A 115,343-nucleotide genomic window follows, 5' to 3' on the forward strand; every position below is an offset into this window, starting at 1 on the left:
CCGTGATACGCGGAAACAGGCGGGAGCCGAAAGCCGCCGCCAGCGCGATATTTATTGTCATTATCGGATGCTCTGGCCCCAAACTTACCCCACCAGCAAGGCCGATGATTAAGGCGAGAAGCAGCCCGGGTAGCGCAGATGGCGAGACCGGCATACTGATTAACGGTTCGATGGCCGGATCGGGGCCAGCGTGTCCGGGACTGTAACGGATAATCAAACCCACCACGATCCCGGTTAGCGTGAGCATACCCACTATCCAGAACGGCGAATCATAAGCGATGCCGATGCTGGTGGGCAGTCGTTGCCAAAGAAATTGCTGAAAAACCGACGCGACTTTCATCGCAGCGATTAAAACCAGGCTTGACGCTACGCCAATAATCAGCGCGGGGAGCGACAGCAGCAGCATCGTTCGGGCACGCGGGTGGAACATAATCTCTTCCTTACACGGGGTCGTATACCTATTTTGCACAGCCTGCCCGACGGCATTGCTGCAATTGGTGCTGAAACAAGAAAGTAATTCTGTGATGAAGATCTATATTTATAGGCAGTCAGCCTGATGGCCGTTGTTGTTATGCCCCCATGAATTTACAGTGTGACAAAGACTTATTTTGACTTTAGCGGAGCAGTAGAAGAATGACAAAGTATGCTTTAGTAGGAGATGTAGGCGGCACGAATGCGCGTCTTGCCCTGTGTGATATCGCCAGTGGAGAAATCTCGCAGGCCAAAACGTATTCCGGCCTGGATTATCCCAGTCTTGAGGCCGTGGTGCGCGTTTATCTCGATGAGCATAGCGTCAGCGTGGAAGATGGTTGTATCGCCATAGCCTGCCCGATTACCGGTGACTGGGTAGCGATGACTAACCATACCTGGGCTTTTTCTATTGCGGAAATGAAAAAAAATCTCGGCTTTAGCCATCTGGAAATCATCAACGATTTCACCGCCGTGTCGATGGCGATCCCGATGCTGAAAAAAGAGCATTTAATTCAGTTCGGCGGCGGCGAACCGGTAGACGGCAAACCTATTGCGGTGTATGGCGCGGGAACCGGCTTGGGCGTGGCGCATCTGGTGCATGTGGATAAGCGTTGGATTAGCCTTCCGGGCGAAGGCGGGCATGTCGATTTTGCGCCTAATAGCGAAGAAGAAGCTATGATTCTGGAAATATTGCGCGCCGAAATTGGCCACGTTTCCGCCGAGCGCGTGCTGTCTGGCCCGGGGCTGGTGAATCTTTACCGGGCGATTGTTAAGTCCGACAACCGTCTGCCGGAAAATCTGCGCCCGAAAGATATTACCGAACGCGCCCTGGCGGATAGCTGTATCGATTGTCGCCGCGCGTTGTCGCTCTTTTGCGTCATCATGGGGCGATTTGGCGGCGATCTGGCGTTAACCATGGGGACATTTGGCGGCGTTTATATCGCTGGCGGTATTGTCCCGCGCTTCCTGGAATTTTTTAAAGCGTCCGGCTTCCGTGGTGGCTTTGAAGATAAAGGCCGCTTTAAAGATTATATACACGGTATTCCGGTCTATCTGATTGTCCATGATAACCCTGGCTTGTTAGGCTCCGGCGCGCATCTGCGCCAGACATTAGGTCATATTCTATAAGCCAGATGGTGGCATAAACGCCTTATCCGGCCTACAAAAGTGTGTCATCTGTAGGCCTGATAAGCGCAGCGTCATCAGGCAATTAAACATTCTCTTGTCAGTCTCAAACCGCGTGCCTCACGCGGTTTTTTTCATTGCCTTTCCTGTGCATGAATGCTTCAACTGTCTGAATTATTTCACTTTACTCTTGCTGAGCGAAAGGTCAAACACCAGCGCGTTGAGTCATCATGTCATGGCGGTTAGTCAGGCGAAAACAGGGATTTATTTTACTATACGTATCCGGTTCGCTGCCTTATTTACGGTTTCATCGCGGCATCTTGCTGGAAAGGATCCTCATTTTCGGGGAAATGTCCCTGAAAAATACCGCAATATGACATGATCGAATACCATTATCATTAGTAAGGATTTTGGTTAAAGAGGAAAAACCACAAAATCAAAAGGGGATTATTTGAGATAAGGTTTATTGACAGGAAATTATCGTCGGCTGCGCTACGTTACGTAAATTCAATGATATCAATTTGTTAATAATATGATTTGTTTGATGCTATAACTGACATGCTTAAAAGGTAAATTTTTACGCTTGTTCCTCTTTTTTCGTCGCTAAAAAATATTTTCATTAGCCTCTCGACAGGAAGAAAATTTTCAGGCTATTTTCTAAAGGAGCCACCATCGTGGCAGCGTCGCTCGGACGGTCCGGGCGCTAACGTTAATCTGAGGATATTATGGCTGACTTCCGCCCTGAACGTCGCTTTACGCGTATCGATCGCCTTCCGCCCTATGTTTTTAACATCACCGCTGAACTCAAAATGGCTGCGCGTCGGCGCGGTGAAGATATTATTGATTTCAGTATGGGTAATCCTGATGGCGCAACCCCTCCCCACATTGTCGAAAAACTTTGCACCGTCGCGCAGCGTCCGGATACGCACGGTTATTCCACGTCTCGCGGCATACCGCGTTTACGCCGCGCGATTTCTCACTGGTATCAGGAACGTTATGATGTCGATATCGATCCGGAAACCGAAGCGATTGTGACCATCGGTTCCAAAGAGGGACTGGCGCATTTAATGCTGGCGACGCTGGATCATGGCGATACGGTACTGGTGCCGAACCCCAGTTACCCGATTCATATCTATGGCGCCGTTATCGCCGGGGCGCAGGTGCGTTCGGTTCCATTGGTCGAGGGGGTGGATTTCTTCAACGAGCTGGAGCGCGCTATTCGCGAAAGTTATCCGAAACCGAAAATGATGATTTTGGGTTTTCCATCTAACCCTACGGCCCAGTGCGTCGAACTGGAATTTTTTGAAAAAGTGGTCGCTCTGGCTAAACGTTATGATGTGCTGGTGGTGCACGATCTGGCGTATGCCGATATCGTGTACGACGGCTGGAAAGCGCCATCCATTATGCAGGTGCCTGGCGCACGCGACGTGGCGGTCGAATTTTTCACGCTGTCGAAAAGCTATAATATGGCGGGCTGGCGTATTGGGTTTATGGTGGGTAATAAAACCCTGGTCAGCGCGCTGGCGCGCATTAAAAGTTATCACGATTATGGCACCTTTACCCCGCTTCAGGTGGCGGCTATCGCCGCTCTGGAAGGCGATCAGCAGTGCGTGCGCGATATCGCCGAGCAGTATAAACGTCGTCGCGATGTGCTGGTGAAGGGGCTGCATGAGGCGGGCTGGATGGTTGAAATGCCGAAAGCCTCAATGTACGTCTGGGCGAAAATCCCGGAGCAATATGCGGCGATGGGGTCGCTTGAGTTTGCCAAGAAGCTGCTGAATGAGGCGAAGGTTTGTGTTTCTCCAGGGATAGGCTTTGGTGATTATGGCGACACCCATGTACGCTTTGCATTAATAGAGAATCGCGACCGCATTCGCCAGGCCGTCAGAGGGATTAAAGCGATGTTCCGCGCCGATGGCGTGCTGCCGTCACATCCAAAACCCGTTGAGGCGAGCACGGAGTAGAAAAGCAAACAGGAGCCCCATGGCTCCTGTTTTTCTTTGCATTGTACTTTTAAATCATCAGGGCGAAAGTACCGGCCCAAACGATGACCATAAATGAAATGCCCATAAAGAAATATTTCACGTTTCATCTCTCCGCGTACCTGTCGTACGCCTAAATGAACTTACACTTACCTGATTATAGAGAGTTGATGCCGGACAATACGAAATTGAGAATTATTCGTGTTTTGACCGCCTGCATCACCTCAGAATTCTGCGCGTCATCGCTCCAGACGGCGCTAATGTACGCCTAAAAATGAGGTGAAACAAGAGGCATTTTCTTATTTACTTTTAGTAACTTACAAGTGTCGGGAATCGGCGACAGTTTAATTTCTGACAGTGATGAATCGCTATTGAGCGACGCCGCCGACACAGTAAAAAATCGCCTGTAAACAGGAGACTTATCGCTAAAAGCAGGAATGAGTAATTTACGATGTGAATATTATGGCAATGCGAAATGACAAAATAAAAGGCCTTGCGGCCTTTTTCAGATGTAGAGTGACGCTTCCCCCAGCGGGCGAGTCTTGAAACGGCGATGAATCCAGAGATATTGCTCCGGGGCGCGCATGATCTCTTTCTCAATAATTTTATTCATATAGGCAGCGGCTTGATTTTCATCTGCCGGGTAACCTTCCATTTCAGGGGTAATATACAGACGATAACCCGAGTTATCGGATTTCCTTACCATTGTAACGGTCAACATGGCGGCGCCAGACAGCCTGGACAGTACATAGGTGCCGTTGGTGGTGGCGACGTTTTCAACCGCGAAAAATGGCGCAAAGGAGCTGCCTTTAGGGCCGTAGTCCTGGTCGGGAGCAAACCAAACGGCTTCCCCTTTTTTTAGCGCGCCCACAATGCCGCGCAGATTGTTTCTGCCGATCATCGCTTTATTTGAGCGCATACGACCGCGCGTCTGCACCCACTCCATGAGCGGATTGTTATGCGGACGATAGGTCGCCATCATCGGCTGGCAGAGACCCATTACCCGGCCTCCCAATTCCAGCGACATAAAATGCACGCCAACGACCATTACGCCGCGATTTTGCGCCTGCGCACGGGTAAGGTTGTCCAGCCCGTCCACATCAAACCATTTGCGAACCCGGCTATCAGGCCAGAACCAGGCCATGCCCGTTTCAAGCAGCGCCATGCCAAGAGAGTGGAAATTCTCGGCGATCAGTTTTTCCCTTTCTTCCCGGGAGAGGGTCGGAAAACAGAGTTCAATATTTTTCTGAGCGATCGACTCACGTCGCTTCAGGAAGGGGCGCGCCAGCTTACCGGTGCGGGTGCCCAGAAAACGCAAAACCGGGTAGGGAAGCTGCACCAGTAACCAGAGGACGCCAACACCAAACCACGTCAACCAGTAGCGCGGGTGCAAAAACGCGCGTGAAAATTTGCTTTGAGGAAACATAAAATACCTTCTGTAGATACGAAAATAATGTATCGCAGAAGAGTCATTATCCGCAGCGGTACACTCTGAAATACGCATCATCCTTCAAGTTGCGTTCGCTTATCCGAAGCACTTACTTGAGTAAGCTCATCAGGGTAACTTGAATGATTTACGTATAGTTAGGCCATCATGTACGACAATGGTTCCCGTAAGGAGTGTAAAACTAAGTCAGTACTAAACCACGAGGGCATGAACGCCAGGCAGGCTAATGTACCACCAGTTATTTACTCGCGCCCAGAAATTCTTTATCAAGAAGCGTAAATATTTCTCCCGTAGCAAAAATAAGCTAATCATTATTTTTAATGCATTGTTTTTACAGTGATAATTTTATTTCAGACGAAGGTCATTGAAAAATGATTAAAAAAATAAAATGTGAGATAAATGTTATGGAAATGACGGGCTGATAAGGTTTATCTTAAAGGAGAAGTGAGAGGGACCGTAAGGCTATATGGAAGCCTTGCCATAGACAGGAGGTATTATAGATGATCTATTTATGGACATTTCTTGCAATAAGTATACTTGCCGTGAGTGGCTATATCGGTCAGGTGATGGGGGCTTTTTCTGCGGTTTCTTCTTTTACGGGAATGGTTATCCTTGCCGCGCTGATTTATTTACTCAATGTATGGCTGCAGGATGGCGATGACATCGTTAGCGGATTATTGCTTTTTCTCGCACCGGCATGTGGGTTAATTATTCGCTTTATGGTGGGATACGGTAAGCGTTAGTCAGTACATACCCTTCATACTTCAAGTTGCTGATGTGTTGGCTATGGATTACTCGGCCCATTCATGGGCCTCGCCCTGACGGGACGTCGCTCACCCCAGTCACATCGTTATCTATGCTCCCGGGGACTCACTCCCTTGCCGCTTTTAAGCAACTAGAATTATTTTTGGTATACACGATGTCAGCGAATAGATAGCGCCGACAATGTCGGCGCTTCTGTTCCCCGGGAAGGCTAATCGTTTATTGCGCGTCCGCAAGCTGCAGTGAGTCCTGATTATGTAACGCATTCTGGCGCTGGCGTTCCAGTTCCAGCGCGCCGCGATGGGAGAGGTAACAGAATAGAATGCAGCACCCGATGCCGCCCATCAGAAGATAAAATCCGCCGTACCAGCCCAGTTTATCCACCATGACGCCAAACAGGCTGGTGCCCAACGAGGCGCCGAAAATATAGCTCATGAACCCACGTAATCCGACGGCGGAACCTACGGCAAAGCTGGGGACTATCTCCATTGTCTGTACGGACGCGAGGAACTGTGGGACGTAAATCAGACAACCTACAATGGCGGCGAAAATCGTTACCATCAGCAAAGATTCACTTTTCCAGTATCCGATCAGACAGACAAAAATCAGCGCCATGCAAATCATGGCTAACGGCATTCTGCGGCCCTTAAACAGTTTATCTGACAGCCAGCCTGCCAGTAGCGTGGAGGGAATCGCCGCCCACTCGAAAAAGAGAAACGCGACGCTCATCTGTTCTTTTGAAAAGTGTTTTACTGTCAACAGATAGATAGGCAACCAGCTAATCATGCCAAACCGCACCATATAGACGAAGACATCGACCAGCGAAATATACCAGGCATTTTTATTGCGCAGCACATAAGTACAGAAGATTTGCCATGCGCTCATATTTTCCGGCGCTTTTGCCGTATTCTTCGTTTTCAGTATGACTTTTTCTTCCGGCATCATCTGTTCCAGGGAGGGAAGACCTTCTTCGCGCGGCGAACCTTTTCCCAAGACCAGAACAATTAAGGCAAAAATGACGGCGACGCAGGCCGGAACGATATAACTGGCGCTTTGCCAGTGTTCGCTGCCCAATATCGCAAAAGCCGCACCGACGATAGGCGCGACGATCCCGCCGCCAACGTTATGCGAGATATTCCAGAAGGCGCCTACGCGTCCGCGCTCCCGACGAGGGAACCAGTTTGCAATGGTAATAAACGAGGGGCCGACGCCCATGCCCTGAAAAAGGCCATTGAAGACCACCAGAGCGGCAAATATCCAGAATGCGCTACTGAATCCCAGCCCAACGTTAACAATCGCGCAGAGTACCAGACCGCACGCCATGAAGACTTTTGGGCTGGCTTTATCCGCCAGACTGCTCATTACGCCTTTACTGATTCCGTAAGCAATAAGCATACAGCTACTCAGCAGGCCGATTTGCGTAGCGCTGAGATCCAATTGCTCTTTTAAATAAGGCGTCGATAATGTGAAGTTGTTTCTGACTATATAGTAAGCGAGATATCCCAGAAATACGCTTAACAATGCCTGTATACGATATCGACCATACGTAGCCTGGACTTTTTCCGGTGGGACTTTATGCGCCGATTGCCCTGTTTTTAATATTGTTAACATGGAGTCACCTGTATTTTATAGTGAGATGAACATCAGGAGGTTTTGTCGGTAGAGTGAAAGGAGTGACAATAAAATTCAAGTCGAAGAAATGTGTCAAAATTGACTCAATTGGGTGAATTTAAAGGTTATTTTTGACCCATCCTGAAGGGTGTGGTGAAACTTTAATTATTGGCATGGCCGTTTTATCGTTAGCATGTGCGGATATTAACAAATTTGCTGCCAGTGATCTGATACGCTTTATTGATGTTTTCGGGCGACGGACCCGTTATTATTCAAATAACGTTGTTCTGGATGCCAACAGAAATAAAAGGGTAAGTTTTGTCTCAATATTTTCTTTATGTGATATCGATATTTATGAACGGGATCACAAATCGACTTTTCTCATGCTGTAGTCGTTTCGCCAGAGTGGGCGCTTTTACGCTATGGCTGGCGGCAATGTTCGGTTCTTGCCAGGCGTACAGCCGCGAGCTGGTGATGGCAACGACCTTTTCACCCAGCGCGACCGCCTGGATTATCCAGCGCTGGCAGACGGAGCCGGGTTCCGTCATGATTCGTACGCTCAACCGTACCAGCGGTTCTTTAGAGCAATTACTTGATACGGCGAATGCGGAAAATGTCGATCTGATCCTGACGTCATCCCCCATGCTGTTGCAACACCTTCAGGAGCACCAAAAGCTGGCGCTATTGGATAGCGCGCCTGCCGCCAGCCAGAAGCTGGTGCCGCGTTCTATCCGCTCAACTTCAGTGGCGGTAGCGGTATCCGGATTTGGGCTATTGATCAACCGTTCAGCGCTCGCTGCGCGCCATCTTCCGCCGCCTGCCGACTGGCAGGATATGGGCCTGCCCAGTTACCAGGGCGCTCTATTAATGAGCAGTCCGTCACGCTCAGACACGAATCATTTGATGGTGGAGTCGCTGTTGCAGCAAAAAGGCTGGACGGCAGGATGGGCAACGCTGCTGGCAATCTCGGGTAATCTGGTCACGATTTCCTCTCGCAGTTTCGGCGTAGCGGATAAAATTAAAAGCGGGCTTGGCGTTGCCGGGCCGGTCATTGATAACTATGCTAATTTGCTACTTAACGATCCTAATCTTGCTTTTACCTATTTCCCGTATTCTGCGGTGTCGCCCACTTACGTCGCGGTGTTAAAAAACAGCCGTCATGCAGACGAAGCGCGTGCTTTTATTCATTACTTATTAAGTCCGAAAGGGCAAAGGATACTGGCTGACGCGAATACCGGTAAGTATCCCGTCGCACCGCTTAGCGCCGATAATCCTCGCGCCGCGCAACAACAGCGTTTGATGGCCCAGCCGCCGTTGAACTATCGTCTGATCCTGAAGCGTCAGCAACTGGTACAACGCATGTTTGATACCGCGATCAGTTTTCGTCTCGCGCAGCTTAAAGATGCATGGCGAGCGTTGCACAGCGCAGAAACGCGGCTTAAACGCCCCTTACCTGAAATCAGAGCCTTATTGACCAGCGTCCCGGTGGATGCGGCAAGCAGTGAGGATGAAACCTGGCTGGCGCAGTTTGATAATAAAAGCTTTGCCGAACAAAAAATGATGGAGTGGCAGATCTGGTTTCTGAACAATCAGCGGCTGGCGATTCACAAACTGGAAGAGCTGAAATGAAGGGGAGATTATTGCAACGGCTTCGTCAGCTCAGTATCAGCAACAGTTTACGGGGCGCATTTTTAACGGGCGCATTACTGACGCTGATTGTCAGTATGGTCAGCCTTTATTCCTGGCATGAGCAAAGTTCGCAGGTTCGCTATTCGCTTGATGAATATTTTCCTCGCATCCACTCCGCTTTTTTAATTGAGGGGAACCTGAATCTGGCCGTGGATCAACTCAATGAATTTTTGCTGGCGCCGAACACGACGGTACGTTTGCAGTTACGTACGCAGATTATTCAGCATCTGGATAAGATTGAGCGTCTCAGTCAGGGGCTTCAGCTTGCTGAGCGCCGGCAACTGGCCGTCATTTTACAGGATAGCCGGACCTTGCTGGCGGAGCTGGACAACGCCCTCTACAACATGTTTTTGGTGCGGGAGAAAGTCAGTGAGCTTTCCGCTCGCATCGACTGGCTCCATGATGATTTCACCACGGAGCTAAATTCGCTGGTACAGGATTTTACCTGGCAGCAAGGGACGCTACTCGATCAAATTGAGGCGAATCAGGGCGATGCAGCACAGTATTTGCAACGTTCGCGCGAGGTGCAGAACGAGCAGCAGCAGGTATATACCCTGGCGCGAATTGAAAATCAGATTGTTGACGACCTGCGCGACAGATTGAATGAGCTCAAGTCCGGCAATAATGACGGGATGCTGGTGGAGACCCATATTCGTTATCTGGAAAACCTAAAAAAAACGGCGGATGAGAATATTCGTGCGCTGGATGACTGGCCCAGTACGATCACGCTGCGGCAAACCATCGACGAACTATTGGAAATCGGGATGGTAAAAAATAAGATGCCCGATACCATGCGCGATTATGTTGCGGCGCAAAAAGCCTTACTGGACGCCAGCCGCGCCAGAGAGGCTACGCTAGGGCGCTTTCGCACGCTGCTTGAGGCGCAGTTAGGTAGTAGTCACCAGCAAATGCAGACGTTCAATCAACGCCTGGAACAGATTGTTCGCGTTAGCGGCGGGCTTATTTTAGTGGCGACGCTCCTGGCGTTGCTGCTGGCCTGGGGACTCAACCACTATTTTATCCGTTCCCGGCTGGTAAAGCGTTTTACCGCGCTTAATCAGGCTGTGGTACAGATAGGGCTGGGGAGAACCGACTCGACTATCCCGGTTTACGGGCGCGATGAGCTAGGACGGATAGCCCGTTTGCTACGTCATACGCTGGGCCAGCTCAATATGCAACGCAGGCAGCTTGAACAAGAGGTCGCCGAGCGCAAAGAGATAGAAGCCGACCTGCGCGCCATGCAGGATGAGTTGATTCAGACGGCGAAACTGGCGGTAGTCGGCCAGACCATGACCACGCTGGCGCATGAAATTAACCAGCCGCTGAATGCGCTTTCAATGTATTTATTTACGGCGGGACGCGCGATTGAACAAGGTCAGAGCGGACAGGCGAGAAATACGCTCACCAAAGCGGAAGGGCTCATTAACCGGATTGACGCCATTATCCGTTCGCTGCGGCAGTTTACCCGTCGGGCGGAGCTGGAAACGCCATTGTATCCCGTTGATCTGCGCCAAACCTTTGTGGCGGCATGGGAGTTATTAGCCATGCGCCACCAATCCCGGCAGGGAGCGCTTTCACTGCCAACCGACACCGTATGGGTTAGCGGCGATGAAGTGCGTATTCAGCAGGTTCTGGTGAATGTGCTGGCGAATGCGCTTGACGCCTGTTCGCATGATGCGGTGATCGCGGTGACGTGGCAGACGCAGGGAGAGGCGCTGGAGGTTTATATTGCAGATAACGGCCCTGGCTGGCCTGTGGCGCTGTTGCCCTCTTTACTCAAGCCGTTTACCACCAGTAAAGCTGTCGGGTTGGGTATTGGGCTGTCGATTAGCGTGTCGCTGATGGCGCAAATGAAGGGCGACCTGCGTCTGGCGTCGACGCTGACGCGTAACGCTTGCGTGGTGCTGCAATTCTCGGTAACGGATGTCGATGATGTTGAATGATGAATGTTCTATTTTGCTGATTGATGATGACGTTGATGTACTTGACGCCTATACCCAAATGCTTGAGCAGGCAGGCTACCGCGTGCGTGGCTTTACCCATCCTTTCGAGGCCAAAGAGTGGGTAAAAGCGGATTGGGAGGGGATCGTTTTGAGCGATGTGTGTATGCCGGGGTGTTCCGGTATCGATCTGATGACGCTGTTTCATCAGGATGACGATCAACTGCCAATCTTATTGATTACCGGACATGGCGATGTACCGATGGCGGTTGATGCGGTGAAAAAGGGCGCCTGGGATTTTCTGCAAAAACCCGTCGATCCGGGCAAGCTGTTGATATTAATTGAAGACGCGCTACGCCAGCGCCGGTCGGTCATTGCACGGCGGCAATATTGCCAGCAGACGTTACAGGTTGAACTGATTGGGCGCAGCGAGTGGATGAATCAGTTTCGACAACGGTTACAACAACTGGCGGAAACGGACATTGCCGTATGGTTTTACGGTGAGCATGGCACTGGACGTATGACTGGCGCCCGTTATCTCCATCAACTGGGGCGTAACGCGAAAGGGCCGTTTGTACGCTATGAACTTACGCCGGAGAATGCCGGGCAGTTGGAGACATTCATCGACCAGGCGCAAGGAGGCACGCTGGTGTTGAGTCATCCCGAATATCTGACACGCGAACAGCAGCACCATCTGGCGCGTTTACAAAGCCTGGAGCATCGGCCTTTTCGTTTGGTGGGCGTTGGCAGCGCTTCGCTGGTGGAGCAGGCGGCAGCTAACCAGATTGCAGCCGAGCTTTACTACTGTTTCGCCATGACCCAAATCGCCTGCCAGTCTCTTTCTCAGCGACCGGATGATATCGAGCCGTTATTTCGCCATTATCTTCGAAAAGCCTGCCTGCGACTCAATCATCCAGTGCCGGAAATAGCGGGGGAATTACTGAAAGGAATAATGCGACGCGCCTGGCCAAGCAATGTGCGCGAACTGGCTAATGCGGCAGAACTTTTTGCTGTTGGCGTGCTGCCGCTGGCGGAAACGGTCAACCCGCAGTTGCTTCTTCAGGAGCCGAGCCCGCTTGACCGGCGCGTTGAAGAGTATGAGCGACAAATTATTACCGAAGCATTAAATATTCATCAGGGACGAATTAATGAAGTGGCGGAGTATCTGCAAATTCCCCGTAAAAAACTTTATCTGCGCATGAAAAAATATGGTCTAAGTAAAGAACATTATAAATTCTGATATTACAGTTACTTTCAATCTGGCTGACAACAACAGCAACGATGTCGTTAGCCAGATAACGTCACATCACCGTAATGGTAAATCATTCCATTATGATTATAGATTGCTTATTATTCACCTGAGCATCAAATTCTATTTCTTAACTTCAATATAAGGTAAAAATGCGTCAAGTTCTCTGGCGTAATAAATGTACTCTTGTCCGACGATTTGACAAGATGAAAACTTCATCACCTCTCCAGATTACATCTGAATATGAGGACAAGAGAAATGAAAAAACATGCTATTGCAGTAATGATGATCGCCATATTTTCTGAGTCGGTTTATGCGGAGTCTACCTTATTTATTCCGGACGTCTCTCCTGATAGCGTCACGACATCCCTTTCCGTGGGAGTGTTAAATGGTAAATCCAGGGAGCTGGTTTATGATACCGACACCGGGCGGAAGATTAGTCAACTGGACTGGAAAATAAAAAATGTCGCCACGTTGCAGGGGGATTTATCATGGGAACCCTATTCGTTCATGACGCTGGACGCCCGCGGCTGGACATCTTTGGCGTCGGGATCGGGTCATATGGTTGACCATGACTGGATGAGCAGTGAGCAGCCAGGCTGGACCGATCGTTCAATTCATCCGGACACCAGCGCCAACTATGCTAATGAATACGATTTGAATGTGAAAGGTTGGTTATTGCAGGGCGATAACTACAAGGCGGGCGTGACAGCGGGCTATCAGGAAACCCGTTTTAGCTGGACGGCAAGAGGCGGGTCTTATATTTATGATAATGGTCGGTATATTGGTAACTTTCCTCATGGCGTGCGCGGCATAGGTTATAGCCAGCGTTTCGAAATGCCCTATATCGGGCTGGCGGGTGATTATCGTATTAATGACTTTGAGTGTAATGTACTGTTTAAATACAGCGACTGGGTAAATGCGCATGATAATGACGAACACTACATGCGCAAACTTACCTTCCGTGAAAAAACGGAAAATTCACGATATTATGGCGCGTCTATTGACGCCGGATATTATATTACCAGTAATGCAAAAATCTTTGCTGAGTTTGCTTACAGTAAATATGAAGAAGGTAAGGGCGGTACGCAAATCATAGATAAAACCAGCGGTGATACGGCGTATTTTGGTGGCGATGCCGCAGGTATAGCTAATAATAACTATACGGTTACCGCGGGGTTGCAGTACCGCTTCTAGACCACATCAGCATGTCATCGGTCATAACCGGCCGATGACGACTTTTTGCTGAGCGTATGGCATGTCCGGTGATATTGCATAGGGGCAATAAAAGTAACATGAAAGGGGAACCGCTCGAAAGGTTATGCAGCAAGAAGAGAATGTCCTGGGTATCAATGGTGTCCCCTGCAGGAATCGAACCTGCAACTAGCCCTTAGGAGGGGCTCGTTATATCCATTTAACTAAGGGGACAACGCGGCGCCAGTATAGCGTTTTTTATTCGCCGGAGTAAGTGTAGCGCCGCCTGACTGGTTAAACCGTCGCCACTCAGCGCTGTTTTTCCGCTTTTTTCCGCTCCCGTTCCAGGCGCTCGCCGCGTAGCCTCGCTTCTTCCTTACGTTTATTGCTCATATCGTTGCGGATCTGCGCGTGGCTCATTAATGCGAAAATAAAAGTGCCGCCGCAGATATTTCCGGCAAGTGTGGGAAGGGCGAAGGGCCAGAGAAAGTCGCTCCAGGGCAGCGTGCCGTTGAAAACCAAATACAAAATTTCAACGGAACCGACGACAATATGGGTGGTATCGCCCAGCGCGATAAGCCAGGTCATCAAAATAATGACCACAATCTTTGCCCCGCCTGCAGCAGGAAACATCCATACCATTGTGGCGATGATCCAGCCAGAGATAATCGCGTTGGCAAACATCTCCGTTGGGCTATTTTTCATGACCTCCATACCAATTTTGACAAAGGCGTCGCGGGTCTCTTCATCAAATATAGGCATATATTCAAATGCCCACGCCGCAACCCCGGTGCCAATAAGGTTGCCCAATAAGACTACGCCCCATAAGCGCATCAGCAGGCCAACGTTACTCAGAGTGGGATTTTGCATTACCGGCAATACGGCAGTAACGGTATTTTCAGTAAATAATTGCTGGCGGGCCATGATGACAATGATAAAACCAAAGGTATAGCCGAGATTTTCCAGTAAAAAGCCGCCGGGAACGCCTTCAAGCTGCACGTGGAAAATTCCTTTCGCCAGGAGTGATGCCCCCATAGAAAGTCCTGCGGCAATGGCTGACCAGAGCAAAGCCATCGCATCGCGTTCCATCTCTTTTTCACCATCCTGGCGAATATGTTCATGAATCGCCATGGCGCGGGAAGGAAGACGATCTTCATCCACTTCAATCTCTTTACCGCTTTGTTTTTCTTCGCTTTCAACTTCCAGGTCACTGCTTTGCCGGTTAATTTTATCGTCGTTAAGGCTATCCATGATGATCTCTGCTGATTAACACATATTAATAAAGCGTAGCGGTTTTTCATTTACCCAGGCCGGGGCATTCTCCGAAAAAATAAAAATGATCACGCTCGTTTTTATCTGTTTCGTTAGAATAGGGCCGTCACGTTGTTGCGTTACCAGGCTATGCTCAGAGCAATGAGATCGCGCATATAGACATCGTTTGACGTGCTGTTAAAATCGCTCACACCTAAACAGGCGGATACGGTAGCGTTCCGTCATGGATGGCAATCAGCGATAGCCATAATTCACAGGGAGACATCTATGAAGCTTCGCCTGTCGGCGCTGGCGCTGGGAACCACACTGCTGGTCGGGTGTGCGAGTTCCGGTACAGAACAGCAGGGGCGTTCAGACCCATTTGAAGGGTTTAACCGCACCATGTACAACTTCAACTTTAATGTGCTGGACCCGTATGTTGTTCGGCCGGTCGCGGTCGCCTGGCGTGATTATGTTCCACAGCCTGCGCGTAACGGTTTAAGTAATTTCACCGGCAACCTCGAAGAACCGGCGATCATGGTGAACTATTTCCTGCAGGGCGATCCTTATCAGGGTATGGTGCATTTCACCCGTTTCTTCCTGAACACCTTATTAGGGATGGGCGGCTTTATTGACGTCGCGGGAATGGCGAATCCTAAGCTGCAGCGCGTTGAACCGCATCGCTTTGGCAGTACGCTGGGCCATTATGGCGTGGGGTATGGGCCTTATATGCAACTTCCGTTCTACGGCAGCTTCACGCTGCGTGAAGATGGCGGGGATATGGCGGATACCTTGTATCCGGTGCTCTCGTGGTTGACCTGGCCAATGTCCATAGGAAAATGGACTATCGAAGGGATAGAAACCCGCGCGCAGTTGCTGGACTCCGATGGTTTGCTGCGCCAGTCTTCCGATCCTTATATTATGGTGCGCGAGGCGTACTTCCAGCGTCATGACTTTATCGCCAATGGCGGAAAACTCAAGCCGCAGGAAAACCCGAACGCGCAGGCGATTCAGGACGAACTCAAAGAGATCGACTCGGAATAAACGGCAGTAAATAAAAAGGTGAGCGCAATGCTCACCTTTTTGATCCGTTTCAGAAAGAGATTAGAACGCGTAGTTAAAGTTAGTACCGAACAGCCAGGCTTTCCCTTCAGATTCAAACTGATAAGGGCCTTCATTAATTTTCACGCTCTGACCATGCATATAAGAGACGCCAACGTCGACAGACGCATCTTTGTTAAAGGCGTAAGTCGTACCGGCGCTCAGCCAGAAACGGTCCTGGTCCGGAATAGAGATAGAACGGTTTTGCGCTGGTACCGGGCTGTCATCGAAGGCGATACCGGTACGGAACGTCCAGTTGTCATCGTAGTAATAGGTGGTACCCAACGCAATGCGATAAGCGTCTTTAAAGCCTTCATGCTTCTCAAAGAGCGTATCGCCGGCGGTCGATTTTGCCTTCAATTCCTGGAACTGGCTCCAGCTGGTATAGGCCAGGCTATAGTGGATGGCCCACTGTGGCGCCACACGGTTATAACCGGACACTTCCCACATTTCCGGCAGATTCAGCGTCAGGTAGCCTGACTGCGTCGCGCCGCCGGTTGCCGTTGGGATAGGCAGGTTAAATCGGTTTATAGCGATGGGAAGATCGCTACTGTAGTTGCCTTTAAAGTCAATTTTGACTTCCGAGCGGTAGGTCAGCGCGTAGCGGTTATTTTTATCCAGTTCATAAAGGATACCGGCATTCCAGCCAAAGCCCCACTGATTACCGTTCAGGTGGGCAATCTTGGTGTCGCTGGGAATCTGACCCGCGACCGGCGCCAGCGCCGGATTCTGTGCCGCGACCAACTGACCTAAATCGCCCGCAAAACGTTCGATTTTTGCACGCGCGTATACCGCATCAAAGCCGAGGCCGAAGCTCCAGGCCTCATTTAAGCGATAAGCGCCGCTTAAATTCAGGTTCATGGTTTCAAGATCGGTCGTACCGCCAACCGAGCCGCCGGCGTATGTGTCGTTAAACTCTGTCGCCAGACCATAGTTAGAGGTAATAGAAGCCCCCCAGCCAAACTGGTCGTTAATCGGGGCGACAAAATGGACGTTCGGCACCCAGGCCGTCGGCGCGATGTTATCCGCATCTAACGTCCGACGAGATGGCGATGTCCCGCTAATATTAACATCAGGATCAATATAAACCGCGCCCGCTGAAAACGTCGGGCGGTCAAACATGGTAATTAACGCCGGGTTGCGGCTAACGTTACCCGCATCATCTGCGATTGCGCCTTCACCCGAATAGGCCCGGCCAAGGCCAGAGGAAGAAAATTCGTTTAACTGAAAGCCTGCAGACCAGGCCTGGGTGGAGATGATTGCCACTGCGACTGCGAGAGCAGACTTTGTAAACAGGGTTTTCTGGCTCATGACCATAACCTCATTGATTATTTTTATACAAACTATGTTACATGCTGTAACAGGAGCGCGAAGTGTAGGGTCTGCGGTACGACTTAGAAATCAGACCAGTGGCGAGAGTATAGGTCTGACCAGCTAGAATGTTGCAAGTATGTTTATAAGTTTTTTCAATTGTGATCTTAGAAACGAGATCTGGCTGGCAAAATCGGCGGGCTTAACGGTCACCCGATCGCGCGATTTTTGTTTTAGATCATTTTTAAGTGTGATTTCGGTCACTTAACGCGTTTCCCACCATTAACGACTGGAGAGGCGAATGCCGGGAGCGTAAAATATCCCCATCGTTTATCTGGCACCCTGGGTGCAAATACAGAGGAAATCTACAATGAGTAAATGCAGTGCTGATGAAACCCCGGTTTGCTGCTGTATGGATGTTGGAACCATCATGGACAACTCCGATTGCACCGCGTCATACAGCCGCGTATTCGCTACCCGCGCAGAGGCTGAAGGGACGCTGGCGGCGTTAACCGAAAAAGCGCGTAGCGTGGAGTCTGAGCCTTGCCAAATTACGCCAACCTTTACCGAGGAATCCGAAGGCGTTCGTCTGGATATTGATTTTGTTTTCGCCTGCGAAGCAGAAACGCTGATCTTCCAGCTCGGCCTGCGTTAATCCGTTCATTCACGACGCCTCCGTCATCATCTGGCGGAGGCGTTTTCTTTTTTTGTCGTTTCCCTTCACTGTGCCTTAGCTCCCACTTTCTTTTCTCTCTGCTTGGCTAAATGTAAAAAATTGGTTAAGACTGTGATCAGGTCAGACCACTAATTTATTTTTTTACAGGGGAGTACTATGCGTCAGGCTTTACCGTTGGTCACCCGTCAGGGCGATCGCATTGCTATTGTCAGTGGGTTACGAACCCCCTTCGCTCGTCAGGCCACTGCATTTCATGGTATTCCCGCTGTTGATCTCGGCAAGATGGTGGTAGGCGAGCTGCTGGCGCGCAGTGAAATTCCAGCCGATGCCATTGAGCAACTGGTTTTTGGTCAGGTAGTACAAATGCCGGAAGCCCCCAATATTGCGCGCGAAATTGTGCTGGGTACGGGAATGAATGTTCATACCGATGCCTATAGCGTAAGCCGCGCCTGCGCCACCAGTTTTCAGGCGGTAGCGAATGTGGCGGAAAGCCTGATGGCCGGCACGATACGCGCGGGTATCGCTGGCGGCGCAGATTCGTCGTCGGTACTGCCAATAGGCGTGAGTAAAGCCCTGGCGCGGGTACTGGTTGATGTCAATAAAGCCCGGACGACCCGCCAACGGCTGACGCTTTTTTCTCGTCTGCGCTTACGCGACCTGCTGCCCGTGCCTCCCGCCGTTGCTGAGTATTCCACCGGTCTGCGCATGGGCGATACCGCCGAACAGATGGCGAAAACGTATGGTATTACGCGTGAACAGCAGGACGCACTGGCGCATCGTTCACATCAGCGCGCCGCGCAGGCATGGGCGGAGGGTAAACTGGCGGAAGAAGTGATGACGACCTATGTGCCGCCGTATAAAAACCCCTTTGCAGAAGACAACAACATTCGCGGCGCCTCCACGCTGGCGGACTACGCTAAACTGCGTCCCGCTTTTGACCGAAAACATGGCTCCGTAACCGCCGCCAACAGTACACCGCTGACCGACGGCGCTGCCGCCGTTATTATGATGACCGAATCCCGCGCTAAAGAGCTGGGGCTGCGCCCGCTTGGTTATCTGCGCAGCTACGCCTTTACCGCTATTGATGTCTGGCAGGACATGCTATTGGGGCCGGCCTGGTCAACGCCGCTGGCGCTGGAGCGGGCCGGGTTGACGATGGCCGATCTGACGCTTTTTGACATGCATGAAGCGTTTGCCGCCCAGACTCTGGCGAACTTACAACTGCTGGGCAGCGAACGATTTGCCCGTGAGGTGCTTGGTCGTGCGCAGGCGACAGGGGAGGTGGATGACGCTAAATTCAACGTGCTCGGCGGCTCAATCGCCTACGGGCATCCTTTTGCCGCAACGGGCGCGCGGATGATAACCCAAACGTTGCATGAATTACGGCGTCGGGGCGGAGGTTTTGGCCTGGTCACGGCCTGCGCGGCTGGCGGTCTTGGCGCGGCGATGGTTCTGGAGGCGGAATAATGACTACCACATCAGCTTTTATGCTTAACGTGCGTCTGGATAATGTCGCGGTTGTCGCTATTGATGTCCCTGGAGAAAAGGTGAACACCCTGAAAGCGGAGTTTGCCGCGCAGGTACGCGCCATCCTGAAGCAGATCCGGGAAAATAAAGCGTTGCAGGGCATTGTTTTTATCTCAGCCAAAGCAGATAACTTTATTGCTGGCGCTGATATCAACATGATAGGTCACTGCCAAAACGCGCAGGAAGCGGAAACGCTGGCGCGTCAGGGGCAACAACTGATGGCGGAGATCCAGGCGTTGCCTGTTCCGGTTATCGCTGCCATTCATGGCGCCTGTCTGGGGGGCGGCCTTGAAATGGCGCTGGCCTGCCATCGGCGTATCTGTACCGACGACGTTAAAACCGTTCTCGGACTGCCGGAGGTACAGTTAGGGCTTTTACCGGGATCGGGCGGAACGCAGCGACTTCCACGGCTGGTGGGGGTCAGTACCGCGCTGGATATGATCCTGACAGGTAAACAGCTTCGCGCCAGACAGGCGCTTAAAGCCGGGCTGGTTGATGATGTGGTGCCGCAAACCATTTTACTGGAAGCGGCTGTCGAGCTGGCTAAAAAAGAACGTCTGGCGCAGCGGACATTACCGGTCCGGGAACGTATCCTGGCGGGGCCGTTGGGACGCGCGCTGTTATTTCGCCTGGTGCGTAAAAAGACGGCGCAAAAAACGCAGGGTAATTATCCGGCGACGGAGCGGATCATTGATGTGATTGAAACTGGACTGGCGCAGGGCAGCAGTAGCGGCTATGACGCGGAAGCGCGCGCTTTCGGCGAGCTGGCGATGACGCCGCAATCGCAGGCGCTGCGCGCTATTTTCTTTGCCAGTACCGAGGTGAAAAAAGATCCCGGTAGCGATGCGCCGCCCGGCCCGCTGAACAGCGTGGGCATCTTAGGCGGCGGGTTAATGGGCGGCGGTATCGCCTGGGTTACGGCCTGTAAAGGCGGCTTGCCAGTACGAATTAAGGATATAAATACTCAGGGGATCAATCATGCTCTGAAGTACAGCTGGGATCTGCTTGAAACAAAAGTACGCCGCCGCCATATCAAAGCCAGCGAACGCGATAAACAGTTGGCGTTGATATCAGGTTCGACCGATTACCGTGGTTTCAGTCATCGTGATCTGGTCATTGAAGCGGTGTTTGAAGATCTGCCGTTAAAACAACAGATGGTGGCGGAAGTGGAGCAAAATTGCGCTGCTCACACCATTTTTGCCTCCAATACTTCTTCCCTGCCGATTGGCGATATTGCGGCGAATGCGGCCAGACCGGAACAGGTGATTGGATTGCACTTTTTTAGCCCGGTCGAAAAAATGCCGCTGGTTGAGGTTATTCCTCATGCGTCTACTTCCGCGCAGACCATCGCCACGACCGTTAAGCTGGCGAAAAAACAGGGTAAAACCCCGATAGTCGTCAGTGATAAAGCCGGGTTTTATGTTAACCGAATTCTTGCGCCGTATATCAATGAGGCGATTCGGATGCTGACTGAAGGCGAACGCGTCGAACATATTGACGCCGCCCTGGTAAAATTTGGTTTTCCGGTGGGGCCAATCCAACTTTTGGATGAGGTAGGAATCGACACGGGCACTAAAATTATTCCTGTGCTTGAGGCGGCGTATGGAGAACGTTTTAGCGCGCCTGCAAATGTTGTCGCTTCAATTTTGAATGACGATCGCAAAGGTAGAAAAAATGGTCGCGGTTTCTATCTTTATGGCGAAAAAGGGCGTAAAAGCAAAAAACAGGTTGACCCTGCTATTTATAAGCTTATTGGCGTGCAAGGGCAGAGTCGATTGTCTGCGCAGCAGGTGGCAGAGCGCTGTGTCATGTTAATGCTTAACGAAGCGGCGCGCTGTTTCGACGAAAAAGTGATTCGCAGCGCGCGCGATGGCGATATCGGCGCCGTGTTTGGTATCGGTTTTCCGCCGTTTCTCGGTGGCCCGTTCCGCTATATGGATGCTCTCGGGCCGGGTGAAATGGTGGCGACATTACAGCGCCTGGCCGCACTTTACGGTCCTCGTTACGCGCCTTGTGAACAATTAGTGCGCATGGCGGAGCGCAGGGAGCATTTCTGGACGAATGGGGAAACTGACCAGGGAAATTGAGGTCAAAGAGAATATGAATCCGCACTGAATGCCTCCTTAGTGGCGAAATAATAATCAAGGATTGACTATACTTACGCCATTGAGGTAAAAAACAGCGTTTCATTCAGTGAATGGATAAGGCACAATGCCGGCCACCGCATTTTTGCCGCAGCCAATAGGGGCATGTGGTAAGCGTGTTGGTGAAACTGGTTAACAAAAGCGGTGCAATATGCAAGTTTTTATCATGCGTCACGGCGACGCAGCCCTCGATGCCGCCAGTGATTCGGTTCGTCCCTTGACCCCTTGTGGGTGTGACGAGTCTCGCCTGATGGCGAACTGGCTGAAAGGTCAAAAAGTGGATATCGAACGTGTTCTGGTGAGTCCGTTTCTTCGGGCCGAACAGACGTTAGATGTGGTCGGCGATTGTATGAATCTGCCGGCTCAGGTGGATGTCCTGCCGGAGCTAACGCCCTGTGGCGATGTCGGTCTGGTCAGCGCCTACCTCCAGGCGCTGGCCAATGAAGAGATCGGATCGGTGCTGGTGATTTCTCACTTACCTCTGGTCGGATACCTGGTATCTGAGCTTTGTCCGGGCGAAACGCCGCCGATGTTCACGACGTCCGCAATTGCCAACGTTACGCTTGATGAAAGCGGCAAGGGGACATTCAACTGGCAAATGAGTCCCTGCAATCTGAAAATGGCGAAAGCGATTTAATCTTTGCTGCCTGATGGCGCTTCGCTTATCAGGCCTACGACAGCGCTGGCTGTTCGTAGGCTGGATCAGGCGCTTGCGCCGCCATCCGGCAATTCCGCATCAGGGTAATTCGGGCGGTTGCCACTCTTCCACTTCAATCAACACCAGCAGCGCGGCGTCGCCGCCGTACTCTTTCGGCGCCTGATGAAAGGCCATCACATGCGGATGCTGCGCCAGCCATAACGGCGTTTGCTGTTTCAGAATATGTTTACCGTGTCCATGCATGACGCAGGCGCAAAAAATATGTTCCCGACGGCAGGCGGCAATCAGCGCCCCCAGTTCCTGCTTGGCCTGAAGCTGCGTTAAGCCGTGTAAATCCAGAAACAGTTCCGGCGAATAGTCGCCGCGGCGCATTTTTTTTAGCTCGAAATGGCTGACATCTTCACGGACATACTTTACCGGCCCTTCCGTATTGAGCAGCGGCTGGAACTCATCGGAAAAATAGTGGCTGGCGTCCGCCTGTTCCTGAATTAACCTTCGGGTAGGGACTTCCGTGATTTTCTTGCGCAGTGGCCGATGGACGATAGTATCCTGTTTAATCTTTCGGGTGCCGACCATCAGCTGACGGAACAGCGCCTGGTCCTCCTCGCTGAGCGATGTTTTCTTTTTCATTCGTGGGTCTCGTCTGATCTTTTGCCTTAGTTTACCCGACCCGGAGGATATCCGAACGGTCAAAACGGATTTTTCGTATTCTCCCGCCGCGTCAATGCTGATTTATCCCTGTCTTCGTGGCAAACTAGCCGCCGAATTTAATGCGAGCATGCCCTGGAGGAATACGTGGATAAAATTTTCGTCGATGAAGCAGTAAGTGAACTGCATACCATTCAGGACATGTTGCGCTGGGCGGTAAGCCGCTTTAGCGCGGCGAATATCTGGTATGGACACGGTACCGATAACCCGTGGGATGAAGCGGTACAACTGGTGTTGCCGTCTCTTTATCTGCCGCTGGATATTCCGGAAGATATGCGGACCGCGCGGCTGACGTCCAGCGAAAAACACCGCATTGTTGAGCGAGTGATTCGTCGCATTAACGAGCGTATCCCGGTCGCCTACCTGACCAATAAAGCCTGGTTCTGCGGCCACGAATTTTATGTCGATGAGCGCGTGCTGGTGCCGCGTTCGCCCATTGGCGAGCTGATTAATAACCACTTCGCCGGCCTTATTAGCCAACAGCCGAAATATATTCTGGATATGTGTACCGGCAGCGGCTGCATCGCCATCGCCTGTGCTTATGCTTTCCCGGACGTAGAGGTTGATGCGGTCGATATTTCGCCGGATGCGCTGGCTGTCGCCGAGCATAACATTGAAGAACACGGTCTTATCCATCACGTGACGCCAATCCGTTCCGATCTGTTCCGCGATCTGCCGAAAGTTCAGTACGATCTGATTGTCACTAACCCGCCTTATGTCGATGCGGAGGATATGTCCGATCTGCCGAACGAATATCGCCACGAACCTGAGCTGGGGCTGGCGTCCGGCACTGACGGCCTCAAATTGACCCGTCGTATCCTGGGAAATGCGCCGGATTATCTGTCCGATGACGGCGTTCTGATTTGTGAAGTCGGAAACAGCATGGTACATCTGATGGAGCAGTATCCGAATGTGCCGTTCACCTGGCTGGAGTTTGACAACGGCGGCGATGGCGTCTTTATGTTGACCAAAGCGCAGTTGCTCGCGGCCCGTGAACATTTCAACATTTATAAAGATTAAAACACGCAAACGACAACAACGATAACGGAGCCGTGATGGCAGGAAACACAATTGGACAACTCTTTCGCGTAACCACTTTCGGCGAATCACACGGGCTGGCGCTTGGGTGTATCGTCGATGGCGTGCCGCCCGGCATCCCGTTAACGGAGGCCGATCTGCAGCACGATCTCGACAGACGCCGCCCCGGCACCTCGCGCTATACTACCCAGCGCCGCGAACCGGATCAGGTAAAAATTCTCTCCGGCGTGTTTGATGGCGTGACGACCGGCACCAGCATTGGCCTGCTGATTGAAAACACCGATCAGCGCTCGCAGGACTACAGCGCGATTAAAGATGTTTTTCGTCCGGGACACGCGGATTACACCTATGAGCAGAAATACGGCCTGCGCGATTACCGTGGCGGTGGACGTTCTTCCGCGCGTGAAACCGCGATGCGCGTAGCGGCAGGGGCGATTGCCAAGAAATACCTGGCGGAAAAGTTCGGCATCGAAATCCGCGGCTGCCTGACCCAGATGGGCGACATTCCGCTGGAGATTAAAGACTGGCGTCAGGTTGAGCTTAATCCGTTCTTTTGCCCCGATGCGGACAAACTTGACGCGCTGGACGAACTGATGCGCGCGCTGAAAAAAGAGGGTGACTCCATCGGCGCGAAAGTGACGGTGATGGCGAGCGGCGTGCCGGCAGGGCTTGGCGAACCGGTATTTGACCGACTGGATGCGGACATCGCCCATGCGCTGATGAGCATCAATGCGGTGAAAGGCGTGGAGATCGGCGAAGGATTTAACGTGGTGGCGCTGCGCGGCAGCCAGAATCGCGATGAAATCACGGCGCAGGGTTTTCAGAGCAACCACGCTGGCGGCATCCTCGGTGGCATCAGTAGCGGGCAACACATTGTGGCGCATATGGCGCTGAAGCCTACCTCCAGCATTACCGTGCCGGGACGTACGATCAACCGGATGGGTGAAGAAGTCGAAATGATCACCAAAGGGCGCCACGATCCGTGTGTGGGGATTCGCGCAGTGCCGATCGCAGAAGCCATGCTGGCGATCGTGCTGATGGATCACCTGCTGCGCCATCGGGCACAGAATGCGGATGTAAAGACAGAGATTCCACGCTGGTAAGAAATGAAAAAAACCGCGATTGCGCTGCTGGCATGGTTTGTCAGTAGCGCCAGCCTGGCGGCGACGCCGTGGCAGAAAATAACCCATCCTGTCCCCGGCGCCGCCCAGTCTATCGGTAGCTTTGCCAACGGATGCATCATTGGCGCCGACACGTTGCCGGTACAGTCCGATAATTATCAGGTGATGCGCACCGATCAGCGCCGTTATTTCGGCCACCCGGATCTGGTCATGTTTATCCAGCGGTTGAGTCATCAGGCGCAGCAACGGGGGCTCGGAACCGTCCTGATAGGCGACATGGGGATGCCTGCCGGAGGCCGCTTTAATGGCGGACACGCCAGTCATCAGACCGGGCTTGATGTGGATATTTTCTTGCAGTTGCCGAAAACGCGCTGGAGCCAGGCGCAGCTATTGCGCCCGCAGGCGTTAGATCTGGTGTCCCGCGACGGTAAACATGTCGTGCCGTCGCGCTGGTCGTCGGATATCGCCAGTCTGATCAAACTGGCGGCACAAGACAATGACGTCACCCGTATTTTCGTCAATCCGGCTATTAAACAACAGCTTTGCCTCGATGCCGGAAGCGATCGTGACTGGCTACGTAAAGTACGCCCCTGGTTCCAGCATCGCGCGCATATGCACGTGCGTTTACGCTGCCCTGCCGACAGCCTGGAGTGCGAAGATCAACCTTTACCCCCGCCGGGCGATGGATGCGGCGCTGAACTGCAAAGCTGGTTCGAACCGCCAAAACCTGGCACCACAAAGCCTGAGAAGAAGACACCGCCGCCGTTGCCGCCTTCCTGCCAGGCGCTACTGGATGAGCATGTACTCTGATGGACAATTTTTATGATCTGTTTATGGTCTCCCCGCTGCTGCTGGTGGTGCTGTTTTTTGTCGCCGTACTGGCAGGATTTATCGATTCTATCGCCGGAGGCGGAGGGCTGCTCACTATCCCTGCTCTGATGGCCGCCGGGATGTCGCCGGCAAACGCGTTGGCGACCAATAAATTACAGGCGTGCGGCGGCTCCCTCTCGTCTTCGCTCTATTTTATTCGCCGTAAAGTGGTAAACCTGGCCGAGCAAAAGCTCAATATTCTGATGACGTTCATTGGCTCGATGAGCGGCGCGCTGCTGGTGCAGCACGTGCAGGCGGATATTTTGCGCCAGATCTTGCCCATCCTGGTGATTTTCATCGGCCTCTATTTTTTATTGATGCCGAAGCTGGGGGAGGAAGATCGCCAGCGCCGCCTGTATGGATTACCGTTCGCGCTGATAGCCGGGGGATGCGTCGGTTTTTACGACGGCTTTTTCGGGCCTGCCGCCGGGTCGTTTTACGCTCTGGCGTTTGTCACCTTATGTGGCTATAACCTGGCGAAATCCACGGCACATGCCAAAGTGCTTAACGCTACCTCCAACGTTGGCGGCCTGCTGTTATTTATCATCGGCGGCAAAGTGATCTGGGCGACGGGCTTCGTGATGCTGGTTGGTCAGTTTTTAGGGGCGCGAATGGGGTCGCGTCTGGTGTTGAGCAAAGGCCAAAAGCTTATCAGACCGATGATCGTTATTGTCTCGGCGGTGATGAGCGCCAGGTTACTTTATGATAGCCACGGACAGGAGATCCTCCACTGGTTGGGGATGAATTAATGAACAGTACGCACCATTACGAACAATTAATTGAGATTTTTAACGGCTGCTTTGCCGAAGAATTTAATACCCGTCTGATTAAAGGCGACGACGAACCGATCTATCTTCCTGCTGACGCGCAGGTACCGTACCACCGTATCGTCTTTGCGCATGGGTTTTACGCCAGCGCGCTGCATGAGATTTCTCACTGGTGTATCGCCGGTAAGGCGCGCCGCGAACTGGTCGACTTTGGTTACTGGTACTGCCCGGACGGACGCGACGCGCAGACCCAAAGTCAATTTGAAGACGTTGAGGTGAAGCCACAGGCTTTCGACTGGTTGTTTTGCGTGGCGGCGGGGTATCCCTTTAACGTCAGTTGCGACAATCTGGAAGGCGATATTGAACCGGATCGCGTGGCGTTTCAGCGCCGGGTTCATGCGCAGGTAATGGCGTATCTGGAGCAGGGCATTCCTGAACGTCCGGCCCGCTTCATCAAAGCGCTACAGAATTACTATCACACGCCCGAACTTAAGGCGGAACAGTTCCCGTGGCCGGAAGCGCTTAATTAAAGCCAGCGCCACGTTTACAATGAGGAAAGAAGATGATCGCGGAGTTTGAATCACGCATTCTGGCATTAATTGACGATATGGTAGAGCACGCCAGCGACGATGAGCTTTTTGCCAGTGGATACCTGCGTGGCCACCTGACGTTAGCCATTGCCGAGCTGGAGAGCGGTGATGACCACTCCGTTGAGGCGGTCTATGCCAACGTTAGCCAAAGTCTGGAAAAAGCGATCGGCGCCGGCGAACTGTCGCCGCGCGATCAGGCGTTAGTCAAAGCGATGTGGGACAATTTGTTCGACAAGGCAAAACAATAACGCCGTGGGCCGGAAGGCGACGCTTGCCGCCTTCCGTTATTGACCCATTACTTCACCGCTTTTCCCTTCAATAACTTTCTCACCCATAACCGATTCGGATTTAACGCCGCCAGCGTACTGGCATCCAGTGGAATCGGCTCGTTACTCATCTGCGCCGCCAGAATTTCTGCGCATAATGGCGCTGAGCACAAACCGCGCGATCCCAGCGCGCCGAGCATAAATAAACCCGGATACACAGGCGCAGGCGCCGCCGATGTTTTATTATCGGCTAAATCGGCGTAATGCGTCAGCGTGGCGTGGTAATCCGGGACATTGCCCACCATCGGCAGATGGTCGCGGGTGGCGCAACGCACGCCGCAACGGGCGCTGTTGCCGCTAACGTCAACCTCTGTGGCCCATTTCGCATCCGGAAAACAGTCAAGCAGACGCTGTCGGTTCTGACGCTGATCTTCTTCGCGCCAGACGGTGCTTTCGTCGCCCCGGTGATAGCTGGCGCCAATACAGTGCTGCTGATTATGCGGATTTTGCGGCGTCAGATAGCCGTCGTAGCATAACACCTGACGCAACGCCGAGAGAGCGGGGGTGGTGGGAATATGACTGACCTGCCCCCCGACGGCATACACCGGCAGCGGCCGGGTCTGATCAAAACGGTTAATCTGATGGCCGTTCGCCAGGACGACGGTCTCATGGCTGGCGGTTTCACCTGACATAAAGCGCAGTTGCCAGCGCGACTCCTGCGCAACGAGCGACGTGAGCGTATGGCGAAAGCGCGTTTGTAAACCCTGTTCGGTCGCCAGTGCGATGACTGCGCGAGTTAATTGTTCCGGGCATAGCCAGCCGCCTGCCGGATAGGTAATTCCTCCGCAGCGTGTCGTCACGCCAACCGCCTGTTCCGCCTCTTCGGCATTGAGCGCCGAGGCCAGTTCGGCGGGCAGCGCCAGGGACAGCATCTGGGCAATTTTCTGCTGGCTTTTCTCATCCCATCCGAGCTGTGTCACGCCGCACCAGTCATGATCAAAAGAGACGGGCAGGGCATCATACAGGCGACGGGCAAAGGTGAATGCGGTCGGGAAAAAGCGATTAATGGCGGCGTCATGTTTGCTAAGGAGTGGATAAAGCGCACCCTGTCGATTACCGGAGGCGCCCTGGGCGGGCTGGTCGTCCGCGCAATAGAGCGTCACCTGCCAGCCGCGACGCAGTAACGCCAGTGATAACAGCGCGCTGGCGATGCCGCCGCCAATGATCGCCGTTTCACGTTTTTCGCTTCCGCTGCGGTAAAACCAGGGCGCGGAAAGGGTCGGCATGAGGTGTTGTTCCATCACTCCGCAAAGCATCTCGCGTTTACGTCCGAAGCCTTTGCGTTTTTGCATGGTAAAACCGGCTTCCTGTAATCCCCGACGAACGAAGCCCGCCGAGGTAAACGTCGCCAGCGTTGCGCCGGGCCGCGCCAGCCGCGCCATCGCGTTAAACAGGTTTGGCGTCCACATATCCGGATTTTTCGCCGGGGCAAAACCGTCGAGGAACCAGGCGTCGACTGTTTGATTCAGCGTGGCGTCCAGTTGGTCGGTCAATTCATTAATATCGCCAAACCACAAATCCAGTGTCACCCGGCCCCGATCCAGCAATAGGCGGTGGCACCCCGGGAGCGGCAGCGGCCATTGCGCCTGCAGCTGCTCTGCCCAGGGCGCGAGCTCCGGCCAGTGTTGGTGCGCCAGCGCCAGATCGTCGCGCGTTAACGGGAATTTCTCAAAACTGATGAAATGTAACCTTTGCAGCGTCGCCTGTGGGTGCGCAGAACGAAAGCTGTCAAACGCCTGCCACAGCGTCAGGAAGTTGAGTCCGGTGCCAAAACCGCTTTCCGCGACTATAAATAATGGATGTGAATGTACGGGAAATCGCTCCGCAAGACGATTGCCGCCAAGAAAAACGTAGCGTGTCTCTTCGAGTCCATTGTCATTAGAAAAATAGACATCATCAAAATCTCGGGAAACAGGTGTACCCTCAGCGTTAAATTCGAGTGTGGCGGGTTGTATGGCGTATTGTTTCACGTAAGTTACTCGTCTGACGGGCGGTATCGCGATCTTAACGATGTGTGCCTGATGGCGCAAATTTCCGTACTAAATGGCTGATCGGACTTGTTCGGCGTACAAGTGTACGCTATTGTGCCAATCGAAACTTAAAAATAGTGCGAATTACAGAGGTATTGAATGAAACGTGCAGTGATTACTGGCCTGGGCATCGTTTCCAGCATCGGTAATAACCAGCAGGAAGTCCTGGCATCTCTGCGTGAAGGACGTTCAGGGATCACTTTCTCTCAGGAGCTGAAGGACGCCGGCATGCGTAGCCAGGTATGGGGCAACGTAAAACTGGATACCACTGGCCTCATTGACCGCAAAGTCGTGCGCTTTATGAGCGACGCCTCCATCTATGCTTATCTGTCTATGGAGCAGGCAGTGGCCGACGCCGGTCTGGCGCCGGAAGTCTATCAGAATAACCCGCGTGTCGGCCTGATTGCAGGTTCCGGCGGCGGCTCCCCGAAATTCCAGGTCTTTGGCGCAGACGCCATGCGTAGCCCGCGTGGTCTGAAAGCCGTGGGCCCGTATGTGGTGACGAAAGCAATGGCATCCGGCGTTTCCGCCTGCCTCGCTACGCCGTTTAAAATTTATGGCGTGAACTACTCCATTAGCTCCGCTTGCGCGACCTCCGCACACTGTATCGGCAATGCGGTTGAACAGATCCAACTGGGCAAACAGGACATCGTTTTTGCTGGCGGCGGCGAAGAGCTGTGCTGGGAAATGGCCTGTGAGTTCGATGCGATGGGCGCACTGTCCACCAAATATAACGATACGCCTGAAAAAGCGTCCCGTACCTATGATGCGCACCGTGATGGGTTTGTCATCGCAGGCGGTGGCGGTATGGTTGTTGTCGAAGAGCTGGAGCACGCTCTGGCGCGCGGCGCGCATATCTATGCGGAAATCGTCGGTTACGGCGCAACATCCGACGGCGCAGACATGGTTGCTCCGTCTGGTGAAGGCGCAGTACGTTGCATGCAGATGGCGATGCACGGCGTAGACACGCCGATCGACTACCTGAACTCTCACGGTACCTCTACTCCGGTAGGCGACGTGAAAGAACTGGGTGCAATCCGTGAAGTGTTTGGCGATAACAGCCCGGCAATTTCTGCAACCAAAGCGATGACCGGCCACTCGCTGGGTGCCGCAGGCGTGCAGGAAGCTATCTACTCTCTGCTGATGCTGGAGCACGGTTTTATCGCGCCGAGTATCAACATCGAAGAGCTGGATGAGCAGGCTGCGGGTCTGGACATCGTGACCGAAACGACCGAGCGTGAACTGACTACCGTAATGTCTAACAGCTTCGGTTTTGGCGGCACCAACGCCACGCTGGTGATGCGTAAGTTGTAAGCCTGACTATTACGTTGTAGTATCAACAATGAAATAGGTCGCTAATGCGACCTGTTTTTTCATTCAGGGAACAACAAATTATATGGATATTATATAAATGCCAACTAATACATTAGATAAAATTAGGCATAGTTTGAGTTGTGTGGCTGTTTTATTTGGTTTGTTCGGCATTTTTGTTTTTGCCTCATTTTCGCCTTCCTATGCCTGGCTTTATTTGGGAGGTCTGGCTGCGCCTTTTATATATAGTATTGTTTTTGTCTATGCGATTGCCGCCTGGAGTATTTATTCAAAGTATTACCCGTTTTTATCATTGGGTCGCTTATCATTCGTGGAGTGTTTTGTTCCGGCGCTGGCCCTGGTGTGCCTTACCGTTCTCTACAATGCTTTTAGTGGCCCGGAACCCTGGATGGCCGAGTTATCAAGGCAATTTTTTCTTCATAAATTTCTTAACACGCTGGCGATGTGCTTTCTGGCTCCTGTGGCGGAGGAAATTATATTCAGAGGGTTTTTATTAAACAGCAGTATCGGTTGGGGTCGGTACTCAAGAGCTTCCGGTATTATTATTACTTCACTCGCTTTTGCATTTATGCATACACAATATCTCTTTGCGGTGACTTTTGTTTATCTGTTTGTTTTTTCATCGATATTATGCGTTGTTCGAATGAGAAGCCGTGGGCTAATGATACCGATAACACTTCATATTTTAAATAATGCCTGGGTTGTTTTCGGCTTACTGTTTTCAGCGACGGAATAAGAGCCTGATGAAATAGGCGCTTTAACCTCTCCGGTACGAACAAGAGACCGATGGCGATTCCCTTTTTTAATGCTTCTTATATTCCGGCGCGACTTTTGCTGACCAGGCCTCAGCCTGGGTGATGGCGCCTGCGTCATAAATCGGCTGTTCATAACCCCTGTCAGCATCCCGAACGCGGTAAATTTTCCAGCGTCCCTCTTCCCAACGGGTATAAACTTCCAGGTGGATGGGCGTTGACTCTGTGCCCAACAGAACATCCACTTTTTCTCCGCCGAGGAAAGGGTGTGCCTTCCCAACCCGTAACTGTGGAATCCACTCTGGCGCATAGTCCTGCGCATACATAAAATAATCTGCCCCCACAATCTCCTGTTCATAAAGGGACTGTATTAGCGCCAGGCGAAGAATAACCTCTTTAGCAACGTAACGTTGCATTAAGGCGGTGGTGTCGTCAGGGGGATTCACATCGTTCGTGAACGTCGTCATCCATGAGGTATAGAACTGCTTCACGGCCTGCGTACTGTCGTGATGAGGCGCAGAGCAACTACAAAGCAACAGGATAAGCGCGACAAGGGAGAACGTTTTCATTAATTCTTCCTGTAGATGGTATATGAGGGCCTGGCTGCCCGGTAGCCCGGGCCGGCCCACATATCGCGTTGTTTAAAATCTGAATACCACTCTGTGCCATCGTATATCGCCATGTGACCGCTCGGGTTTCCGCCAGCGTAAGGTTGAATAATGATGACGTCACCCTCGCGCGGCATTTCATAGGTACCAATAGCGGTGAATCCGGCGCTTCTTAACATTGGGCCATAATCTTTCGCATGATACGTATGCCCCAGCGTGATACCGCCCGCCTGAATTGCCTTTCGGGTAAATTCCGCACACCGGCCTTGAGAATGAGAACCTGCATGCGTTTTGGCATAATTAACCGCCACTCTTTTATCCCAACTCATAATGATTCCTGTTAATAAAATACGTAATAGCAATGACGTAATGCTTTAACAGTATTTGATTCGGGAAGCATGACAGATAGTGCTATTACTATTTTCAATAGAATAAGTTTAAATATTTATTAATTGTTGAGATTGATAAGTTAGGGCTAATTTATTCAGCATTAACTATTATTCTGCGATATCGGCATCATTTTTTATTTGCATATCATCATAGCGCGACGGCCAGATTTCCTGCGGCGTGATGCCCAGCGCTTCCGCAATAATTCGTTCAGCTCTCGGCCAGGAACGGGTAAAGACATTGCGCAGTGAATCAGGTGATAAACCGGCCTGACGAGAAAGATCTCTGAGCGTAATACCTCTTTTTTCAAGTGCACTTTTAATATCTGCACGATGCCAGTCTTGGCTTTTTGGTTCCATTCTGTAATCCTAAGAAGATGTGTTATCGGCACCGATATTTTTAAGGTAAAAATTAGCGCGAGAAAAAGAAAGTTACTTTCTTTTTCACTCTGAGAATAGTGCCAGAAAGAAAGCAAAATTTCGCGAAAAAGAAGAAATATTTTTATTTCATCAGGGGAAAGGAAAGAAACCGATGGCAAAGGAATGGTTCACGGTTAAGGAATGTCTTGGCTTACCGGGGTTTCCGGGAAGCGAGCCTGCGGTTCGCGAACGTTTATATAAGTACAGTGAAGGGAAAGCGGGGGTCAGGCGTAAGCGTGTTAAATCAAAGGCCGAGGAGTTTCATATATCTGTTTTCCCTCTCTATGTTCATCGTTATCTGGACGACAGCGGAGAGGAACCGACGCCAGAACCCATTTCCTTACAGGAAGCGGAGCCTGAAGATATCTGGGAGATGATGTTCAGGTTACTGACGCCAGAACAGCGCAAGCAGGTGACCGGACGGTTTAAGGTGAGAGGGATGAAAGCGGTCTTTCCCTTTCTGTTTGATGACACGCCGCCACGTTGATACCCTGGCTGCAATTTCAAGGTTGACAAGTTTCGCGTCTCACAGGCAGACTTCACTTTCTACATTATCCTTCCGATAATGCGTAAGCGTTTAACGTTATCCAACGCACCTTAATCCTGACGTTCAGGTAGAGGGGGGCGTGGCCTTTCCCCGCCTTACTCTGCATTCTGGAGTAATGCATGACAGCAGTTAGCCAAAAAACAACGACCCCGTCTGCGAATTTTTCGCTGTTCCGCATCGCCTTTGCGGTTTTCCTGACCTATATGACGGTCGGGCTGCCGTTACCCGTCATCCCGCTTTTTGTCCATCACGAACTGGGCTATAGCAATACGATGGTTGGGATCGCCGTGGGCATTCAGTTTTTTGCGACGGTACTGACGCGCGGCTATGCCGGACGGCTGGCGGATCAATATGGCGCTAAACGATCGGCGTTACAGGGGATGTTTGCCTGCGGGCTGGCGGGCGCCGCCTGGCTCCTGGCCGCGCTGTTGCCGGTTTCCGCGCCGATAAAATTCGCGCTGCTTATTGTCGGGCGTTTGATCCTCGGATTTGGCGAAAGCCAGCTGCTGACCGGAACCCTGACCTGGGGACTGGGGCTGGTTGGCCCAACGCGTTCCGGTAAGGTGATGTCGTGGAACGGGATGGCGATTTACGGCGCGCTGGCGGCCGGTGCGCCGTTGGGCTTGCTGATCCATAGCCACTTTGGCTTCGCGGCGCTGGCGGGGACGACGATGGTTTTACCGCTGCTGGCCTGGGCATTCAACGGCACCGTGCGTAAAGTGCCTGCGTATACGGGGGAGCGACCTTCACTGTGGAGCGTGGTCGGGCTTATCTGGAAACCGGGCCTGGGCCTGGCATTGCAGGGCGTGGGCTTTGCCGTCATCGGTACGTTTATTTCACTTTATTTTGTCAGCAATGGCTGGACGATGGCGGGATTCACCCTGACCGCGTTTGGCGGTGCGTTTGTACTGATGCGCATATTGTTCGGTTGGATGCCGGACCGCTTTGGCGGCGTGAAGGTCGCCGTTGTCTCATTGCTGGTTGAGACGGCAGGGTTGCTGCTCTTGTGGCTGGCGCCGACGGCCTGGATAGCGCTGGTAGGCGCGGCGCTCACCGGGGCAGGGTGTTCACTGATTTTCCCGGCGCTGGGCGTGGAGGTTGTGAAACGCGTACCTGCACAGGTACGCGGTACGGCGCTCGGCGGCTACGCCGCGTTTCAGGATATCTCCTACGGCGTTACCGGCCCGCTGGCGGGCATGCTGGCCACGTCATACGGCTATCCTTCCGTATTCCTCGCGGGAGCGATCTCCGCTGTGGTTGGCATCCTGGTGACGATATTATCGTTCCGGCGTGGTTAAGAAACCAGCCAGAAAAGCGCCAGTACAATTATTAGCGCGATAAACAACAGGCCTGGCCGCGCAGACAGATTTTTCACGGTTTCAATCATCGGCGCAAACGGGCGGTAGATGGGTTGAATAGAGAGCGGTTCCAGCTCATCAGTCTCCCGCTCTACGCGACGCAGGAAAATATGGTTAAGTAAATCCTGCACCTGGGCGGTGGTCAGCACCGTTTGCGGCTGAATTTGATAGGTGTGTTGGGCATACTCTTTGATCGCTGTGAGTTCGTCCGGTTCCAGCGGTTGTTTTAACGCAGCTTGCAGCGTATGTAGCGTAGGCGCGTGTTGTAGTGACAGCGTCTGCCGCGCCTGTAGCCATGTTGCCAGATGGGTAAACTGTTTTGCCGGAATGAGCTCGCCGCTTTTCACGCCGGAGAGTTCCAGCATTGATTGCCAGATAAGTTTGTTTGACTCGCCGGTCGCGGCCGCCAGCTTCGTCACCAACTGATTCAACGTATTATGTTCAGCAGGCAATAATGGCCGATCCGTTGCCGGACGTTGCTGCGGCTGCGGAATGGAAAGCTGCCCCTGTTGCAGGAGCGTCAGCACGTTTTTGAGTTGATCGGGCGTAAGCTGGCTAAGCGCGGTTTGACCGTATTGCTGACGGATAAAATCGCTGACGGCCTGACGATTATTCCCGACGCCAAGCAGCTCTGTTAGCTGTGAAAGCACCTGACGATTGGCGTGATTTTGCTGCGCTACGCCCAGACGCTGGGTAAGATTCTGTTCAGCGGCGGGGAAGTGGCGCGACAGTAGCGGCGCGTCATTTTTTATCCCCAGATCGTGTTTCATTCCGGCCCATACTTCCGCGCTTTGCTGCTGGGTCAGTGAAATCAGGCGCGTGATCAGCCTTTCCAGTACCGTACGCTGTTGCATGGAAAGCGGCTGCTCGCTCGCAGCGGAAAGAGGATTACGCCCTTCGCCTGGAGGCTGTGCAGGGGCGCCGGAGATGGGATGCATAATTAATTATCCTTTAACCATAAATCTGAGCAATATATGCCTGGCGGCCAGATTATGGCACACTTGTCCGGTTAACTCTCGTTCTCAAACAGGTACGACAGTCGTGAAAATTCTCGTTGATGAAAATATGCCTTACGCCCACGAATTATTTAGCCGCCTGGGTGAGGTAAAGGCAGTGCCGGGTCGCCCGATCCCCGTTGAAGAATTGAACCATGCCGATGCGTTAATGGTGCGTTCGGTCACGAAAGTGAATGAATCGCTGCTGAGTGGCACGCCGATTAACTTCGTTGGTACTGCTACGGCAGGCACCGATCATGTGGATGAGGCATGGCTGAAGCAGGCGGGCATCGGTTTTTCAGCCGCGCCCGGCTGTAATGCTATCGCCGTGGTGGAGTATGTGTTTTCCGCGCTGTTGATGCTGGCCGAACGTGACGGCTTTTCGTTACGCGATCGCACTATAGGGATTGTCGGCGTGGGTAACGTCGGAAGCCGGCTACAGACCAGGCTTGAAGCGTTGGGTATCCGCACGTTGCTGTGCGATCCGCCACGCGCCGCACGCGGGGACGAGGGTGATTTTCGTACGCTGGATGAGCTGGTGCAGGAAGCGGATGTCCTGACTTTCCATACGCCGCTCTATAAAGACGGACCGTACAAAACGCTGCATCTGGCCGATGAGACGCTGATCCGTCGACTGAAACCCGGCGCCATTCTCATTAACGCCTGCCGCGGCCCGGTGGTGGATAACGCCGCATTGCTGGCGCGACTCAATGCCGGGCAGCCGCTGAGCGTGGTGCTTGATGTGTGGGAGGGCGAACCGGATCTTAACGTCGCGCTACTGGAAGCCGTGGATATCGGCACGTCGCATATTGCCGGCTATACGCTGGAAGGCAAAGCGCGCGGCACCACCCAGGTCTTTGAGGCGTATAGCGCGTTTATTGGCCGCGAGCAGCATGTCGCGCTGGAGACATTACTGCCTGCGCCTGAGTTTGGTCGTATTACGCTTCATGGCCCGCTGGATCAACCGACGCTGAAAAGACTGGCGCATTTGGTGTATGATGTGCGCCGCGATGATGCGCCGCTGCGTAAAGTCGCTGGAATTCCGGGTGAATTTGATAAATTGCGTAAAAATTATCTTGAGCGCCGTGAATGGTCGTCTTTATACGTGATGTGTGACGACGAAACGGCAGCCGCCTTGCTGTGTAAGCTAGGTTTTAACGCTGTTCATCACCCGGCACATTAATGTCTTCTTAATGCTCCCTGTCGAATAATGCGACAGGGACGCTTATGTATTTCTGGAGTAAATCACCATGTCTGAAGGCTGGAACATTGCCATTCTGGGCGCAACGGGCGCCGTAGGCGAAGCCCTGCTTGAAACACTGGCTGAACGCCAGTTCCCGGTCGGTGAAATTTATGCGTTGGCGCGTCATGAAAGCGCGGGCGAGCACCTCCGTTTTGGTGGCAAGTCGGTCATTGTCCAGGATGCGGCGGACTTTGACTGGACGCAGGCGCAGTTGGCGTTTTTCGTTGCCGGCGCAGAGGCATCGGCTGCCTGGATAGACGACGCGACCAATGCAGGTTGCCTGGTGATAGATTCCAGCGGTCTGTTCGCGCTGGAGCCTGATGTGCCGCTGGTCGTGCCGGAAGTTAACCCGTATGTACTGGCGGATTACCGTAACCGTAACGTGATTGCGGTCGCCGATAGTCTGACCAGTCAACTGCTGGCGGCGCTCAAGCCGTTAATCGATCAGGGGGGACTGTCGCGCATCGCCGTCATCAGTATGTTATCAGCGTCCGCACAGGGGAAAAAAGCGGTCGATGCGCTGGCCGGACAGAGTGCGAAGCTGCTTAACGGCATACCTATTGATGAAGATGATTTCTTTGGCCGCCAGTTGGCGTTCAATATGCTGCCGCTGCTGCCGGATCGGGAAGGCAGCGTGCGCCAGGAACGTCGTATCGTCGATGAAGTGCGTAAAATTTTGCAGGACGATGGCGTGATGATCTCCGCCAGTGTCGTGCAGTCGCCGGTGTTCTATGGCCATGCGCAGATGGTGAGCTTTGAAGCGCTCCGTCCGCTGGCGGCGGAAGAGGCGCGCGAGGCGTTTTCCCGCGGTGAAGATATCATACTGTCAGAAGAGACGGATTACCCGACGCAGGTGGGCGACGCTTCCGGCAATCCACAGCTTTCTATTGGCTGTGTGCATAATGATTACGGTATGCCGGAACAAATTCAGTTCTGGTCAGTGGCGGACAACGTGCGTTTCGGCGGCGCGCTGATGGCCGTTAAAATTGCGGAGAAGCTGGTGCAGGAGTATCTGTACTGATGTCCGGACAGCAATCATCGCCGGTCTATAAAATTGCGCTGGGTATTGAGTACGACGGCAGCAAGTATTATGGCTGGCAGCGTCAGAATGAAGTGCGCAGCGTGCAGGAAAAGCTGGAAAAAGCGCTCTCGCAGGTGGCAAATGAACCTATTAACGTGTTCTGCGCCGGGCGTACCGATGCCGGCGTTCACGGCACCGGGCAGGTTGTCCATTTCGAAACGACCGCATTGCGCAAAGATGCGGCATGGACGCTGGGGGTAAATGCGAATTTGCCTGGTGACATTGCCGTGCGCTGGGTGAAAACTGTACCGGATGATTTTCACGCGCGATTTAGCGCTACGGCTCGCCGTTATCGCTATATCATCTACAATCATCGACTGCGTCCTGCGGTGTTAGCAAAAGGCGTGACGCATTACTATGAGCCGCTGGATGCAGAGCGGATGCATCGCGCGGCGCAGTGTCTGCTTGGCGAAAATGATTTTACCTCGTTTCGCGCGGTGCAGTGCCAGTCGCGCACGCCGTGGCGTAATGTGATGCACATCAACGTTACCCGCCACGGCCCTTATGTGGTGGTCGATATCAAAGCGAATGCCTTTGTTCATCATATGGTCAGGAATATTGTCGGCAGCCTGCTGGAAGTAGGCGCTCACAACCAGCCGGAGAGCTGGATCGCAGAGCTGTTAGCGGCCAGGGACAGAACGCTGGCGGCGGCAACGGCGAAGGCGGAAGGGCTATATTTGGTTGCGGTGGATTACCCTGACCGGTTTGACCTTCCAAAACCGCCAATGGGCCCGCTATTTCTGGCGGACTAATCCGAATCGCACACCCGAAACGTGTCGGGTAGAAAGGCAAAGACAAATATGGACCTGATCTACTTTATTATTGATTTTATTCTGCACATCGATGTGCATCTGGCGGAGCTGGTCGCGGAGTACGGCGTCTGGGTGTACGCTATTTTGTTTTTGATTCTGTTTTGTGAAACCGGCCTGGTCGTCACGCCGTTCCTGCCGGGCGACTCGCTGCTGTTTGTCGCCGGGGCGCTGGCTTCGCTGGAAACCAACGATCTCAATGTGCATGTCATGGTGGCGTTAATGCTGATCGCCGCAATTGTCGGCGATGCGGTAAATTACACGATTGGTCGACTGTTCGGCGAAAAACTGTTCAGTAATCCGAATTCGAAAATTTTCCGCCGCAGTTATCTGGATAAAACCCACCAGTTTTATGAAAAACACGGCGGTAAAACTATCATTCTCGCTCGCTTCGTGCCGATCGTCAGAACCTTTGCGCCGTTTGTGGCAGGGATGGGGCACATGTCCTATCGGCATTTTGCCGCTTATAACGTCATCGGCGCGCTGCTGTGGGTGCTGCTCTTTACCTACGCCGGTTATTTCTTCGGTACGATACCGTTGATTCAGGATAACCTTAAGCTGCTGATTGTGGGGATTATCGTGGTTTCGATATTACCTGGCGTCATTGAGATTGTCCGGCATAAGCGCGCTGCGTCGCGTGCCGCAAAATAGAAAGTAACTCAGCGGTTCGACCACTTTTTTATCCAAAGTTTCGGGCTGTTATGTTTTAATGTGCAACATTCATGGTCTGTTGGGGGCAAAAATGGCATTATGCGCCCCTTATAATAAAGCTGACTAAGGTTCAGGCAGAAAGGTCACCAATGAGCTGGATTGAACGAATTAAAAGCAACATTACTCCCACCCGCAAGGCTAGCATTCCTGAAGGGGTGTGGACCAAGTGTGATAGCTGCGGTCAGGTTTTATACCGCGCTGAGCTGGAACGTAATCTTGAGGTCTGTCCTAAGTGTGACCATCATATGCGCATGTCGGCGCGCAATCGCCTGCATAGCCTGTTAGATGAAGGTTCCCTTGTGGAGTTGGGTAGCGAGCTGGAGCCGAAAGACGTGCTCAAGTTCCGCGACTCCAAAAAATATAAAGACAGACTGGCGTCCGCGCAGAAAGAAACCGGCGAGAAAGACGCGCTGGTGGTCATGAAAGGGACGCTTCACGGTATGCCGGTTGTCGCCGCTGCGTTTGAATTCGCGTTCATGGGCGGCTCAATGGGGTCTGTCGTTGGCGCACGCTTCGTTCGCGCCGTTGAACAGGCGCTGGAAGACAACTGTCCGTTAGTGTGTTTCTCTGCTTCCGGCGGCGCGCGTATGCAAGAAGCGTTGATGTCGCTGATGCAGATGGCGAAAACCTCTGCTGCGCTGGCGAAAATGCAGGAACGTGGTCTGCCCTACATTTCGGTATTGACCGATCCGACAATGGGCGGCGTTTCCGCCAGTTTTGCGATGCTGGGCGATCTCAACATCGCCGAGCCAAAAGCCCTGATTGGCTTCGCCGGCCCGCGTGTTATCGAACAAACCGTTCGTGAGAAGCTCCCGCCAGGATTCCAGCGCAGTGAGTTCCTGATCGAAAAAGGCGCTATTGATATGATCGTCCGCCGCCCGGAAATGCGCCTGAAGCTGGCGAGCATTCTGGCGAAGCTGATGAATCTGCCCGCGCCGAACCCGGACGCCCCGCGTGAAGGCGTGGTGGTGCCTCCGGCGCCGGATCAGGAGTCTGAGGCCTGATAACTGAAAAGGGCAGGGCCGCAGGCTCTGCCCTTTTGCTTTTCACCGTAAAGAAGCAGCGGAATCAATGAAAAACAAATCTATACCTCAAGCTGCGTCGCCCCTGGCCTCGTGGCTTTCTTATCTGGAAAACCTGCACAGCAAGAGTATCGATTTAGGCCTTGAGCGCGTAAGCCAGGTGGCAGCGCGTCTGGACATCCTCAAGCCTGCGCCGTTCGTTTTTACCGTTGCGGGAACCAACGGTAAAGGTACGACCTGTCGAACGCTGGAGTCGGTGTTAATCGCGGCGGGATACCGTGTGGGCGTCTATAGTTCGCCTCATCTGGTACGTTACACCGAGCGCGTGCGCGTGCAGGGGAAAGAATTAGCGGAATCCGCGCATACCGCGTCCTTTGCGGAAATAGAAACGGCGCGCGGCGATATTTCATTGACCTATTTTGAATATGGTACGTTGTCGGCATTGTGGCTGTTTAAACAGGCTAACCTTGACGTGGTGATTCTGGAGGTCGGGTTGGGCGGGCGCCTGGACGCCACGAACATTGTGGATGCCGATGTAGCAGTAATTACCAGCATCGCGCTTGACCATACTGACTGGCTGGGGCCGGATCGCGAAAGTATCGGCCGCGAGAAGGCCGGGATTTTTCGTGCGGAAAAACCCGCTATCGTCGGCGAACCGGAAATGCCGGCAACCATCGCGGATGTCGCGCAGGAGACCGGCGCGCTGTTGCGGCGTCGTGGCGTTGACTGGCGTTATGAGGTGACAGCGACCCAGTGGGCGTTTACCGATGGCGACGGCACGCTTGCCGGACTGCCGTTGCCGCAGGTTCCTCAGCCGAATGCCGCCACCGCTCTGGCCGCGCTGCGCGCCAGCAGGTTGAACATTGATGAGCAGGCGATTCGCGACGGTATTGCGCAGGCTACCTTGCCGGGACGTTTTCAAATCGTGAGTGAGTCGCCGCGCGTTATCTTTGATGTCGCCCATAATCCCCACGCGGCGGAATACCTGACGGGTCGTCTGAAAATGTTGCCGAAACGCGGGCGCGTGCTTGCGGTGATTGGTATGCTGCATGATAAAGATATCGCCGGCACGTTAGCCTGGTTGAAAAGCGTGGTTGACGACTGGTATTGTGCTCCGTTAGAGGGGCCGCGCGGCGCGACGGCGGAACAACTTCTGGAACATCTGGGGAAAGGGAATGTCTATGATAGCGTCGCGCAGGCATGGCAGGCCGCTATCGACGCGGCGCAGCCAGAAGATACCGTGCTGGTGTGCGGATCGTTCCACACCGTCGCACATGTTATGGAAGTGATAGACGCGGGGAGAATCGGTGGCGAGTAAGTTTCAGAATCGTTTAGTCGGCACGATTGTGTTAGTCGCGCTGGGGGTTATTGTGCTTCCCGGTCTGCTGGACGGACAGAAAAAGCATTATCAGGATGAATTTGCTGCGATTCCACTGGTACCGAAACCTGGCGACCGCGATGAGCCGGATATGATGCCTGCCGCAACGCAGGCGCTGCCGACACAGCCGCCGGAAGGGGCGGCTGAAGAGGTGCGGGCGGGAGATGCGGCAGCGCCATCGCTGGACCCGTCGCGCATGGCGTCTAACAATGTTGAGCTTGATCCGATACCGGCGGAGACGCCTAAACCGAAGCCGGTTGAAAAGCCGAAACCGCAGCCTAAACCGCAACAGCCGGTTGTCGCCGCTTCCACGCCGACGCCCGCGCCGCAACCAGTCGCCGACGATAAACCTGCGCCGACCGGCAAAGCCTATGTCGTACAGTTGGGCGCGCTGAAAAACGCGGATAAAGTCAACGAGATAGTCGGCAAGCTTCGTTCCGCCGGGTTCCGGGTTTATACTTCCCCCTCAACGCCGGTACAGGGTAAAATAACCCGTATTCTCGTCGGGCCGGATGCGTCGAAAGATAAGATGAAAGGATCGCTTGGCGAGCTCAAGCAGATTTCCGGGTTAAGCGGCGTGGTGATGGGATATAGCCCGAACTAAGGCGCGTTTTGCCTGAGCGCGCAGCGTTAAGGCCTACGGTGTTCATCTGGTAATAGCCGAAGTTCTGTAGGCTGGATAAGGCGTTTACGCCGTCATCCGGCAGAAGGAATAAACCTGGTATCCTGCGCTTATCAGGCCGATGGCAGCTCTTCTGGTCGTGCCCGAAGAGATAAAAAGTGTGATGGCGTTGAATATTTTTTCAGCGCCATTTTTATTTACGCGTGGGAAGGAAATCCCTACGCAAACGTTTTCTTTTTCTGTTAGAATGCGCCCCGAACAGGACGACAGGGCGTAAAATCGTGGGACATCTATGGTCTGGATTGATTACGCCATTATCGCGGTGATTGCTTTTTCCTGTCTGGTTAGCCTGATCCGCGGCTTTGTTCGTGAAGCGTTATCGCTGGTGACGTGGGGTTGTGCTTTCTTTGTCGCCAGTCACTACTACACTTACCTGTCTGTCTGGTTTACGGGCTTTGAAGACGAACTGGTTCGTAATGGGATTGCTATCGCGGTACTGTTTATCGCGACGCTTATCGTCGGCGCTATCGTGAATTTTGTGATAGGTCAGCTAGTAGAGAAGACCGGCCTGTCGGGAACTGACCGGGTGTTGGGGATCTGTTTCGGCGCACTGCGAGGCGCGCTGATTGTCGCCGCCATTCTGTTCTTCCTTGATACCTTTACCGGCTTGTCGAAAAGCGAAGACTGGAGCAAATCGCAGCTCATCCCGCAGTTCAGCTTCATCATCAGATGGTTCTTTGACTATCTGCAAAGCTCGTCGAGTTTCTTGCCCAGGACGTAACAGGTTCTGAGATGTGGCTTAACGAGGAAAATGACGTATGTGCGGTATTGTCGGTATCGCCGGTGTTATGCCGGTCAACCAGTCGATTTATGACGCGTTAACAGTGCTCCAGCATCGTGGTCAGGATGCTGCCGGTATCATCACCATTGATGCGAATAACTGCTTTCGCTTGCGTAAGGCAAACGGGCTGGTGAACGATATTTTTGAAGCTCGCCACATGCAGCGTTTGCAGGGCAACATGGGGATCGGCCATGTGCGCTACCCTACCGCAGGCAGCTCCAGCGCTTCCGAAGCGCAACCTTTTTATGTTAACTCGCCGTATGGCATCACGTTGGCCCATAATGGCAATCTGACTAACGCGCATGAGCTACGTAAAAAGCTGTTTGAAGAAAAGCGCCGCCATATCAACACCACCTCCGATTCCGAAATCCTGCTCAATATTTTCGCCAGCGAGCTCGACAACTTCCGTCACTATCCGCTGGAAGCCGACAATATTTTTGCCGCGATTGCCGCGACTAACCGTCAAATCCGCGGCGCCTATGCCTGCGTGGCGATGATTATCGGCCACGGCATGGTGGCTTTTCGCGATCCGCACGGCATTCGCCCGTTAGTGCTGGGCAAGCGTGACGTTGGCGATGGTCGTACGGAGTATATGGTCGCTTCTGAAAGCGTGGCGCTGGATACGCTGGGCTTTGAGTTTCTGCGCGATGTCGCGCCGGGCGAAGCTATCTATATTACCGAAAAGGGGCAACTGTTCACGCGCCAGTGCGCGGATAACCCGGTCAGTAATCCCTGCCTGTTCGAGTACGTTTATTTTGCTCGCCCGGACTCCTTTATCGACAAAATCTCCGTCTACAGCGCTCGTGTGAATATGGGCACCAAACTTGGCGAAAAAATCGCTCGTGAATGGGAAGATCTGGACATCGACGTCGTGATCCCTATCCCGGAAACCTCCTGCGATATCGCACTGGAAATTGCCCGTATTCTCGGCAAGCCGTACCGCCAGGGATTTGTCAAAAATCGTTACGTGGGACGTACCTTTATCATGCCGGGCCAACAGCTACGCCGTAAATCCGTGCGCCGTAAGCTCAATGCTAATCGCGCGGAATTCCGCGATAAGAACGTCCTGCTGGTGGATGATTCCATCGTGCGTGGCACCACATCAGAGCAGATCATCGAGATGGCCCGGGAAGCCGGCGCGAAGAAGGTTTATCTGGCGTCCGCCGCGCCGGAAATTCGTTTCCCCAACGTCTATGGCATTGATATGCCGACCGCCAATGAGCTGATCGCGCATGGTCGCGAGGTGGATGAGATTCGGCAGATCATCGGCGCAGACGGGCTTATCTTCCAGGATCTGAACGATCTGATCGAAGCCGTACGCGCGGAAAACCCGGATATCCAGCAGTTTGAATGTTCGGTATTTAACGGGGTATATGTCACCAAAGACGTAGACCAGCAATACCTCGACTTCCTGGATTCATTACGTAATGACGACGCCAAAGCGGTGCTGTTCCAGAACGAAATGGAAAACCTGGAAATGCATAACGAAGGCTAATGGCTTTGCCAGCGGCGCAATGCCGCTGGCCGATGTCAATTACGCACCACGCCGAAGCGAATAGCGTATTTTTGTACTTTGTACTGTAACGTGGTGCGCGATACGTTAAGGCTGCGGGCCGCGGCGGCAATATTCCCCTGATGCGTATCCAGCGCGGTTTCTATTAAATGCCTTTCGTAGTTAGCAACCCGTACCTCCAGCGACCCTTCATACTGCGGATCGGGTGACGAGGGAAGGGGATTTTCCGGCGCGGTTTCCGGTACGCCTAAATTTAACTCGTCCTGTTCAAAAATGATGTGTTTCAGCAGCCCGTCTTTTTCCTGCATGATCATGCTGCGTACAATCGCGTTTTCCAGCATCCTGACATTACCCGGCCAGGCGTGATTGAGCAGATCAGCACGCGCCGTCTCGCTTAGTCCGTGAATGTCCTGCGGCACATCATTACGGTATTTATCAATAAAATAATTTGCCAGTAAGGGAATATCTTCCGGGCGGGCGCGCAGCGGCGGTAACGTCAACATTCCGACGCTCAACCGATAAAAAAGATCCGCCCGCAGGCGTTCTTGTTGAATTAATTTGACGGGCGCTTCGTTCATGGCGGCAACGATCCTGACATCAGAGTGGAGTTGCTGTTGTCCGCCGAGCCGCCAGAAGGTTTTATCCTGCAAGAATCGCAGCAGCTTACTTTGCATTTCTATCGGCATGGCGTTCAGCTCATCAAGAAAGAGCGTTCCCCCGTTTGCCAGTTCCAGATAGCCCTGGCTATTTTCCGCGCCGGTATAGGCGCCGCGCACGGTGCCGAAAAGCGTACTTTCGATAAGCGTAGGCGGTAGAGCGCCGCAGTTCAGGGCGATAAATGGCTTATTCGCCCGCTTGCTGCATTGATGTATCAGGCGGGAAAATAGCTCCTTACCCGTACCCGTCTCCCCGACAATCGTCACCGGAATATTACTGGCGGCCAGCCGTTTGGCTTTGGCGATATTACTGAGCATTTCCGGGTTTTCGGTAATAATGGCATGGTGCTTCTCATGGCGATCGGCATACAGCAGTTGGTTCAGTTCTACCACCTGCTCCTGGAGCCGCCTGACGCCGGACATATTCCTGCCGATTTCGATAACGCCGACCATGCCGCCATCGCTTGCATAGAGCGGTGCGGTGGTGTGCTGATAGTCAACGGCCTGGCCTCGCGCATTGTAATAAATTTGATAATGGCCAATGTATTCCACGCCTTTTTTTAACGATGAAAGCATCGTACTTTGCGTCTCTTTCATGCCCGGATAGACATCCAGCATATGTTTTCCCATTGCCCGTTCAATGCTGTAGCCGTCCAGATCCGCGCTTTCCTGATTGTAGTAAACGTATTCACCACGCTCATTAATGACGGCCAACGGCTGATGAATCAAATCGAAAAAGCGGGAAAACATCCTGAGCGCCGAGGCCAGTTCCTGATTGGTGGATGCCATACATGCATTCCTCATATCTATTGTTCATGTTGCCATTATAAAAGTGACGAATTTTCGTCGTTGTGATGAATAGCAAACTCAATGACGAAAATGAGAAATAGCTTATTTTTATAAGTAATTGATTATTTTGATAAAAAATAGTGGCATGCCTTTTGCTTTATCCCTGTAAAGAATGCGTATTTTTACCATAAACATTAAGCAGAGGGCGTTATGACTGACTCGATTATGCAGAATTACAACCAGCTACGTGAGCAGGTAATCAACGGCGATCGCCGTTTCCAGCACAAAGACGGTCATTTGTGTTTTGAAGGGGTCGATCTGGACGCACTGGCGCGCCAGTACCCCACGCCGTTCTATGTGTTTTCTGAGCCGGAGATTATTCGTAACATTCATGAAATCCAGCAGGCATTTGCGGCGCATAAAAATACCAAAACCTTCTTTGCGTCAAAAACCTGCTCGGTCATGGGGGTATTGAAAGCCATTCGTGACGCCGGAATTTGCGCGGAGGCAAACTCACAATATGAGGTTCGCAAGTGTCTGGAGATAGGCTTTCGCGGAGATCAGATCGTCTTCAACGGCGTGGTGAAAAAGCCTGCCGATCTGGAATATGCCATCGCTAACGATCTGTATCTTATTAATGTTGATAGCCTGTATGAGCTGGAACATATTGATGCCATCTCTCGCAAGCTGAAGAAAGTCGCCAATGTTTGCGTCCGCGTAGAACCGAATGTTCCCTCGGCGACGCATGCGGAACTGGTTACCGCTTTCCATGCGAAGTCGGGTCTCGACCTGGAACAGGCGGAAGAAACCTGCCGCCGCATTCTGGCGATGCCTTATGTGCATTTACGCGGCTTGCATATGCATGTAGGCGATCAGGTGCCGGAGTCAGAGCCTTTCGCAAAAGCGACTAAAGTGCTGGTGGATGAATCCCGTCGTCTGGAAGAGGTGCTCGGTATTAAATTTGATTTGATTAACGTGGGCGGCGGAATTCCGGTTCCCTATAAATATGACGACGAGAATGGCGACCCGTTAAAAGATAATATGTATGCCGGTATTACCGCCCAGGATTTTGCCGATGCGGTCATTCGCGAAGTGCATAAATGGCGTACCGATGTGGAAATATGTATTGAACCGGGACGTAAAGTGACCGGGTCGGCGGCGGTTTTACTGACGGAAGTCTCCTGCGAAAAACGTAAAACAAATTACGATCTTAACGGCAATGTGGAATGCCACGTTGAATGGAAATTTGTCGACGCTGGTTACAGCGTACTCTCTGACAGCCAGCATTTTGACTGGTTCTTTTATGTCTATAACGCCTCTCGCATGACGGCAGCGCACGACGCCTGGGTAAAATTAGCCGGGCCGCTGTGTGATGGCGGAGATTATTTCCACATGGGGGTGAAAGGCGAAGAGTTTTTACTGCCGAAGGAGACTCATGTTGGCGATATTGTCGCGTTTCTTGATGCCGGGGCATACACCATTGAAAGTCAAACCGTTTATAACAACCGTCCGCGCACGGGGGTGGTGATGATCGATAAAAATGGTGAGACGCGTCTGATTCGTCGGGAAGACAGTTACGAAGATATGGTCAAGTACGACATTTATTAATACTGTTTTGGGCTTCAGTTTCATGCTGAAGCCCGTCGTCAGATGATAAGAAGAGGGCAGTGATGCCTGAATGCATAACAGGAGATGGCCATGAGTAACACGAATTCTGGCTTACTTGGCATCAAAGACATTGTCTTTATGAATGTCATCGCTATTCTGAGTTTGCGGCAAATCCCTAACGTGGCGCCTTACGGGGCATCGGCCATGTTGTTATGGGTGATCGCCGCATTCTGCTTGTTTTTTCCTTTAGCGATGGTATGCGGCGAGCTGTCAACCGGCTGGCCGAAAGATGGCGGGATATTTGTCTGGATTAAAGAGGCATTTGGTAAACGTATTGCATGGATTGTCGTGGTTTGTTTTCTCTTTTCCTGCGTACTGTTTTTCCCATTAATGCTGCAATTCGGCTTTACCGCGTTGGGCTATATGATCGGCGGCGGCCTGGCGGAAAATAAAGCGTTTATCGGTATTGGTTCCGCGGTAATTTTCTGGCTATTAACGCTGATGAATATCCGCGGGATGGAATGGACAAAAATTATTAATAGCATCAGCGCCTGGTGCGGCGTATTTATTCCCTCCGCCATCCTCATTTTGCTGGCGGTAGTATGGCTATGTACCGGACACCAGATGCAGACGGACTACACTACAGCGAAAAACTGGATTCCGGATCTCGGACACTGGGATACGATCGTTTTCTTATCCAGCATGATGTTTGCGTTTGCCGGACTGGAGGTCGCCCCGATGATTGCCGGGCGTACCCGTAATCCACAGCGTGATTTTCCGCGAGCGATGGCCGTCTCCGCCGCCGTTATCGTCGGGATCTATATGGTCGGCACCTGGGCGCTAAATACGCTTTTACCCGCCGGGAAAACCGACATTGTGGCAGGCGTCATGCAGGCTATGCATGCTGCTGCGGATACGCTGCATATGCCGTGGTTAATTCCTGTTATGGCCATCTGTATGTTTTTTGGCGCTCTCGGGCAGATTAACTCCTGGCTGGTGGGGCCGATTTATATGCTCCAGGAAGCCTCGCGTGAAGATAATCTGCTGGGGGACCGAATCGGCAAATTACATCCGGTGTGGAAAACGCCCGCCTTTGCCTTGACTGTACAGGCGATTATTGTCACGGTCCTGTGTTTTTCGACTTTTATTTCGCCAAGCGTTGCGGCGGCTTACTGGATGTTAACGGCGCTAACGACCATCACCTATTTTATTCCTTACCTGGTGATGTTCCCGGCGTTCTGGCGTTTACGTAAGACTCAGCCGGATACGCCAAGAAGTTTTAAAATTCCGGGCAAGGTTTTACCGGCTATTTTACCCGCGCTGGGCTTTCTTTCTATCGCCTTTGCCGTTGCGCTGTTATTTATTCCGCCTTCTCAAATTGATATGGGCGGATATTTCCAGTACGCCGGGAAAATTATTGGCGGAGCCGTGCTGGCGGTTGTCGTCGCGGAGTACATTTACCATCGGGCGCAGAAACGTAATGCCCGTTTAAGCATGGCGGGAGGAAAATAAAATGTATATGCCAGTTCTGGAAATAAATCTACGCAAGCTGGAAGAAAACGCCCGCACGGAAAAAGCTCTGCTGGCAAGCAGCGGTATTGACGTGATGGCTGTCAATAAAGTTTTTGACGGCTGCGTGGAAACCGCGCAGGCGGTGTTCAACGGCGGAATTACCGTTATCGCTGAATCACGAACCTATAATTTGAAAAAAATACGCGAGACAGGATGTACGACCTGCCTGTTACGCAGCCCGTGTCTGAGTGAAATCGAAGATGTGGTGCGCTACGCGGATATCAGTTTAAATAGCGAGCCGGTGGTATTACGGGCATTATCGCAAGAAGCCCAACGCCAGGGGAAAACGCATCAGGTATTACTGATGGTGGATATGGGCGATTTACGCGAGGGTATCTGGTTTGGTGAATATCAACGCATTCTTGAGACCGTGACTCTGATTACTGGTCTGCCCGGTCTGGAATTATATGGACTGGGCACCAACTTTAATTGTTACGGCACCGTGTTGCCAACGGTAAAAAATGGCGAGGATTTTCTGGCGCTGGCCGCCCGGCTGGAAGCTGACAGCGGTATTCCTGTCCGGCGGCTTTCTGCGGGAAACTGCACCAGCTATCACCTGCTGGATAAAGGTATCTGGCCGCAGGGACTGAATCATCTGCGCATCGGCGGACTGCATGAATTCGGCATTGAATATGTGGACATGAAATACCTGAATGAATTTCACCACTCCGCAAAACCGGTCGATAAAGCCTGTTCCGATATGTATATCCTGGAAGCGGAAATCATCGAACTGAACAGTAAACCTACCGTCCCGGTCGGGGAGCTGGGCGTCGATGCCTTTTTGCAAAGTAAAACCTTTGTCGATCGTGGCATACGCCGACGCGCATTGCTGGCGTTTGGTCGCCAGGATGTGCCGTCGGATAACTGTGTGCCATGCGACGACGCTATCACTATCTTAGGACAAACCAGCGATCATACGCTGGTGGATATTGAAGATTGTCGTCAGTCGCTAAAAGTAGGCGATGTGGTTCGCTTTGAGCTGGATTATACGGGCCTGTTAATGGCCTGCCAGACCAAAGGCGTCGCCTGGAGGTTTACGCGTTAACGCATAACCGCCGCGGCTATGTCGCGGCGGCATCTTTGACCTCACGAAAGACAGGGAGTAACGATGGATACCCTGCAACAACCACCGCCAGCAGAGCCCGAAGGCGGTCTGCGGCGTAACCTGAAGAAGCGGCATCTGCTGATGATGTCGCTGGGCGGCACGATTGGCACCGGCTTATTTATCGGCATTGCCGAACCGTTAAGCAGCGTCGGGCCGGCGGGAACCTTACTGGCCTATCTGTTTGCCGGAAGCATTATGCTGGCGACGATGATGTGTCTTGGCGAATTATCATGCGCCTTTCCTCACTCCGGTTCATTTCAACATTACGCGCTGATGTTTATGCCGTCACCTTGCTGGAGCTATACCATTGGCTGGCTTTACTGGTTTAGCTGGGTCTTTTCCCTGGCGGCCGACCTCACTGCCGCAGGGTTTATTGCTCACCAGTTTTTCCCCGCGGTTCCGGTATATATGTTCTGCCTGGCGATTCTGCTCATCCTGACGGCCATCAATCTCACCTCCGCAAAAAGTTTTGGCGAATGCGAATACTGGCTTTCGGCCATTAAGGTTTTCGCGATCGTGCTGTTTATCTGCGCGGGCGGGGTCATGATCTACTCGCTAATGGGCCATAGTGACTGGCACCCGACGTTAAAAACAGACGGAATGTGGTTTCCACACGGTTGGGAGCAAATTGTGGTCTGTATGACGATCGTGATTTACTCCTTCCAGGGGGTGGAACTGGTAGGAAATGCGGCAGGGGAGACCGAATCGCCGCACATTATTTTACCGAAAGTGATCCTGGGGATCGGTCTCAGAATCATTTTGTTTTACGGCCTGGCGATTGCGGTGCTGGCGCTGGTCTATCCGCATGAACTGACGCCAAATGGACAAAGTCCCTTTGTATGGGTATTCTCCCACGCGGGCATTCCGGGGGCGGATACGCTGATGACGCTGGTGATCTTTTCCGCCGCGGTTTCTGCCGCTAACTCGGCCATTTACGCCAGTTCGCGTATGCTGTGGTCTATGGCGGGCGATCGCTTTGCGCCAGCCTGCTTTGGTAAAACGAACGGCGGCGGCGTGCCGGTGTATGCTATTTTAATCACGGCCTTGCTGGCGTTGGTGTCGTTGCTGACCCGCTATATTCCCGCACAGCAATTTTATTTATATCTGATCGCCAGTACCGGGCAGGTGGGTTGCCTGGCATGGATAACCATCGGATGGTGCCAGTATCGTTTCCGACAATCGGTGCGTAATGGAACGTACGCCAGCGATTTGCTACGCTATCGATCGCCGCTTTTCCCCTGGACGGCCCGATTTGTCATTATCACCAATTTTGCCATTATGGTCGGCACCTGGTTTAGTGAGCAAGGGGTAGTGATAATGTTGGTTGAGCTGGCTTTTATGATAGGGATTCTTTTGTCATGGTATCTCTTCAGACCCACTTTGAGCCGATTACGTAACACAGTGGGATGAACGGCGCTCGTAAACGGTAAGAGAACATGAAACGACTCATTGTAGGAATTAGCGGCGCCAGCGGAGCGATTTATGGCGTGCGCTTATTACAAATTTTGCGCGATGTCGATAGCGTGGAAACGCATCTGGTGATGAGCCAGGCGGCCCGGCAAACGCTGGCGCTGGAGACCCATTTTTCGCTGCGCGAGGTGCAGACGCTGGCCGATGTGACGCACGATGCGCGCGACATTGCCGCCAGCATTTCCTCGGGCTCTTACCCGACGGCGGGAATGGTTATCTTGCCCTGTTCGATTAAAACGCTGTCGGGGATTGTCCACAGTTATACTGACGGACTGCTTACCCGCGCGGCGGATGTGATATTAAAAGAGCGGCGACCTCTGGTGCTGTGTGTGCGCGAAACGCCGCTGCATATCGGGCATTTGCGTTTAATGACCCAGGCCGCTGAGATAGGCGCGGTGATTATGCCGCCGGTTCCGGCTTTTTATCATCTTCCTCAGACGTTAGATGATGTTATAAATCAAACGGTTAACCGAGTGCTGGATCAGTTTGATATCCCCCTTCCGCACGATCTTTTTGTTCGCTGGCAGGGCGCATAGCGTTGTCTGTTTAGCGTGCATTATTGTCCCTGTTGCCCTGTTTCAGGGCAATTTTGTAACCGCGATCATATCCTCAACATTTAATTCGTTAAAAGCCGCCGAAACGCTGCGGTTCAACCGTCATACCTGCTATCTTCAACATTAGGACAATATTGCAACGTTTTATTAACAAATTTAACGTCGAATCGTTTTGCTGACGTGAAAATGGCATAAGACCTGCATGAAAAAGTCTGCAAACACACAACACCACGTAAAACATAAGAAAATGACGCCACTTGAGGGGGATGTATGAAGAAGACCGTTCTCGCTTTGTCTTTGCTGATAGGTCTGGGCGCGACGGCGGCCAGTTACGCCGCGCTCCCGCAAACGGTTCGTATTGGAACAGATACCACCTACGCGCCTTTCTCATCAAAAGATGCCAAAGGCGAGTTTATTGGCTTTGATATCGATCTCGGTAATGAAATGTGTAAGCGTATGCAGGTGAAATGTACCTGGGTCGCCAGCGACTTTGATGCGCTTATTCCCTCACTAAAAGCGAAAAAAATTGATGCCATTATTTCATCGCTCTCTATCACCGATAAACGCCAGCAAGAAATCGCGTTTTCCGACAAACTTTACGCGGCGGATTCACGCCTGATTGCGGCAAAAGGGTCTCCCATTCAGCCGACGCTGGAATCGCTGAAAGGCAAGCATGTCGGCGTGCTGCAAGGGTCCACGCAAGAGGCTTACGCCAATGATAACTGGCGCACTAAAGGTGTGGATGTGGTGGCTTATGCCAACCAGGATCTTATCTATTCCGATTTAACCGCCGGTCGCCTGGATGCTGCATTGCAGGATGAAGTCGCCGCCAGCGAAGGTTTCCTGAAGCAGCCAGCGGGCAAGGAGTATGCGTTTGCCGGTCCTTCCGTGAAGGATAAAAAATATTTTGGCGACGGGACGGGGGTTGGGCTGCGTAAAGACGATACCGAGCTAAAAGCCGCGTTTGATAAAGCGCTGACCGAACTGCGCCAGGACGGAACTTACGACAAAATGGCCAAAAAGTACTTCGATTTTAATGTCTACGGCGATTGAGGGAAGGGGATAACGTGCCGCGCTGGGGAACTATCACGGTGCAAAATAGATGTTTTGCACCTTTTTGGTGCATAAGCCGTTGCGGAACAGGCGCATAAATGCATACTTAATCGATTTTTATGCAAAATAAACCGGCTGACAAGGTAGAATGCTTTGCCTTGTCGGCCTGATTAATGGCACGATAGTCGCATCGGATCTGTAAAGATCTCCTGGAAAGACAGTCTGTTGAGGATAGTTATGAAAAAACTGGCGTTATCCCTTTCTCTGGTGCTGGCATTTTCCAGCGCTACCGCAGCATTTGCCGCTATTCCACAAAAGATTCGTATCGGTACCGATCCTACATACGCACCGTTTGAATCCAAAAATGCACAAGGTGAATTGGTCGGCTTTGATATCGATCTGGCCAAAGAGCTGTGCAAACGTATCAACACACAGTGTACGTTCGTGGAAAACCCGCTGGATGCGCTGATTCCGTCTTTAAAAGCGAAGAAAATTGATGCCATCATGTCCTCGCTGTCCATCACTGAAAAGCGCCAGCAGGAAATCGCGTTTACCGACAAGCTTTACGCCGCTGATTCCCGTCTGGTGGTGGCGAAGAACTCTGATATTCAGCCGACCGTCGCGTCGCTGAAAGGCAAGCGCGTCGGCGTGCTACAAGGGACGACGCAGGAGACCTTCGGCAATGAGCACTGGGCGCCGAAAGGGATTGAGATCGTCTCTTACCAGGGGCAGGACAACATTTATTCCGATCTGACGGCTGGCCGTATTGATGCGGCGTTCCAGGACGAGGTCGCGGCCAGCGAAGGTTTCCTTAAACAGCCCGTCGGAAAAGACTATAAATTCGGCGGCCCGGCGGTGAAAGATGAGAAGTTATTCGGCGTAGGAACCGGTATGGGGCTGCGCAAAGAAGATAACGAGCTGCGCGAAGCGCTGAACAAAGCCTTTGCTGAAATGCGTGCTGACGGTACTTACGAAAAGCTGGCGAAAAAGTACTTTGATTTTGATGTTTATGGCGGTTAATCACCGTCGGTGCAGATAAAGCCCAAAGAATGTTGACTGTCTGCATTGCCTGATGGCGCTGTGCGTGTCAGGCCTACGGGGAGCATCGTAGGCCGGGCAAGGCACAGCCGCCATCCGGCGTGATGTGAGGCAAAAATGCAAAAGAGGCTTCTTACTTCACCACACACAACAGGACAGGCTGCATGTTGTACGGGTTTTCAGGCGTAATTTTACAGGGCGCGATCGTCACGCTGGAACTGGCGCTCAGTTCCGTGGTGCTGGCCGTGCTTATCGGTCTCGTCGGCGCGGGGGCGAAGCTTTCGCAAAACCGGGTAACGGGGCTTATTTTTGAAGGGTACACCACCCTGATTCGCGGGGTGCCGGATCTGGTATTAATGCTGCTGATATTTTACGGATTGCAAATCGCGCTTAACGTGGTGACCGATTCGCTGGGTATCGACCAGATAGATATTGATCCGATGGTGGCCGGTATTATCACCCTTGGTTTCATCTACGGCGCCTATTTTACCGAAACCTTTCGCGGCGCGTTTATGGCGGTGCCGAAAGGCCATATCGAGGCGGCGACGGCTTTTGGTTTTACCCACGGGCAAACCTTCCGGCGGATTATGTTCCCGGCGATGATGCGTTACGCCCTGCCGGGGATCGGCAATAACTGGCAGGTGATACTCAAAGCGACGGCGCTGGTGTCGCTGCTGGGCCTGGAAGATGTCGTCAAAGCCACGCAGCTTGCCGGTAAAAGCACCTGGGAGCCTTTCTATTTTGCCGTGGTCTGTGGACTTATCTACCTGGTATTTACCACCGTTTCCAATGGTGTGCTGCTCTTGCTTGAGCGTCGCTATTCTGTGGGCGTGAAGAGGGCCGATTTGTGATTGAGATCATTCAGGAGTACTGGAAATCCCTGCTGTGGACGGATGGCTATCGTTTTACCGGCGTGGCGATTACGCTGTGGTTGTTAATTTCATCGGTGGTGATGGGCGGTCTTCTGGCGGTGATTCTGGCGGTAGGTCGCGTTTCCAGTAATAAATTCATCCGTTTTCCCATCTGGCTGTTTACGTATATTTTTCGCGGCACGCCGCTGTACGTACAGCTACTGGTGTTCTATTCGGGGATGTATACGCTGGAGATAGTCAAAGGCACCGATCTTCTTAACGCGTTTTTCCGCAGCGGACTGAACTGTACCGTACTGGCGCTGACGCTGAATACCTGCGCGTACACCACGGAAATTTTCGCGGGGGCGATTCGTTCGGTACCGCACGGTGAAATTGAAGCGGCACGGGCCTATGGCTTCTCGTCATTTAAAATGTATCGCTGCATTATTTTGCCGTCGGCATTACGTATCGCCTTGCCTGCCTACAGCAACGAAGTGATTTTAATGCTGCACTCTACGGCGCTGGCGTTTACCGCGACGGTGCCGGATTTGTTGAAAATCGCCCGCGATATTAACTCAGCGACTTACCAGCCGTTTACCGCGTTTGGCATTGCCGCCGTGTTGTATTTACTCATTTCGTATGTCCTGATAAGCCTGTTCCGTCGGGCGGAAAGACGCTGGTTGCAGCACGTGTCCTCTAAATAATTCGAGTAACATGATGTCAGAAAATAAATTACACGTTATCGATTTGCACAAACGCTACGGCGGTCATGAAGTGCTGAAAGGGGTATCGTTGCAGGCCCGCGCCGGAGATGTGATTAGCATCATCGGCTCGTCCGGCTCCGGTAAAAGCACTTTTTTGCGCTGTATTAACTTCCTCGAAAAACCGAGCGAAGGCGCGATTATCGTGAACGGTCAGAACATTAATCTGGTGCGCGACAAAGACGGGCAGCTCAAAGTGGCGGATAAAAATCAGCTACGCTTGTTGCGTACCCGCCTGACGATGGTGTTTCAGCACTTTAACCTCTGGAGCCACATGACGGTGCTGGAAAATGTGATGGAAGCGCCGATTCAGGTACTGGGATTAAGCAAGCACGACGCGCGCGAGCGGGCGTTGAAATATCTGGCGAAGGTGGGGATTGATGAGCGCGCTCAGGGCAAATATCCCGTCCATCTCTCCGGTGGCCAACAGCAGCGCGTTTCTATTGCGCGCGCGCTGGCGATGGAACCTGACGTTTTACTGTTCGATGAACCCACATCGGCGCTCGATCCTGAACTGGTCGGCGAAGTGTTGCGCATCATGCAACAACTGGCGGAAGAAGGCAAAACGATGGTGGTGGTCACGCATGAAATGGGCTTCGCCCGCCATGTCTCTTCGCACGTTATTTTTCTGCATCAGGGGAAAATTGAAGAAGAGGGCGATCCGGAGCAGGTGTTCGGCAATCCGCAAAGCCCGCGTTTACAGCAATTCCTGAAAGGCTCGCTGAAATAAAAGAAGCCCGGCGGCGCATCGCTCACCGGGCAGGATACGGCGCTTTGGGAACTAGCGAATCACATCCGCCAGCGCCTCTTCTAAATCATACCAGCGAAATGCGAATCCGGCGGCTTCAAGCCGTTTTGGCAGCGCCCGCTGTCCGCCCAACACCAGCACTGACGACTCTCCCATCAATAAGCGAATTGCCGTCGCCGGAATGCGAATAATCGCCGGGCGGCGCAGCGCGCGACCCAGCGCATGAGCAAAATGCTCATTATGGACGGGATACGGCGAGACCATATTGAAGGGACCGCGAAGATCGTTATCCAGCAGCCACAGGATGCCGTTGACCATATCGTCGATGTGAATCCAGGCCAGATATTGTCGACCATTACCCACCGGACCGCCGAGTCCGAGGCGAAACGGCGGAACCATTTTCCCCAGAATCCCGCCTTGCGGCGCCAGGACAACGCCGGTACGCAGCAGGCAGACGCGGGTCTGGTCGCTCTGCGCACGACAGGCAATCTGTTCCCAGCGGGCGCAAAGTTTATGCGTAAATTCGTTGTGCGGCGGCTCATCTTCAGTGACGACAACGTCGCCCAGATCGCCGTAATAGCCCGTGGCGGAGCCGGATATCAACACCGAGGGCGGCGTAGCGCTGGCATGAATTAAATCCACCAACTTTTGCGTGATAGCCCAGCGGCTTTGGCACAACCGTTCTTTTTGTTGCGAGGTCCAGCGCTTGTCGGCAATCGGTTCGCCCGCCAGATTGATGATGGCATCAATCTCATTGAGGTGCTCACGTTCCGCCAGCCCTTTCCATAATGTCACTCTGGAATCGAGAATCTGACGCGCGTTATCGGGATTGCGCGTAACGACCGTCACCTGATGCCCCAGTGTTAACAGCCGGGGAATGAGATGACGCCCTATCAGGCCTGTACCGCCGGTAATCAGAATCTGCATATGACCTCCAGAGTAGGGAGGATTTCCTCTTCCCTAATGTCAGGTTTTTAATACGAATAAGGGTGCCGGACGCAGGTTTTTTCCGTGTATACACCTCTACATCATACATGATGTATGCTACCGCGTTACGCTTTCGTACTGTTACAGTGCAGTTGCGCTTGTAACAGTGCGCGCGCTGTCGCAGGACGCGTGCGAATGCGTTCAAACCAGTTATACACCGCCGGGTAGGTATCAAGATCGATTCGCTGACGCTGATGTGCGTTAACCCACGGCCAACTGGCGATATCCGCAATACTGTAGTGGTCGCCGCCCAGCCACGGGGAGGTTTCCAGGCGTTTATTCAGGACGTTGTATAAGCGTTGCGTTTCAACCTGATAGCGTTCAATTGCATAGGGGATGGCCTGCGGCGCAAAGTGGTTAAAGTGATGATTCTGGCCCAGCATCGGCCCTAACCCGCCGACCTGCCAGAACAGCCATTGCAGCGTGGTATGGCGTTCACGCAGCTCCCCGCTAAGCAGTTTGCCGCTTTTTTCCGCCAGGTAGAGAAGAATTTCGCCGGATTCAAAAAGACTAAGCGGTTGACCGCCGTCTGCCGGGGCGTGATCGACGATGGCAGGAATTTTATTATTGGGAGAGATAGCCAAAAAATCAGGGCGAAACTGATTGCCCTTGCTGATATCTACTTTTAGCAAACGATACGCCAGCTCCGCCTCTTCCAGAAACAGCGTTATTTTATGCCCGTTGGGCGTGGGGGCGTAGTAAAGGTCAATCATTTTGGCTCCTGCATGTGCGTAAAGAGTCTGGGCTGAATTAAGTATAGAAAGCCTCCTGATGTGTGTGTGTTTTCATCAGGTGACAGCAGGCGAAAGACGCTATATTTTGGGAAGAAACCTAATACGCCCTCAAGAGGACATTATGAGTAAGCCTGTTATTGTGCTGTGGTCGGATGCGAACTTTTTCTCTCCCTACGTCTTGTCCGCCTGGGTGGCATTACAAGAAAAAGGGCTTTCCTTTACTCTGAAAACCCGCGATCTGGACCAGGGAGAACATCTGCAACCTGGCTGGCGGGGATATGCGCTGACGCAGCGCGTACCGGTGCTTGAGGCCGACAATTTTGAGTTGAGCGAGTCGTCCGCTATTGCGGAATACCTGGAGGAGCGTTTCGCGCCGCCGCAGTGGGAGCGTATCTACCCGCACGATTTACAAAAACGCGCCCGCGCGCGACAGATTCAGGCGTGGCTACGCAGCGATTTACTGCCGCTTCGCGAAGAACGGCCTACCGACGTGGTGTTTGCCGGGGCGAAAAAAGCGCCGTTAAGCGAGGCTGGAAAAGCCAGCGCGGCAAAACTGTTTGCGACGGCTGAAGCGCTATTGGGGCAGGGGACGCAAAATTTATTTGGTGAATGGTGCATTGCCGATACCGATCTGGCATTGATGATCAATCGTCTGGCGCTGCATGGCGATGACGTGCCGGCGTCGCTGGCGGCGTATGCGACATTCCAGTGGCAGCGTGCTTCCGTACAGCGTTTTATTGCGCTTTCCTCGAAGCGTTCAGGCTGAAAATCTATTCATATTCCAGTATCATAACGCCGTTTTTCACAACGAGGAGTGAGCGATGAAACTGATGTTCGCATCGGACATTCATGGTTCTTTACCCGCCACGGAACGCGTGCTTGAGCGGTTCGCGCAAAGCGGCGCGCGTTGGCTGGTGATATTAGGCGATGTCCTTAACCACGGGCCGCGAAATGCGCTGCCTGAAGGCTATGCGCCCGCCCAGGTCGCCGAACGCCTGAACGCGGTGGCGACGCAAATCATTGCCGTGCGCGGCAACTGCGATAGCGAAGTGGATCAGATGCTGCTGCATTTCCCGATAACTGCGCCGTGGCAGCAAATATTGACGCAAGAGAGGCGGCTATTTTTAACGCATGGGCACCTCTTCGGGCCGACGAATCTGCCCGCTCTGCATACTGGCGATGTGTTGGTCTATGGTCATACGCATCTGCCGGTGGCGCAACAGCAGGAAGGACTGTATCACTTTAATCCTGGGTCAGTGAGCATCCCGAAAGGCGGGTATGCGGCAAGCTACGGTATTCTGGATGATAATGTGTTGAGCGTAATCGCACTCAATGATCAAAGTATCATTGCGCAGGTTGCAATTAACTCGTAATTTACCTCACAAACGTAAATGCGCCGTAAGAGCGCCAGAAATAAGAAGGTTTCCTGATGGTGGAACAGCGTCGTTTGGCAAGTACGGAATGGGTGGATATTGTGAATGAAGACAATGAAGTCATTGCACAGTCCAGCCGGGAACAGATGCGTGCGCAACGCTTACGGCATCGTGCGACGTATATCGTCGTTCATGATGGTATGGGTAAAATTTTGGTGCAGCGTCGTACCGAAACAAAAGATTTTTTGCCCGGTATGTTAGATGCTACCGCAGGTGGCGTGGTCCAGGCTGATGAGCAGCTACTGGAATCTGCCCGCCGCGAAGCGGAAGAAGAGTTGGGTATTGCAGGCGTGCCGTTTGCCGAACACGGTCTGTTTTACTTTGAAGACCAACATTGCCGGGTTTGGGGCGCGCTGTTTAGCTGCGTTTCCCACGGGCCTTTCGCGCTTCAGGAAGATGAAGTCAGCGAAGTGTGTTGGCTGACCCCGGAGGAGATCACCGCGCGCTGTGATGAATTTACGCCGGACTCGCTCAAAGCGCTGGCGCTGTGGATGACCCGCAACGCCAAAAACGAAGCCGCGCTCCAGGAGAAACCGGAAGAGACGGAATAAGCGTTTTAGCAGCTTTCCCGCATACATAAACTGGAGGCGATGGATTTTCGATCGCTCCAGTTTCCCTGATTTAACCTTTCCAACAGCGCCCGTCCGGCTTCACTGCCAATCTTACGGTGCGGTACGGCCATGGTGGTTAACGGCGGCTGGCAGACCCGGCTGACATCGCTATCGCCAAACCCGACCACCGCTAAATCGTCCGGAACTTTGATCCGCCGTCGTTGGCACTCGTATAACGCGCCGCAGGCCAGCTCATCCGATACGCATACCAGCGCGTCCAGCTCCGGCCACGCCAGTAAAAACTCCGGCAGTTGCGACGCGCCGGTAGAAAAATTGGGCGGCAAGGCGGCATTAATCACCCGGTTTGGCGACATATGGTGGCGAAGCATCGCTTTGTACCAGCCGTGCAGATGTTGCTGAAAAATCCACTGCTCCTGATTGGCGCATAGCAGCCCGATATTCTGATAACCGCGCTGAATCAGCATTTCCGTCAGCTCATACATTGCCGCAACGTTATCAATACCGATATTCATATCAATAGGATCGCTGCGAATCGCGCCCATCTCCATCACCGGGATAGAGGCATTTTTCAGCCACTGGCGCACAGTAGTGCTATGTTCGACGCTAAGCAGAATCGCCGCGGCAATGTTGGAGGCCAGCAGCGTTTCGAGCAGCTTCTCCTCTTGTTCCACGCGATGCTGCGATTCCGCCAGCATTATCTGGTAGCCTGCGGGCTGTAAAATTTGTTGCAGCCCGGCGAACATTTCAGAACACCCCGCTTCCGCAAGGTTCGGTACGACCATCGCGATGGTGTGCGAGGAGGCAGACGCCAGCGCGCTGGCGGCGAGATTGGGCATATAGCCCAGCTCATGCACTGCCGCTTCGATTTTCTCCCGGAGTTTATCAGAGACCTGTTCCGGCGTGCGTAAGGCTCGTGATACGGTCATCGTGCCTACACCGGCAAGTTGGGCTACATCGGCGATAGTCACTTTACCGGTACTGCGCCGTTTACGGGGTATCGACATACAAATTCCTGCGTCATTACAACATGTTGAGATGCTTTTTTATTGTCGTTCTTTGCTTCGCATGACTGGCAGTATACGCCTTAAATCCGCTTTTTTGCTGTGATTTCACACCATGATTTTAATTTGATAGCGCTATCACAATTCTGAGTAATAGTCGCTGGTAGCGCTATCTTTGTGATAACGATCGCAGCTAATATCGAATGGCTTGAATAAAGTTTGTTCATAATTTCATACACCGTGGGGGCGAATAACATGCTGGGAACCTGGTTATCTGACGCAACCATCACGCTACAGGAGAGCGTGGAAACGTGGCCGCAGGCGCTGGAAATTTGCGGCAAACCCCTGCTGGACGCAGGTGTTATCGCACCGGAATACCTTACGGCGATTGTTCAGCAGCACCAAAAGCTTGGACCGTATTATGTATTAGCGCCAGGGTTAGCGATGCCGCATGCGAGGCCGGAAGAGGGGGCGAAAGGGTTAGGTTTATCGTTACTGAAACTACAGCGCGGCGTTTCATTTGGCGCAGACGAATTTGATCCGGTTGACATCATTATTATGCTGGCGGCGCCTGATAAGCACAGTCATATCGAAATGATATCGGCGCTGGCGGAATTATTTTCCAGTGATGTAGATATGGAAAAATTACATCAGGCAAAAAACCTGGAGGACATTAAAACGATTATTGACCGTTTCTGATTTTATTCCATTTTCTTGCGGTAAATAACATTACGCCCGTGCGTGATGCAGACCAACTCTACTTTTAAAAGGTGACAATAATGAAAATCATGGCAATTTGCGGTTCCGGCCTGGGTAGTAGTTTTATGGTAGAAATGAACATTAAAAAAGTATTAAAGAAACTCAATATTGACGCCGAGGTGGAACACTCCGATCTCTCATCGGCCACACCCGGGGCCGCCGATCTTTTTGTAATGGCCAAAGATATCGCGGCCAGCGCCAGCGTACCGGAAAGCCAACTGGTGGTGATCAATAACATCATCGACATCAACGAACTGGAAACGCAGCTGCGCGCATGGTTCGCTAAACAATAATTATTGCTGGCGAGGTGGATATGTTTATCCTTGAAACGCTGAATTTTGTTGTTGATATTTTAAAAGTGCCCTCGGTGCTTGTAGGGTTAATTGCGCTGATTGGTCTGGTGGCGCAGAAAAAAGCGTTTTCCGATGTGGTAAAAGGCACGATTAAAACCATTTTAGGTTTTATTGTGCTTGGCGGCGGCGCAACCGTACTGGTGGGTTCATTAAATCCGCTAGGGGGTATGTTTGAACACGCTTTTAATATTCAGGGCATTATTCCTAATAATGAAGCGATAGTCTCAATCGCGCTGGAAAAATATGGCGCGTCCACGGCGTTAATTATGGCATTTGGTATGGTGGCCAATATTGTCGTGGCGCGCTTTACGCGTCTTAAATATATCTTTTTGACCGGGCATCACACCTTTTACATGGCCTGTATGATTGGCGTAATCCTGACCGTGGCGGGGTTTGAGGGCGTAGGGCTGGTCTTCACCGGATCGCTAATCCTGGGGCTGGTGATGGCCTTCTTCCCGGCGTTGGCCCAACGTTATATGAGGCGGATTACCGGTACCGATGACATTGCGTTTGGTCACTTCGGTACCCTGGGATATGTGCTTTCCGGCTGGATTGGCAGCCTGTGTGGTAAAGGCTCCCGCTCCACGGAAGAGATGAACCTGCCGAAAAACCTCAGTTTTTTACGCGACAGTTCTATCTCGATTTCGCTGACCATGATGATTATCTATCTGATCATGGCAGTCAGCGCTGGGCGTGAGTATGTCGAAGCGACGTTTAGCGGCGGGCAAAACTATCTGGTGTACGCCATCATCATGGCAATCACCTTCGCCGCCGGCGTGTTCATCATTCTGCAAGGCGTCCGTCTGATTCTGGCTGAAATTGTTCCGGCCTTTACCGGCTTTTCAGAAAAACTGGTGCCAAACGCGCGTCCGGCGCTGGACTGCCCGGTGGTGTATCCCTATGCCCCTAACGCAGTACTGATTGGCTTCCTGTTCAGTTTTCTCGGCGGGCTGGTGGGGCTGTTCCTGCTTGGACAGATGAAGCTTGTGTTAATCCTGCCAGGCGTTGTGCCGCACTTCTTTACCGGCGCGACCGCAGGCGTCTTTGGCAATGCCACCGGCGGTCGCCGCGGGGCGATGATCGGCGCATTTGCTAATGGTCTATTAATCACTTTCCTGCCAGTGCTGTTACTGCCGGTTCTCGGCGCGATCGGCTTCGCCAATACCACGTTCTCGGATGCTGACTTTGGCGTAATCGGTATTTTGCTGGGTAACCTGGCGCGTTATCTGTCGCCGATGGCTATCACGGGGCTGGTGGTGGCGCTATTCGCGCTACTGGTGGCGTACAACGTGTTGGCCAAAAACAAAAAAGCGACTGCCGAAGTGCAGGAAAATAGCGGAGCGAAAGAATGAACGTAACCGAAATCACCCAACTGGCGCGCGACATTCGCGTCGCCACGCTCAAATCCTTAAACCATCTTGGCTTTGGTCACTATGGCGGCAGCATGTCGGTAGTGGAAACTCTGGCGGTTCTGTACGGCGCGGTGATGAAAATCGACCCTGCCGACCCGGACTGGCCGGAGCGCGATTACTTCGTGCTGTCGAAAGGCCATGCGGGCCCCGCGTTGTACAGTACCCTGGCGATTAAAGGCTATTTCCCGCGCGAAGAGCTGAATACGCTTAACCAGAACGGCACCCGTCTGCCCAGCCATCCGGATCGGCTAAAAACGCGTGGCGTGGACGCCACGACCGGCTCACTGGGACAGGGCATCTCTATTGCGGGCGGTATGGCGTTGTCGCATAAACTGGCGCGGCGACCCAACCGGGTATTTTGTATTGTCGGCGATGGCGAGCTCAATGAAGGGCAGTGCTGGGAGGCGTTTCAGTTTATTGCCCACCACCGCCTGAATAATCTGACCGTTTTCATTGACTGGAACAAACAGCAGCTTGACGGCGAGCTGGAGGAGATTATCAATCCGTTCGATCTGGAAGGGAAATTCCGCGCGTTTGGTTTCGATGTCGTCACCGTCAAAGGCGATGATATCTCCGGACTACTGGCGGTGGTTCAGCCTGTGCTGCCCGCCGATGCCCGGCCACGGGTAGTGATCCTTGACAGCATTAAAGGGCAGGGGGTGCCATGCCTGGAGCAGTTAACGAATTCTCACCACTTACGCCTGACGGATGGCATGAAGCAGACGCTCAATGAGGCCATTCATCAACTGGAGGTCATGCATGATTAAGCTTGCGCCCGCAGGGCTTAAAGACGATATCGAAATGCGCAAAGTTTACGCCGGTTTTGTCGCCGGGCAGATTGAGGCCGGAAGCCCAATTATTGCGCTTGAGGCTGATTTAATGAGCTCAATGGCGATGGACAGTGTGGCGCGTGACTACCCGCAGCATGTCATTAACTGCGGTATTATGGAGGCGAATGTGATTGGCACTGCGGCGGGGCTGGCGCTGACCGGTCGTAAACCGTTTGTGCATACCTTTACCGCTTTTGCCAGCCGTCGCTGTTTTGATCAGCTCTTCATGGCGCTGGATTATCAGCGTAACAACGTCAAAGTGATCGCTTCCGATGCCGGAGTGACGGCGTGCCATAATGGCGGCACCCATATGTCTTTTGAAGATATGGGGATTGTTCGCGGGCTGGCGCACTCCGTAGTACTGGAGGTGACGGATGCGGTGATGTTCGCGGATATTTTACGCCAGCTAATGGACCTGGACGGTTTTTACTGGCTGCGTACCATCCGTAAGCAGGCGACGAGTATCTATGCGCCAGGCTCTACCTTTACCATTGGCAAGGGCAACGTACTGCGCGAGGGCGATGATATTACGCTTATCGCCAACGGCATTATGGTGGCGGAGGCGCTGGAGGCGGCGCGCCAACTGGAGCAGGAAGGTGTGAGCGCCGCGGTCATTGATATGTTCACCTTAAAGCCTATCGATCGCATGTTGGTGAAAAACTACGCGGAAAAAACGCGGCGTATCGTCACGTGTGAAAACCACAGCATCCATAATGGACTGGGGTCAGCGGTGGCGGAAGTGCTGGTGGAAAACTGTCCGGTGCCGATGCGCCGTGTTGGCGTCAAAGAGCGTTATGGGCAGGTAGGAACGCAGGATTTCTTACAAAAAGAGTACGGACTCACCGCCGCAGCGATTGTAGAAGCCGCGAAATCACTGCTTTAATCATGGAGATATTGCCGGATGGCGCTGATGCTCATCCGGCATTTTGAATCAATGATATCCCATCATCTGCGCGCCAATGACGACCACGCTGGACATAATAAACAGCAGTCCCAGCAGCGACGCCCCCACTTTCAGCCAGTTGCGAAAATCGACCCGGCACACGCCCAGCGTGGCCATCAGCGAGGCCGATGTCGGATAGATAATATGGCTGAAGCCATCGCCAAACTGGAAGGCCAGAACAGTCACCTGACGGTTAACGCCGACCAGATCGCCGAGCGGCGCCAGTAATGGCATGGTTAACGCCGCCTGGCCCGAACCGGACGTGACAAAGAAATTAAATACCGCCTGGAAGAGCAGCATAAACCAGGCGGCGATAGCATTATTAAGCCCGCTGATGCCATGCGCGATACTGTTAAGCAACGTATTGAGCACGCTGGGTTCCCCGGCTTCGCCGTTGCCGACCAGCAGCAGAATGCCTTTGGCAAAACCCACCAGCAAGGCGGGCGCGATCATCATCCTCGCCCCTTCGGTGAATGAGGACGCCATCACGTTGACCGTCATACCGTTGAGGCGGAAGATAACGCCGATGAGGCCGATCACCACGCCCATGGTGAAAAACTGGCTGGCGATCTCCGGAATAAACCAGGCGTGGACAATCACGCCCCAGACGACCCAAATCATTACGCCGGTCAGGACCAGCAGTACCAGCCAGTCGCCGAAGGTGAAAGGGCGCTGGACGACTTCATCCTGCTGTTCGCGGAAATAGCGATCGGATTCGTGGACGCGGGAAAGCAGCGGATTCTTTTTCACGCGTGAGGCGTAGACCAGCGTAAAAACCAGCCCAATCAGCGTGGCGACAATCCAGACCACAATACGCAGCCCGGAGCCGGAAAGTACCGGCACGCCGGCAATCCCCTGGGCGACGACTACGCAAAACGGGTTCATCCACGAACTGGCAAAGCCAATTTGGGTGGCGATATAGGTCACCAGGACGGTGGTAATGCTGTCATAGCCCAGCCTGACCATCAGCGGGGCTATGATAATTGCAAAGGCGACCGCCTCTTCGCCCATGCCAAATACGGCGCCCCCTAACGAAAAGAGGACAAATAGCACCGGAATAAACAGGACTTCGTTGCCCCGCGTGTGGCGAATAAGCGCCAGAATGCCGTTATCCACGGTGCCGGTACGCATCACGATGCCGAATGCGCCGCCAATCACCAACATAAACATAATGATGCCGACGGCAGTGCCGAATTTCGATCCGGATGTTAACCCTTCAAACGGAAAATTCATCAGCCCTGGTCTTTCATCGCCGGTAGTGAAAAATTGTACGCGATGATACTGCGCTTCCCCGGCCTCGTTGGTCACAATGCGAAAAGAGTGCGGGTCGACGACTTTGCGGGTTTTTGTCTGACCATCGACCTGATACTGCACTTCCTGGCTATCAAACATCCCAACGGGGACGACCCAGGTGGCGATACTGGTTAAAATGGCGACAAAAAAGATGATGACCAGCGTATCGGGCATTGCCCATTTTCTGGCTGTTTTTGATTCTGTAACGACAGACATGACAGACTATCCCTGTTGCAAAGCAAAGAGGCTAAGTATGAGAAGAAGGGAATAGTTATTCATTGATGCAGCGCAGTTAAGCAAAAAATTCCGCTTTGCAGGGTAAATAGCAGAATGCCGGATGGCGATGCTAACGCGTCTTGTCCGGCCTACAACGGTATCTCACCTGTAGGCCGGACAAGGCGTTCACGCCGCCATCCGGCATTAGCTTTTACTGTTACTGCTGCTGTTGAGAAGCCTGGATTGCCGTCAGGGCGATGGTATAGACGATATCGTCAACCAGCGCGCCACGGGACAGGTCGTTCACCGGCTTGCGCATACCCTGCAGCATCGGCCCGATGGAGATCAGGTCGGCAGAACGCTGTACCGCTTTGTAGGTGGTGTTACCGGTGTTCAGATCCGGGAAAATGAACACGGTAGCGCGACCCGCAACCGGTGAGTTCGGCGCTTTGGATTTCGCTACGTCAGCCATGACCGCGGCGTCGTACTGCAACGGACCGTCGATCATCAGGTCAGGACGTTTTTCCTGCGCCAGACGCGTCGCTTCACGTACTTTCTCTACGTCGCTGCCCGCGCCAGAGGTGCCGGTGGAGTAGGAGAGCATTGCCACACGCGGTTCGATGCCGAAGGCAATGGCGGAATCCGCAGACTGAATCGCGATTTCTGCCAGCTGCTCTGCAGTCGGGTCTGGGTTGATTGCGCAGTCGCCGTAAACGTAAACCTGTTCCGGCAGTAGCATAAAGAACACAGAAGAGACCAGGGAGCTACCCGGCGCCGTTTTAATAAGCTGCAGCGGCGGACGGATGGTGTTGGCGGTGGTATGAACCGCGCCGGAAACCAGGCCGTCGACTTCGTCTTGCTCCAGCATCAGCGTGCCGAGCACCACGTTGTCTTCCAGCTGCTCGCGGGCAACCGGTTCGGTCATGCCTTTGCTCTTACGCAGCTCAACCAGGCGAGCGACATAGCTTTCACGCACCACTTCCGGATCGACGATTTCAATACCTGCGCCCAGCTCAACGCCCTGAGATGCCGCGACGCGGTTGATTTCATCCGGGTTGCCCAGCAGAACGCAAGTGGCGATGCCGCGTTCAGCGCAGATTGCCGCCGCTTTGACGGTACGCGGTTCGTCGCCTTCCGGCAGCACTACGCGTTTACCGGCTTTACGCGCCAGCTCGGTCAGTTGGTAGCGGAACGCCGGCGGAGAGAGACGACGGCTACGCTCGGAAGTGGCGGTCAGCGACTCGATCCACTCAGCGTTAACGTAGTTCGCGACGTATTCCTGAACTTTCTCGATGCGCTCATGGTCATCAACCGGGACTTCCAGATTGAAGCTTTGCAGGCTCAGCGAAGTCTGCCAGGTGTTGGTGTTCACCATAAAGACCGGCAGACCGGTGGCGAATGCGCGTTCGCACAGTTTAGAAATGCGCGCGTCCATTTCATAGCCGCCGGTCAGCAGCAGGGCGCCGATTTCTACGCCGTTCATCGCGGCCAGGCAAGCTGCGACCAGTACGTCCGGACGGTCAGCGGAGGTCACTAACAACGAGCCTGCGCGGAAATGTTCCAGCATATGCGGAATACTACGCGCGCAGAACGTAACGGATTTAACGCGGCGGGTTTTGATATCGCCTTCGTTAATGATGGTGGCGTTCAGGTGACGCGCCATATCGATAGCGCGGGTCGCAATCAGATCGAAGCTCCACGGCACCGCGCCCAGAACCGGCAGCGGGCTGGATTCCTGCAGTTTAGCAGGATCGATTTTGATCACCTGCGCTTTGGAAGAGTCGTCAAAAATCTCCGACAGATCCGGGCGAGTACGACCTTGTTCATCAACCGGCGCATTCAGTTTGTTGATGATAACGCCGGTGATGTTGGTGTTTTTCGCGCCGCCGAAGCTGCTGCGCGTCAGTTCGATACGCTCGTTCAGCTGTTCTGGCGTGTCGGTACCCTGAGACATGACAAAAACGATTTCCGCATTCAGCGTTTTCGCGATTTCATAGTTCAGAGACTGAGCGAACTGATGTTTACGGGTCGGAACCAGACCTTCAACCAGCACCACTTCCGCGTCTTTGGTATTCGCATGGTAGTTCGCGATGATCTCTTCCATCAGCACGTCTTTCTGGTTGCTGGAGAGCAGAGATTCAACGTGGCTCATCTTCAGCGGTTCAGCCGCCGGCAGGGTAGAGTTCGCGCGAACGATAGTGGTGGTCTGGTCAGGCGCATCGCCGCCAGCGCGAGGCTGGGCGATAGGCTTAAAGACGCTCAGACGAACGCCTTTGCGTTCCATAGCACGGATGACGCCGAGGCTGACGCTGGTCAGGCCGACGCTGGTTCCGGTAGGGATCAGCATAATAATACGGGACACGGTTTATCCTCTTTCGTTACCGTCTTTTGGGGACGGGTTACAAAACAGCACCGCCAGCGAGGCTGGCGGTGTGAAATCAGGCAGTCAGACGGCTCGCGTCTTGCGCGATAACCAGTTCTTCGTTGGTTGGGATCACCACCGCCGGACGGGTACCTTCTTTGTTGATGAAACCAGATTTGCCGAAGCGGGCCGCCAGGTTACGTTCGTGGTCGACTTCAAAGCCCAGCACGCCCAGTTTACCCAGAGACAGTTCGCGAACCATCGCGGCGTTTTCACCGATACCGCCGGTGAACACGACTGCATCCAGACGACCGTCCATCAGAGCGGTGTAAGAACCGATGTATTTCGCCAGGCGGTGGCAGTAAACGTCCATCGCACGTTTTGCGTCTTCTTTGGTGGCGTAGTTGTCTTCAACATAACGGCAGTCGCTGGTCACTTCAGTCAGACCCAGCAGACCGGACTCTTTGGTCAGCATTTTGTTGATCTGGTCCACGCTCATGCCCAGAGTGTCGTGCAGGTGGAAGATAATCGCAGGGTCGATATCGCCGGAACGGGTACCCATGACCAGGCCTTCCAGCGGGGTCAGACCCATAGAGGTATCCACGCATTTACCGTTACGGATAGCGGAAACAGAACCGCCGTTGCCCAGGTGGCAGGTGATAATGTTCAGTTCTTCTACCGGCTTGTTCAGCATTTTTGCCGCTTCCTGAGTTACATAGAAGTGGCTGGTGCCGTGTGCGCCATAGCGACGAACGCCGTGTTCTTTATACAGGCTGTACGGCAGGGCATACAGGTAAGATTCTTCCGGCATGGTCTGATGGAAGGCGGTGTCGAATACTGCAACGTTTTTATCTTTCAGCTGCGGGAAAGATTTCAGCGCTTCGGCGATACCAATCAGGTGAGCCGGGTTATGCAGCGGTGCGAAAGAGGCGGAATCTTTGATGCCCTGAATGACGGACTCATCAATGACTACGGAGCTGGTATACTTCTCGCCGCCGTGTACGATACGGTGACCAATTGCAGTTAACTGCGCAGACAGTTCTGGTTTTTGTGCCAGAATAGTGTTAACGATAAAGTTCAGCGCTTCACTGTGAGCGGCGCCTGCACCTAAAGCCGCTTCTTGTTTACTGCCGTCCATTTTCCATTTGATGCGTGCTTCTGGCAGATGGAAACATTCGGCTAAACCAGAAAGGTATTCATCACCATTAACTGCATCAATAATTGCAAATTTCAGTGAAGAACTACCGCAGTTCAGAACCAGTACTAACTTACTCGACATGGAAGTACCTATTTATGATACGTGGCTAAAAAAACGTCAGTGAGCCATAGAGCGTAGCGCATGATAGCCCTGACATTTATGATTAACATCATGCGCAGGAGTTTTTTTGGGCATGATGGAAGAAATACCTTTGAGTCTATGCCATTTTGCGTATTTTTCAGCCAATGGCATACTATGTGTAATATTGACGACTCAATGATTTTAAACTACCGGCCTTTGACAGGCCGACACAGGATACCTGATAGTGGGTATCGAAGACAAAATGTTTTGAACGTTGTCCCTCGCAGTTGTTGTTTTGCACAAATTTTTTAAATTTTATATGTGAAGTTGAGGTAGGCCATGTCGACACCGGATAATCGCTCCGTAAATTTTTTTAGCTTATTTCGCCGGGGGCAGCACTACGCGAAGACGTGGCCGATGGAAAAGCGGCTGGCGCCCGTTTTCGTCGAAAACCGCGTCATTCGTATGACGCGCTATGCCATACGATTTATGCCGCCTGTCGCCGTCTTTACATTATGCTGGCAGATAGCGCTGGGCGGTCAGTTAGGCCCGGCCGTGGCGACCGCTCTGTTCGCCCTGAGCTTGCCCATGCAGGGATTATGGTGGTTAGGGAAACGTTCCGTGACGCCATTGCCGCCTTCAATCCTCAACTGGTTTTACGAAGTTCGCGGTAAATTGCAGGAGGCTGGACAAGCGCTGGCGCCGGTAGAAGGAAAGCCGGATTACCAGGCATTAGCTGACACGCTTAAGCGCGCCTTCAAACAACTGGATAAAACTTTCCTGGATGATTTGTAATTGACCCCGGATTACGCATATAAAAGAAGGCATACCAATGCCTTCTTTTTTTCATCGCTATAGCGTGATACAGGAGTTCAAAATGGAAATGACCAACGCGCAACGTCTGATTTTGTCTAACCAGTACAAAATGATGACGATGCTCGATCCCACCAACGCCGAGCGTTACCGTCGCTTACAAACAATTATTGAACGCGGCTACGGCCTGCAGATGCGCGAGCTGGATCGCGAGTTTGGCGAGCTGACGGAAGAGACCTGCCGTACCATCATCGATATTATGGAGATGTACCATGCGCTGCACGTCTCCTGGACCAACCTCAAAGATACGCAAGCCATCGACGAACGTCGCGTCACCTTCCTGGGGTTTGACGCCGCGACGGAAGCGCGCTACCTCGGCTATGTCCGTTTTATGGTGAATATAGAAGGACGCTACACTCACTTTGACGCCGGGACACACGGCTTTAATGCCCAGACGCCGATGTGGGAAAAATACCAGCGGATGTTGAATGTCTGGCATGCCTGCCCGCGTCAGTACCACCTGAGCGCGAATGAAATCAATCAAATCATTAATGCCTGAGGAGGCTCGCGTGCAGTGTAAAGGTTTTCTGTTTGATCTGGATGGAACGTTGGTTGACTCATTACCTGCCGTCGAACGCGCGTGGTGTAGCTGGGCCGATCGTTTTAACCTTGCTCATGATGAGGTGCTGGGCTTTATTCATGGCAAACAGGCGATCACCTCGTTGCGGCATTTTATGGCGGGTAAATCGGAGGCGGAAATTGCCGCTGAGTTTACGCGCCTGGAGCAAATAGAAGCCACTGAAACCGCAGGGATCACCGCGTTGCCGGGGGCAGTCGATTTACTCAATCACCTGAATAAAGCGGGCATTCCGTGGGCTATCGTCACCTCCGGTTCAATGCCGGTCGCGCGTGCGCGCCATCAGGTCGCGGGCCTTCCAGCGCCAGAGGTGTTTGTCACCGCCGAACGAGTCAAACGCGGCAAACCGGAGCCGGATGCGTATTTGCTGGGCGCACAACTGCTTGGCCTGGCCCCTCAGGAGTGCGTCGTAGTAGAAGATGCCCCGGCTGGCGTGCTGTCCGGACTGGCTGCGGGCTGCCACGTCATTGCGGTCAATGCGCCGGCCGACACGCCGCGTCTGGCGGATGTTGATTTTGCGTTGGATAGCCTGACGCAATTATCGGTCGCTAAACAACCAAACGGCGATGTGGTGGTGTTAAGAAAGACCTGATCATGATATCGCCCCGCTTTGGCGGGGCATATTTATGGCAGAATCGCGTTATCTTCTCATCTGACAAGGATATGTTGTGAACGGTGAATTGATTTGGGTTCTCTCTTTACTGGCGATTGCCGTCGTGTTGTTTGCGACGGGCAAAGTACGTATGGATGCGGTGGCTTTATTCGTCATTGTTGCTTTTGTCCTTAGCGGTACCTTGACCCTTCCGGAAGCCTTCTCCGGCTTTAGCGATCCGAATGTCATTCTTATCGCCGCTTTATTTATTATTGGCGACGGCCTCGTGCGCACCGGCGTTGCGACGGTGGTCGGTACCTGGCTGGTTAAAATGGCGGGCAGCAGTGAAATCAAAATGCTGGTTTTACTGATGATCACCGTCGCCGGACTTGGCGCTTTCATGAGTTCAACCGGCGTGGTGGCGATTTTTATCCCCGTTGTTCTTAGCGTTTCTATGCATATGCAAACCTCGCCTTCGCGCCTGATGATGCCGCTGAGTTTTGCCGGGCTTATCAGCGGAATGATGACGCTGGTGGCGACGCCGCCGAACCTGGTGGTTAACAGTGAACTGCTGCGTGAAGGCCTGCACGGGTTCAACTTTTTTAGCGTGACGCCGCTGGGGATAGTGGTGTTGGCGCTCGGCATTGTTTATATGCTGGTGATGCGCTTCATGCTAAAAGGCGATGCGCCCGGACAACAGGCCGGTAAGCGGCGCACTTTCCGCGATCTTATCCGCGAGTACCGTCTGACGGGGCGCGCTCGCCGTCTGGCGATTCGCCCCGGTTCGCCAATGGTGGGACAGCGGCTGGACGACCTTAAACTGCGCGAACGTTACGGCGCCAATGTCATCGGCGTTGAACGCTGGCGGCGCTTTCGGCGGGTTATCGTCAATGTGAACGGCGTATCGGAGTTTCGCGCTCGCGACGTTCTGCTGATTGATATGTCGGCGGCGGAGGTTGACCTCAGAGAGTTCTGCGCCGAGCAACTGCTGGAACCGATGGTATTGCGTGGAGAATATTTTTCCGATCAGGCGTTGGATGTTGGCATGGCGGAAATTTCGCTTATTCCGGAGTCTGAACTGATAGGCAAGTCGGTGCGTGAAATCGCCTTCCGTACACGTTACGGGCTGAATGTGGTCGGCCTGAAACGCGACGGCGTCGCGCTGGAAGGATCGCTGGCCGATGAACCGTTATTGATGGGCGATATCATTCTGGTTGTGGGGAACTGGAAGTTAATCAGCCTGCTGGGGCAAAAAGGCCGCGACTTTGTGGTGCTGAATATGCCGGTCGAGGTCAGCGAAGCCTCTCCTGCGCACAGCCAGGCGCCGCACGCCATTTTCTGCCTGGTACTGATGGTGGCGCTGATGTTGACCGATGAAATTCCCAACCCGATCGCGGCGATTATCGCCTGCCTGCTGATGGGGAAATTTCGCTGTATTGATGCTGAAAGCGCGTATAAAGCGATCCACTGGCCGAGTATTATCTTGATTGTGGGTATGATGCCGTTTGCGCTGGCGTTGCAAAAAACCGGCGGCGTCTCTCTGGTCGTGCAAGGATTAATGGATATCGGCGGCGGCTATGGGCCGTATATGATGCTGGGATGCCTGTTCGTGCTGTGCGCCGTCATAGGACTGTTCATTTCTAACACGGCAACGGCGGTGCTGATGGCGCCGATTGCGCTGGCGGCGGCGAAATCGATGGGGGTGTCGCCCTATCCGTTTGCGATGGCGGTGGCGATGGCGGCATCCGCCGCCTTTATGACGCCGGTTTCATCGCCGGTCAATACTCTGGTTCTGGGGCCGGGAAACTATAGCTTTAGCGATTTTGTGAAGCTTGGCGTGCCGTTCACGCTTATTGTGATGGCGGTTTGTATTGTGATGATTCCGATGTTGTTTCCGTTTTAACCCAGGCTGGAAAAGGCCTGATGGCGCTACGCTTATCAGGCCTACGGGAAGAACGGTAGGCCGGATAAGGCGTTAGCCGCCATCCGGCAACTAAAGCGGTGAATCCTGGCTTATCTCGTCAAGAGAGAGATGGAAACTTGGTACGAATACCGCCATAAAATAGTCCATCTCCTGGCTGCGACGTAATTCCAGCGTTTTTTCCAGCCGCGTTTTTGCCAGTCCAAACTCATTGTTTCCCGCTGAGAGCTCCTCCAGGCATTTCAGGTAGGCGCAAAGCGCATCGGCCTGTTTTACGATTGCCTGTTCTTCTTCGCTCCAGGCATTCTCATCAATAAGCGGTGCGAAAATATCGCGTAATTCATCCGGCGCCATATCAACCAGCTTTTGCTGGGCGATTTTTTCGATCGCTTTATATTCCTGGGCTATCTGGGAATTAAAATATTTTACCGGCGTCGGCAGATCGCCGGTCAGTACTTCCGAGGCATCATGATACATCGCCAGAAGCGCGATGCGTTCAGCATTGAGCTGACCGCCAAATTTACGGTTTTTTATCGCCGCCAACGCATGGGCGACCATCGCCACCTGCAGACTATGTTCGGAGACGTTTTCCGTACGCACGTTACGCATCAGCGGCCAGCGGTTAATCAACTTCATGCGGGAGAGATGGGCGAAAAAATGGCTCTGCTTCATAGATTACCTTTTGTTTTCACTGCGGCAGACTTCATTGTGCGGGGAGGGGGATGAAGATGCAATTCAGGCTACCGAAGTAGCCTGAATTTAAGATTATTGATGGTAACCTGAGAGGAAACGCCCAAAGCGGTTGATGGCCATCTCCAGGTCATCTTCACGCGGTAGCGTCACAATGCGGAAGTGATCCGGCCACGGCCAGTTAAAGGCGGTACCTTGCACCAGCAGCACCTTTTCCTGTAGCAGGAAGTCCAGCACCATCTTCTGGTCGTCGTGAATATTAAAACGTTTAGCGTCGATCCTGGGGAACATGTACAACGCGCCGCGCGGTTTTACGCAGGAAACGCCGGGAATATCGTTAATCAACTCCCAGGCGCGGTTACGCTGTTCATACAGTCGACCGCCCGGCAGAATAAATTCGCTAATGCTTTGATAGCCGCCGAGCGCGGTCTGAATAGCATGTTGCGCCGGGACGTTGGCGCACAGGCGCATTGAGGCTAACATCTCCAGCCCTTCAATATAGCCCTTCGCATGTTTTTTCGGCCCGTTCAGCACCATCCAGCCCTGGCGGAAGCCGGCGACGCGATAGGTTTTAGACAACCCATTAAAGGTGATGGTCAGCAGATCAGGTGCCAGTGCGGCGATAGAGTGATGCTCGGCATCGTCATAGAGAATCTTGTCATAAATTTCATCGGCGAAGATGATGAGATTATGCTCGCGCGCAATGTTGACAATTTCCATCAACAATTCTTTAGAATAGACGGCGCCAGTAGGGTTGTTTGGATTAATAATGACAATACCACGCGTACGTGGGGTGATTTTGGCGCGGATATCGTCAAGGTCCGGGAACCAGTCGGAAGATTCATCGCAAAGATAATGTACCGCCTTGCCGCTGGAGAGCGATACCGCCGCTGTCCATAACGGATAATCGGGCGCGGGAACCAGCATTTCATCGCCACTGTTAAGCAACGCCTGCATCGCCTGAACGATCAGCTCGGAAACGCCGTTACCGATATAGATATCTTCCACGGTTACATCGCGCATTCCACGGGCCTGATAATGCTGCATAATCGCTTTACGGGCAGAATAAAGCCCTTTCGAGTCGCAATATCCTTGCGCCGTCGGCAAATTACGAATGACATCGACCAGAATTTCGTCCGGCGCTTCGAATCCGAAGGGGGCGGGGTTGCCGATATTCAGTTTAAGAACTTTATTACCTTCTTCCTCAAGGCGTTTCGCTTCTTTCAGAACGGGGCCACGAATGTCATAACAGACATTTTCGAGTTTGCTGGATTTTTCAATGGGGGACATGAATCTTGACCTTTTAGCTGTTATTGCCACTCCCTGCCGTGGAAGTCAGCACGAAACAATGTACTCCCACGACGGTGAGTTTTGAAGAGTGAACAGAAGAAGATTTTGTTTATTTTTAACGCGCTTTCGTGCTGTTTAAAACTTCATAAAATCATTTGGTTAGATGTATTTTCTATTTTTGTTTGTATGTATAGTGTTTTATTCTATGTGATTGCGCGTAATGTGGTTTTTTATGTTGTCAGAAATTATCTGTTTTATGAGAGATAAGCATTCATCATTAGTGTCGCGCTGGCTATTTCGGAAATACTGAGTATTAAAGGTAAAATGAGAAGGTTAGACCTTTCCGGCGGCGGGGGGTGTGAAACTATTGTTAAGTATAATTAATGAATGGTAGAAATCTTAATTAATTATTATTTAATATTTAAAAAGCATTTACTAAAGTCGTAATAATATCTTTCTGGTCCGATTAGTATAACATATCCAAGGTTAAGATTATTCGTAATAATACTTATAAATATAGCGGTTTTAGGTTAAGATAATGATCCGAAACGGGGGCGTAGTCTGCGTTGTCTGCTAATTTTCATGACGCGATTTTATACATAACCTATTGTTCAATATATTGTTTTTGTATCTGTGCGTCTCGGTAAACTATTTGACGCTTGTTACAAGATTTACACGTCCATCATTAGCAGAAATCTGTAGACGCCTAAAGGTATGACACATTCTCTTTGATATATCCCGATCAGTTGCATTTGGTATTATATCAGTAAGTAAGAGAAGTGTTTTGGTCGTATTTTCAATTACATTCTAACATTTACCTGGGTAACCAGGCGGTACTGCGAAGGATGCACATTACAAATGGAATTGCTTGTTTCTGAATGCACAGCATTAACCAGGTCAGCCCGATATGACCCGCCAGTAAGTGAAAAATTATGATAAATGCAAATCGTCCGATAATTAACCTCGATCTCGATCTGCTGAGAACGTTCGTGGCCGTTGCCGATCTGAACACCTTCGCCGCGGCGGCGGCGGCGGTATGTCGTACTCAGTCTGCGGTCAGTCAGCAAATGCAGCGTCTTGAGCAACTCGTGGGAAAGGAATTGTTCGCCCGCCATGGCCGTAACAAACTTTTGACCGAACACGGTATCCAGCTTCTGGGGTACGCCAGAAAAATCCTGCGTTTTAATGATGAGGCGTGTTCATCATTAATGTTCAGTAATCTTCAGGGAGTGTTAACAATCGGCGCTTCTGATGAATCAGCTGATACTATCCTGCCTTTTTTGCTTAGCCGAATCAGCTCGGTTTATCCGAAACTCGCGCTTGATGTACGGGTAAAACGCAACGCCTATATGGTGGACATGGTTAAATCGCAGGAAGTAGATTTGGTGGTGACGACTAACCAACCTCATTCGCTGGACTGTCTGAATTTGCGGACCTCGCCCACCCATTGGTATTGTGCGGCTGAGTATGTTTTGCAAAGGGGAGAGCCCGTACCATTAGTCCTGCTGGACGATCCCAGCCCATTCCGCGATATGGTGCTGGAGACGCTAAATGCAGCGGGTATTCCCTGGCGGCTGGCCTATGTGGCGTCTACATTACCGGCGGTACGCGCGGCCGTTAAAGCCGGTCTTGGCGTAACGGCTCGACCTGTCGAAATGATGAGTCCCGACCTTCGCGTGCTGGGCGCCGCAGACGGATTACCGCCTTTGCCGGATACGGAATATCTGTTGTGCCGCGATCCCAATAGCCAGAACGAGCTGGCGATGGTGATTTTCCATGCGATGGAAAGCTATCAAAACCCATGGCATTACAACCAGTTTTCTGCAGAGGGCGGAGATGATCCGCTGATGGTGGAAGGGGGTTTTGAGTAGCTCGCAGACAAAAGGCGCTAAGTCGTAAATGTAAAAAAGAGCCGCTGGCGATGAAAAAACGCTCAGTGGCTCTTTTTTTGTGCCCATCTGTACGCGCTTAACCGCACAAATTGTAAAAGTTGCGGTAAATCAGCCAGTAGCAATTCGCAGTTCAATGTGGGCAAAAAATAACCAGAACATCCATTTTATGAATTTGCATGTTAAAAAACTAGAGAAATTGTTGCTGTTTTAGGGGGTGAATTAACAAAAGCGTGTCACAGATCAAGAAAATACTCCCATTTAGGGGGAGGCATCTTCACAAATTCCTGTCAAAATAGGTGTGTGTTATTTCTTTTGCTTCACAACGGACACGATTCAACAACATAAAATCCCCCCTGGCCGAAGAGTCATTTTCTCCAGGATGGCACTTAATGTTAATGGTGATGAATTGATGTAAATTAATGTGAAGGAACTTTTGTTAAAGTTGACAAAAGGTTATAGAAAGGAGTAAAAAACCACATCAATTAGCTGTTTTTATCATTTTCTACAGTAATTGTAGGGTTTTTTTTATTCCTCCCCATGAATCGATGTGGCGCCCATCTGCCGTAAAGAGCAGAGAAACTGGCGCTACTTTTGATGAGTAAGCAATGAGTATGTCAACATCCACTGAAGTCATCGCTCATCACTGGGCATTCGCTATCTTTCTTATCGTTGCCATTGGCCTGTGCTGCCTGATGCTGGTAGGCGGTTGGTTTTTGGGCGGTCGCGCACGCGCGAGGCACAAGAACGTTCCGTTTGAATCAGGTATCGATTCGGTCGGCACCGCCCGCTTACGCCTGTCTGCCAAGTTTTACCTGGTAGCCATGTTCTTCGTTATCTTCGACGTTGAAGCGCTGTATCTGTTCGCATGGTCGACTTCTATCCGCGAAAGCGGCTGGGTTGGCTTTGTGGAAGCTGCAATTTTTATTTTTGTGTTACTGGCTGGTCTGGTTTATCTGGCGCGTATTGGCGCGTTGGACTGGACGCCCGCGCGTTCACGCCGCGAGCGTATGAACCCGGAAACGAACAGTATCGCTAATCGTCAACGCTAACCGCGAGGCATTAAGATGGATTATACGCTCACCCGCATAGATCCTAACGGTGAGAATGACCGTTACCCCCTGCAAAAACAGGAGATCGTAACCGACCCCCTGGAGCAGGAAGTTAACAAAAACGTGTTCATGGGCAAACTGCATGACATGGTTAACTGGGGCCGTAAAAACTCAATTTGGCCCTACAACTTCGGCCTTTCTTGCTGCTATGTAGAGATGGTGACCTCTTTTACCGCAGTGCATGACGTTGCCCGTTTCGGCGCGGAAGTGCTGCGTGCGTCGCCACGTCAGGCTGACCTGATGGTGGTGGCCGGTACCTGCTTTACCAAAATGGCCCCGGTTATTCAGCGTCTGTATGACCAAATGCTGGAGCCAAAATGGGTCATTTCTATGGGCGCCTGCGCCAACTCCGGCGGCATGTACGATATTTATTCGGTAGTGCAGGGCGTTGATAAGTTCATCCCGGTGGATGTGTATATCCCTGGCTGTCCGCCGCGTCCGGAAGCGTATATGCAGGCGTTGATGCTGCTGCAAGAATCGATTGGCAAAGAGCGCCGTCCGCTCTCATGGGTGGTGGGCGATCAGGGCGTGTATCGCGCCAATATGCAGCCAGAACGCGAACGTAAACGCGGCGAGCGTATTGCCGTCACGAACCTGCGTACCCCGGACGAGATTTAATTTGCGCCTGTCGGCAGCAGCACTTCACTTCGCTAACCACTATTTTAATAGCGCGAAGCACTGCCGACCACCACGGACCATTTGCAATGGTGAACAATATGACCGACTTAACCGCGCAAGACGCAGCATGGAGTACCCGCGATCATCTTGATGATCCGGTTATCGGCGAACTGCGCAACCGTTTTGGGCCGGATGCCTTTACCGTTCAGGCGACCCGCACCGGTATCCCCGTTGTTTGGGTCAAGCGTGAACAACTACTGGAGGTTGGCGATTTCTTAAAGAAACTGCCGAAACCTTACGTCATGCTGTTTGACTTACACGGCATGGATGAACGCCTGCGTACGCACCGTGACGGGTTACCCGCCGCGGATTTTTCCGTTTTCTACCACCTGATTTCCATTGAGCGTAATCGCGATATCATGCTCAAGGTGGCGTTGTCTGAAAACGACCTGCGCGTGCCGACCTTCACTAAACTTTTCCCTAACGCCAACTGGTACGAGCGTGAGACCTGGGAGATGTTTGGTATTGATATCGAAGGCCACCCGCACCTGACGCGCATCATGATGCCGCAAACCTGGGAAGGCCATCCGCTGCGTAAAGATTATCCGGCGCGCGCGACCGAATTCGACCCGTTTGAGCTGACCAAAGCCAAGCAGGATCTGGAGATGGAAGCGCTGACCTTTAAACCGGAAGACTGGGGGATGAAGCGCGGGACTGACAACGAGGACTTTATGTTCCTCAACCTCGGCCCGAACCACCCGTCTGCGCACGGTGCGTTCCGTATTATCCTGCAACTTGACGGCGAAGAAATCGTCGACTGCGTGCCGGATATCGGCTATCACCATCGCGGTGCCGAAAAAATGGGCGAGCGCCAGTCCTGGCATAGCTACATTCCCTATACCGACCGTATCGAATACCTCGGTGGTTGCGTCAATGAAATGCCGTACGTGCTGGCGGTAGAAAAGTTGGCAGGGATCACCGTCCCGGATCGTGTGAACGTCATCCGCGTGATGCTCTCCGAACTGTTCCGCATTAACAGTCATCTGCTGTACATCTCGACCTTTATTCAGGACGTCGGCGCGATGACGCCGGTCTTCTTTGCCTTTACCGACCGGCAGAAAATTTATGACCTGGTGGAAGCCATTACCGGTTTCCGTATGCACCCGGCCTGGTTCCGTATCGGCGGCGTCGCGCACGACTTGCCGCGCGGTTGGGATCGCCTGCTGCGAGAGTTCCTTGAGTGGATGCCGAAGCGTCTGGATTCTTACGAGAAAGCCGCGCTGCGTAACACCATTCTGAAAGGGCGTTCGCAGGGCGTTGCCGCTTACGGCGCGAAAGAGGCGCTGGAGTGGGGCACCACCGGCGCAGGGCTGCGCGCGACCGGGATCGACTTCGACGTGCGTAAATGGCGTCCATACTCTGGCTACGAAAACTTTGACTTTGAAGTGCCGGTGGGCGGCGGCGTTTCCGACTGCTATACCCGCGTGATGCTGAAAGTGGAAGAGCTGCGCCAGAGTCTGCGCATTCTTCAGCAGTGCCTCGATAACATGCCGGAAGGCCCGTTCAAAGCGGATCACCCGCTGACCACGCCGCCGCCGAAAGAGCGCACGCTGCAACATATCGAAACCCTGATCACCCACTTCCTGCAGGTCTCCTGGGGCCCGGTGATGCCGGCGCAGGAGTCCTTCCAGATGGTGGAAGCGACGAAGGGGATTAACAGTTACTACCTGACCAGCGACGGCAGCACTATGAGCTACCGTACCCGCGTGCGCACGCCGAGCTTTGCGCACCTGCAGCAGATTCCCTCGGCGATCCGCGGTAGCCTGGTCTCCGACCTGATTGTCTATCTGGGTAGTATCGATTTTGTTATGTCAGATGTGGACCGCTAATTATGCACGAGAATCAACAACCACAAACCGAGGCTTTTGAGCTGAGTGCGGCAGAGCGTGAAGCGATAGAGCACGAGAAGCACCACTACGAAGACCCGCGTGCGGCGTCCATTGAAGCGCTGAAAATCGTTCAGAAGCAGCGTGGCTGGGTGCCGGACGGCGCGATCTACGCTATTGCCGATGTGCTGGGTATTCCGGCGAGCGACGTCGAAGGCGTCGCCACATTCTACAGCCAGATCTTCCGTCAGCCGGTCGGTCGCCACGTGATTCGCTACTGCGACAGCGTGGTGTGCCATATCACCGGCTATCAGGGGATTCAGGCCGCGCTGGAAAAAAATCTCAACATCAAACCGGGGCAGACGACCTTTGATGGTCGCTTTACGCTGCTGCCGACCTGCTGCCTGGGGAATTGCGATAAAGGGCCGAACATGATGATTGATGAGGATACTCACAGCCATCTGACCCCGGAAGCCATTCCTGAACTACTGGAGCGGTATAAATGAAAAACGTTATCCGTACTCCCGAAACCCATCCGCTGACCTGGCGTCTGCGCGATGACAAACAGCCGGTCTGGCTGGATGAATATCGTAGCAAAAACGGCTACGAAGGCGCGCGTAAGGCGCTGACCGGCCTGTCTCCGGATGAAATCGTCAGCCAGGTAAAAGACGCCGGTCTGAAAGGGCGCGGCGGCGCGGGCTTTTCCACCGGTCTGAAGTGGAGCCTGATGCCGAAAGATGAATCCATGAACATCCGTTACCTGCTGTGTAACGCCGATGAAATGGAGCCGGGCACCTATAAAGACCGTCTGCTGATGGAACAGCTGCCGCACCTGCTGGTGGAAGGCATGCTGATCTCCGCGTTCGCGCTGAAAGCGTATCGCGGCTACATCTTCCTGCGCGGCGAATATATCGAAGCGGCTGTACATCTGCGCCGTGCGATTGCGGAAGCCACCGAGGCCGGGCTGCTTGGCAAAAATATCATGGGCACCGGGTTCGACTTCGAACTGTTTGTCCACACCGGGGCAGGGCGTTACATCTGTGGTGAAGAAACGGCGCTGATTAACTCCCTCGAAGGCCGCCGCGCGAACCCACGCTCCAAGCCGCCCTTCCCGGCGACCTCCGGCGTATGGGGCAAGCCGACCTGTGTGAATAACGTCGAAACGTTGTGCAACGTCCCGGCAATCCTCGCCAACGGCGTGGAGTGGTACCAGAACATCTCGAAAAGCAAAGATGCGGGTACCAAGCTGATGGGCTTTTCAGGCCGCGTGAAGAATCCGGGCCTCTGGGAATTACCGTTCGGCACTACCGCGCGCGAGATCCTCGAAGATTACGCGGGCGGTATGCGCGATGGCCTGAAATTCAAAGCCTGGCAACCGGGCGGGGCGGGAACCGACTTCCTGACCGAGGCGCATCTTGACCTGCCGATGGAGTTCGAAAGCATCGGTAAAGCAGGCAGCCGTCTGGGCACCGCGCTGGCGATGGCGGTAGACCACGAAATCGGCATGGTATCGCTGGTGCGTAACCTGGAAGAGTTCTTTGCCCGCGAATCCTGCGGCTGGTGTACGCCATGCCGCGACGGGTTGCCGTGGAGCGTGAAAATTCTGCGCGCGCTGGAGCGTGGCGAAGGCCAGCCGGGGGATATCGAGACACTTGAGCAACTGTGTCGTTTCCTCGGACCGGGTAAAACCTTCTGCGCGCATGCGCCGGGCGCGGTTGAGCCACTGCAAAGCGCAATTAAGTATTTCCGCGAAGAATTCGAAGCTGGCATCAAGCAGCCGTTCAGCAATACCCATTTAATCAATGGTATTCAGCCGAACCTGCTCAAAGAGCGCTGGTGAGTTAACGATTTTTAATTTGGAAGCATGCTAATGGCTACGATTCATGTAGACGGCAAAGAATACGAGGTCAACGGCGCGGACAACCTGCTACAGGCATGTCTGTCCCTCGGCCTTGATATTCCGTATTTTTGCTGGCACCCGGCGCTGGGAAGCGTCGGTGCTTGCCGCCAGTGTGCGGTGAAGCAATACCAAAACGCGGAAGATACGCGTGGTCGCCTGGTGATGTCCTGTATGACGCCAGCCACCGACGGTACCTTTATCTCTATTGACGACGAAGAAGCGAAACAGTTCCGTGAAAGCGTGGTGGAGTGGCTGATGACTAACCACCCGCACGACTGTCCGGTTTGTGAAGAGGGCGGTAACTGCCATCTTCAGGATATGACCGTGATGACGGGGCATAGTTTCCGCCGCTACCGTTTCACCAAACGTACCCACCGCAACCAGGATCTGGGGCCGTTCATCTCGCACGAAATGAACCGCTGTATCGCCTGCTACCGTTGTGTGCGTTACTACAAAGATTATGCCGACGGCACCGATCTGGGCGTCTATGGCGCGCATGACAACGTCTACTTCGGGCGTCCGGAAGATGGTACGCTGGAAAGCGAATTCTCCGGTAACCTGGTCGAGATTTGCCCGACCGGCGTCTTCACCGATAAAACGCACTCCGAGCGTTACAACCGTAAATGGGACATGCAGTTTGCGCCGAGCATCTGCCAGCAGTGTTCCATCGGCTGTAACATCAGCCCGGGCGAGCGCTATGGCGAACTGCGCCGTATCGAAAACCGTTACAACGGTACCGTTAACCACTACTTCCTCTGCGACCGCGGTCGTTTCGGCTATGGCTATGTGAACCTGAAAGACCGTCCGCGTCAGCCGGTTCAGCGCCGCGGCGATGACTTTATTACTCTCAACGCCGAGCAGGCGATGCAGGGCGCGGCGGATATTCTGCGCCAGTCGAAGAAAGTGATCGGTATCGGTTCGCCACGCGCCAGCATTGAGAGCAACTTTGCGCTGCGTGAGCTGGTTGGTGCGGAAAACTTCTACACCGGTATCGCGCGCGGCGAGCAGGAACGTCTGCAACTGGCGCTGAAAGTGCTGCGTGAAGGCGGAATTTACACCCCGGCGCTGCGGGAGATCGAATCTTATGACGCGGTACTGGTCTTGGGTGAGGATGTCACTCAGACCGGCGCGCGCGTTGCGCTGGCGGTACGCCAGGCGGTGAAAGGTAAAGCGCGTGAAATGGCGGCGGCGCAGAAAGTGGCCGACTGGCAGATTGCGGCCATCCTTAACATCGGCCAGCGTGCCAAACATCCGCTGTTCGTGACTAACGTGGACGACACCCGTCTGGATGATATCGCCGCCTGGACTTATCGCGCGCCGGTGGAAGATCAGGCGCGCCTGGGCTTTGCGATTGCCCATGCGCTGGACAATACAGCGCCTGCGGTTGACGGTATCGACAGCGACTTGCAAAACAAAATTGATGTCATTGTGCAGGCGTTGGCCGGCGCGAAAAAACCGCTGATTATCTCCGGCACTAACGCCGGTAGCAGTGAGGTGATTCAGGCGGCCGCTAACGTGGCGAAAGCGCTGAAAGGCCGTGGCGCCGACGTCGGTATTACTATGATTGCCCGCTCCGTGAACAGCATGGGGCTGGGTATGATGGGCGGCGGTTCGCTTGATGATGCGCTGGGCGAGCTGGAAACCGGCAGTGCGGACGCGGTGGTGGTGCTGGAAAACGATCTCCACCGTCATGCAAGCGCTACGCGCGTGAACGCCGCGCTCGCCAAAGCGCCGCTGGTGATGGTGGTTGACCATCAGCGCACGGCGATTATGGAAAACGCGCATCTGGTGCTTTCCGCGGCAAGCTTCGCCGAAAGCGATGGTACGGTCATCAACAACGAAGGCCGCGCGCAGCGCTTCTTCCAGGTTTATGATCCGGCCTACTACGATAACAAGACGATTATGCTGGAAAGCTGGCGCTGGCTGCATTCGCTGCACAGCACCGTCGAAAACCGCGAAGTGGACTGGACTCAGCTTGACCACGTGATCGACGCGGTCATTGCCGCCATGCCGCAATTTGCCGGCATTAAGGACGCCGCGCCGGATGCGACCTTCCGCATTCGCGGGCAGAAGCTGGCGCGCGAACCGCATCGTTACAGCGGTCGTACGGCGATGCGCGCCAATATCAGCGTGCATGAACCACGTCAGCCGCAGGATAAAGACACCATGTTCGCCTTCTCGATGGAAGGGAATAACCAACCGACTGCCCCGCGATCTGAAATTCCGTTCGCCTGGGCGCCGGGCTGGAACTCCCCGCAGGCGTGGAACAAGTTCCAGGATGAAGTGGGCGGCAAACTGCGTCACGGCGATCCGGGCGTGCGTTTGATTGAAGCGACTGAGGGCGGTCTGGATTATTTCACTACCGTGCCGGCAAGCTTCCAGGCGCAGGACGGTCAGTGGCGTATTGCGCCGTATTACCACCTGTTTGGCAGCGACGAATTGTCTCAGCGTTCTCCGGTCTTCCAGAGCCGTATGCCGCAGCCGTATATCAAACTTAACCCGGCGGATGCCGCGAAGTTGGGCGTCAATGCCGGGACGCGCGTCTCCTTTAGCTACGATGGCAATACGGTGACGCTGCCGGTTGAAATCTCTGAAGGGTTAGCGGCAGGGCAGGTAGGGCTGCCGATGGGTATGCCTGGCATCGCGCCGGTTCTGGCTGGCGCGCGTCTTGAGGATCTGCGGGAGGCGCAACAATGAGTTGGATTACACCGGATCTGATTGAGATCCTGCTGAGCATTCTCAAAGCGGTGGTGATTCTGCTGGTGGTCGTCACCTGCGGGGCCTTCATGAGCTTTGGCGAACGTCGTCTGCTGGGTCTGTTCCAGAACCGTTATGGACCAAACCGCGTTGGCTGGGGCGGCTCGCTCCAGCTGGTCGCGGATATGATCAAGATGTTCTTTAAAGAAGACTGGATCCCGAAATTCTCGGATCGCGTCATCTTTACCCTGGCGCCGATGATCGCGTTTACTTCGCTGCTGCTCTCCTTCGCCATTGTGCCGGTTAGCCCTAATTGGGTGGTGGCCGATTTAAACATCGGGATTCTGTTCTTCCTGATGATGGCCGGTCTGGCGGTTTACGCGGTGCTGTTCGCCGGTTGGTCGAGCAACAACAAATACTCGCTGCTGGGCGCGATGCGCGCGTCTGCCCAGACGGTGAGCTACGAAGTGTTTCTTGGTCTTTCCCTGATGGGCGTGGTGGCGCAGGCCGGTTCATTTAATATGACCGATATCGTCAATAACCAGGCGCATCTGTGGAACGTGATTCCGCAATTCTTTGGGTTTGTTACTTTCGCCATCGCGGGCGTAGCGGTCTGTCACCGTCACCCGTTTGACCAGCCGGAAGCCGAGCAGGAACTGGCGGACGGTTACCACATCGAATATTCCGGGATGAAATTCGGTCTGTTCTTCGTGGGGGAGTACATCGGTATCGTCACCGTTTCCGCGCTGATGGTAACGTTGTTCTTCGGTGGCTGGCATGGCCCGTTCTTACCGCCATTCGTCTGGTTCGCGCTGAAAACCGCGTTCTTCATGATGATGTTCATTTTGATTCGTGCGTCGTTACCGCGTCCGCGTTATGACCAGGTAATGTCCTTCGGCTGGAAAGTTTGCCTGCCGCTGACGCTCATCAACTTGCTGGTAACGGCGGCTGTCATTCTGTGGCAGGCGCAATAAGGGACACAAAGACCATGACCTTAAAAGAATTATTAGTGGGTTTCGGCACTCAGGTACGCAGTATCTGGATGATCGGCCTGCATGCGTTCGCCAAACGCGAAACGCGGATGTATCCGGAAGAGCCGGTCTATTTACCGCCCCGTTACCGTGGCCGTATCGTGCTCACGCGCGACCCGGACGGTGAAGAGCGCTGCGTTGCCTGTAACTTGTGTGCGGTAGCCTGTCCGGTAGGCTGTATCTCTCTGCAAAAAGCGGAGACCAAAGATGGCCGCTGGTATCCGGAATTTTTCCGCATTAACTTCTCACGCTGCATCTTCTGCGGCCTGTGCGAAGAAGCGTGCCCGACCACGGCGATTCAGTTGACCCCTGACTTCGAACTGGGCGAATACAAACGTCAGGATCTGGTGTACGAAAAAGAGGATCTGCTGATTTCCGGTCCGGGCAAATACCCGGAATATAACTTCTACCGGATGGCGGGTATGGCAATCGACGGCAAAGATAAAGGCGAAGCAGAGAACGAAGCCAAGCCTATCGACGTCAAGAGCCTGTTACCGTAAGGAGAGGGCAATGGAATTCGCTTTTTATATCTGTGGCCTGATAGCCATCCTCGCGACCCTGCGAGTGATCACCCATACCAATCCGGTACACGCGCTGTTGTATCTGGTGATATCGCTACTGGCGATTTCCGGGGTGTTCTTTTCGCTGGGCGCTTATTTTGCCGGTGCGCTGGAAATTATCGTCTACGCAGGCGCCATCATGGTGCTGTTTGTGTTCGTGGTGATGATGCTCAACCTCGGCGGCAGCGAAATCGAACAGGAACGCCAGTGGCTGAAACCGCAGGTGTGGATTGGTCCGGCGGTTTTGTCGGCCATTATGCTGGCGGTTATTGTGTACGCCATTCTGGGCGTTAACGACCAGGGCATCGACGGCACGCCGATTAGCGCGAAAGCGGTGGGCATCACGCTGTTCGGGCCTTATGTTCTGGCGGTCGAACTGGCGTCTATGCTGCTGCTGGCAGGCCTGGTGGTGGCGTTCCACGTCGGTCGTGAAGAGCGTGCGGGCGAAGTGCTAAGCAACCGCGCCGATGACCGCGCGAAAAGAAAAACGGAGGAGCGCGCATGATCCCCTTAACACATGGACTGATCCTCGCTGCGATTTTATTCGTCCTGGGTTTAACCGGTCTGGTTATCCGCCGCAATCTGCTGTTTATGCTGATCGGGCTGGAAATCATGATTAACGCCTCCGCGCTGGCCTTTGTGGTCGCCGGGAGCTACTGGGGCCAGACCGATGGTCAGGTGATGTACATTCTCGCCATCAGCCTTGCGGCTGCGGAAGCGAGTATTGGACTTGCGCTGTTGCTGCAATTCCATCGCCGTCGCCAGAACCTGAACATCGATTCAGTAAGTGAGATGCGTGGATGAACATGCTTGCCTTAACCATTATTCTGCCATTGATTGGCTTTGTACTGCTGGCGTTCTCTCGCGGACGCTGGTCGGAAAATCTCTCCGCGACCATTGGCGTGGGCTCCGTTGGTCTGGCGGCGTTGGTGACAGCGTTTGTCGGGATGGATTTCTTCGCCAACGGCAAACAGGCGTTCAGCCAGCCGCTGTGGACGTGGATGTCGGTCGGTAACTTCAACATCGGTTTTAACCTGGTGCTGGACGGCCTGTCGCTGACCATGCTCTCTGTGGTCACCGGCGTCGGCTTCCTGATCCACATGTTCGCTTCCTGGTACATGCGTGGGGAAGAGGGTTACTCCCGCTTCTTCGCTTATACCAACCTGTTTATCGCCAGCATGGTTGTTCTGGTGCTGTCCGATAACCTGCTGTTGATGTACCTCGGCTGGGAAGGCGTGGGCCTGTGCTCTTATCTGTTGATCGGCTTCTATTACAGCGATCCGAAGAATGGCGCGGCGGCAATGAAAGCCTTCGTGGTGACCCGTGTCGGTGACGTGTTCCTCGCCTTCGCGCTGTTCATCCTCTACAACGAACTGGGCACGCTGAACTTCCGCGAAATGGTCGAGCTGGCGCCAGCGCATTTTGCTGACGGCAACAATATGCTGATGTGGGCGACGCTGATGCTGCTGGGCGGCGCGGTCGGTAAATCTGCGCAGCTACCGTTGCAGACCTGGCTTGCCGACGCGATGGCCGGTCCGACGCCGGTCTCCGCGCTGATCCACGCCGCTACCATGGTGACCGCCGGTGTCTACCTGATTGCACGCACGCATGGCCTGTTCCTGATGACCCCGGAAATTCTGCATCTGGTGGGTATTATCGGGGCGATTACGCTGGTCATGGCGGGTTTCGCCGCGCTGGTGCAGACCGACATCAAACGCGTGCTGGCCTATTCCACCATGAGCCAGATTGGCTACATGTTCCTGGCGCTTGGCGTACAGGCGTGGGATGCGGCGATTTTCCATCTGATGACCCATGCGTTCTTCAAAGCGCTGCTGTTCCTGGCGTCCGGTTCCGTCATTCTGGCCTGCCATCACGAACAGAACATCTTTAAGATGGGCGGTCTGCGTAAGTCCATTCCGCTGGTGTATGCCTGCTTCCTGGTGGGCGGCGCGGCGCTGTCGGCGCTGCCGCTGGTCACTGCGGGCTTCTTCAGTAAGGATGAGATCCTGGCTGGCGCGATGGCGAACGGCCATATCAATCTGATGGTGGCGGGTCTGGTCGGCGCGTTCATGACCTCCCTGTACACCTTCCGGATGATTTTCATCGTATTCCACGGTAAAGAACAAATTCATGCTCATGCAGGGAAGGGGATTACCCACCATCTGCCGCTGATTGTCCTGATGATTCTGTCTACCTTTGTTGGCGCGCTGATTGTGCCGCCGCTGCAGGGGGTGCTGCCGCAGACAACTGAACTGGCGCATGGTCGCGTCATGACGCTGGAAATTACCTCTGGCGTAGTGGCGATTGCCGGCATCCTGATTGCCGCATGGCTGTGGCTGGGTAAACGTACGCTGGTGACGTCGATCGCCAACAGCGCGCCGGGCCGTCTGCTGGGCACCTGGTGGTATAACGCCTGGGGCTTTGACTGGCTGTACGACAAAGTATTCGTCAAGCCATTCCTCGGTATCGCCTGGCTGCTGAAGCGCGACCCGCTTAATGCGTTGATGAACATTCCGGCTATCCTTTCCCGTTTTGCAGGCAAAGGCCTGGTACTGAGCGAGAACGGTTATTTGCGCTGGTATGTGGCATCCATGAGCATCGGCGCGGTTGTGGTGCTGGCGCTGTTGATGGTACTGCGTTGAGTTTGTTGGCTGGATGAACGACTGCCGGATGGCGCAGTGCTTATCCGGCCTACAAACCCAAAAATAATTTTTAGAATTCGTTGAAAATCTGTTCCTGAAGTACAGGTGTCATCGGCGAAGTCAGACCGGATACCGCCAGCGCACAGCAACCGGAGCGTACTGAAGTACGTGAGGATGATTCGCGAAGCTCACCCCTACGGGGCCGTCCTTACGGACGTTCAAAACGCGCTGCGTTTTGTGTGAGCACTGGCAGGATTTGGGCTGACGAGTGAGATAGCCTGAGCAGGAGTAAATATAAGGGACATACTTAGCTATGTTATTACCCTGGTTGATATTAATCCCCTTTATCGGCGGCTTTCTGTGCTGGCAGACCGAACGCTTTGGCGTGAAGGTGCCGCGCTGGATAGCGCTGATTACCATGGGGCTGACGCTGGCGCTCGGTCTGCAATTGTGGTTGCAGGGCGGCTATTCACTGACGCAATCCGCCGGTATTCCGCAGTGGCAATCTGAATTTGTCCTGCCGTGGATCCCGCGTTTTGGCATCTCTATCCATCTGGCGCTCGACGGACTGTCGCTGCTAATGGTGGTGCTGACCGGCCTGCTCGGCGTTCTGGCGGTGCTTTGCTCCTGGCGAGAAATCGAAAAATATCAGGGCTTCTTCCACCTGAACCTGATGTGGATCTTAGGCGGCGTTATCGGCGTGTTCCTGGCCATCGACATGTTCCTGTTTTTCTTCTTCTGGGAAATGATGCTGGTGCCGATGTACTTCCTGATCGCGCTGTGGGGCCACAAAGCTTCTGACGGGAAAACGCGTATCACGGCGGCGACCAAGTTCTTCATCTACACCCAGGCGAGTGGTCTGGTGATGTTGATTGCCATCCTGGCGCTGGTCTTTGTGCACTACAACGCGACCGGCGTGTGGACCTTCAATTATGAAGAGCTGCTGAATACGCCGATGTCCCACGGTGTGGAATATCTGCTGATGCTGGGCTTCTTCATCGCCTTCGCGGTGAAAATGCCGGTGGTTCCGCTGCATGGCTGGCTGCCGGATGCGCACTCCCAGGCGCCGACCGCCGGTTCCGTCGACCTGGCGGGGATCTTGCTGAAAACCGCCGCTTACGGTCTGCTGCGTTTCTCCCTGCCATTGTTCCCGAACGCGTCGGCGGAGTTTGCGCCTATCGCTATGTGGCTTGGCGTTATCGGCATTTTCTACGGCGCGTGGATGGCCTTTACCCAATACGACATCAAGCGCCTGATTGCCTATACCTCCGTTTCCCACATGGGCTTCGTGCTGATCGCTATCTACACCGGCAGTCAGCTGGCGTACCAGGGCGCGGTGATTCAGATGATTGCGCACGGTTTGTCCGCGGCGGGTCTGTTCATTCTGTGTGGCCAGTTGTACGAACGTCTGCATACGCGTGACATGCGTATGATGGGCGGCCTGTGGGGCAAGATGAAATGGTTGCCTGCGCTGTCCATGTTCTTTGCGGTGGCGACGCTCGGGATGCCGGGCACCGGTAACTTTGTCGGCGAATTTATGATTCTGTTCGGCAGCTACCAGGTGGTGCCGGTGATTACCGTGATCTCCACCTTTGGGCTGGTATTCGCCTCTGTATACTCGCTGGCGATGCTGCATCGCGCTTACTTTGGTAAGGCGAAGAGCCAGATTGCCAGTGTAGAACTGCCAGGGATGTCGCTGCGCGAGCTGTTTATCATTCTGTTGCTGGTGGTGCTTCTGGTACTGCTTGGCTTCTATCCGCAGCCGATTCTGGATACCTCGCATTCTGCGATGAGCAACATCCAGCAGTGGTTTGTTAATTCCGTTACTACTACAAGGCCGTAAATCGCCATGACAATAACTCCACAACACCTGATTGCGCTGCTACCGCTGCTGATCGTCGGCTTGACGGTGGTGGTTGTGATGCTCTCCATTGCGTGGCGACGCAATCACTTCCTCAATGCCACGCTGTCGGTCATTGGGCTTAACGCTGCTCTGGTTTCGCTTTGGTTTGTCGGCCAGGCCGGGGCAATGGACGTCACGCCGCTGATGCGCGTTGACGGCTTTGCGATGCTCTACACCGGGCTGGTGCTGCTGGCGAGCCTCGCCACCTGTACCTTTGCCTACCCGTGGCTGGAAGGCTATAACGATAACCAGGAAGAGTTCTACCTGCTGGTGTTAATCGCCAGCCTGGGGGGAATTCTGCTGGCGAACGCCAACCATCTGGCGGCGCTGTTCCTCGGTATTGAACTGATCTCACTGCCGCTGTTCGGCCTGATTGGTTATGCTTTCCGCCAGAAACGCTCGCTGGAAGCCAGTATCAAATACACCATCCTCTCCGCCGCCGCCTCGTCTTTCCTGCTGTTCGGGATGGCGCTGGTCTATGCGCAGTCCGGCAACCTGTCTTTCGAAGCGCTCGGTAAGAGCCTCGGCGATGGTATGCTGCACGAGCCGTTGCTGCTGGCGGGCTTTGGCCTGATGATTGTCGGTCTGGGCTTTAAACTCTCTCTGGTGCCGTTCCACCTGTGGACGCCAGACGTTTACCAGGGCGCGCCTGCGCCGGTTTCTACCTTCCTGGCGACGGCGAGCAAAATCGCTATCTTCGGCGTGGTGATGCGTCTGTTCCTGTATGCGCCGGTAGGCGACAGCGAAGCGGTACGCGTGGTGCTGGGCATTATCGCCTTTGCCTCTATCATCTTCGGTAACCTGATGGCGCTGAGCCAGACCAACATCAAACGTCTGCTCGGTTACTCTTCTATCTCTCACCTCGGCTATCTGCTGGTGGCGCTGATTGCCCTGCAGAGCGGCGAGATGTCGATGGAAGCGGTAGGCGTTTATCTGGCCGGTTATCTGTTCAGCAGCCTCGGCGCGTTTGGCGTGGTCAGCCTGATGTCCAGCCCGTTCCGCGGCCCGGATGCGGATTCTCTGTACTCTTACCGTGGTCTATTCTGGCACCGCCCGGTTCTTGCCGCGGTGATGACGGTGATGATGCTGTCGCTGGCAGGTATCCCGATGACGCTGGGCTTTATCGGCAAATTCTACGTGCTGGCGGTCGGCGTTCAGGCCAGCCTGTGGTGGCTGGTCGCCGCCGTGGTAGTGGGTTCCGCGATTGGTTTGTACTACTACCTGCGTGTTGCGGTGAGTCTCTACCTGCACGCGCCGCAGCAACCGGGACGCGACGCGCCGACAAACTGGCAGTACAGCGCAGGCGGTATCGTGGTGCTGATCTCCGCGTTGCTGGTGTTGGTACTGGGCGTCTGGCCGCAGCCGCTGATTAGCCTTGTGCAACTGGCGATGCCGCTGATGTAATGCCGCGTTGATGATGTCAATAACCGCCGATTTATCGGCGGTTGAGGCTGATGAGCAATACCTGAGCCTCTAAATGTTGGATTGCATCCAACTTATGAAAACCTGTGACGCATAGAGACCATAGACTCGTTGGGTGAGGCGTAGCCGAAACCCAACACTTTTTCAACGAACACAGAACCAGATGCCGGATAAGGCGTAGTCGCCATCCGGCATCAACGTTGTATTAGTGGCGTAGGTTGGGTGGAGCGAAGCTAACCCAAATTCATACCCAACACGTCCCGACGAACGAAGAGCCGGATGTTGGGCGGTTCCGTAAGCGCCAGCGGTTTCATATGGGTAATTCACAATAATTGTCGAAGTGTTAAACATATGGCCCATTACTCCGCTATAAAAATTATAACGTGACTGTCATTTCTCAGGCATCGCTGATAAAAACTCAGCAGTTTGTCCATTTCTTGCATCAGGCAGTGGAACAACTCTCCCAACTGTTTTCGTGACCCGTTTCCCGGATAAATGTCTATCTCATCGACTTCAATGGGAAAAATTTGATCTGAAGCGTATTTCTGTCAGCGTTTTTCAAGGCGTCCGATCGCGCTCACTTCATTATTTCATGTGACGGCGGCATATAATATCTTTCCATCAATAACGTGAGTGTCGGCACGGCTTAATGGATTGCTGTTTGGTGGGTTGTAAAAGGAAGTATCGGCGAGGGCACAGTGCAGATAGTCCCCCATCTTATATATTCACTTTTGGTAAATCGGTCACCTGTAAATAGTGTTCTTCACGCAGAATCTGTGGGTCGAACGCCAGCAACTGATTAAGCCGTTCATCTTAAACGTAAATATTATTTACCTCAAAAATATAATTATCTTTTTTATTATTGGTGGCTATTAACGCAGGTAAAATTATTTTCTACTTTCGTCATGCTGATAATAAAAGTAAAGCGGAATATAATGCAGGACATCTGCAGAGAATTACCCGAATATAATTGAAAAGGAATTTGTATGCTTAACGGAAAAACATTAATGCTGTTGTTGGGTGGGGTTATTCTCTCGGGCTGTGGGCCGGAGCCCTCCGACCCGCAGGGAAATAATCCGGCTGAGTTAAAACAGAAGCGGACTATCCAGAAAGAAAATAGCGCTCAGGCCGGGGATGACACTGTCCAGAAAAGACAAGCCGAGGCCGCCCAACAGGCTGCGAAAAAAGCAGTCGAATATGCTGAAGCCAAAGCCCTGGCAGATGCCAAAGCGGCATCTCTGGCAACAGCCGAAGCACCGCAATATGTAATGCAGACACGTGCCGCGGCACCAAAAGCGTTCGCTGCACAAGGCGGTAATGTAATGGGGACCGCGCGTTACGAACACTACGATGAAAATCCGATTAAACAGGTAAGTCAGGCGCCGCTCGCCACGTTTAGTCTGGATGTAGACACTGGCAGCTACGCTAACGTGCGGCGCTTTCTGAATCAGGGACAACTGCCGCCGCCGGAAGCCGTGCGGGTAGAAGAGATGCTCAATTATTTTCCCGCGCCTCAGCCCGTTGCGGATAAGCAGGATAACACTAAACCCATTGCGGCCTGTATACCGATGCCATTTGCGGTTAAATACGAACTGGCTCCCTCGCCGTGGAACGCGCAGCGTACGCTATTAAAAGTTGATGTTCAGGCCCGGGACATGCAGACCAGAGATCTGCCACCTGCCAACCTGGTTTTTCTCATTGATACTTCCGGCTCTATGCAGCCAGCGGAACGCCTGCCGTTGATCCGGTCGGCGCTAAAACTGTTGGTGAACGATCTGCGTGCGCAGGATAACATCACGATTGTGACCTACGCGGGCGGCACTCACGTCGCGCTTGCGTCTACAGCGGGAAATAACACAACCGCGATTAAAGCGGCAATTGATAATCTGGATGCTTACGGGAGTACCGGTGGTGAAGCGGGATTACGACTAGCCTACGAGCAGGCCGAAAAAGGGTTTATCAAAGGCGGCGTTAACCGCATTTTGTTGACCACCGACGGTGATTTTAACCTCGGTATTACCGATCCCAAAGACATCGAAGCGCTGGTAAAAAAAGAGCGCGAGAAAGGTATTACCTTATCTACGCTGGGCGTCGGCGATGACAATTTCAACGAAGCCATGATGGTGAGAATTGCTGATGTGGGTAACGGCAATTACAGCTACATCGACTCCCTCTCTGAGGCGCAAAAAGTCCTCAAGGATGAGATGCATCAAACGCTGGTCACCGTTGCCAAAGATGTAAAATCGCAAATCGAATTTAATCCGCAGTGGGTGACTGAGTACCGGCAGATTGGTTATGAAAAACGCCAACTGCGCGACGAGGATTTCAATAACGATAAGGTTGATGCCGGTGATATCGGCGCGGGTAAACACGTCACGCTATTCTTTGAACTGACGCTTAACGGGCAGAAAGCCTCGGTGGATAAACTGCGCTACGCTCAGGACAAAGCCGCCTCAAAGCCAACAAAATCAAGCGAGCTGGCGTGGATCAAATTGCGCTGGAAAGCGCCGCAGGGCAGCGAAAGTACATTAGCCGAGTTCCCGGTCGTTATGGGAAAAATGCCGATCTTTGCTGACGCCTCTGAAGATTTTCGTTTCCGCGCGGCGGTAGCGGCTTTCGGGCAAAAACTGCGTGGCTCAGAAACGCTGGCAGATACGACCTGGCCGCAAATTATTAAATGGGGTGAACAGGCGCGCGGGGAAGATAGACAAGGCTATCGCGCGGAGTTTATTAAACTGGTAAAACTGGCGGAAGGCTTGTCTCACTAAGCGTCAGGGGATGCCTGTACTGTAGGCATCCCCTGTTACGTCAGGCGCTTTTGCGGCTGATCAGTGGTCCCTGGCTGTTTGTTGCTGCGCGCTCCAGCACTTCCTGAATGACCGAAGAGAGTTCGTTAATCTCAAACTTGGCCACGTAGCCGTCGGCCTGCACTTTACGTATATGATCTTCGTTGGCGCTGCCGGAAAGGGAAGAGTGAATAACGACCGGGATCTTTTTCAGCCGTTCATCGGTTTTAATTTTACGCGTTAACGTAAAGCCATCCATCTCCGGCATCTCAAGATCTGTCAGGACCAGCGCGATTTTCTCGCTAATTGGCTTACCTTCGGCCTCCGCTTCCTGCGCCAGTTGCTGGATTCTCTCCCATGCATCCTTGCCGGTCACATGCATCTGATGCGGAATTCCCATCGCGTTCAGCCCTTTTTCCAGCATCGCGCGGGCGACTTTGGAGTCTTCCGCCACAATGGCTACCGCGCCAGGGGTAATATAAAATTTATTGGTCTTCAGATTGGTGGCGCGCAGATCGTGGCTGGAGGGGACAATATCATAAAGGATCTGCTCAACGTCGAGCACCAGCGCCAGGTTGTTGGTTTCTTTGTTGTCATCCAGGCAGGCAATACTGGTGATGTAGCGACCGTTGACGGCTTTCTCGGCGGTATGCACCTGTTGCCAGTCAAGACGCATAATATTTTCCACCGACTCGACGGCAAATGCCTGTACGCTGCGCGCATATTCGGTGATCAGCAAAATATTCAGCCCGGTTTCCGGCTTGCAGCCCGCTACCGCTGGCAAATCAATCACTGGAATGACCTGATCCCGAATATTGACCATGCCCAATAGCGGCGCTTTCATGCCTGCCGGGCGCGTAAAGGCGGGCATTGGTACGATTTCGCGCAGCTTAAATACATTGATGCCGAACAGCTCTGACTTCTGTTCATGCAGCGATGTACCAAGACGGAATAACAGCAGCTCAAAACGGTTGGACAGGGTTAAATTGGCCCTGTCATCAATATCTTTCTGAAAATTGTCCATCCTAACCTCATTATGAAAGCCTGCCTTTTTTAGTGTTATCGGCAATGAGGACAAAAAATGGAGCGCTAAACCGGGAAAACAGAAAAATCGTAAGCCAGTTCCGTCGCCGGGAAAATAGCGCGGCATTCCGCCAGTAAGCGCTGACAGCCTTTATCGTCATAGCGTGAGCTAATATGGGTCATGATCAGCCGACCAACGGCAGCTTCCCGCGCCAGCGTCGCGGTTTGACGGGTGGAGCTGTGTCCGCGAGCGTTGGCTTTCTCCTCCATTGACGCATCCAGCGTGGTTTCATGGACCATCACATCCACACCTTGCGCCAGCGCGAGGGCGGCCTCGCAGGGCGCGGTATCGCCGAAAATCGCCACTGATTTCCCGGCCACGGCGGGAGCAAGGTAGTCGGCGCCATTGATCTGCCTTCCATCGGCAAGCGTGACGGTTTTTCCTGCCTTCAACGCCTGAAACAGCGGGCCGGGCGTAACGCCTGCGGCTTTTAACGCCCTGGCATTCAGCGCGCCAGGCTTGTCATGTTCAACAACGCGATATCCGTAGCACTCCAGTGGATGCTCCAGCCTGAACGCGGTCACTTTACGCAGACCGTCGTCAAGAATATCGCCTGCGCTAATTTCTTCAATTTGCAACGGAAAATCGGTCCATGAACCGCTAAGACGCAGTGTGGTTGCAATAAACTCACGCACGCCTTGAGGCCCGTATACGGTTAGCGGATGGGGGTTCCCCGCCATCGACCGGCTGCATAGCAGACCCGGCAGGCCAAACAGATGATCGCCGTGAAGATGGCTGATAAAAATGCGCTCAAGCTTACCGGGATGAAACGCGGTATTAAGCATTTGATGCTGTGTCCCTTCGCCGCAATCAAAAAGCCATACTCCCGGCTGCGTTGGATGTTGCAGATGTAATAAAATTGCCGTTACATTGCGTGAGCGCGTGGGAACGCCTGCGGACGTACCTAAAAAAATTAATTCCATCTTGTCCATACACGTTTGGTTATCGTTTAACCCAAGATTACCACAACACAGGAGCGCATCATGATTGACTGGCAGGATCTCCACCATAGCGAACTTACCGTTCCTCAACTTTACGCGTTACTCAAATTGCGCTGCGCGGTCTTTGTGGTAGAACAGCGCTGTCCTTACCTGGATGTGGATGGCGATGATTTAGTCGGCGACAATCGGCATATTCTGGGCTGGCATCAGGATGAGCTGGTGGCGTATGCGAGGATTCTGAAAAGCGATAACGAATCAGACCCGGTTGTCATTGGCCGGGTGATCGTCAGCGATGCCTGGCGAGGGGCGAAACTGGGCCAGCAATTAATGGCGAAAACGCTGGAATCTTGTGGGCGGCACTGGCCGGATAAGCCGCTATATCTGGGGGCGCAGGCGCATCTACAACCTTTTTATGCGCGGTTTGGTTTTATTCCGGTTACCGATGTTTATGACGAAGACGGCATTCCGCACCGGGGAATGGCGCGGGAGGTTCATCAGGCATAAACCGAAACCGTTGACTATAGTTAGGAGCAGGTGTTAACACAACGGAGAATGAGAATGTCATATCAATTTGGTGAATCACGTGTTGATGATGATCTGACTTTGCTCAGCGAAACGCTGGAAGAGATTTTACGTTCCTCAGGCGATCCCGCCGATCAAAAATACATTGAGCTGAAAGCCCGCGCGGAACAAGCGCTGGAAGAGGTGAAAAACCGCGTAAGCCATGCGTCGGATAGCTATTATTACCGGGCAAAGCAGGCCGTTTATAAAGCGGATGACTACGTTCATGAAAAACCCTGGCAGGGTATTGGCGTAGGCGCGGCGGTAGGACTGGTACTTGGACTGCTGCTGGCGCGGCGCTAAATCCCCCTACTGAACAGAATTGCAACCCTCCCTAAATGAGGTACTGCTTTTTTAGGGCAGTACCCCGTATAATGTGGGGTTTTTAACAGGGAGGGGCCGCGTGCATTCTATTACTACTGCGCTGGAAAATCTGACGCGTCAGCTATCGCAAGAGATACCGGCGACGCCAGGGCTTTGCGTTTTCGATGCGCCTTTCCCTTTAAACGATGCCTTCGATGCATTGAGCTGGCTGGCCAGCCAGTCATCCTTTCCGCAATTCTACTGGCAACAGCGCAATGGCGACGAAGAAGCTGCCGTTCTCGGGGCAATCACCGTTTTTTCATCGCTCGATCTGGCGCAACGGTTTTTACGTCAGCACGCGCAGCCTGACCTGCGTATTTGGGGGCTGAATGCGTTCGAGCCGAAAGAGGGCTACTTATTGCTGCCGCGGCTGGAGTGGCGACGTAGCGGGGGTACGGCGACCTTACGCTTACATCTGCACAGTGACGTTTCGCTACGCGATGATGCGCGCCAGGCGAAAGCGTTTCTCGCTTCTCTGGTCGGCATTAAGCCTGTTCCGGCGCTACGCCTTTCGCTCACGAGCGAACAACACTGGCCGGACAAAGACGGTTGGGTGAAGCTGATTCAGCAGGCCACCCACACCATTGCGCAAGAGGCGTTTGATAAAGTTGTGCTGGCGCGGGCCACCGACTTACAATTCTCCCGTCCGGTCAATGCCGCCGCGATGATGGCGTCCAGTCGTCGTTTAAATCTCAACTGCTACCACTTTTTTATGGCTTTTTCCGCCGATACCGCCTTTCTGGGATCATCGCCGGAGCGGCTCTGGCGGCGGCGTGAAACGGCGCTGCGTACCGAAGCGCTGGCCGGGACGGTGGCGAACCATCCGGATAACCATAAAGCCTGGCAGCTTGGCGAATGGTTAATGAAAGACGATAAAAACCAGCGAGAAAATATGCTGGTTGTCGAAGACATCTGCCAGCGACTGCAAAACTGCACCCACTCGCTGGATGTGCTGCCGCCGCAGGTGCTCAGACTGCGCAAGGTACAGCATTTGCGCCGCTGTATCTGGACGGCGCTTAATCAGGCGGACGACACGCTCTGCCTGCACCAGTTACAGCCTACCGCAGCGGTCGCCGGGATCCCTCGTGAACCCGCGCGTTGTTTTATAGAACAACATGAGCCGTTCGAACGTGAATGGTATGCCGGGTCGGCAGGCTATCTCTCCACGCGGCAAAGTGAGTTTTGCGTGACGTTACGTTCAGCCAAAGTGACGGCCAATGTGGTGCGATTGTATGCCGGCGCGGGAATCGTCCGCGGCTCCGATCCGGAACAGGAATGGCAGGAAATAGATAATAAAGCGGCCGGGTTACGTACCTTATTGCAGATGGATGCGTAATGAGTCACATATTCCCGACCCATATCAATAATCCATTTTTGCAGCTCTTTATACTTAGTCCCAATGATTGATACCGGACAAACTCATGTCAGTAAGTGCATTTAACCGGCGCTGGGCGGCGGTCATCCTGGAAGCCTTAACCCGTCATGGCGTCAGGCATGTTTGTATCGCCCCTGGTTCCCGTTCCACGCCGCTCACGTTGGCGGCGGCAGAGAATCCTGCTTTTATTCACCATACGCACTTTGATGAGCGTGGGCTTGGTCATCTGGCGTTAGGGCTGGCGAAAGTCAGCCAACAGCCGGTTGCCGTTATTGTCACTTCAGGTACCGCCGTGGCGAACCTCTATCCGGCGTTGATTGAGGCGGGGCTGACGGGCGAGAAGCTCATTTTACTTACCGCCGATCGCCCGCCAGAGCTGATTGACTGCGGCGCCAACCAGGCGATCCGTCAGGCGGGGATGTTTGCCTCGCACCCCTCCCAAACTTTGTCGTTGCCGCGTCCCACGCAGGACATTCCGGCGCGCTGGCTGGTGTCGACCATCGACAATGCGCTCGCCATGCTTCATGCGGGCGCGCTGCACATTAACTGTCCTTTTGCCGAACCGCTGTATGGCGATATGAATGACACCGGTCTGGTCTGGCAGCAGCGTCTCGGCGACTGGTGGCAGGATGAAAAACCCTGGCTGCGCGAAGCGCGTCGACTGGAAAGCGACAAACAGCGCGACTGGTTCTTCTGGCGACAAAAACGCGGCGTTGTCGTCGCTGGGCGTATGAGCGCGGAAGAAGGCAAAAAAGTGGCGCAGTGGGCGCAAACTCTGGGATGGCCATTAATTGGCGACGTATTGTCGCAAACCGGGCAGCCGCTGCCGTGCGCCGACCTGTGGCTCGGCAACGCCAAAGCGGTGACCGAACTGCAGCAGGCGCAAATTGTCGTCCAGCTTGGCAGTAGCCTTACCGGAAAACGCTTACTGCAATGGCAGGCAACCTGCGAGCCGGAAGAGTACTGGGTAATCGACAATATTGAAGGTCGTCTGGACCCTGCGCACCATCGTGGACGCAGACTGGTAGCGAAAATCGCCGACTGGCTGGAACTGCATCCGGCGGAAAAACGTAAACCGTGGTGTGTAGAGATCCCGCGTCTGGCGGAACTGGCGTGGCAACGGGTGGTCGCGCAGCGAGACACCTTTGGCGAAGCGCAGCTGGCGCACCGTATCCGCGACTATCTGCCGGAGCAGGGGCAATTGTTCGTGGGCAATAGTCTGGTGGTGCGTCTGATCGACGCGCTGTCACAGTTGCCGGCTGGCTATCCGGTATACAGCAATCGCGGGGCGAGCGGCATTGACGGCCTGCTTTCCACGGCGGCAGGCGTGCAGCGCGCCAGCGCCAAATCGACGCTGGCTATCGTCGGCGATTTATCCGCGCTGTACGATCTTAACGCGCTGGCGTTACTACGTCAGGTATCTGCGCCGTTTGTGTTGATTGTGGTCAACAATAACGGCGGGCAGATCTTTTCCCTGCTGCCGACGCCGCAAAGCAAACGCGAGCGCTTTTATTTGATGCCGCAAAACGTCCATTTTGACCATGCGGCCGCCATGTTTAACCTGCGCTATCATCGCCCGGAAAACTGGGAAGAGCTGGAGTCTGCGCTGGCTGGCGCGTGGCGAACCCCGGCGACAACGGTGATTGAGCTGGTGGTAAACGATACGGACGGCGCGCAGACGTTGCAGCAACTTTTGGCCCAGGTAAGCCATCTATGATGTTGCACGCGCAGCACATGCCCGGACAGCCTGGGGCGCCCTCGCTGGTTTTCCTGCACGGTTTTTCTGGCGATTGCCGCGAATGGCAGCCGGTTGGCGAACAGTTTCACGGCTGTTCGCGGCTCTATATTGACTTACCGGGACATGGCGGATCTACGGCTATTCCGGTCGGCGGATTTGCCGATGTCATCAGATTACTGCGCGCTACGTTAATTAGTTACAACATACTAAAGTTTTGGTTGGTGGGATACTCCCTTGGCGGCCGGGTGGCGATGATGGCAGCCTGCCAGGGAATACCCGGCCTGTGCGGCCTGGTGGTTGAAGGCGGTCATCCGGGGCTGCAAAATGAACAGGCGCGCGCTGAAAGACGATTGTCCGACGGGCGCTGGGCAGAGCGTTTTCGTCGTGAACCCCTGACTGAGGTTTTTCACGACTGGTATCAGCAGCCGGTGTTCGCCTCGCTGACGGCGCAGCAAAGGCAGGCGCTGACGGCGCTGCGTAGCCAGAATAACGGCGAAACGCTGGCTGCGATGCTGGAGGCGACATCGCTTGCCGCCCAGCCGGATTTACGCGAGGCGCTCAACGCGCTGGCATTTCCGTTTTATTATTTATGTGGCGAACGCGACAGCAAATTCCGCGCCCTGGCGCAGGAAGTGGCGGCGACATGCCATGTTATTCGTAACGCCGGACACAACGCGCATCGGGAAAACCCCGCTGGCGTGGTAGACAGTCTGGCTCAGATTCTGCGTCTCTGACTAAAGGACACACTATGATCTATCCTGATGAAACAATGCTTTACGCACCGGTAGAATGGCACGACTGCTCGGAGGGTTACACCGACATTCGTTATGAAAAATCCACCGACGGTATTGCAAAAATCACCATTAATCGTCCGCAGGTGCGCAATGCATTTCGTCCGTTGACCGTCAAAGAGATGATTCAGGCGCTGGCGGATGCCCGTTACGACGACAACGTGGGCGTGATTATTCTGACCGGCGAAGGCGATAAAGCGTTTTGCGCGGGCGGCGACCAGAAGGTGCGCGGCGATTACGGCGGTTATCAGGATGACTCCGGCGTGCATCACCTGAACGTGCTGGATTTCCAGCGCCAGATTCGCACCTGTCCAAAACCGGTTGTCGCGATGGTCGCGGGATATTCCATCGGCGGTGGCCATGTGCTGCACATGATGTGTGACCTGACCATCGCGGCGGAAAACGCCATCTTCGGCCAGACTGGTCCGAAAGTTGGCTCCTTTGACGGCGGCTGGGGCGCTTCGTATATGGCGCGTATCGTTGGTCAGAAGAAAGCGCGTGAAATCTGGTTCCTGTGCCGCCAGTACGATGCGCAACAGGCGCTGGACATGGGGCTGGTTAACACCGTCGTTCCGCTGGCGGATCTGGAAAAAGAGACCGTGCGCTGGTGCCGCGAAATGTTGCAAAACAGTCCGATGGCGCTGCGTTGCCTGAAAGCGGCGCTGAATGCCGATTGTGACGGTCAGGCCGGGCTGCAGGAGCTGGCGGGCAACGCTACCATGCTGTTCTACATGACCGAAGAAGGGCAGGAAGGCCGTAACGCCTTTAACCAGAAGCGTCAGCCTGACTTCAGCAAATTCAAACGGAACCCATAATGCGTAGCGCGCAGGTATACCGCTGGCAGATCCCCATGGACGCGGGGGTGGTTCTGCGCGACAGGCGGTTAAAAACTCGCGACGGGCTGTATGTTTGTCTGCGTGACGGCGAGCGTGAGGGATGGGGAGAGATCTCTCCGCTGCCGGGCTTCAGTCAGGAAACGTGGGAAGAGGCGCAGACGGCGCTCCTGACGTGGGTGAACGACTGGCTTCAGGGGAGCGAGGGATTACCGGAGATGCCTTCGGTCGCGTTTGGCGCAAGCTGCGCGCTGGCGGAACTGACAGGCGTATTGCCGGAGGCGGCGGACTATCGCGCTGCGCCGTTATGCACTGGCGATCCTGACGATTTGGTGCTGCGGCTTGCCGATATGCCCGGCGAGAAAATCGCTAAGGTCAAAGTGGGTCTTTATGAAGCGGTACGCGACGGCATGGTGGTTAATTTGCTGCTGGAGGCGATCCCGGATCTGCATCTGCGTCTGGATGCGAATCGCACCTGGACGCCGCTAAAAGCCCAACAGTTCGCAAAGTATGTTAATCCGGATTACCGCGCTCGTATCGCCTTTCTCGAAGAACCGTGTAAGACGCGGGATGATTCCCGCGCCTTTGCCCGTGAAACCGGCATCGCGATTGCCTGGGACGAAAGTCTGCGCGAAGCGGATTTCACCTTTGAAGCCGAAGAGGGCGTCAGGGCTGTGGTTATCAAACCTACGCTGACCGGATCGCTTGATAAAGTGCGTGAGCAAGTCGCTGCCGCCCATGCGTTGGGACTGACGGCGGTCATCAGCTCTTCGATCGAGTCCAGCCTCGGCCTGACGCAACTGGCGCGGATTGCCGCTTGGTTGACGCCGGGAACGCTGCCTGGACTGGATACCTTGCATCTGATGCAGGCGCAACAGATTCGCCCCTGGCCCGGTAGCGCGTTGCCTTGTCTGAAGCGTGAGGAGCTGGAACGACTGTTATGACATTCACGGATTGGCCGTGGCGCCACTGGCGTCAGGTTCGCAGTCAGGCGCCCGCTCTGCGCCTGAACGATGAAGTGCTAAGCTGGCGCGCCCTCTGTGAGCGTATTGATGCGCTGGCGGGCGGGTTTGCCGCGCAGGGCGTACGCGAGGGCGACGGTGTCCTGCTGCGCGCCGGGAATCAGCCGCGCACTCTGTTGGCATGGCTTGCGCTGATGCAGTGCGGCGCGCGGGTTCTGCCCGTCAATCCGCAGTTGCCCCAGACGTTGCTGGAGGCGCTGGTGCCGAAGTTAACGCTGCGTTTTGCGCTGACACTGGAAGGCGAAAACGCGTTTTCCGGATTAACCGCGTTGCAGATACAAAAGAGCACAGCGGCGTATGCTGTGGACTGGCAACCGCAGCGTCTGGTTTCCATGACGCTGACATCGGGTTCCACAGGATTGCCAAAAGCGGCTGTACATACGTGCCAGGCGCATCTTGCCAGCGCGCAGGGGGTGCTTTCGCTAATGCCGTTTGGCCCTCAGGATGACTGGCTGCTATCGCTGCCGCTGTTTCATGTATCCGGGCAGGGTATTATGTGGCGTTGGCTCTTCGCCGGGGCGCGCATGACGGTACGCGATAAGCAACCGCTGGAGCAGATGCTGGCAGGGTGTACTCATGCTTCGCTGGTGCCGACGCAGCTATGGCGGTTGCTGGCGAATCGGGCGGCGGTGACGCTGAAAGCCGTTTTGCTCGGCGGCGCGGTGATTCCGGTTGAACTCACCGACCAGGCCAGCAAACAAGGGATTCGCTGCTGGTGCGGGTATGGGCTCACGGAGTTCGCGTCTACGGTATGCGCCAAAGAGGCCGATGGTTCGGATGATGTGGGCGCGCCGCTTCCCGGCAGAGAGATCAGAATCGTCGATAATGAAGTCTGGCTGCGCGCCGCCAGTATGGCGGAAGGTTACTGGCGTGATGGCAAACTGATCCCGCTGGTTAATGACGAGGGCTGGTTTGCCACGCGCGATCGCGGCGAGCTGAACCACGGCAGGCTAACCATCGCCGGGCGGCTGGACAACCTGTTCTTTAGCGGCGGCGAAGGCATTCAGCCGGAGGAAGTCGAACGCGTTATTAACGCGCATCCGCTGGTGCAACAAGCCTTTGTCGTGCCGGTAGAAGATAAAGAGTTTGGCCATCGTCCCGTTGCGGTTGTGGAGTATGCATCGCAGGCCGGAGACGTGAACCTCGCTGAATGGGTTCGCGATAAGCTGGCGCGTTTTCAGCAGCCGGTTCGCTGGTTGACGCTGCCTTCAGAACTGAAAAACGGAGGGATTAAAATATCTCGCCGTGCGCTCCAGCAGTGGGTGTGTGAGAACTGTAAAAATTAATGTTAGGTTAATATACAACCATTCCATCGCTATTGCCGTTTTGTTTATCCGTTGATGTGTAACGTGTTATGAACAATCAGCGTGAAACGGGGGCGCTATGGAATGGTTGGTTAAGAAATCGCATTATGTCAAAAAGAGGGCGTGCCATGTTCTGGTGCTGTGCGATAGCGGCGGTTCGCTAAAAATGATCGCCGAGGCGAATTCCATGATATTACTGAGTCCCGGCGATATCCTGTCGCCTTTACAGGATGCGCAGTATTGTATTAATCGGGAAAAACACCAGACCTTAAAAATCGTTGATGCACGCTGTTATTCCTGCGACGAATGGCAGCGGTTGACGCGCAAGCCATCATGATCTGGCGGGCAGAAAAATCAGCATTACCCCCGCCATAATACATAATACGCCGAGCATCGCTTTTAGGCTGAAAGCGCCTTGCAAACCGGGTAACAGCATTGAGGCTACCCAGACAAGCACATAGCTGAGACTCAGCAGCGCATAGGCTTTGCTGAGCGCGAGCGTGTGTAATGTTTTATGCCAGCAGAAGACGGAAACCAGATACCCCGCCAAACCGGCGAATAGCGCCAGGGTCGCGGCATTAAGAGCGCCCAGCCCGGAAATAAACGCCAGCGGATGCGCTATCGATGGCAGCCGCATCATGGCGAATCCCAGACTCAACTGGGCGAGGGAGGCAATCGCAACGCTTATCAGTCCCCACATTACGCCCATTATGCCGCACTCCCCAGAATGATAATGCCGCTGATAATCAATGCGACGCCCAACCAGTGGCGGGGCGGAACCTGTTCATGCCAGATTTTCCAGGCCGCCAGCGTGACCCAGACAAAATTCAGACTCAACATCGGGTAAGCAATTCCCACCGGCAGGGTTTGTAGCACCAGCAGCCACAGCACCATCGCTGCGCCCATGCATATCAGCGCCAGGCCCAGCCACAGCATCAGGTGGCGGCGGCGTCCGCCCGTCGTCAATGGCCGTGTCGCTTGCTTCTGGCAGAGCTGACCGCCAACGCTGAGCAGACTGGCAAGCACCAGAACGACGCCGATCATTTAGGCCGATACTGAATTAACACCAGACGCCCCTGATAATCAATATTGTCCGCAGGGGGAAGGGAAAGAGCGCTGATGTCTTCATCTTTGGCTATTGAAAGTACTAGCGTAATAATGCCCTCCTGACGATGCTGGTTGAGCCAGGCGTTAAAATCGTCGGCTTTAACGAATTTATTCTGTACATCAGGATAGCTAAGACCATACCTGAGTTCGCCCGCGTGTCCGTAGAGCATAATATCGTCTCGTTTCAGACTCCAGGCCAGCCCGGCGGCGACGCCCACGCTGTCGGCAAGAATATAGCGGCTTGATGCCAAAGGCGCCTGGGTCATTTCGACAAAAAACTGGGGCTGTTTGGACTCCATCACCCTGTCGGGGATGGAAAAGCCGAACAGCAGCGCCAGTCCCAGCGGACAAAACGCGGGTAATAGGTATTTTTGGCTATGACAGAGGCTATACCAGCCCACAAACGCCCAAACAGTAAAGACGCCCCAGACGCAAAAAACTTTATAAGTTTCGATATGCGTCCACACCGGCGATTTCAGCGGGCCCCATGAGGAGACGACAAACGCTGCGACGATCCCGACTAACCCGAACACCAGGTTGATCCCGCCGTTGACACGCAGCGCGGCGACGCCTTCTTTTACGTTATGCAGGACGAAGCGCGCCATGAGTATCGCTATCGGTGCGAAACAGGAAAGAACATAGGTGGGCAGTTTCCCTTTCGCAATGCTGAAAAAGAGAAGCGGCATGATCGTCCATCCGAGCAAATAGAATGCGCCGTTTCGCTCGCGCCAGCCCAGTTTAAGCGCGCCAGGCAGTAATCCCAGCCACGGTAAACTTCCCGCGAGCAGTACCGGCAGATAGTACCAGAAAGGGGCTTTATGCTGGGCATCGCTCATGGCGAATCGCTGGATATGTTCCACCCAGAAAAAGTAATGCCAGAAATCGGCTTCGCGTCGCGCAATGGCGATCGCCCAGGGAAGGACAACCACAAAGCAGCTCAAGACCGCCAGCCAGCCGTAAAGCAAAAAGTCCTTCCAGCGTTTCTGAACAATGACCCACGGCAACACGCTCACCACCGGTACGGCCAGGGCGAGGAAGCCTTTAGTTAATACACCCAGACCGCAGGTTGCGCCCAGTAGCAAAAACATCCCAATCTTGCCCATTCGGGTCGTGGCCTGCATCCCCTGCCAGAAACAACACATCCCGGCCGTAAGCCAAAGGGCGATCATCGGGTCGAGTACCGCATACGTCCCGATACTGTAAACGGCAAAGAGGGAGAGAAAGATAACGGAGGCGAGCAACGCGGTACGTTTATCCCGCCATAAGCGGAACGTCAGCCACGCCACCAGCGCTGCGGCCAGCAATGTCGTTAAAATAGCGCCAGCCCGCACGCCAAAATTGGTAGCGCCAAAAAGCCACTGACCCAGACTGTTTATCCAGTAACCGGCTATCGGTTTTTCAAAATAACGTAATCCCAGAAAATGCGGCACGATCCAGTCGCCAGACGCCAGCATCTCCCGACTTATTTCGGCATAGCGCGTTTCATCCGGCTGCCAGAGCAGGCGGCTATTGACAGGAATAACATAGTAGAGCGCGATAAATGCGGCGAAAGCCAGATAATAGCGTATCGATTTCATCATGAGGCGCTCGCTGCCTGTTGGCACCCCAGCCAACCTTCACGGCCAGGGATGTGCCCACGTACAATTTGCCCCAACGGCAGAGACTCAGGCGATGTCGGCAGCAGTTCGCCCAGAGGACAAAAGGTGATCCCCGCGTCACGTGCACGAACGAGCAAATCTTCAAACAGCGGCTGATGGACAATACCTTCGACTTCCGCATGGATGGTATATACCGGCGTGCCTTTGTCCTGCAACATACGGGAGATAATCCAGGTATTGAACGACTGCGCCTGAACGGCGGGGCCGATAACCTCATCCCATGTGGGTAAGGTGACCGGGATTTGCGGCGTCCCTGTCTGGCCCGGCATCAGTAGCGGACGGAATAAGGTGGTTCCACGGCAATCGCTGTTATACCTCAGGTTGAACGACTCCTTCGCACGAACAACGCGCCCATCCGCTCGCCAGCCGGCCGCGGCTGAGCAGGTGACGGGTTTTCCGATAATGGCCTCAAGCGCCGTTATGCCGCGCGCAATATCTTCTTCAAGCTGGCGGATACTCCAGTGGCCGCTGTGAGTCTGCCACGCATGGTGATCCCAGGCATGTAGTCCCGTCTCATGGTATGTTGCCGTTTCACGAATAATCCCGGCATTGGCGTTGCCGATATTTTTTCCCGGCCAGGCGGTACCGGCCAGCAGGATATCCCAGCCGTAGAGCGAGGCGGCGTTTGAACGTAGCATTTTCCATAAAAATCGCGGTCTTATCAGACGCCAAAGATGACGTCCCATATTGTCCGGCCCGACGCTGAAGAAAAAGCTGGCCTGAACGCCGTGGCGATGCAATGTCGCCAGCAGCCGGGGAACACCTTCACGCGTTCCTCGCAAGGTATCAACATCAATGCGTAAACCGACTTTCGTCATGATGCGCGTTCCGCGACATCTACGCTGCGCAGGAAGAAGTCCAGCGTTTCTTCAACCGTATCACGCATCGCAATAGACGGTTCCCAGCCCAGACAGCGCCTGGCATTGTCGATACTGGGTTTCCGGTGTGCGACATCCTGATAACCCTTGCCGTAATAACCACGGCTTTCGACGACCTGGAAACCGGCAAATGGTGGGAAATGGCAGCGCAGCGGATGCTTATCAAAACTGTCGAGCAACAGCGTCGCCAGTTCCTGAATACTGGCTTCGTTGTCAGGATTGCCGATATTAATGATTTTGCCATCGCACCGATCGCCATCATTCACAATAATGCGGAATAATGCTTCGATCCCATCGCGAATATCGGTAAAACAGCGTTTCTGCTGACCGCCGTCGATAAGCTTTATCGGCGTCCCTTCTACCAGGTTCAGAATCAACTGCGTTATCGCGCGTGAACTGCCGATACGCGCCGCGTTCAGGCTATCCAGCCGCGGCCCCATCCAGTTAAAGGGACGGAAAAGCGTGAAGCGCAATCCCTCTTTTTCGCCATAAGCCCAAATCACCCGGTCGAGAAGCTGTTTGGAAACGGAGTAAATCCAGCGTGGCTTATTCACCGGCCCGACGATCAGATTCGATTTGTCCTCGTCAAAAGAGGCGTCCGTACACATGCCGTACACTTCAGAGGTAGACGGGAAAACCACGCGTTTACGGTATTTCACGCAATAACGGATAATCCGCAGGTTTTCTTCAAAATCAAGTTCAAAGACGCGCAGCGGGTTGCGGGTGTATTCAATCGGGGTTGCAATTGCTACCAGCGGCAGTACGACATCGCATTTTTTGACATGATATTCGATCCATTCTGAGTGGATGCTGATATCTCCCTCCACGAAATGAAATCGAGGGTGGAGCAGGAATCGGCTAATGGCGTTGCTGCCGATATCCATACCGTAGACCTCGTAATTCTCTTCATTCAGTAACCGTTCGGTCAAATGATTGCCGATAAAACCGTTGACGCCGAGGATGAGAACGCGAATGCGACGTTTACCGCTGGTCGCTGGTGGACGGTTCAAACGCGCGCCCGCCACCAGACCAAGCGTCTGTGCAAGCTGCGAGCCCTGTACAGTAATGCCGTCTCCGGCCTGGCCGGTAATAATCTCCAGCGCGCCATCGGCGCAGGCGACCCGCAGCGGAGAGACCGAAATTACCGAGCCGGGAAGCGCGCCCTGCGCATCCGGACAAATTCGGGAAGACCAGATAGTGAATTTTTGCGAGCCGTTATAGCTGAACGCGCCGGGCCAGGGGGCGGCTACCGCCCGCACCAGGTTATGCACAGTGGAAACCGGTTTATGCCAGTCGATAAGGCCATCTTCCGGCCTGCGGCGACCATAATACGTAGCGTCAGACTCACGCTGGGGAACAGAAGGTATATCGCCGCATTTCATGGTGGGCAGGATGCTATTAAGCAACTGGCGCGCGGCCTGGCATAGCTTATGATGCAGGGTAAGCGCAACATCGTCCTGCGCAATAGCAACGCGTTGACTGGCGACAATCTCTCCGGCGTCGGCACGTTTGACCATACGATGCAGCGTTACGCCCGTTTCGCTTTCGCCGTTAACCAGAACCCAGTTTAGCGGCGCACGGCCACGATAGGCAGGCAATAGAGAACCGTGCAGATTGAACGCGCCAGCCGGGGCGAGGTGCAGAATTTCTTTGCTTAACAGGTTGCGGTAATAGAACGAAAAAATAATATCCGGCGCAAGCTCAGCGATGCGGTCGACCCAGATAGGATGATTTACGTTATCCGGCGCATAAACCGGAATCCCTAATCCTGCCGCCAGCCGGGAGACGGAGCCAAAAAAGGTGTTTTCCGCAGGATTGTCGGCATGAGTAAAAATCGCGGCAATGTCATACCCGGTATCCAGTACGGCCTGCACGCCCTGACATCCCATATCGTGATAGGCAAAAATAACGGCTTTCATTGGTGACTTTCCTCAGTAAACGACGTGCTTTCCGGGTAGATAACTTGTTGAACAAAATAGCGGGGGCGGGCGCGGACATCGTTATAAATGCGACCAATGTATTCGCCCAGCAGCCCCATACCGATGAATTGCGCGCCGATGAAGGTAAACAGGACGGCAAAGAGCATAAATACGCCTTCCGCCGCCCACTGCGGCCCCAGCGCCAGGCGAAGTACAATAAGCAATACCGACAGGCTAAACCCGCCGATGGCGATAACGCTGCCCAGCAGGCTCAACAGGCGCAGCGGCGTCGTCGTCAGGCAGGTCACCAGGTCATACATCAGGTTAATGAGACGCATAAAACTGTATTTAGAGTCGCCAAATTCACGTTCAGCGTGATGCACCGGGATCTCGGTAGCCCGACGAGCGAAAATGTTGGCCAGAATAGGGATAAAGGTGCTGCGTTCATGGCAGCGCAACATGGTATCGATAATAGGGCGGCGATAGGCGCGTAACATGCAGCCGTAATCGCCCATCGCTTTGCCCGTTGTGCGCTGGATCAGCAGATTAATGATTTTTGACGCCGATTTGCGAAACAGGCTGTCCTGTCGGTTCTGGCGCACGGTGCCTACCACATCGAACCCTTCATCGGCTTTCGCCACCAGGCGCGGGATCTCTTCCGGCGGGTTTTGCAGATCGGCATCCAGCGTAATGATGAGATCGCCGCTTACATGGCTAAACCCCGCCATAATTGCTGCATGTTGACCGTAGTTACGGTTGAGTAAAATAGAGATGATATGGCTATCGGCCTCCTGGGACGCCTTAACCATCAGCTCCGCCGAGCTATCGCTGCTACCATCATCTATCAATAAAATCTCCCACGCTTTGCCCAGACTCTCGCAGGCGGTGGTGGTGCGTCTTATCAATTCCGGCAGGCTTTCCTGTTCGTTATAGACAGGAATAACCACCGAGACTTTTTTTATGGGGGCGGCGTCAAACATGCTTATTGTCCTGCTATCTGATGAAGGGCGGTAATGACCCGATCAAAGTCACTCTCGGTCATGTCCGGGAAGAGCGGCAGTGAGCAGATCCGCTCGCTGTTCCACTCGGTGTCAGGCAGCGTGAGCGTTGGGAAACGTTCGCGATAATATTTTTGCGTATGCGCGGCGCGGAAATGCAGCCCTGTGCCGATGCCTTTCGTTTTCAGCGATGCCATCAGAGCATCCCGGGTAATACCGCAACGGGCTTCATCGACCCGGATAATGAATAAATGCCAGGCGTGAATATGTTCCCACGACGGAAGGCTCAGAGGCTGAAAAGGCAGGTCTGCCATTGCCTGGTGGTACTGCGCTGCGATGGCGGCGCGGCGAGCGTTAAGCGCATCCAGTTTCTGTAACTGAGCAAGCGCGATAGCGGCGTTGAGGTCGGGCAAATTATATTTGTAGCCCGGCGCCAGGACTTCCGCTTGTGGCGCGCGTCCTCCGCTCTGTCGATCCCAGGCATCAACGCCAAGCCCGTGAAACTTGAGACTGCGCAGTTTATCGGCGAATTGCGGGTTATCCGTGACGACGATACCGCCTTCAGCGCAGGTGATGTTCTTAATGGCGTGGAAGGAGAAAATCGCGGTGCCCCGGGCGCCAATGTGGCGACCTTTGTAGCTGGTTCCTGTCGCGTGCGCCGCATCTTCAATCACCGGGATGCCATAACGCTCGCCAAGAGCGTAAATAGCGTCCAGATCGGCGGGCGCGCCAGCGTAGTGGACGGGGATAATTGCTTTGGTTTGTGGCGTAATCGCGGCTTCGATATGTTCAGGCGT

The 115,343-nt window shown here is 53.6% G+C and carries 109 protein-coding genes and 1 tRNA gene (2 of these 110 running past the window's edge); 78 read left to right on the forward strand and 32 right to left on the reverse strand.

Going from position 1 to position 115,343, the window contains the following annotated elements; translation table 11 throughout:
• Positions 1-430 carry the 5' end (the start) of an ion channel protein gene (locus J4613_RS17090; protein ID WP_000468920.1) on the reverse strand. It extends 806 nt beyond the left edge of the window, so 430 of the gene's 1,236 nt are visible here — the first part of the coding sequence; the start codon lies at positions 428-430; its stop codon lies off the left edge, out of view.
• Positions 431-633: 203 nt separating this feature from the next.
• Here J4613_RS17090 and glk point away from each other — a divergent pair, with 203 nt between their 5' ends.
• Complete coding sequence (gene glk / locus J4613_RS17095; RefSeq protein ID WP_000170378.1) at positions 634-1,599, forward strand: glucokinase; 966 nt, start codon at positions 634-636, stop codon at positions 1,597-1,599.
• Positions 1,600-2,321: 722 nt separating this feature from the next.
• Entirely contained in the window at positions 2,322-3,560 is a 1,239-nt protein-coding gene (gene alaC / locus J4613_RS17100; RefSeq protein ID WP_000763118.1) for an alanine transaminase, read from the forward strand.
• Between the two features lie 49 nt (positions 3,561-3,609).
• Here alaC and ypdK read toward each other — a convergent pair whose 3' ends face one another.
• Positions 3,610-3,681 (reverse strand): membrane protein YpdK, encoded by a 72-nt coding sequence (gene ypdK, locus J4613_RS17105; RefSeq protein WP_010723117.1) that lies wholly within the window; start codon positions 3,679-3,681, stop codon positions 3,610-3,612.
• Positions 3,682-4,083: 402 nt separating this feature from the next.
• The gene (gene lpxP / locus J4613_RS17110) at positions 4,084-5,004 is read right to left on the reverse strand and encodes a kdo(2)-lipid IV(A) palmitoleoyltransferase (protein WP_000484431.1); all 921 of its coding nucleotides are present in this window, start codon (positions 5,002-5,004) and stop codon (positions 4,084-4,086) included.
• Positions 5,005-5,525: 521 nt separating this feature from the next.
• Here lpxP and J4613_RS17115 point away from each other — a divergent pair.
• The gene (locus tag J4613_RS17115; protein WP_000639889.1) at positions 5,526-5,768 is read left to right on the forward strand and encodes a YfdY family protein; all 243 of its coding nucleotides are present in this window, start codon (positions 5,526-5,528) and stop codon (positions 5,766-5,768) included.
• Between the two features lie 238 nt (positions 5,769-6,006).
• Here J4613_RS17115 and pgtP read toward each other — a convergent pair whose 3' ends face one another.
• A complete protein-coding gene (gene pgtP, locus J4613_RS17120; RefSeq protein WP_111742273.1) occupies positions 6,007-7,398 on the reverse strand; it encodes a phosphoglycerate transporter PgtP in 1,392 nt (463 codons plus the stop codon).
• Positions 7,399-7,833: 435 nt separating this feature from the next.
• Between pgtP and pgtC the strand changes: the two genes are divergently transcribed.
• The 4 genes from pgtC to pgtE all read left to right on the forward strand — a co-directional run bounded on the left by pgtC (position 7,834) and on the right by pgtE (position 13,473).
• Entirely contained in the window at positions 7,834-9,027 is a 1,194-nt protein-coding gene (gene pgtC / locus J4613_RS17125; RefSeq protein ID WP_000467983.1) for a phosphoglycerate transport regulator PgtC, read from the forward strand.
• Positions 9,024-11,030, forward strand: coding sequence for a two-component system sensor histidine kinase PgtB (pgtB, locus tag J4613_RS17130; RefSeq protein WP_000678496.1), 2,007 nt, complete (start codon positions 9,024-9,026; stop codon positions 11,028-11,030). The genes pgtC and pgtB overlap by 4 nt, the downstream gene beginning before the upstream one ends.
• Positions 11,020-12,267 (forward strand): two-component system response regulator PgtA, encoded by a 1,248-nt coding sequence (gene pgtA / locus J4613_RS17135; RefSeq protein ID WP_000930842.1) that lies wholly within the window; start codon positions 11,020-11,022, stop codon positions 12,265-12,267. Before pgtB ends, pgtA begins: the two co-directional genes overlap by 11 nt.
• A gap of 267 nt (positions 12,268-12,534) precedes the next feature.
• Complete coding sequence (gene pgtE, locus J4613_RS17140) at positions 12,535-13,473, forward strand: omptin family outer membrane protease PgtE (RefSeq protein WP_058144996.1); 939 nt, start codon at positions 12,535-12,537, stop codon at positions 13,471-13,473.
• A gap of 156 nt (positions 13,474-13,629) precedes the next feature.
• Here pgtE and J4613_RS17145 read toward each other — a convergent pair.
• Both J4613_RS17145 and J4613_RS17150 read right to left on the reverse strand, forming a co-directional pair.
• Positions 13,630-13,704, reverse strand: a tRNA-Arg gene (locus J4613_RS17145).
• 75 nt (positions 13,705-13,779) lie between these two features.
• Positions 13,780-14,721: a formate/nitrite transporter family protein gene (locus J4613_RS17150; protein ID WP_000377779.1), complete on the reverse strand. Its 942-nt coding sequence runs from the start codon at positions 14,719-14,721 to the stop codon at positions 13,780-13,782.
• A gap of 288 nt (positions 14,722-15,009) precedes the next feature.
• Here J4613_RS17150 and mlaA point away from each other — a divergent pair, with 288 nt between their 5' ends.
• Positions 15,010-15,765 (forward strand): phospholipid-binding lipoprotein MlaA, encoded by a 756-nt coding sequence (gene mlaA / locus J4613_RS17155; protein WP_000776787.1) that lies wholly within the window; start codon positions 15,010-15,012, stop codon positions 15,763-15,765.
• 60 nt (positions 15,766-15,825) lie between these two features.
• On the opposite strand, the gene fadL is transcribed toward mlaA, so the two are convergent.
• Positions 15,826-17,133 (reverse strand): long-chain fatty acid transporter FadL, encoded by a 1,308-nt coding sequence (gene fadL / locus J4613_RS17160; protein ID WP_001518618.1) that lies wholly within the window; start codon positions 17,131-17,133, stop codon positions 15,826-15,828.
• 370 nt (positions 17,134-17,503) lie between these two features.
• Between fadL and J4613_RS17165 the strand changes: the two genes are divergently transcribed.
• The 4 genes from J4613_RS17165 to sixA all read left to right on the forward strand — a co-directional run bounded on the left by J4613_RS17165 (position 17,504) and on the right by sixA (position 22,117).
• Positions 17,504-17,788: a YfcZ/YiiS family protein gene (locus tag J4613_RS17165; RefSeq protein WP_000030906.1), complete on the forward strand. Its 285-nt coding sequence runs from the start codon at positions 17,504-17,506 to the stop codon at positions 17,786-17,788.
• Positions 17,789-17,965: 177 nt separating this feature from the next.
• A complete protein-coding gene (gene fadI, locus J4613_RS17170) occupies positions 17,966-19,276 on the forward strand; it encodes an acetyl-CoA C-acyltransferase FadI (protein WP_001248128.1) in 1,311 nt (436 codons plus the stop codon).
• Positions 19,276-21,423 carry a fatty acid oxidation complex subunit alpha FadJ gene (gene fadJ, locus J4613_RS17175; protein ID WP_198871431.1) on the forward strand — a complete coding sequence of 716 codons (2,148 nt, stop codon included), beginning with the start codon at positions 19,276-19,278 and terminating at the stop codon, positions 21,421-21,423. The genes fadI and fadJ overlap by 1 nt, the downstream gene beginning before the upstream one ends.
• Positions 21,424-21,631: 208 nt before the next feature.
• Positions 21,632-22,117, forward strand: coding sequence for a phosphohistidine phosphatase SixA (sixA, locus tag J4613_RS17180; RefSeq protein ID WP_001195800.1), 486 nt, complete (start codon positions 21,632-21,634; stop codon positions 22,115-22,117).
• A gap of 99 nt (positions 22,118-22,216) precedes the next feature.
• On the opposite strand, the gene smrB is transcribed toward sixA, so the two are convergent.
• Positions 22,217-22,768 (reverse strand): endonuclease SmrB, encoded by a 552-nt coding sequence (gene smrB, locus J4613_RS17185; protein ID WP_000730794.1) that lies wholly within the window; start codon positions 22,766-22,768, stop codon positions 22,217-22,219.
• A gap of 165 nt (positions 22,769-22,933) precedes the next feature.
• Between smrB and prmB the strand changes: the two genes are divergently transcribed.
• Genes prmB through J4613_RS17215 form a run of 6 tightly spaced genes read left to right on the forward strand, consistent with a single transcriptional unit; the run spans position 22,934 to position 27,480 of the window.
• Positions 22,934-23,866 (forward strand): 50S ribosomal protein L3 N(5)-glutamine methyltransferase, encoded by a 933-nt coding sequence (gene prmB, locus J4613_RS17190; protein ID WP_058653401.1) that lies wholly within the window; start codon positions 22,934-22,936, stop codon positions 23,864-23,866.
• Between the two features lie 35 nt (positions 23,867-23,901).
• Entirely contained in the window at positions 23,902-24,987 is a 1,086-nt protein-coding gene (aroC, locus tag J4613_RS17195) for a chorismate synthase (RefSeq protein ID WP_000918457.1), read from the forward strand.
• Positions 24,988-24,990: 3 nt separating this feature from the next.
• Positions 24,991-25,815 (forward strand): penicillin-insensitive murein endopeptidase, encoded by an 825-nt coding sequence (mepA, locus tag J4613_RS17200; RefSeq protein WP_000750429.1) that lies wholly within the window; start codon positions 24,991-24,993, stop codon positions 25,813-25,815.
• Entirely contained in the window at positions 25,815-26,624 is an 810-nt protein-coding gene (locus J4613_RS17205) for a sulfite exporter TauE/SafE family protein (RefSeq protein WP_000368599.1), read from the forward strand. The genes mepA and J4613_RS17205 overlap by 1 nt, the downstream gene beginning before the upstream one ends.
• A complete protein-coding gene (locus tag J4613_RS17210) occupies positions 26,624-27,172 on the forward strand; it encodes an elongation factor P hydroxylase (RefSeq protein ID WP_001089211.1) in 549 nt (182 codons plus the stop codon). The genes J4613_RS17205 and J4613_RS17210 overlap by 1 nt, the downstream gene beginning before the upstream one ends.
• A gap of 32 nt (positions 27,173-27,204) precedes the next feature.
• Positions 27,205-27,480, forward strand: coding sequence for a YfcL family protein (locus J4613_RS17215; RefSeq protein ID WP_000559749.1), 276 nt, complete (start codon positions 27,205-27,207; stop codon positions 27,478-27,480).
• 47 nt (positions 27,481-27,527) lie between these two features.
• On the opposite strand, the gene mnmC is transcribed toward J4613_RS17215, so the two are convergent.
• Positions 27,528-29,528: a bifunctional tRNA (5-methylaminomethyl-2-thiouridine)(34)-methyltransferase MnmD/FAD-dependent 5-carboxymethylaminomethyl-2-thiouridine(34) oxidoreductase MnmC gene (gene mnmC, locus J4613_RS17220; RefSeq protein WP_000816085.1), complete on the reverse strand. Its 2,001-nt coding sequence runs from the start codon at positions 29,526-29,528 to the stop codon at positions 27,528-27,530.
• A 159-nt stretch (positions 29,529-29,687) separates the two neighbouring features.
• Between mnmC and fabB the strand changes: the two genes are divergently transcribed.
• Positions 29,688-30,902, forward strand: a complete 1,215-nt coding sequence (gene fabB / locus J4613_RS17225) for a beta-ketoacyl-ACP synthase I (RefSeq protein ID WP_000817159.1) — start codon at positions 29,688-29,690, stop codon at positions 30,900-30,902.
• A gap of 97 nt (positions 30,903-30,999) precedes the next feature.
• Positions 31,000-31,656 carry a type II CAAX endopeptidase family protein gene (locus tag J4613_RS17230; RefSeq protein ID WP_001142900.1) on the forward strand — a complete coding sequence of 219 codons (657 nt, stop codon included), beginning with the start codon at positions 31,000-31,002 and terminating at the stop codon, positions 31,654-31,656.
• 66 nt (positions 31,657-31,722) lie between these two features.
• Here J4613_RS17230 and J4613_RS17235 read toward each other — a convergent pair whose 3' ends face one another.
• From J4613_RS17235 to J4613_RS17245, 3 genes are all read right to left on the reverse strand, one after another.
• Positions 31,723-32,241 carry a YbjP/YqhG family protein gene (locus J4613_RS17235; protein WP_000847535.1) on the reverse strand — a complete coding sequence of 173 codons (519 nt, stop codon included), beginning with the start codon at positions 32,239-32,241 and terminating at the stop codon, positions 31,723-31,725.
• On the reverse strand, positions 32,241-32,609 hold the full coding sequence (locus tag J4613_RS17240) for an NlpC/P60 family protein (RefSeq protein ID WP_000118258.1): 369 nt from the start codon (positions 32,607-32,609) through the stop codon (positions 32,241-32,243). Before J4613_RS17240 ends, J4613_RS17235 begins: the two co-directional genes overlap by 1 nt.
• A 168-nt stretch (positions 32,610-32,777) precedes the next feature.
• Positions 32,778-33,026 carry a transcriptional regulator gene (locus J4613_RS17245; protein ID WP_023193935.1) on the reverse strand — a complete coding sequence of 83 codons (249 nt, stop codon included), beginning with the start codon at positions 33,024-33,026 and terminating at the stop codon, positions 32,778-32,780.
• 172 nt (positions 33,027-33,198) lie between these two features.
• On the opposite strand from J4613_RS17245, the gene J4613_RS17250 reads away from it, so the two are divergent.
• Together J4613_RS17250 and J4613_RS17255 are read left to right on the forward strand one after the other, a co-directional pair.
• Positions 33,199-33,573 (forward strand): hypothetical protein, encoded by a 375-nt coding sequence (locus J4613_RS17250; RefSeq protein WP_001051261.1) that lies wholly within the window; start codon positions 33,199-33,201, stop codon positions 33,571-33,573.
• Positions 33,574-33,752: 179 nt separating this feature from the next.
• Complete coding sequence (locus J4613_RS17255) at positions 33,753-34,931, forward strand: MFS transporter (RefSeq protein ID WP_000127721.1); 1,179 nt, start codon at positions 33,753-33,755, stop codon at positions 34,929-34,931.
• Here J4613_RS17255 and flk read toward each other — a convergent pair.
• Positions 34,928-35,929, reverse strand: coding sequence for a flagella biosynthesis regulator Flk (gene flk, locus J4613_RS17260; protein WP_000553397.1), 1,002 nt, complete (start codon positions 35,927-35,929; stop codon positions 34,928-34,930). The two genes, J4613_RS17255 and flk, sit on opposite strands and share 4 nt — an antisense overlap.
• A gap of 103 nt (positions 35,930-36,032) precedes the next feature.
• Between flk and pdxB the strand changes: the two genes are divergently transcribed.
• The 9 genes from pdxB to purF all read left to right on the forward strand — a co-directional run bounded on the left by pdxB (position 36,033) and on the right by purF (position 45,188).
• Positions 36,033-37,169 (forward strand): 4-phosphoerythronate dehydrogenase PdxB, encoded by a 1,137-nt coding sequence (gene pdxB / locus J4613_RS17265; protein WP_111742275.1) that lies wholly within the window; start codon positions 36,033-36,035, stop codon positions 37,167-37,169.
• A 67-nt stretch (positions 37,170-37,236) separates the two neighbouring features.
• The gene (locus J4613_RS17270; protein ID WP_111742276.1) at positions 37,237-38,250 is read left to right on the forward strand and encodes an aspartate-semialdehyde dehydrogenase; all 1,014 of its coding nucleotides are present in this window, start codon (positions 37,237-37,239) and stop codon (positions 38,248-38,250) included.
• Positions 38,250-39,062 carry a tRNA pseudouridine(38-40) synthase TruA gene (truA, locus tag J4613_RS17275; protein ID WP_000016631.1) on the forward strand — a complete coding sequence of 271 codons (813 nt, stop codon included), beginning with the start codon at positions 38,250-38,252 and terminating at the stop codon, positions 39,060-39,062. The genes J4613_RS17270 and truA overlap by 1 nt, the downstream gene beginning before the upstream one ends.
• A gap of 48 nt (positions 39,063-39,110) precedes the next feature.
• Positions 39,111-39,770, forward strand: coding sequence for a DedA family protein (locus tag J4613_RS17280; RefSeq protein WP_000364318.1), 660 nt, complete (start codon positions 39,111-39,113; stop codon positions 39,768-39,770).
• A gap of 149 nt (positions 39,771-39,919) precedes the next feature.
• Positions 39,920-40,834: an acetyl-CoA carboxylase, carboxyltransferase subunit beta gene (gene accD, locus J4613_RS17285; RefSeq protein WP_000118383.1), complete on the forward strand. Its 915-nt coding sequence runs from the start codon at positions 39,920-39,922 to the stop codon at positions 40,832-40,834.
• Positions 40,835-40,901: 67 nt separating this feature from the next.
• Positions 40,902-42,170 (forward strand): bifunctional tetrahydrofolate synthase/dihydrofolate synthase, encoded by a 1,269-nt coding sequence (gene folC / locus J4613_RS17290; RefSeq protein ID WP_058107669.1) that lies wholly within the window; start codon positions 40,902-40,904, stop codon positions 42,168-42,170.
• Entirely contained in the window at positions 42,160-42,834 is a 675-nt protein-coding gene (gene dedD / locus J4613_RS17295; protein WP_000157031.1) for a cell division protein DedD, read from the forward strand. Before folC ends, dedD begins: the two co-directional genes overlap by 11 nt.
• Positions 42,835-43,144: 310 nt before the next feature.
• Positions 43,145-43,633 (forward strand): colicin V production protein, encoded by a 489-nt coding sequence (gene cvpA, locus J4613_RS17300; protein WP_000262102.1) that lies wholly within the window; start codon positions 43,145-43,147, stop codon positions 43,631-43,633.
• A 37-nt stretch (positions 43,634-43,670) separates the two neighbouring features.
• A complete protein-coding gene (gene purF / locus J4613_RS17305; RefSeq protein WP_000334205.1) occupies positions 43,671-45,188 on the forward strand; it encodes an amidophosphoribosyltransferase in 1,518 nt (505 codons plus the stop codon).
• Positions 45,189-45,223: 35 nt separating this feature from the next.
• Here the strand turns inward: purF and J4613_RS17310 are convergent, their stop codons facing one another.
• On the reverse strand, positions 45,224-46,651 hold the full coding sequence (locus J4613_RS17310) for a sigma-54-dependent Fis family transcriptional regulator (protein ID WP_000168929.1): 1,428 nt from the start codon (positions 46,649-46,651) through the stop codon (positions 45,224-45,226).
• A gap of 210 nt (positions 46,652-46,861) precedes the next feature.
• Here J4613_RS17310 and J4613_RS17315 point away from each other — a divergent pair, with 210 nt between their 5' ends.
• The 10 genes from J4613_RS17315 to hisP all read left to right on the forward strand — a co-directional run bounded on the left by J4613_RS17315 (position 46,862) and on the right by hisP (position 57,393).
• Positions 46,862-48,259: an alanine racemase gene (locus tag J4613_RS17315; protein WP_000132307.1), complete on the forward strand. Its 1,398-nt coding sequence runs from the start codon at positions 46,862-46,864 to the stop codon at positions 48,257-48,259.
• Between the two features lie 90 nt (positions 48,260-48,349).
• Positions 48,350-49,771 (forward strand): APC family permease, encoded by a 1,422-nt coding sequence (locus J4613_RS17320; RefSeq protein ID WP_000072512.1) that lies wholly within the window; start codon positions 48,350-48,352, stop codon positions 49,769-49,771.
• A 1-nt stretch (position 49,772) separates the two neighbouring features.
• Positions 49,773-50,876, forward strand: coding sequence for an alanine/ornithine racemase family PLP-dependent enzyme (locus J4613_RS17325; protein ID WP_000281907.1), 1,104 nt, complete (start codon positions 49,773-49,775; stop codon positions 50,874-50,876).
• Between the two features lie 63 nt (positions 50,877-50,939).
• Positions 50,940-52,346: an amino acid permease gene (locus tag J4613_RS17330; protein ID WP_000380346.1), complete on the forward strand. Its 1,407-nt coding sequence runs from the start codon at positions 50,940-50,942 to the stop codon at positions 52,344-52,346.
• A 26-nt stretch (positions 52,347-52,372) separates the two neighbouring features.
• Positions 52,373-52,942, forward strand: coding sequence for a UbiX family flavin prenyltransferase (locus tag J4613_RS17335; RefSeq protein ID WP_111742277.1), 570 nt, complete (start codon positions 52,373-52,375; stop codon positions 52,940-52,942).
• 288 nt (positions 52,943-53,230) lie between these two features.
• A complete protein-coding gene (argT, locus tag J4613_RS17340) occupies positions 53,231-54,013 on the forward strand; it encodes a lysine/arginine/ornithine ABC transporter substrate-binding protein ArgT (protein WP_000754423.1) in 783 nt (260 codons plus the stop codon).
• Between the two features lie 237 nt (positions 54,014-54,250).
• Positions 54,251-55,033, forward strand: coding sequence for a histidine ABC transporter substrate-binding protein HisJ (hisJ, locus tag J4613_RS17345; RefSeq protein ID WP_000731868.1), 783 nt, complete (start codon positions 54,251-54,253; stop codon positions 55,031-55,033).
• A gap of 182 nt (positions 55,034-55,215) precedes the next feature.
• A complete protein-coding gene (locus tag J4613_RS17350) occupies positions 55,216-55,902 on the forward strand; it encodes a histidine ABC transporter permease HisQ (protein ID WP_000965498.1) in 687 nt (228 codons plus the stop codon).
• Entirely contained in the window at positions 55,899-56,606 is a 708-nt protein-coding gene (gene hisM, locus J4613_RS17355; protein ID WP_000569771.1) for a histidine ABC transporter permease HisM, read from the forward strand. The genes J4613_RS17350 and hisM overlap by 4 nt, the downstream gene beginning before the upstream one ends.
• A gap of 13 nt (positions 56,607-56,619) precedes the next feature.
• Positions 56,620-57,393 carry a histidine ABC transporter ATP-binding protein HisP gene (hisP, locus tag J4613_RS17360; RefSeq protein ID WP_001293591.1) on the forward strand — a complete coding sequence of 258 codons (774 nt, stop codon included), beginning with the start codon at positions 56,620-56,622 and terminating at the stop codon, positions 57,391-57,393.
• 51 nt (positions 57,394-57,444) lie between these two features.
• Here the strand turns inward: hisP and J4613_RS17365 are convergent, their stop codons facing one another.
• The gene (locus J4613_RS17365) at positions 57,445-58,338 is read right to left on the reverse strand and encodes a TIGR01777 family oxidoreductase (protein WP_001166274.1); all 894 of its coding nucleotides are present in this window, start codon (positions 58,336-58,338) and stop codon (positions 57,445-57,447) included.
• Positions 58,339-58,463: 125 nt separating this feature from the next.
• Complete coding sequence (gene yfcG / locus J4613_RS17370) at positions 58,464-59,111, reverse strand: GSH-dependent disulfide bond oxidoreductase (RefSeq protein WP_000566563.1); 648 nt, start codon at positions 59,109-59,111, stop codon at positions 58,464-58,466.
• Between the two features lie 142 nt (positions 59,112-59,253).
• Between yfcG and yfcF the strand changes: the two genes are divergently transcribed.
• The 3 genes from yfcF to yfcD are packed head-to-tail and all read left to right on the forward strand — an operon-like array spanning position 59,254 to position 61,116.
• Entirely contained in the window at positions 59,254-59,898 is a 645-nt protein-coding gene (gene yfcF, locus J4613_RS17375) for a glutathione transferase (protein ID WP_000043010.1), read from the forward strand.
• 55 nt (positions 59,899-59,953) lie between these two features.
• Positions 59,954-60,505 (forward strand): phosphodiesterase, encoded by a 552-nt coding sequence (gene yfcE, locus J4613_RS17380; protein ID WP_000772458.1) that lies wholly within the window; start codon positions 59,954-59,956, stop codon positions 60,503-60,505.
• 56 nt (positions 60,506-60,561) lie between these two features.
• Positions 60,562-61,116: an NUDIX hydrolase YfcD gene (yfcD, locus tag J4613_RS17385; protein ID WP_000230215.1), complete on the forward strand. Its 555-nt coding sequence runs from the start codon at positions 60,562-60,564 to the stop codon at positions 61,114-61,116.
• Positions 61,117-61,121: 5 nt separating this feature from the next.
• On the opposite strand, the gene J4613_RS17390 is transcribed toward yfcD, so the two are convergent.
• Positions 61,122-62,141: a LacI family DNA-binding transcriptional regulator gene (locus J4613_RS17390; RefSeq protein WP_000026949.1), complete on the reverse strand. Its 1,020-nt coding sequence runs from the start codon at positions 62,139-62,141 to the stop codon at positions 61,122-61,124.
• 252 nt (positions 62,142-62,393) lie between these two features.
• Between J4613_RS17390 and J4613_RS17395 the strand changes: the two genes are divergently transcribed.
• The 5 genes from J4613_RS17395 (at position 62,394) to J4613_RS17415 (ending at position 66,375) form a co-directional block, all read left to right on the forward strand.
• Positions 62,394-62,837: a PTS sugar transporter subunit IIA gene (locus J4613_RS17395; protein ID WP_000901813.1), complete on the forward strand. Its 444-nt coding sequence runs from the start codon at positions 62,394-62,396 to the stop codon at positions 62,835-62,837.
• An 80-nt stretch (positions 62,838-62,917) separates the two neighbouring features.
• On the forward strand, positions 62,918-63,190 hold the full coding sequence (locus tag J4613_RS17400) for a PTS sugar transporter subunit IIB (protein WP_000699818.1): 273 nt from the start codon (positions 62,918-62,920) through the stop codon (positions 63,188-63,190).
• Positions 63,191-63,210: 20 nt separating this feature from the next.
• A complete protein-coding gene (locus J4613_RS17405) occupies positions 63,211-64,602 on the forward strand; it encodes a PTS ascorbate transporter subunit IIC (protein WP_001522266.1) in 1,392 nt (463 codons plus the stop codon).
• Positions 64,599-65,429 (forward strand): transketolase, encoded by an 831-nt coding sequence (locus J4613_RS17410; protein WP_001103268.1) that lies wholly within the window; start codon positions 64,599-64,601, stop codon positions 65,427-65,429. The genes J4613_RS17405 and J4613_RS17410 overlap by 4 nt, the downstream gene beginning before the upstream one ends.
• Positions 65,422-66,375 (forward strand): transketolase family protein, encoded by a 954-nt coding sequence (locus J4613_RS17415; RefSeq protein ID WP_000593032.1) that lies wholly within the window; start codon positions 65,422-65,424, stop codon positions 66,373-66,375. Before J4613_RS17410 ends, J4613_RS17415 begins: the two co-directional genes overlap by 8 nt.
• Positions 66,376-66,423: 48 nt before the next feature.
• On the opposite strand, the gene yfcC is transcribed toward J4613_RS17415, so the two are convergent.
• The 3 genes from yfcC to ackA form a co-directional block, all read right to left on the reverse strand.
• Positions 66,424-67,944, reverse strand: a complete 1,521-nt coding sequence (gene yfcC, locus J4613_RS17420; RefSeq protein ID WP_000117932.1) for a putative basic amino acid antiporter YfcC — start codon at positions 67,942-67,944, stop codon at positions 66,424-66,426.
• Between the two features lie 217 nt (positions 67,945-68,161).
• Positions 68,162-70,306 (reverse strand): phosphate acetyltransferase, encoded by a 2,145-nt coding sequence (pta, locus tag J4613_RS17425; protein WP_000086692.1) that lies wholly within the window; start codon positions 70,304-70,306, stop codon positions 68,162-68,164.
• 76 nt (positions 70,307-70,382) lie between these two features.
• Positions 70,383-71,585, reverse strand: coding sequence for an acetate kinase (gene ackA, locus J4613_RS17430; protein ID WP_000095689.1), 1,203 nt, complete (start codon positions 71,583-71,585; stop codon positions 70,383-70,385).
• A gap of 339 nt (positions 71,586-71,924) precedes the next feature.
• Between ackA and yfbV the strand changes: the two genes are divergently transcribed.
• The 4 genes from yfbV to J4613_RS17450 all read left to right on the forward strand — a co-directional run bounded on the left by yfbV (position 71,925) and on the right by J4613_RS17450 (position 75,530).
• Complete coding sequence (gene yfbV / locus J4613_RS17435) at positions 71,925-72,380, forward strand: terminus macrodomain insulation protein YfbV (RefSeq protein WP_000106617.1); 456 nt, start codon at positions 71,925-71,927, stop codon at positions 72,378-72,380.
• Positions 72,381-72,462: 82 nt separating this feature from the next.
• On the forward strand, positions 72,463-72,957 hold the full coding sequence (locus tag J4613_RS17440) for a YfbU family protein (RefSeq protein ID WP_000426135.1): 495 nt from the start codon (positions 72,463-72,465) through the stop codon (positions 72,955-72,957).
• Positions 72,950-73,627, forward strand: coding sequence for a sugar phosphatase (locus tag J4613_RS17445; protein ID WP_001555201.1), 678 nt, complete (start codon positions 72,950-72,952; stop codon positions 73,625-73,627). Before J4613_RS17440 ends, J4613_RS17445 begins: the two co-directional genes overlap by 8 nt.
• A gap of 76 nt (positions 73,628-73,703) precedes the next feature.
• On the forward strand, positions 73,704-75,530 hold the full coding sequence (locus J4613_RS17450) for an SLC13 family permease (RefSeq protein WP_001012856.1): 1,827 nt from the start codon (positions 73,704-73,706) through the stop codon (positions 75,528-75,530).
• A 90-nt stretch (positions 75,531-75,620) separates the two neighbouring features.
• Here J4613_RS17450 and yfbR read toward each other — a convergent pair whose 3' ends face one another.
• Positions 75,621-76,220, reverse strand: coding sequence for a 5'-deoxynucleotidase (gene yfbR, locus J4613_RS17455; RefSeq protein WP_000813882.1), 600 nt, complete (start codon positions 76,218-76,220; stop codon positions 75,621-75,623).
• Between the two features lie 93 nt (positions 76,221-76,313).
• Positions 76,314-77,528 carry an alanine transaminase AlaA gene (alaA, locus tag J4613_RS17460; RefSeq protein WP_000074540.1) on the reverse strand — a complete coding sequence of 405 codons (1,215 nt, stop codon included), beginning with the start codon at positions 77,526-77,528 and terminating at the stop codon, positions 76,314-76,316.
• 932 nt (positions 77,529-78,460) lie between these two features.
• Here alaA and lrhA point away from each other — a divergent pair.
• The 15 genes from lrhA to nuoN all read left to right on the forward strand — a co-directional run bounded on the left by lrhA (position 78,461) and on the right by nuoN (position 95,170).
• Entirely contained in the window at positions 78,461-79,399 is a 939-nt protein-coding gene (gene lrhA / locus J4613_RS17465; protein WP_000606288.1) for a transcriptional regulator LrhA, read from the forward strand.
• Between the two features lie 79 nt (positions 79,400-79,478).
• On the forward strand, positions 79,479-79,631 hold the full coding sequence (locus J4613_RS17470) for a hypothetical protein (protein ID WP_001522276.1): 153 nt from the start codon (positions 79,479-79,481) through the stop codon (positions 79,629-79,631).
• Positions 79,632-80,025: 394 nt separating this feature from the next.
• Positions 80,026-80,469, forward strand: a complete 444-nt coding sequence (gene nuoA / locus J4613_RS17475) for an NADH-quinone oxidoreductase subunit NuoA (protein ID WP_000062993.1) — start codon at positions 80,026-80,028, stop codon at positions 80,467-80,469.
• Positions 80,470-80,484: 15 nt separating this feature from the next.
• On the forward strand, positions 80,485-81,147 hold the full coding sequence (gene nuoB, locus J4613_RS17480) for an NADH-quinone oxidoreductase subunit NuoB (RefSeq protein ID WP_000386728.1): 663 nt from the start codon (positions 80,485-80,487) through the stop codon (positions 81,145-81,147).
• An 86-nt stretch (positions 81,148-81,233) separates the two neighbouring features.
• Positions 81,234-83,036 carry an NADH-quinone oxidoreductase subunit C/D gene (nuoC, locus tag J4613_RS17485; protein ID WP_000247855.1) on the forward strand — a complete coding sequence of 601 codons (1,803 nt, stop codon included), beginning with the start codon at positions 81,234-81,236 and terminating at the stop codon, positions 83,034-83,036.
• A 2-nt stretch (positions 83,037-83,038) separates the two neighbouring features.
• Positions 83,039-83,539, forward strand: coding sequence for an NADH-quinone oxidoreductase subunit NuoE (gene nuoE / locus J4613_RS17490; RefSeq protein WP_000545038.1), 501 nt, complete (start codon positions 83,039-83,041; stop codon positions 83,537-83,539).
• Positions 83,536-84,873, forward strand: coding sequence for an NADH-quinone oxidoreductase subunit NuoF (gene nuoF / locus J4613_RS17495; RefSeq protein WP_000800048.1), 1,338 nt, complete (start codon positions 83,536-83,538; stop codon positions 84,871-84,873). Before nuoE ends, nuoF begins: the two co-directional genes overlap by 4 nt.
• A 30-nt stretch (positions 84,874-84,903) precedes the next feature.
• Positions 84,904-87,630: an NADH-quinone oxidoreductase subunit NuoG gene (nuoG, locus tag J4613_RS17500; protein WP_001518099.1), complete on the forward strand. Its 2,727-nt coding sequence runs from the start codon at positions 84,904-84,906 to the stop codon at positions 87,628-87,630.
• Entirely contained in the window at positions 87,627-88,604 is a 978-nt protein-coding gene (gene nuoH, locus J4613_RS17505; protein ID WP_000118515.1) for an NADH-quinone oxidoreductase subunit NuoH, read from the forward strand. The genes nuoG and nuoH overlap by 4 nt, the downstream gene beginning before the upstream one ends.
• 14 nt (positions 88,605-88,618) lie before the next feature.
• Positions 88,619-89,161, forward strand: a complete 543-nt coding sequence (nuoI, locus tag J4613_RS17510) for an NADH-quinone oxidoreductase subunit NuoI (protein ID WP_000172747.1) — start codon at positions 88,619-88,621, stop codon at positions 89,159-89,161.
• Positions 89,162-89,171: 10 nt separating this feature from the next.
• Complete coding sequence (gene nuoJ / locus J4613_RS17515) at positions 89,172-89,726, forward strand: NADH-quinone oxidoreductase subunit J (protein ID WP_000393522.1); 555 nt, start codon at positions 89,172-89,174, stop codon at positions 89,724-89,726.
• Positions 89,723-90,025, forward strand: coding sequence for an NADH-quinone oxidoreductase subunit NuoK (gene nuoK / locus J4613_RS17520; RefSeq protein ID WP_111742279.1), 303 nt, complete (start codon positions 89,723-89,725; stop codon positions 90,023-90,025). Before nuoJ ends, nuoK begins: the two co-directional genes overlap by 4 nt.
• The gene (nuoL, locus tag J4613_RS17525) at positions 90,022-91,863 is read left to right on the forward strand and encodes an NADH-quinone oxidoreductase subunit L (RefSeq protein WP_001056582.1); all 1,842 of its coding nucleotides are present in this window, start codon (positions 90,022-90,024) and stop codon (positions 91,861-91,863) included. The genes nuoK and nuoL overlap by 4 nt, the downstream gene beginning before the upstream one ends.
• 313 nt (positions 91,864-92,176) lie before the next feature.
• Positions 92,177-93,706 (forward strand): NADH-quinone oxidoreductase subunit M, encoded by a 1,530-nt coding sequence (gene nuoM, locus J4613_RS17530; RefSeq protein ID WP_000926431.1) that lies wholly within the window; start codon positions 92,177-92,179, stop codon positions 93,704-93,706.
• A 6-nt stretch (positions 93,707-93,712) separates the two neighbouring features.
• Positions 93,713-95,170 carry an NADH-quinone oxidoreductase subunit NuoN gene (nuoN, locus tag J4613_RS17535; RefSeq protein ID WP_000156667.1) on the forward strand — a complete coding sequence of 486 codons (1,458 nt, stop codon included), beginning with the start codon at positions 93,713-93,715 and terminating at the stop codon, positions 95,168-95,170.
• A gap of 377 nt (positions 95,171-95,547) precedes the next feature.
• Here nuoN and J4613_RS17540 read toward each other — a convergent pair whose 3' ends face one another.
• A complete protein-coding gene (locus J4613_RS17540) occupies positions 95,548-95,715 on the reverse strand; it encodes a DUF1877 family protein (protein ID WP_223149278.1) in 168 nt (55 codons plus the stop codon).
• A gap of 459 nt (positions 95,716-96,174) precedes the next feature.
• Between J4613_RS17540 and J4613_RS17545 the strand changes: the two genes are divergently transcribed.
• The gene (locus tag J4613_RS17545) at positions 96,175-97,956 is read left to right on the forward strand and encodes a VWA domain-containing protein (RefSeq protein WP_111742280.1); all 1,782 of its coding nucleotides are present in this window, start codon (positions 96,175-96,177) and stop codon (positions 97,954-97,956) included.
• Between the two features lie 40 nt (positions 97,957-97,996).
• Here J4613_RS17545 and J4613_RS17550 read toward each other — a convergent pair whose 3' ends face one another.
• Positions 97,997-98,998 (reverse strand): chemotaxis protein, encoded by a 1,002-nt coding sequence (locus tag J4613_RS17550; protein WP_000368560.1) that lies wholly within the window; start codon positions 98,996-98,998, stop codon positions 97,997-97,999.
• A 65-nt stretch (positions 98,999-99,063) separates the two neighbouring features.
• The gene (gene rbn, locus J4613_RS17555; protein ID WP_000419093.1) at positions 99,064-99,981 is read right to left on the reverse strand and encodes a ribonuclease BN; all 918 of its coding nucleotides are present in this window, start codon (positions 99,979-99,981) and stop codon (positions 99,064-99,066) included.
• Positions 99,982-100,041: 60 nt separating this feature from the next.
• Between rbn and J4613_RS17560 the strand changes: the two genes are divergently transcribed.
• The 9 genes from J4613_RS17560 (at position 100,042) to pmrD (ending at position 108,323) form a co-directional block, all read left to right on the forward strand.
• Positions 100,042-100,503, forward strand: a complete 462-nt coding sequence (locus J4613_RS17560; RefSeq protein WP_000568155.1) for a GNAT family N-acetyltransferase — start codon at positions 100,042-100,044, stop codon at positions 100,501-100,503.
• Positions 100,504-100,557: 54 nt separating this feature from the next.
• Positions 100,558-100,863: a stress response protein ElaB gene (gene elaB / locus J4613_RS17565; RefSeq protein ID WP_001519663.1), complete on the forward strand. Its 306-nt coding sequence runs from the start codon at positions 100,558-100,560 to the stop codon at positions 100,861-100,863.
• A 100-nt stretch (positions 100,864-100,963) separates the two neighbouring features.
• Complete coding sequence (gene menF / locus J4613_RS17570) at positions 100,964-102,259, forward strand: isochorismate synthase MenF (RefSeq protein WP_000555674.1); 1,296 nt, start codon at positions 100,964-100,966, stop codon at positions 102,257-102,259.
• A gap of 85 nt (positions 102,260-102,344) precedes the next feature.
• Positions 102,345-104,015, forward strand: coding sequence for a 2-succinyl-5-enolpyruvyl-6-hydroxy-3-cyclohexene-1-carboxylic-acid synthase (gene menD, locus J4613_RS17575; RefSeq protein WP_000116392.1), 1,671 nt, complete (start codon positions 102,345-102,347; stop codon positions 104,013-104,015).
• Complete coding sequence (gene menH / locus J4613_RS17580; protein WP_024155126.1) at positions 104,012-104,770, forward strand: 2-succinyl-6-hydroxy-2,4-cyclohexadiene-1-carboxylate synthase; 759 nt, start codon at positions 104,012-104,014, stop codon at positions 104,768-104,770. Before menD ends, menH begins: the two co-directional genes overlap by 4 nt.
• Before the next feature lie 14 nt (positions 104,771-104,784).
• Entirely contained in the window at positions 104,785-105,642 is an 858-nt protein-coding gene (gene menB / locus J4613_RS17585) for a 1,4-dihydroxy-2-naphthoyl-CoA synthase (RefSeq protein WP_000640013.1), read from the forward strand.
• The gene (gene menC, locus J4613_RS17590) at positions 105,642-106,604 is read left to right on the forward strand and encodes an o-succinylbenzoate synthase (RefSeq protein ID WP_111742281.1); all 963 of its coding nucleotides are present in this window, start codon (positions 105,642-105,644) and stop codon (positions 106,602-106,604) included. Before menB ends, menC begins: the two co-directional genes overlap by 1 nt.
• Complete coding sequence (menE, locus tag J4613_RS17595) at positions 106,601-107,968, forward strand: o-succinylbenzoate--CoA ligase (RefSeq protein WP_109188008.1); 1,368 nt, start codon at positions 106,601-106,603, stop codon at positions 107,966-107,968. The genes menC and menE overlap by 4 nt, the downstream gene beginning before the upstream one ends.
• A 97-nt stretch (positions 107,969-108,065) precedes the next feature.
• Positions 108,066-108,323 carry a signal transduction protein PmrD gene (pmrD, locus tag J4613_RS17600; RefSeq protein ID WP_000455132.1) on the forward strand — a complete coding sequence of 86 codons (258 nt, stop codon included), beginning with the start codon at positions 108,066-108,068 and terminating at the stop codon, positions 108,321-108,323.
• On the opposite strand, the gene arnF is transcribed toward pmrD, so the two are convergent.
• The 7 genes in view from arnF to arnB are tightly spaced (at most 2 nt apart) and all read right to left on the reverse strand, a layout consistent with a single transcriptional unit that may run on beyond the window.
• The gene (gene arnF, locus J4613_RS17605; RefSeq protein ID WP_000538696.1) at positions 108,318-108,695 is read right to left on the reverse strand and encodes a 4-amino-4-deoxy-L-arabinose-phosphoundecaprenol flippase subunit ArnF; all 378 of its coding nucleotides are present in this window, start codon (positions 108,693-108,695) and stop codon (positions 108,318-108,320) included. The two genes, pmrD and arnF, sit on opposite strands and share 6 nt — an antisense overlap.
• A complete protein-coding gene (arnE, locus tag J4613_RS17610) occupies positions 108,695-109,030 on the reverse strand; it encodes a 4-amino-4-deoxy-L-arabinose-phosphoundecaprenol flippase subunit ArnE (protein ID WP_000580688.1) in 336 nt (111 codons plus the stop codon). Before arnE ends, arnF begins: the two co-directional genes overlap by 1 nt.
• Positions 109,027-110,673 carry a lipid IV(A) 4-amino-4-deoxy-L-arabinosyltransferase gene (arnT, locus tag J4613_RS17615; RefSeq protein WP_000978039.1) on the reverse strand — a complete coding sequence of 549 codons (1,647 nt, stop codon included), beginning with the start codon at positions 110,671-110,673 and terminating at the stop codon, positions 109,027-109,029. The genes arnE and arnT overlap by 4 nt, the downstream gene beginning before the upstream one ends.
• Entirely contained in the window at positions 110,670-111,569 is a 900-nt protein-coding gene (arnD, locus tag J4613_RS17620; protein ID WP_000169769.1) for a 4-deoxy-4-formamido-L-arabinose-phosphoundecaprenol deformylase, read from the reverse strand. The genes arnT and arnD overlap by 4 nt, the downstream gene beginning before the upstream one ends.
• Positions 111,566-113,548, reverse strand: coding sequence for a bifunctional UDP-4-amino-4-deoxy-L-arabinose formyltransferase/UDP-glucuronic acid oxidase ArnA (arnA, locus tag J4613_RS17625; protein WP_111742282.1), 1,983 nt, complete (start codon positions 113,546-113,548; stop codon positions 111,566-111,568). The genes arnD and arnA overlap by 4 nt, the downstream gene beginning before the upstream one ends.
• On the reverse strand, positions 113,545-114,528 hold the full coding sequence (gene arnC / locus J4613_RS17630; RefSeq protein ID WP_000458894.1) for an undecaprenyl-phosphate 4-deoxy-4-formamido-L-arabinose transferase: 984 nt from the start codon (positions 114,526-114,528) through the stop codon (positions 113,545-113,547). The genes arnA and arnC overlap by 4 nt, the downstream gene beginning before the upstream one ends.
• 2 nt (positions 114,529-114,530) lie before the next feature.
• Positions 114,531-115,343: the 3' portion of a UDP-4-amino-4-deoxy-L-arabinose aminotransferase gene (gene arnB, locus J4613_RS17635; protein WP_001279284.1), read on the reverse strand. It continues 327 nt past the right edge of the window; only the last 813 of its 1,140 coding nucleotides appear in the window; its start codon lies beyond the right edge, outside the window; the stop codon is at positions 114,531-114,533.

Source organism: Salmonella sp. 32020114201800008SM, from assembly GCF_017572025.1.
Lineage (GTDB): Bacteria > Pseudomonadota > Gammaproteobacteria > Enterobacterales > Enterobacteriaceae > Salmonella > Salmonella enterica.

Bases quoted from the DNA above. Each gene is read 5' to 3' on its own strand.
- glk (WP_000170378.1), top strand. From the start codon at position 634: ATGACAAAGTATGCTTTAGTAGGAGATGTAGGCGGCACGAATGCGCGT.
- alaC (WP_000763118.1), top strand. From the start codon at position 2,322: ATGGCTGACTTCCGCCCTGAACGTCGCTTTACGCGTATCGATCGCCTT.
- lpxP (WP_000484431.1), bottom strand. From the start codon at position 5,004: ATGTTTCCTCAAAGCAAATTTTCACGCGCGTTTTTGCACCCGCGCTAC.
- J4613_RS17115 (WP_000639889.1), top strand. From the start codon at position 5,526: ATGATCTATTTATGGACATTTCTTGCAATAAGTATACTTGCCGTGAGT.
- pgtP (WP_111742273.1), bottom strand. From the start codon at position 7,398: ATGTTAACAATATTAAAAACAGGGCAATCGGCGCATAAAGTCCCACCG.
- pgtC (WP_000467983.1), top strand. From the start codon at position 7,834: ATGTTCGGTTCTTGCCAGGCGTACAGCCGCGAGCTGGTGATGGCAACG.
- pgtB (WP_000678496.1), top strand. From the start codon at position 9,024: ATGAAGGGGAGATTATTGCAACGGCTTCGTCAGCTCAGTATCAGCAAC.
- pgtA (WP_000930842.1), top strand. From the start codon at position 11,020: ATGTTGAATGATGAATGTTCTATTTTGCTGATTGATGATGACGTTGAT.
- pgtE (WP_058144996.1), top strand. From the start codon at position 12,535: ATGAAAAAACATGCTATTGCAGTAATGATGATCGCCATATTTTCTGAG.
- J4613_RS17150 (WP_000377779.1), bottom strand. From the start codon at position 14,721: ATGGATAGCCTTAACGACGATAAAATTAACCGGCAAAGCAGTGACCTG.
- mlaA (WP_000776787.1), top strand. From the start codon at position 15,010: ATGAAGCTTCGCCTGTCGGCGCTGGCGCTGGGAACCACACTGCTGGTC.
- fadL (WP_001518618.1), bottom strand. From the start codon at position 17,133: ATGAGCCAGAAAACCCTGTTTACAAAGTCTGCTCTCGCAGTCGCAGTG.
- J4613_RS17165 (WP_000030906.1), top strand. From the start codon at position 17,504: ATGAGTAAATGCAGTGCTGATGAAACCCCGGTTTGCTGCTGTATGGAT.
- fadI (WP_001248128.1), top strand. From the start codon at position 17,966: ATGCGTCAGGCTTTACCGTTGGTCACCCGTCAGGGCGATCGCATTGCT.
- fadJ (WP_198871431.1), top strand. From the start codon at position 19,276: ATGACTACCACATCAGCTTTTATGCTTAACGTGCGTCTGGATAATGTC.
- sixA (WP_001195800.1), top strand. From the start codon at position 21,632: ATGCAAGTTTTTATCATGCGTCACGGCGACGCAGCCCTCGATGCCGCC.
- smrB (WP_000730794.1), bottom strand. From the start codon at position 22,768: ATGAAAAAGAAAACATCGCTCAGCGAGGAGGACCAGGCGCTGTTCCGT.
- aroC (WP_000918457.1), top strand. From the start codon at position 23,902: ATGGCAGGAAACACAATTGGACAACTCTTTCGCGTAACCACTTTCGGC.
- mepA (WP_000750429.1), top strand. From the start codon at position 24,991: ATGAAAAAAACCGCGATTGCGCTGCTGGCATGGTTTGTCAGTAGCGCC.
- J4613_RS17205 (WP_000368599.1), top strand. From the start codon at position 25,815: ATGGACAATTTTTATGATCTGTTTATGGTCTCCCCGCTGCTGCTGGTG.
- J4613_RS17210 (WP_001089211.1), top strand. From the start codon at position 26,624: ATGAACAGTACGCACCATTACGAACAATTAATTGAGATTTTTAACGGC.
- J4613_RS17215 (WP_000559749.1), top strand. From the start codon at position 27,205: ATGATCGCGGAGTTTGAATCACGCATTCTGGCATTAATTGACGATATG.
- fabB (WP_000817159.1), top strand. From the start codon at position 29,688: ATGAAACGTGCAGTGATTACTGGCCTGGGCATCGTTTCCAGCATCGGT.
- J4613_RS17230 (WP_001142900.1), top strand. From the start codon at position 31,000: ATGCCAACTAATACATTAGATAAAATTAGGCATAGTTTGAGTTGTGTG.
- J4613_RS17235 (WP_000847535.1), bottom strand. From the start codon at position 32,241: ATGAAAACGTTCTCCCTTGTCGCGCTTATCCTGTTGCTTTGTAGTTGC.
- J4613_RS17240 (WP_000118258.1), bottom strand. From the start codon at position 32,609: ATGAGTTGGGATAAAAGAGTGGCGGTTAATTATGCCAAAACGCATGCA.
- J4613_RS17245 (WP_023193935.1), bottom strand. From the start codon at position 33,026: ATGGAACCAAAAAGCCAAGACTGGCATCGTGCAGATATTAAAAGTGCA.
- J4613_RS17250 (WP_001051261.1), top strand. From the start codon at position 33,199: ATGGCAAAGGAATGGTTCACGGTTAAGGAATGTCTTGGCTTACCGGGG.
- J4613_RS17255 (WP_000127721.1), top strand. From the start codon at position 33,753: ATGACAGCAGTTAGCCAAAAAACAACGACCCCGTCTGCGAATTTTTCG.
- flk (WP_000553397.1), bottom strand. From the start codon at position 35,929: ATGCATCCCATCTCCGGCGCCCCTGCACAGCCTCCAGGCGAAGGGCGT.
- J4613_RS17270 (WP_111742276.1), top strand. From the start codon at position 37,237: ATGTCTGAAGGCTGGAACATTGCCATTCTGGGCGCAACGGGCGCCGTA.
- truA (WP_000016631.1), top strand. From the start codon at position 38,250: ATGTCCGGACAGCAATCATCGCCGGTCTATAAAATTGCGCTGGGTATT.
- J4613_RS17280 (WP_000364318.1), top strand. From the start codon at position 39,111: ATGGACCTGATCTACTTTATTATTGATTTTATTCTGCACATCGATGTG.
- accD (WP_000118383.1), top strand. From the start codon at position 39,920: ATGAGCTGGATTGAACGAATTAAAAGCAACATTACTCCCACCCGCAAG.
- folC (WP_058107669.1), top strand. From the start codon at position 40,902: ATGAAAAACAAATCTATACCTCAAGCTGCGTCGCCCCTGGCCTCGTGG.
- cvpA (WP_000262102.1), top strand. From the start codon at position 43,145: ATGGTCTGGATTGATTACGCCATTATCGCGGTGATTGCTTTTTCCTGT.
- purF (WP_000334205.1), top strand. From the start codon at position 43,671: ATGTGCGGTATTGTCGGTATCGCCGGTGTTATGCCGGTCAACCAGTCG.
- J4613_RS17310 (WP_000168929.1), bottom strand. From the start codon at position 46,651: ATGGCATCCACCAATCAGGAACTGGCCTCGGCGCTCAGGATGTTTTCC.
- J4613_RS17315 (WP_000132307.1), top strand. From the start codon at position 46,862: ATGACTGACTCGATTATGCAGAATTACAACCAGCTACGTGAGCAGGTA.
- J4613_RS17320 (WP_000072512.1), top strand. From the start codon at position 48,350: ATGAGTAACACGAATTCTGGCTTACTTGGCATCAAAGACATTGTCTTT.
- J4613_RS17325 (WP_000281907.1), top strand. From the start codon at position 49,773: ATGTATATGCCAGTTCTGGAAATAAATCTACGCAAGCTGGAAGAAAAC.
- J4613_RS17330 (WP_000380346.1), top strand. From the start codon at position 50,940: ATGGATACCCTGCAACAACCACCGCCAGCAGAGCCCGAAGGCGGTCTG.
- J4613_RS17335 (WP_111742277.1), top strand. From the start codon at position 52,373: ATGAAACGACTCATTGTAGGAATTAGCGGCGCCAGCGGAGCGATTTAT.
- argT (WP_000754423.1), top strand. From the start codon at position 53,231: ATGAAGAAGACCGTTCTCGCTTTGTCTTTGCTGATAGGTCTGGGCGCG.
- hisJ (WP_000731868.1), top strand. From the start codon at position 54,251: ATGAAAAAACTGGCGTTATCCCTTTCTCTGGTGCTGGCATTTTCCAGC.
- J4613_RS17350 (WP_000965498.1), top strand. From the start codon at position 55,216: ATGTTGTACGGGTTTTCAGGCGTAATTTTACAGGGCGCGATCGTCACG.
- hisP (WP_001293591.1), top strand. From the start codon at position 56,620: ATGTCAGAAAATAAATTACACGTTATCGATTTGCACAAACGCTACGGC.
- J4613_RS17365 (WP_001166274.1), bottom strand. From the start codon at position 58,338: ATGCAGATTCTGATTACCGGCGGTACAGGCCTGATAGGGCGTCATCTC.
- yfcG (WP_000566563.1), bottom strand. From the start codon at position 59,111: ATGATTGACCTTTACTACGCCCCCACGCCCAACGGGCATAAAATAACG.
- yfcF (WP_000043010.1), top strand. From the start codon at position 59,254: ATGAGTAAGCCTGTTATTGTGCTGTGGTCGGATGCGAACTTTTTCTCT.
- yfcE (WP_000772458.1), top strand. From the start codon at position 59,954: ATGAAACTGATGTTCGCATCGGACATTCATGGTTCTTTACCCGCCACG.
- yfcD (WP_000230215.1), top strand. From the start codon at position 60,562: ATGGTGGAACAGCGTCGTTTGGCAAGTACGGAATGGGTGGATATTGTG.
- J4613_RS17390 (WP_000026949.1), bottom strand. From the start codon at position 62,141: ATGTCGATACCCCGTAAACGGCGCAGTACCGGTAAAGTGACTATCGCC.
- J4613_RS17395 (WP_000901813.1), top strand. From the start codon at position 62,394: ATGCTGGGAACCTGGTTATCTGACGCAACCATCACGCTACAGGAGAGC.
- J4613_RS17400 (WP_000699818.1), top strand. From the start codon at position 62,918: ATGAAAATCATGGCAATTTGCGGTTCCGGCCTGGGTAGTAGTTTTATG.
- J4613_RS17405 (WP_001522266.1), top strand. From the start codon at position 63,211: ATGTTTATCCTTGAAACGCTGAATTTTGTTGTTGATATTTTAAAAGTG.
- J4613_RS17410 (WP_001103268.1), top strand. From the start codon at position 64,599: ATGAACGTAACCGAAATCACCCAACTGGCGCGCGACATTCGCGTCGCC.
- J4613_RS17415 (WP_000593032.1), top strand. From the start codon at position 65,422: ATGATTAAGCTTGCGCCCGCAGGGCTTAAAGACGATATCGAAATGCGC.
- yfcC (WP_000117932.1), bottom strand. From the start codon at position 67,944: ATGTCTGTCGTTACAGAATCAAAAACAGCCAGAAAATGGGCAATGCCC.
- ackA (WP_000095689.1), bottom strand. From the start codon at position 71,585: ATGTCGAGTAAGTTAGTACTGGTTCTGAACTGCGGTAGTTCTTCACTG.
- yfbV (WP_000106617.1), top strand. From the start codon at position 71,925: ATGTCGACACCGGATAATCGCTCCGTAAATTTTTTTAGCTTATTTCGC.
- J4613_RS17440 (WP_000426135.1), top strand. From the start codon at position 72,463: ATGGAAATGACCAACGCGCAACGTCTGATTTTGTCTAACCAGTACAAA.
- J4613_RS17445 (WP_001555201.1), top strand. From the start codon at position 72,950: ATGCCTGAGGAGGCTCGCGTGCAGTGTAAAGGTTTTCTGTTTGATCTG.
- yfbR (WP_000813882.1), bottom strand. From the start codon at position 76,220: ATGAAGCAGAGCCATTTTTTCGCCCATCTCTCCCGCATGAAGTTGATT.
- alaA (WP_000074540.1), bottom strand. From the start codon at position 77,528: ATGTCCCCCATTGAAAAATCCAGCAAACTCGAAAATGTCTGTTATGAC.
- lrhA (WP_000606288.1), top strand. From the start codon at position 78,461: ATGATAAATGCAAATCGTCCGATAATTAACCTCGATCTCGATCTGCTG.
- nuoA (WP_000062993.1), top strand. From the start codon at position 80,026: ATGAGTATGTCAACATCCACTGAAGTCATCGCTCATCACTGGGCATTC.
- nuoB (WP_000386728.1), top strand. From the start codon at position 80,485: ATGGATTATACGCTCACCCGCATAGATCCTAACGGTGAGAATGACCGT.
- nuoC (WP_000247855.1), top strand. From the start codon at position 81,234: ATGGTGAACAATATGACCGACTTAACCGCGCAAGACGCAGCATGGAGT.
- nuoE (WP_000545038.1), top strand. From the start codon at position 83,039: ATGCACGAGAATCAACAACCACAAACCGAGGCTTTTGAGCTGAGTGCG.
- nuoF (WP_000800048.1), top strand. From the start codon at position 83,536: ATGAAAAACGTTATCCGTACTCCCGAAACCCATCCGCTGACCTGGCGT.
- nuoG (WP_001518099.1), top strand. From the start codon at position 84,904: ATGGCTACGATTCATGTAGACGGCAAAGAATACGAGGTCAACGGCGCG.
- nuoH (WP_000118515.1), top strand. From the start codon at position 87,627: ATGAGTTGGATTACACCGGATCTGATTGAGATCCTGCTGAGCATTCTC.
- nuoI (WP_000172747.1), top strand. From the start codon at position 88,619: ATGACCTTAAAAGAATTATTAGTGGGTTTCGGCACTCAGGTACGCAGT.
- nuoJ (WP_000393522.1), top strand. From the start codon at position 89,172: ATGGAATTCGCTTTTTATATCTGTGGCCTGATAGCCATCCTCGCGACC.
- nuoK (WP_111742279.1), top strand. From the start codon at position 89,723: ATGATCCCCTTAACACATGGACTGATCCTCGCTGCGATTTTATTCGTC.
- nuoL (WP_001056582.1), top strand. From the start codon at position 90,022: ATGAACATGCTTGCCTTAACCATTATTCTGCCATTGATTGGCTTTGTA.
- nuoM (WP_000926431.1), top strand. From the start codon at position 92,177: ATGTTATTACCCTGGTTGATATTAATCCCCTTTATCGGCGGCTTTCTG.
- nuoN (WP_000156667.1), top strand. From the start codon at position 93,713: ATGACAATAACTCCACAACACCTGATTGCGCTGCTACCGCTGCTGATC.
- J4613_RS17545 (WP_111742280.1), top strand. From the start codon at position 96,175: ATGCTTAACGGAAAAACATTAATGCTGTTGTTGGGTGGGGTTATTCTC.
- J4613_RS17550 (WP_000368560.1), bottom strand. From the start codon at position 98,998: ATGGACAATTTTCAGAAAGATATTGATGACAGGGCCAATTTAACCCTG.
- rbn (WP_000419093.1), bottom strand. From the start codon at position 99,981: ATGGAATTAATTTTTTTAGGTACGTCCGCAGGCGTTCCCACGCGCTCA.
- J4613_RS17560 (WP_000568155.1), top strand. From the start codon at position 100,042: ATGATTGACTGGCAGGATCTCCACCATAGCGAACTTACCGTTCCTCAA.
- elaB (WP_001519663.1), top strand. From the start codon at position 100,558: ATGTCATATCAATTTGGTGAATCACGTGTTGATGATGATCTGACTTTG.
- menD (WP_000116392.1), top strand. From the start codon at position 102,345: ATGTCAGTAAGTGCATTTAACCGGCGCTGGGCGGCGGTCATCCTGGAA.
- menH (WP_024155126.1), top strand. From the start codon at position 104,012: ATGATGTTGCACGCGCAGCACATGCCCGGACAGCCTGGGGCGCCCTCG.
- menB (WP_000640013.1), top strand. From the start codon at position 104,785: ATGATCTATCCTGATGAAACAATGCTTTACGCACCGGTAGAATGGCAC.
- menC (WP_111742281.1), top strand. From the start codon at position 105,642: ATGCGTAGCGCGCAGGTATACCGCTGGCAGATCCCCATGGACGCGGGG.
- menE (WP_109188008.1), top strand. From the start codon at position 106,601: ATGACATTCACGGATTGGCCGTGGCGCCACTGGCGTCAGGTTCGCAGT.
- pmrD (WP_000455132.1), top strand. From the start codon at position 108,066: ATGGAATGGTTGGTTAAGAAATCGCATTATGTCAAAAAGAGGGCGTGC.
- arnF (WP_000538696.1), bottom strand. From the start codon at position 108,695: ATGGGCGTAATGTGGGGACTGATAAGCGTTGCGATTGCCTCCCTCGCC.
- arnE (WP_000580688.1), bottom strand. From the start codon at position 109,030: ATGATCGGCGTCGTTCTGGTGCTTGCCAGTCTGCTCAGCGTTGGCGGT.
- arnT (WP_000978039.1), bottom strand. From the start codon at position 110,673: ATGATGAAATCGATACGCTATTATCTGGCTTTCGCCGCATTTATCGCG.
- arnD (WP_000169769.1), bottom strand. From the start codon at position 111,569: ATGACGAAAGTCGGTTTACGCATTGATGTTGATACCTTGCGAGGAACG.
- arnA (WP_111742282.1), bottom strand. From the start codon at position 113,548: ATGAAAGCCGTTATTTTTGCCTATCACGATATGGGATGTCAGGGCGTG.
- arnC (WP_000458894.1), bottom strand. From the start codon at position 114,528: ATGTTTGACGCCGCCCCCATAAAAAAAGTCTCGGTGGTTATTCCTGTC.